The sequence below is a fragment of the Streptomyces sp. NPDC023481 genome (assembly GCF_055560195.1).
In genome coordinates, this window is the sequence record NZ_JBVHJE010000001.1 from 616,263 (window position 1) to 727,862 (window position 111,600).

Below are 111,600 nucleotides of genomic sequence, written 5' to 3' on the forward strand. Positions count from 1 at the left end.
TAGGGATTCCCCGGACGGTGTCGCCGGTCCGGCCCCGGCCGGGCGGTCCCCGGCCCCGCCCGCCGTGTCAGCTGACGGCGGGGGTGCCGTGGGCTGTCTTCAGGGCCCTCTTCAGGCGGGGGCCGAAAGGTTTTTCCACCCAGTGGTGGATCAACCAGGCCAGGGTGAGCATCGCCGCGACGGTCACGGCCAGGGTCGGCCACGGGGGCAGGCCCACGCCCCGGTGCAGCAGGCGGATGACGAACCAGCCCAGGTGCTCGTGGACCAGGTAGAACGGGTACGTCAGCGCGCCGGCCGTGGCCAGCCACCGCCAGGAGGCCCACCGGGTCCAGCCCAGCGCCACGGCGGCGACGGCGCCGTAGGCGAGGGTGACGATCAGGACGACGACGTACGGGTCCCGGTGCGGGTGCGGCCCCCACAGCCCGCGGGTGGCCTCGCTCTGCGCGAGCAGCCAGGACATCACGACGATGCCCCAGGCGAGCAGACCGCTGCCGAAGCGGTGGATCAGGTACAGCGCCAGACCGCCGACGAAGAAGGGCGCGTACTCGGGCATCAGCACCTGTTCCAGGAGCGCGTTGCCGGACGTGCGGCACAGCACCGCCGCCATGGTCCACACCCCGCAGAACAGCACGACGCGGCGGTAGGTGACCCCGCGCACCACCACGAACAGGGCGAACAGGGCGTAGAAGCGGACCTCCACCCACAGCGTCCAGCACACGCCGAGGATCCGCGTGGCGCCCATCGGCTGCTGCAGCATGGTGAGGTTGACCAGGAACTCGTCCAGGCGGACCGGGCGGACGACGACCGGGAGCGCCAGGGCCGCCGCGGTGACGAGGACCAGCGCCACCCAGTACGCGGGGTACAGGCGGGCGACCCGGGAGCGGAAGAAGTCGCCGAGGGTGCGGCCCCAACTGCTCATGCAGATCACGAAACCGCTGATGACGAAGAAGAACTGCACACCGAAGTTGCCGTAGACGGCCACCCGGTACAGGGACGGGAAGAGCCGCTCCGGGTCCGCGTGCCAGGACGCGGAGACCGCTCCGCCGCGGCCGGCGTAGTGGTAGAGGCAGACCAGCAGCGCGGCGACGAGCCGCAGACCGTCGAGGGCGAGCAGGCGGTCCCGGCGACCCGCGCGGGCCGGCGGGGCGGGGACCGCCCCCGGTATGAGGGGACCGCGCTCGGCGGTGAGGCCGGGGCCTGAAGCAGCCATGTCCGGGTGTTCCTTCCTGGTTCTTCTCACAGTCCAGCTGCCGAGGGGCGCCCGGCCGCGCACGCGGCCCGGTCAGGCCCGGTCCGCTACCCGCGTACGCCCCGGCGCAGGCTGCGCGCCTTGCGCGCCACCCGGCGGACCGTCGCGTTGCGCGGGATGAACGCCAGCTGCGCGGGCACCCCGCCGGGCAGCGCCAGCGAGGACAGGCGCCGGCGCTTGAAGTAGCGCAGGGTGTGCGCGTTCAGGTGCCGCGCCAACCAGCTCTCCGCCTCGGGGCGCAGGCCCGGGTAGATCCTCGGCTGCATCGCGAAGCCCACCGCGCGCACCAGCGCCCCCAGCGCCTCGACGCCCATGCCGGAGCGCTGTTCCGCGACGGCCTTCCGGTCGGTCAGCTCAGGCAGCAGCGCGTCCACGATCGTCACCGGCACCCGGTTGCTGTTCTCGTACGGCGTCAGCCGCTCCAGCAGCAGCTCGGTGCCCACCCGGGCGACCGGCAGACCGTACAGGGCGGAGGCCGTGAGCAGGGCGGTGGAGAAGCAGCCGACGACCAGCGCGGGACGCATCCGCTGGTACAGCACCTCCGCGAGCACCGGCGTGTCCAGCACGGTCAGTTCGACGTCCAGCCGCTCGGCCTCCTGCTCCAGGGAGCGGGTGAAGGCGGACGGGGCCGACGGGTGCGGCTTGAAGACGACCCTGGTGTGGCCGAGGGAGGCCGCGCCCCTCACCATCCGCACGTGCAGGGCCTCCTCCTGCTCGGCGGTCAGGATGTCCAGCGCGGACAGGTACTGCCCGAGCAACAGCGCCGGCTCCTCCACCGTGGGCAACTCGTCGCCCATCGGCGCCAGTTCGGCGAGGACCTTGGTGAAGGCGGACGTCGGCACCAGCTCGGCGGGTACCCCGAACTCGGTGAGCAGCATCGGCTTCAGCCCCGGCACCAGGTCCAGGTGCAGGACCCGGTCCACGCGGGTGCCGACCAGCGGGTCGATCTTGTTGCGGGTGGGGCCGTAGCTCATCAGGCCGTCGGCGTAGACGGTGACCGGCGCGCCGGTGAAGATCTGCGCGAGCGCCAGCGACGGGTTCACCTGGATCGACTCGACGGCCAGCTCGACGTCCTCGCCGCCGAGCCGCCACTCGTGGCGCAGGTACCGTTCCCACAGCGGCAGATCGTCCCCGCGCGGCGCCCAGCCGCCCGGGTGGAACGGGAAGATCGCCTCGTTGTACGACACCACGTCGTCGAACCGGTCCCGCAGCCGCTCGAACCCCGGCACCGCGTCCAGCGCCGGCGAGGTCTCGGGCGCGGCCGCGTTGTTGCAGACCAGCAGGATGCGCCGGTCGGCCGGACGGAAGCAGCCGGAGTCCAGGGCGGCGGCGAGCGTGGCCGTGCCGTACAGCGTCGACGCCTGGAAGATCTGGGTGGTCACGCGGCGGCCCCCGTGGCGGCGGGACGGCGGCGCAGCCGGCGCAGCCGGGTGGCGCGCTGGAGGTCCATGGAGTCCAGCGCCTCGTCCAGCACGTCCTGCGGCATGCGCCGCAGCGCCGCGGCGCTCAGGGCTTTCAGTTTCCTCGCCACCGCCGGCTCGAACCTCTCGATGGATCCCAGGTGATGGGAGATGATCGCGCAGTAGGTGCGGACGGCCTTCGGCAGCAGGACGCCGGCCTCCCGGTCCGCCGCGGTCTCGGCGATGACCTGGTCGAACGCCCGGATGAAGTCCAGTTGCCGCACATCGCCGATCTGGGTGAGGGACGAGGCGACCCCGCGCCGGTAGAACACCCCGAGCAGGCTCACCGCGGCGAAGGACTCCGCCTCCCGGTGCAGCTTCCAGATCCACGGCCGGTCCTCGGCCGTGCGCAGCCCGTCGGTGAAGTGCAGCACCCCCCGGTCCACCAGCCGCCGGTGGTAGACGCCGGCCCACGCGTACGCGTAGTCCACCGACGTGGACCGGTCGGCGGGCAGGATCGCCTCCCGCGGGTTCAGTACGGTGTTCCGCCGGCCCACCGGCACCCGGTGCACGCTGCGCGACCGCGCGGTGCACTGCACATGGTCCGTGCGCAGGAAGTCGCAGCCCAGCTCCTCGATGGCGGCGAGCAGCCTCGGGAGGTAGCCGGGGGCGAGCCAGTCGTCGCCGTCCAGGAAGGTCAAGTACGTGCCGCGCGCCCGGTCGATACCGGTGTTGCGCGCGGTCGCCAGTCCTCCGTTCTGCTCGTGCCGGACCAGGACCGCACCCGGCAACTCGCGCTCCGCGCGCGCGAGAATCTCTGGCGTCCCGTCGCGGGAACAGTCGTCGACGAGAATGAATTCGAAGTCCTCACCCACGTTCGCTTTCAGGCTCCTGAGGGTGTCGGGCGCGTATTGCTGCACGTTGTAGAACGGCACGATGACGGAGAGCTTGACCACGTCAAGGACGGTAGGGCGTGGCCCGCCATTCGTCTTGACGACCTGCTTGATACGGGGTGAACGACGCATGGCGAAGCCGTGAACCAGGCTGTTCGGCGAGGCGATCGCGGCCCGGTTGGCCATTCGGCGATGTGCTGTTAACCGTTTGTTGCATTCGGGTTGGGCGGAACCTCGGAATGGCTTCCTAGCGTCTTCGGCGTGCCAGCAAGTGCAAAGAACTCCCTGCGGGTCGCCGTCCTCGCCGACTCGGACACCCGGTGGAAGTGGGGCGCGCTCACCGCGCAACGGCTCACTCCCACGGCTGCCGAGATCCGGCTCGACGGCTACCTCCTGCGGGGGCGCGCCACCCCCACCGCCCGCCAGCTGCGGGAGGTCAGCGTCCGGGCGGACTCCCTGCACGAGGTCACCGGCGTCGAGTTCCTGCGCGCGATGACCGGGGAGTCGTACGACGTCCTCGTCCTCGCCCTGGTCGGCGGCGGTGTCCAGGCGATGCTGCACGGGCTGCGCGCCGCCTGGGGCTCCGGGCCGCGTCCCGTGGTCGTCACCGGCTATGTCGGGGTCGTCTACGAGAAGCTCACCGACGGGCTGCTGCTGCGGCACGGCGCGGACCTCGTCCTCGCCAACTCCCGCCACGACGCGGACCGGTTCCGGGCCGTGTACGAAGGGGTCGGCGCCGACGCCTCCTCGGTCACCGAGGTCGCGCTGCCCTTTCTCGGCGGTGCGCCCTACACCGGCGAACACCGGCCGTACACCGTGGTGTTCGCGGCCCAGCCGTCGGTGCCGGACAACCGCCGGGACCGCGGCTACCTGCTGGGCCGGCTCATCGGGCACGCCCGCAGGCACCCCGAGCGCGAGGTCCTGCTCAAACTGCGCTCCAAGCCCGGCGAACACACCACCCACATCGAGGAGTTGCCGTACCAGAAGCTGGTCCAGGGCCAGGACCTGCCCGCCAACTTCCGCCTGGTGTACGGGCACATGGGCGAGGTGCTGGACCGCACCGACCTGCTGGTCACGGTCAGTTCCACGGCCGCCCTGGAGGCCCTGCACCGCCGGGTCCCCACCGCGGTCCTCACCGACCTCGGGGTGCGCGAGGTGCTGGGCAACCACCACTTCACCGGGTCCGGCTGCCTCGCCTCCTGGGACCAGCTCGACGCCGGGCACCGGCCGGTGCCGGACGAGGAGTGGGTGGCCCGGCAGGGGGTCGCGGCCGCGGACTCCTCCGGGGGAGGGTCGTACGCCACGGCGTTCGACGCCGCCCGCGAGCGCATCGCCAGGCTGCTGGACCGGCCGGGCGGCCTGCCGCCCCTGAACCCCTACTACACCACCGAGACCGCGCCCGGCTATCTGCCCGGCATCCTCGCCCGCCACCACCTCGGCCCCGACGGCGTCCCGCTGCCCGGCGCGCCCGCCGCCGACAAGGCGCCCGGCCCCGTCCGGCAGATCGTGCGCCGGGCCGCGCGCGGCGCCTACCGGCACGGCGTCCAGCGGGTCGCCCCGGTGATCCGGCGGATGGGCGAGCTGTGACCTCACTCCAAGGAGTACACCCCATGTCCCACTCGCAAGCGGGTCCGGGCGCCCCCGTCCGCCGGGTGCTCGCGGTGATCCCCGCCCGCGGCGGCTCCAAGGGCGTGCCCGCGAAGAACCTCGCTCCCGTCGGCGGTGTTCCGCTGGTGGCCCGCGCGGTGCGCGAGTGCCGGGCGACCCGGCTGGTGACCGACGTCGTCGTCTCCACCGACGACCAGGCCATCGCCGCCGCCGCCCGGGAGGCCGGCGCCGAGGTCGTGCTGCGGCCCGCCGCCATCGCCGGGGACACCGCCACCTCCGAGGCGGCGGTGCTGCACGCCATGGACACCCACGAGACCCTGCACGGCGCCCGCGTCGACGCGGTCCTGCTCGTGCAGTGCACCAGCCCCTTCCTCGTCCGCGAGGACATCGACGCGGTGGCCGCGGCGGTCACCGAGAACGGCGCCGACACCGCCGTCACCGTGGCCCCCTTCCACGGCTTCGTCTGGCGGGAGGCCGGGCCCGACGCCGAGGGCGGGGCCGGCGTGGGGGTCAACCACGACAAGTCCTACCGCCCGCGCCGCCAGGACCGTCCCCAGGACTTCCTGGAGACCGGCGCCGCCTACGCGATGGACGCGGCCGGTTTCCGCACGCACGGCCACCGCTTCTTCGGCCGCACCGAGCTGGTCCGCACCGACCCGGCCCGGGTGCTGGAGATCGACGACCCGCACGACCTGGCGCGGGCCCGGGCCCTCGCGCCCCTCTTCGACGCGAACCGCCCCGGTTCGCTGCCGACCGCCGACGACGTGGACGCGGTCGTACTGGACTTCGACGGCACCCAGACCGACGACCGGGTGCTGATCGACTCCGACGGACGGGAGTTCGTCGCCGTGCACCGCGGCGACGGGCTCGGCATCGCGGCCCTGCGCAGAAGCGGCCTGAAGCTGCTGGTCCTGTCCACGGAACAGAACCCTGTGGTCGCCGCCCGCGCCCGGAAGCTGAAGCTTCCCGTGCTGCACGGCATCGACCGCAAGGACCTCGCGCTGAAGCAGTGGTGCGAGGAGCAGGGCATCGCGCCGGAGCGCGTGCTCTACGTCGGCAACGACGTCAACGACCTGCCGTGCTTCGCCCTCGTGGGCTGGCCCGTGGCGGTCGCGAGCGCCCACGACGTCGTACGCGGCGCCGCACGCGCGGTCACCACCGTCCCCGGCGGTGACGGCGCGATCCGAGAGATCGCCAGCTGGATCCTCGGCCCCTCTCTCGATTCCCTCCCCAAGTAAGGACACCCCCTGATGAGCACCAACTCCCGTCTGCGCACGTTCGGTTCCCGCGAGGTCGGCCCCGGCAGGCCCGTCTACATCTGCGGCGAGATCGGCATCAACCACAACGGTGAGCTGGAGAACGCCTTCAAGCTGATCGACGTGGCCGCCGAGGCCGGCTGCGACGCCGTCAAGTTCCAGAAGCGCACCCCCGAGATCTGCACCCCGCGCGACCAGTGGGACATCGAGCGGGACACCCCCTGGGGCCGGATGACGTACATCGACTACCGCCACCGGGTGGAGTTCGGCGAGGACGAGTACCGTCAGATCGACGCGTACTGCAAGGAGAAGGGGATCGACTGGTTCGCCTCCCCGTGGGACACCGAGGCCGTCGCCTTCCTGGAGAAGTTCGACCTCCCCGCGCACAAGGTGGCGAGCGCGTCCCTGACCGACGACGAGCTGCTGCGCGCCCTGCGCGCCACGGGCCGTACGGTCATCCTCTCCACCGGCATGTCCACCCCGCGGCAGATCCGGCACGCGGTCGAGGTCCTGGGCAGCGACAACATCCTGATGTGCCACGCGACCTCGACGTACCCGGCGAAGGCCGAGGAGCTGAACCTCCGCGTGATCAACACGCTGGAGAAGGAGTACCCGAACGTCCCGATCGGCTACTCCGGCCACGAGACGGGCCTGCAGACCACGCTGGCCGCGGTCGCGCTGGGCGCCGCCTTCGTCGAGCGCCACATCACCCTCGACCGCGCCATGTGGGGCTCCGACCAGGCCGCGTCGGTGGAGCCGCAGGGCCTCACCCGCCTGGTCCGCGACATCCGCACCATCGAGGCCTCCCTCGGCGACGGCGTCAAGAAGGTCTACGACTCCGAGCTGGGCCCGATGAAGAAGCTGCGCCGGGTCGCCGGCGCAGTCGCCGAGGCGGAGATCGCCGCGGCGGCGGGCGAGCCGGTCGCGGTGTGAGTCCAGGTCACTGACGACGGGACGGTCGTACGCCGATGAGCCCCCGCGCCGGCCGGTCCGGCCACCCCGCCCACACGCTCGCCTTCGTGGAGAGCCCGGTACAACTGCTGAACGTACTGGAGTGGGCCCACCAACAGGGCCTGCCGCCCGCCGCGCCGCCGCCCCCGCCCGGGCACCCCTCGGAGCGCCCGGGCGCCCCGGGCGGCGGGGGAGGGCCGAGCGGGCCTGGCGGCGCGGGGTCGGCAGGGCCGTACGGGGCCGGCGGCGCGGAGCCCGGAGCGTCGCCCGGGCGGGGCGGCGCGGGACCGGTTGCGGGCTACGTGCCCTCGCCGGTCCTGCCCCCGCAGGCGGGACTGCCGGCGCCCGCCGGACCCCCGGCCGTGGTGGCGGGTGGGGCCGCACCTGCCGTGCCCTCCGGGCTCGCGCCCGCTGAGCCTGCGCCCGCCGGGCCCGCACCGGCCGGACCCGCGGCCGGCGTGCCCGGTGAGCCTGCGTCCGCCAGGCCTTCCGGACCCGCGCCCGCCGTACCCGCGCAGGTCCGTCGGTCGCCGGCCGGCGCGCAAGCCACCGGTGCGGGGGCGGCCACCGGGGACGCGGCCGGTACAGGGGCTGCCCAGGCGACCCGTACGGGGCCGGCCGGCGCGGCGGCCGCCGGGGTGTGGCTCACCCTCATCGTGTTGGCGCCGACCGACCCCATGACCCGGGGGCAGCTGCGGCGGATGGCGGATCTGGCGCGGGACGAGGGGTACCGGGTGCGCTGGGAGGAGGCGCGGGGCGGTACGACCGCGCCGTTCCGCACCATCGGCGGGCTGGCCGGCTCCCTGCGCCGGGCCGACCGGATCGTCATGGGCGACCCGTTCTCCCGCTACGTACAGCTCCTGCTGACCATCACCCGCGCCCGCGACCTGGTGGTCGTGGACGACGGCACGGCGACGATGGAGTTCGTCGCCCAGCTGGCCCGGGGCGAACGCCTGGTCCGCTGGCACCGCAAGGGTGGCCGGCCCGGCGCCCGGGACCTGCTCTTCGCGCCGGTGTCCTCCTCCGCCCGCCGCCGGCTGACGCCCAGCCCGCGCCGCCGGGTCGAGGTGTTCTCCTCCATGCCGGTGACGGAGGTCCCGGAGGGCGTCACGGTCACCGCGAACGACTTCGCCTGGACCCGGTCCCGCTTCGGGCCGCCGCGCATCACCAACGGCGCGGACATGGTCGGCACCTCCCTGGTGGAGACGGGGGTGGTGGACGGCGACCGCTATCTGGAGGCCGTCCACCACCTGGCCGAGGCCCACGGTGTGACCCGCTACTTCGCCCACCGCCGCGAGAGCACCGACAAACTGCACCGGCTGGCGGTCGAGACCGGCCTGGAGATCGTCCGCCCGGACCTGCCCCTGGAGCTGATCGCCCGGCGCGGCCCCATCGGCCGCACGGTCCTCAGCTTCCCCTCCACGGTCGTCCACACCCTCCCGCTGGCCCTGGCCGGCACGGGCGTCCGCGTCGCGGTCTGCGACATCGACCCGAGCTGGCTCACCGACACCGCCTCACCCCGCGCCCAGGGCTTCCTGTCCGGCGTGACCGACACCGCCCGCGACGTCCACCGGCTGACGGCGGTGGTCCCGGCATGACGGACGCCCCCGGCCTCAGCCGGGGGCGGAAGGGTGGTTCGGGCAGCCGCCCGAGCAGACCCAGAGCCGGAACGGCAGGCCGCGGTAGCGCACCTCGCCCAGCACCCGGCCACTCGGCCCCAGCGGAAGGCCGCAGACGGCGCAGTCGATGCCCATCTGCTGGCGGGGCCGCAACCGGGCGACATCGGGCATGAGCGGGGGCGCCGTGAGGAGGGTGTTCACGCGGCGCCACCGACCGTCCGGCCCCGGGCGGACCGCACGGCGGCCGCTCGGACCGGCGTACGGAAAGTGCTCATCGATGGGGAACCTCCAGCTGTGCCAGGCGGCACCGGACCCCGGCCGAGTGGCGCCGCCGCGAACGGTCAGGGACGGTCGCCGGTCCAACCGGGGCGACGCGAGGGGCCGGAGAGCCGGTCATGGACCGCCGGGCCGCCGACGACCGCGTCCCCCGCCGGTCCTGCGAAGTTGCTCCGGGGCAGGTCGCCGCTCGTGTAGAGCGTGCCCTCCTGGGGTGCCGCCGTTTCCTCGCCGGCGGCCTTCTCGGCAGGCTGCGACCGGTGCCGGGGGAAGGTCCGCCGGGGCGGCCTGGTCAGCGTGACCTGCCGTACCACCTGCTGGAAGCAGGCCAGCGAGGCGAGGCTCGGCAGGGCGGCGGCCACGGTGTCCACGATGTGCTTCGGTGCCTGCGCCACACACAGCGCCATGGCGATGGCCGAGAACACCAGCAGGACGGACCAGGAGTGGAAGGCCCGGCGCTGGTGCAGCGCCGCCCGGAGGATGGACAGCGACGCCACCAGCCAGGGGCCGAAGATCAGGAGGGGCCACCAGGACACCACGCTGCTCTGGGTCCGGGCCGCCGCCACGAAGCGCAGCGGGTCGTACGCGATCAGGCCGCCGAAGATGCTCACCCCCGAGGCGATGACGGTCGCCGCGGCGGCGATCAGACAGCTGGCGACGCGGACGCTGCCGGGCCGCTGTCTCCTGCGTTCCTTGCGGTGGCCCCGGGGAGCCGCCCGCACCGGGGGCAGTTCCGCCGTGAGTTCCACCAGGGCCTCGCGGGGCGTCATCGGCTCCGGGGCGACGGGGTGGTCCTCCTCGCGCCCGCCGGGAATCCTCGCCTGCTGCTCCATGGTGTCCCGGAGCATGTAGGCCAGTTCCTCCGCGGGGTCCCAGCCCGAGTCCGGGGGGATCAGGGGGTTCGAGAAATCCGCGGTGGGCGAGCGGTGCCGCCCCCTGCCGTGGTGGTAGTCGTCCACGTAGTCGGCGGGGAGGTCCGGGTACGATCCCATTGTCTCGTGCTGCATGGGCGATGTCATTCCGCCGGTGAAAGACGGAACCAGGTGTCCGCGCCCACCCAGCGTTGGGAGATGTCGGTCTCCAGCGAGTTCATTCTGTCCATGAATTCCTGGAGGATCTCCTCGGTCGCCTCCAGTGTGACAGGCAGTCCACCCCTCATCAGAACTCCTTTGGCGCTGTGCGTTTCGGCGGGCGCCGGCAGATAGGTGTAGGAACCCAGCCGCACGGGCCGCCTGGCAACAGAATCGAGTACCTGACCCCTCAGAGCCTTCGTCATGCTGCAACTAACGGCACCATGCGGCGATGGGTGTGCGGCAAACGAGTGAAGAGAGTAGCCGGACAAACACCTTTTCAAGGTGTCGTTCGGCCCTATGCCCATCTGGTATGAGAAATGGACAAGCAGCTGGTACGCGCCGGTGGCGGAGTCTGAAAAAATGTTTCCTCAAAGCGTAGGGGCTGTTTTCTGTCTCGCCGACAGCCCCTGGGGTGGATTGTTAGGATTTCCTGCCATCGGAGCAACCCGACGCGTCACTCATGGCCCGTACCTCACGCTGCAGCACTTCCACCATGCGCCGCCGTCGCCGCAATTCCAGGGTGTCGGTCTGCCGCATTCGGCACTGATGCGGTCGTACGAAAACGGATCCCGCAGTGCAGAGGGAGGTACAGGCGATCATGGTCCAGGCGAGCATGTTCCACATTTTTTTCTTCTCCTCGTGTGACGTGTGATGTGTTGCCGGGTCCGCAGGTTATCCATATCGAGGCGCGCCGAAATAAATACGCGCGATACCTGTTAGGCCGTCACTCGAAGAGCGGACTAAAAGTAAATTAGGCGCGCGAGCGGGCCGGCGGGTGCCGGGAAAGGTGGTGCGCGTCACCCGGATGGCGACCGGCGGCCCGTCCGGGCCGGACGGCCGGGAGGGGTGAGCGCCCCGGCGGCCGCCGGACGGCGCCGGGGCCGGCCGGCGGGGTCCGGTTCGTGGACATCGCGCGCGTGATCCGGCCGAGCCGTGGTATCCGTGGAAGAGGAAACATGGGTGATACCCACCAGAGTCCGCCGCCATGCGTCCGCCGGTCAGATTTTCTTCCCCTAACGGGCTGAAGTTTTGTTGAACGAGGGGCAGTTGACCAGTCGGGCGTCCTACCCTTCAGAGGGTGAAGCAATTGATGTCCCTAGAGTCCGAGGCCGGCCTTACGGGTGATGTGCTCCCCGGCGTGCTGAGCGAGTCCCTGCACGCCGAACTGGTCGCCTTCCGGCGCGACTTGCACATGCACCCCGAGCTGGGCAACCAGGAGTTCCGTACCACCGCCGCGATCAAGGAGCGGCTGGAGCGGGCCGGGCTCAAGCCCCGCGTCCTGAGTGCCGGAACGGGACTCGTCTGCGACATCGGCCTCGCGGAGGGGGAGCGGGCACCGGAACCGCTGCTCGCGCTGCGCGCCGACATCGACGCCCTGCCCATCCCGGACACCAAGGCCGACTGCCCGTACCGGTCGACCGTGCCCGACCGGGCCCACGCCTGCGGTCACGACGTACACACCACCGTCGTCCTCGGCGCCGGCCTGGTCCTCGCCGACCTGCACGCCAAGAGCCTGCTGCCCCGCCCGGTGCGGCTGCTCTTCCAGCCCGCCGAGGAGGTGCTGCCCGGCGGCGCCCTGGACGCCATCGAGGACGGTGTGCTCGACGGGGTCGGCCGGATCCTCGCCGTGCACTGCGACCCCAGGGTGGAGGCCGGGAAGGTGGGGCTGCGGCACGGGCCGATCACCAGCGCCTGCGACCGGCTGGAGATCGCGCTCGACGGCCCCGGCGGGCACACCGCCCGCCCCCACCTGACCACCGACCTGGTCACCGCCGCCGCCCGGGTCGCCGTGGACGTCCCCGCGCTGATCGGCCGCCGCGTCGACACCCGCGCCGGGCTCGCCCTCACCTGGGGCCGGATCGAGACGGGCCACGCCCCGAACGTGATCCCGCAGCACGCCGAGCTGTCCGGGACCGTGCGCTGCCTGGACCTGGAGGCCTGGCGGCAGGCCCCCGACATCGTGCACGCGGCCATCGACGAGGTCGCCACCCTGCACCGGGCCAAGTCCGAGATCACCTATGTGCGCGGGGTGCCGCCGGTCGTCAACGACCGGGAGTCCACCGAGGTGCTGCGCCGCGCCATGGTCGCCCGGCGCGGCATGAAGTCCGTGGAGAGCACCGAGCAGAGCCTGGGCGGCGAGGACTTCTCCTGGTACCTGGAGCACGTGCCCGGCGCGATGGCCCGCCTCGGGGTGCGCCGCCCCGGCGAGCGCACCGTACGCGATCTCCACCAGGGCGACTTCGACGCGGACGAGCACGCGATCACGGTCGGTGTGGAGATGTTCACCGCAGCAGCCTTCCTGGACCCGGGCGGCCCCCGCGGCTGAGGCGTTCCGGGACTTTGGCGGGGCCGCGGCTGGGGTGTTCCTGGGTTCTGGCGGGGCCGCGGGTGGGGTGTTCCTGGGTTCTGGCGGGGCCCGCGGGTGAGGTCGGCCTGGGCCTGGGCGGTGCCCGCGCTGAGGCGTTCCTGTGCTGTGGCGGGGCTGCGGGTGAGGCCTTCGCTGGACTCCGGTGTGGCTGCGGCTCGGGCGTTTCAAGTGCTGTGGCGGGTTCGCGGCTGAGGTGGGCCTGGGCCTATGGGCGGGGCGCGCGGCAGAGGTCAGCCTGGGCCTGGGCGGGGCGCGCGGCTGGGGCGTTCCTGTGCCGTGGCAGGGCCTGCGGCTCAGGTGGACTGGTCTGGGCGGGATCCATGGCCTGAGGCCGGCCTGGGGCTGAGCGGGAGTCGTGGGCTGGGGCCCCCGCCCGGGCCCGGGCGGGGCCCGCGGCCTGGCGTGCCTGGATGCCGGCAGGGTTCCGTGGCCCGCGGCCTAGGCATTCCTGGTTTCTGGCCGTGTTCCGTGGCCGGGGCGTTCCTGATCTTTGAGGGAGCCCGCGGGCTGAGGCCTTCCCTGGATCAGGACTCTGGCGGGGCCCGCGGTTGAGGCCTGCCTGGGCTCTGGCAGGACCCGCAGCCGACGTGCTCCCCGGGCCCCGGCAGGGGTCCGCGGTGGTGGTCGGCGGCCCCCTCGGGGACCGTTCGCTCGGGCGGCGCAACACGGAAGCAAGCCATTCGTACACGGTGCGCTACACCCGCGTGAGAAGGCCGGGAGACCGAGTTCAAACACTGTTTGCCTCGAATCGATAACGGCTTCCCAGGAGGGTTTTTTGCGACATCTACGCGCGTTACGATGCCGCGAAGCCGACGCCGACAGGGCGTCTCGGCCGGAGCACTGCCATGGTGCTCACATCAAGGCGCCGCCAAGGCGCTCAGGTCAGGTGAAGGAGCCTTCCCGTGCGCCGGGTAGCCAAGCTTTCCGCTGCGTGTATCGCCTCCGCAGCACTCGCCATGACTGCCACCGCGTGTGGCAGCACCTCCTCCGAGAACGACACCGGTTCGTCCCCCTCCGGTGGCGGCAAGGGCGTCAAGGTCGGCCTCGCCTTCGACGTCGGCGGCCGTGGTGACCGTTCGTTCAACGACTCCGCCGCGCGCGGTGCCGACCAGGCCAAGAAGGAGTTCGGCGGCGACATCAAGGAGCTGACCGCGAAGACCTCGGACACCGAGGCCGACCGCGAGCAGCGCCTGTCCGACCTGGCCGACGCGGGCTACAACCCGGTCATCGGTGTCGGCTACGCCTACGCCGCCTCCATGGCCAAGGTCGCCGCGAAGTACCCGAAGACCAGCTTCGGCATCGTCGACTCGGTCGTGAACGGCAAGAACGTCGACAGCATCACCTTCACCGAGGAGCAGGGCTCGTACCTGGCCGGTGTCGCCGCCGCCCTGAAGACCAAGTCGAAGCACGTCGGCTTCATCGGCGGTGTCGACGTCCCCCTGATCAAGAAGTTCGAGGCGGGTTACGTCCAGGGCGTCAAGGACACCAACCCGAAGATCAAGGTCGACACGCAGTACCTGTCGCACGGCTCGGACACCTCCGGCTTCGCCAGCCCCGACAAGGGCAAGGAGGCCGCGCAGGGCATGCTCGACAACGGCGCGGACGTCATCTACACGGCGGCCGGCTCCTCCGGCAACGGCGCCATCGAGGCCGTCGCGGGCAAGAAGGGCGCCTGGGCGATCGGCGTGGACTCGGACCAGTACCAGATCCCGGGTCTGAGCAAGTACAAGAACGCGATCCTGACCTCGATGGTCAAGAACGTCGACGTCGGTGTCTACGACTTCGTGAAGTCGGTCCACGACGGCAAGCCGCTGTCCGGCACCAACACGTACTCGCTGGCCAAGGACGGCGTCAAGCTGGCCACCAGCGGCGGCTTCATCACCGACATCCAGGCCAAGCTGGACGCGGCGAAGAAGAAGATCGTCGACGGCTCGATCAAGGTCAAGACCACCCCGTGACCTGACGGGTCCCGTCGGACCCACGGCTCGGCGCGGGGGCCTGACCCGGCCCCTCGCCGAGCCATAACAATGTGTCAACTCTACGCGTGTAGCACGGAGTTGCCGCGCTAGCGTCGCCGACGCCTGCCCCCTCCCCGCAGCCCCTTTCCCCGAGGAGAGTGCGCCATCAACGCGTCCAGCCCTCCCGCTGCCGTCGAACTGCGCGGCATCACCAAGCGTTTCCCCGGCGTCGTCGCCAACCGCGACATCGACATCACGGTCCGCACGGGCACCGTCCACGCCCTGTGCGGCGAGAACGGCGCCGGCAAGTCCACCCTGATGAAGATCCTCTACGGCATGCAGCAGCCGGACGAGGGCACCATCACCGTGAGCGGCGAACAGGTCGTCCTCCACAACCCCGGCGACGCCATCGCCCGCGGCATCGGCATGGTCCACCAGCACTTCATGCTCGCCGACAACCTCACCGTCCTGGAGAACGTCGTCCTGGGCGCGGAGAAGCTGCACGGCATCGGGGGCAGGGCACGCGCCAGGATCAAGGAGATCTCCGACGCCTACGGCCTGGGCGTACGGCCCGACGCGCTGGTCGAGGAACTCGGTGTCGCCGACCGCCAGCGCGTGGAGATCCTCAAGGTCCTCTACCGCGGCGCCAAGACCCTCATCCTGGACGAGCCCACCGCCGTCCTCGTGCCGCAGGAGGTCGACGCCCTCTTCGACAACCTGCGCGAGCTCAAGGCCGAGGGCCTCACCGTCATCTTCATCTCGCACAAGCTGGGCGAGGTGCTCTCCGTCGCCGACGAGATCACCGTCATCCGGCGCGGCACCACCGTCGGCACGGTCGACCCGCGCGGCACCACGCCCAAGCAGCTCGCCGAGCTGATGGTCGGCAGCGAACTGCCCACCCCGGAGACCCACGAGTCCACCGTCACGGACGTCGCGATGCTGACCGTGGACGGCCTGCACCTGGCGCAGACCGACCTCGACGGCGTCGAGCGGATCATCCTGGACGAGATCTCCTTCACCATCCACAAGGGCGAGGTCCTCGGCATCGCCGGCGTGGAGGGCAACGGCCAGTCCGAGCTGGTCGAGGCCATCATGGGCATGCGGCACCCGGACGCCGGTGTCGTCACCCTCGACGGCGCCGACATCTCCCACGCCCCGACCCGCGCCCGCCGCGAGTCCGGCATCGGCTACATCCCCGAGGACCGCCACCGCCACGGCCTGCTGCTCGAAGCACCGCTGTGGGAGAACCGCATCCTGGGCCACGTCACCGAGAAGCCCAACTCGCGCGGCGCACTGCTCGACCTGAAGGCCGCCCGCGCCGACACCCAGCGCATCGTCGAGGCCTACGACGTCCGCACCCCCGGCATCGACGTCACCGCCGCCTCCCTGTCCGGCGGCAACCAGCAGAAGCTGATCGTCGGCCGCGAGATGAGCCACGACCCGAAGCTGCTCATCGCCGCCCACCCCACCCGCGGTGTGGACGTCGGCGCGCAGGCGGCCATCTGGGACTACATCCGCGAGGCCCGCCGCGAGGGCCTGGCCGTGCTGCTGATCTCCGCCGACCTGGACGAGCTGATCGGCCTCTCCGACACCCTGCGGGTGATGTACCGCGGCCGCCTGGTCGCCGACGCCGACCCCGCCACGATCACCCCCGAAGAGCTGGGCTCCGCCATGACGGGTGCGGCCACCGGCCACCTGGAGCACACAGAGGACGACGCGCGATGAACAAGCTGACCTCACGGATCGACAGGGAGCGGCTGCTCCTCGGTCTCGCCGCCCCCCTGCTGGCGGTCGTCGCCGCGCTCCTCGTCACCACCCTGGTGATCCTCGCGACCGGCAAGAACCCCGGCGACGCCTTCAGCGACATGGTGACCTACGGCTTCGCCAGCGACAGCCAGGTCTACATCCTGAACAAGGCGACCACGTACTACCTCGCGGGCGTCGCGGTGGCCGTCGGCTTCCGCATGAACCTGTTCAACATCGGTGTCGACGGCCAGTACCGGCTCGCCGCGTTCGTCGCCGCCGTCCTCGGCGGGGCGCTCACCGTGCCCGGCTGGCTCGCCATCCCGCTGATCATCATCTGCGCCATGGCGACCGGCGCCCTGTGGGCGGCCATCGCCGGCATCCTCAAGGTGACCCGGGGCGTCAGCGAGGTCATCGCGACCATCATGCTGAACTCGATCGCCACCGCGATCATCGCCTACCTGCTCCAGCCCGGAAAGCTCGGCCAGCTGGACCAGGCCGGCACCCTGGTCTCCACCAAGCCGCTGCCGGCCTCCTCGTACTTCTTCAGCTTCGACACCGGCCCGGCCGGTGAGCTGTGGGGCTTCATCGTCATCGCGGTGATCGTCGGCATCGCCTACTGGTTCGTCCTCGGCCGCACCCGCTTCGGCTTCGACCTGCGCACCGTCGGCCAGTCCGAGAGCGCGGCCGGCGCCAGCGGTGTCTCGGTGAAGAAGATGATCGCCACGAGCATGGTCATCTCGGGTGCGGTGGCCGGCCTGATCGGCATGCCGACCCTGCTGAACGACAGCCACCAGTTCAGCAACGACTTCCCGGCCGGCATCGGCTTCACCGGCATCGCCATCGCGCTGCTCGGCCGCAACCACCCGATCGGCATCGCGCTCGGCGCCCTGCTCTGGGGCTTCCTGGAGCGCACCACCAACCACCTGGAATTCCAGGGCTACGACAAGGAAATCCTCGGCGTCATCCAGGGCGTCATCGTGCTGTGCGTCGTCATCGCCTACGAGGTCGTACGCCGCTACGGCCTCAAGCGCCAGCAGCAGCGCGTCGGCGCCGAACTCGCCGCCCAGGCCGCCGCCCCGACGAAGAAGCAGGAGGTGGCGTGATGACTGCCACGATGACCGACACGCCGCCGCCGGCGGCCCCCAAGGCGGCGGGCGCGCCCCAGCGCTCCGGCCGTTCCCCCGGCCTGATCCTCATGATCGTCGCGGGTGCGCTGCTGCTCGTGGCCGCCGTCCGCGTCATCACCGGCGCGAACCAGCTCGACTCCGCCGGACAGGTCGCCGCCGCCCTCGGCCTGGCCGTGCCGATCGGACTCGCCGGACTCGCCGGCCTGTGGTCCGAGCGGGCCGGCGTGGTCAACATCGGCCTCGAAGGCATGATGATCCTCGGCACCTTCGGCGCCGGCTGGATCGGCTGGCAGACCAGCCCCTGGCTCGGCCTGCTGTGCGGCATCGGCTTCGGCGTCGTCGGCGGCCTGGTGCACGCCGTCGCCACCGTCACCTTCGGCGTCGACCACATCGTCTCCGGTGTCGCCGTCAACCTGCTCGCGCTCGGCGCCACCCAGTACCTGGCCAAGCTGTTCTTCGCCGGCGGCAAGGCCGCGGAGGCGGGCGGCAACCCCAAGCAGTCCCCGCCCGCGGACACGCTGCCCGACGTCACCGTCCCCGGCCTCTCCGACGGCCTCGCCTCGATCGAGAAGCACCACTGGTTCCTGGTCTCCGACCTCGCCGGCATCATCGGCGGTCTGATCACCAACCTGTCCGTGGTGACCATCCTGGCCGTGCTGCTGTTCGCCGGCAGCTGGTGGCTGCTGTGGCGCACCCCCTTCGGGCTGCGGCTGCGCTCCTGCGGCGAGAACCCGGTCGCCGCGGAGTCCCTCGGCGTCAACGTCTACCGGTACAAGTACGCGGCCGTGGCCGTCTCCGGCGGCCTCGCCGGCCTCGGCGGCGCGTTCCTCGCGCTGGTCACCTCGCACACCTACCTGGAGGGCCAGACCGGCGGCCGCGGCTACATCGGCCTCGCCGCGATGATCTTCGGCAACTGGCGCCCCGGCGGACTGGCCATGGGCGCGGGCCTGTTCGGCTACTCCGACGCGCTCCAGCTGCGCAACGGCGGTGTCACGGTCCACGCCCTGCTGCTGCTCCTGGTCGTGCTGCTCGCGCTGCTGGCCGGCTGGAAGCTGTACAAGAAGGCCCTGGTGCAGGGCGTGGTCAGCGCCGTCATGGCCGCGCTGGTCCTGGTCTGGTACCTGCTCACCGACGAGGTCCCGAGCGACTTCGTGGGCGCCACCCCGTACGTCGTCACGCTGCTCGTGCTGTCGCTGTCCGCGCAGCGCCTGCGGATGCCGAAGGCGGACGGCATGCGGTACCGGAAGGGCCAGGGCAAGTGACCGCGGGAACCGACACGTTCGACTGGGAGGCGCTGCGCGCCGAGGCACGGGAGGCCATGTCCCACGCCTACGCCCCCTACTCGGGCTACCCGGTCGGCGTGGCCGCCCTGGTCGACGACGGCCGCACCGTCACCGGCTGCAACGTCGAGAACGCCTCCTACGGCCTCTCGCTGTGCGCCGAGTGCGGTCTGGTCTCCCAGCTCCAGCGCACGGGCGGCGGCCGGCTGACGCACTTCACCTGCGTCGACGGCGCCGGCGCGCTGCTGGTCCCGTGCGGCCGCTGCCGCCAGCTGCTCTACGAGTTCGGCGGCCCGGACCTGCTCCTGGACACCCCCGCGGGCGTCCTGCCGCTCTCCGAGATGCTGCCCCAGGCCTTCGGCCCGGGCCATCTCACCACGTAAGGCCGTACGGCCCCCCTGCCCCGCCGGCAGGGGGGCCGCACACTTCGCACCTCCCGGAAGGAAGCCCCCAGCATGGCCATGGACGCCATCTCCGTCATCCGCACCAAGCGGGACCGCGGCGAGCTGACCGACGAGCAGATCGACTGGGTCATCGACGCGTACACCCGCGGCGAGGTCGCCGACGAGCAGATGTCCGCGCTCGCCATGGCGATCCTGCTGAACGGCATGAACCGCCGCGAGATCGCCCGCTGGACCGCGGCCATGATCGCCTCCGGTGAGCGGATGGACTTCTCCTCGCTGTCCCGCCCGACGGCCGACAAGCACTCCACCGGCGGCGTCGGCGACAAGATCACCCTGCCGCTCGCGCCCCTGGTGGCGGCCTGCGGCGCCGCGGTGCCGCAGCTCTCCGGCCGGGGCCTCGGCCACACCGGCGGCACCCTGGACAAGCTGGAGTCGGTCCCCGGCTGGCGCGCCCTGCTCTCCAACGAGGAGATGCTGCACGTGCTGGACACCACGGGCGCGGTGATCTGCGCGGCGGGCGACGGCCTGGCCCCCGCGGACAAGAAGCTGTACGCCCTGCGGGACGTCACCGGCACGGTCGAGGCGATCCCCCTGATCGCCTCCTCGATCATGTCGAAGAAGATCGCCGAGGGCACCGGCTCCCTGGTGCTGGACGTGAAGGTGGGCACGGGCGCCTTCATGAAGACCATCGAGGACGCCCGGGAGCTGGCGTCCACGATGGTGGGCCTCGGCACCGACCACGGCGTGAAGACGGTCGCGCTGCTCACCGACATGTCCACCCCGCTCGGCCTGACCGCGGGCAACGCCCTGGAGGTCCGCGAGTCGGTCGAGGTCCTGGCCGGCGGCGGCCCCGCGGACGTCGTGGAACTGACCGTCGCCCTGGCCCGCGAGATGCTCGACGCGGCGGGCGTCAAGGATGCCGACCCGGCGAAGGCCCTCGCCGACGGCTCGGCGATGGACGTCTGGCGCCGGATGATCGCCGCGCAGGGCGGCGACCCGGACGCGCCGCTGCCCACCGCGAAGGAGCAGCACGTCGTCAAGGCCCCGGCCTCCGGCGTCCTGACCCGTCTCGACGCCTACGGCATCGGCGTCGGCGCCTGGCGCCTGGGCGCCGGCCGGGCCCGCAAGGAGGACCCGGTGCAGGCGGGCGCGGGCATCGAGCTGCACGCCAAGCCGGGCGACACGGTCACCGAGGGCCAGCCCCTGCTGACCCTGCACACCGACACCCCCGAGCGCTTCGACTACGCCCTCCAGGCGGTGGCGGGCTCCTACGACATCGCGGCCCCCGGCACGGACTTCTCGGCGTCGCCGGTGGTGCTGGAACGTATCGCCTGACCTGCAGTTTCCTCATTCGGGTGAACGGGACCGGTGGATCTCCGCCGGTCCCGTTCGGCATGCTGGGATCGGTGACGCACCGATAGGAGACCGCCATGAGCGCACTCACCGTCAGCCAGGACTCCGACCAGAACTGGGACGACCTCGTCCGGTACTGGGAGGAGATGGAATGGCCGGAGGGCAGCAAGGTGGAGATCATCGAGGGGATCATCACCGTGTCACCTGCTCCCGCGTTCCGCCACAACGCGATCGCGGAACGTATCCAGCGTCGCCTCTACTCCGTGATCCCCGAAGACTGGGAAATCTTCCAGACACTGGCTCTCGCCGTGCCGTCCCGGCTGGGGATGCTCATCCCGGACCTGGTGGTGGCACCGGTGCCGGAACACCCCGAGTCCGACTCCCACATCCCCGCCGCCCTCGCCGAACTCGTCGTCGAGGTCACCTCCAAGTCCAACGCCGGCCACGACCGCGTCAGCAAGCCCGCCGCCTACGCCACCGCCGGTATCCCGCTGTACCTCCTGGTCGACCGCTGGGCTCCCGGCGGACCCACCGCGACGCTCTACGGGGAACCCAAGGGCGATGTCTACCGGGTCCTCAAGGCGGTCAAGTTCGGCGACCCCGTCGAGCTGCCGGAGCCGTTCGGCCTCACCCTGGACACCGACGCGTTCCCCGTCGACTGACCCGGCTTCACCCCAGCACCGTCGCCACCCCCACCAGCACCGGTACGGACACCACCGTCGACAGCAGCACCGACTCGCGGGCCAGGGACTCGGCGACGCGGTAGCGGCTGGCGTACGTGAAGAGGTTCTGGGCGCCGGGGAGGGCCGCGGTCACCACCGTGTCCAGCAGGGCGTGCCCGTGCAGGCCGAACACGCACCGGGCCAGCGCCCAGGCGACCAGCGGCTGACCCAGCGACTTCAGCGCGACGGACAGCAGCACCAGCCGGCTGTCCCGCCCCCGGCCGGGTGCCGGGTTGCCGTGCAGGGACATGCCGAAGGCCAGCAGGGCCGCCGGGACGGACATGCCGGCGAGCGCGGTCAGCGGGTTCAGGAGCGGACCGGGCAGCTGCCAGCCCGCCGCCGACACCAGCACCCCCGACAGCGAGCCCACCGCGACCGGATTCCGCAGCGGGATCAGCAGGCGCCGCCCCACCGCGCCCTTCCCGCCCGTGCCGGACAGGTCCAGCACGGTGAGCGCGACCGGGGTGACCAGGACGACCTGGAAGAGCAGCACCGGCGCCACCAGGGACGCGTCGCCCAGCACGTACGCGGCGATCGGGATGCCGAGGTTGCCCGAGTTGACGTACCCCGAGCACAGCGCGCCGATCGTCGTCCGGCCCACCCCCCACCGCCGTACCGCGCCGGCCGCGACGAAGACCCCCGCGACCACGGCCGTACTGAGCGCCGTCACCAGCAGCCGGCTGGAGAAGAGGACCGACAGGTCGGCCCGCGCGAGCGTGGTGAACAGCAGCGCGGGCCCGGCCGGCGTGAAGGCCAGCCGTGTCAGCACCTCCCCGCCCTGCGCGCCGAGCGTCCCGCACCGCCCGAGCACATAGCCCACCCCGATGACGACCGCGATCACCGCGAACCCGCTCAGCACCCCCGCCATGGCGCCAACCCTGCGAGGAGGCAGGGGCACGGGTCAATGTGATCTCCGGCGCCCGCGATGAGTTCCGCCCGCCCCGCCGGTCTACCGCACGTGAATGCCGAGACCCCCGCCGTGCTGGTGTTGCCCGGGCCCGTCCGCCGGGACGAGGTGCCCGGGCTGTGTGCCCGGGTGCGAGCCCTGCTGGAGGGCGGTGCGGCCGGGGTGGTCGTGTGCGACGTGGGCGGGATCGGACCGCCGGGGCTGGCGGTCGTCGAGCTGCTGGCGCGGCTGGAGCTGACCGCCCGCCGGGCCGGTGGGCGGATCCTCCTGCGGGACACCGACCCCGCGCTAGGCGCCTTCCTCGACCTCGTCGGGCTCCGCTTCCAGATGGAGGGGCAGGTCGAACAGCGGGAACCACCGCTGGGTGTCGAGGAAGCAGTGGAAACCGGTGATCCGGCCGTCTGAGATCTCCAGCACCTGCACCGCCCACGGCGTGAACCCGCCGGTCTCCGGATCCGGCTTGTAGTGCGCGAACCCCGGCAGGCCGTTGGCCTGGACCGGCAGCAGCCGGGAGCCGGCGCAGGAGGCACCGAGGGTGGTCATGAAGCCGGTGATGTCGCCGGTGCCGCGCAGCCACAGGTCGAACGGCGGCATCGTCATGACGGCGTCCTCGTGCAGCAGCGCCGTCAGCGCCGTCATGTCGTACCCCTCGAAGGCCGCGACGTACCGCTCCAGCAGCTTCTGCTGCTCCTCGTCCAGCGGGTCCGACACCGCGCCCGCGGCGTCCGCGTCCCCGCGCTCCGCGAGCGTGGCCCGGGCCCGCTGCAAAGCGCTGTTCACCGAGGCCACCGTGGTGCCCAGCAGCTCGGCCACCTCGCTCGCCTTCCACGCGAGCACCTCGCGCAGGATGAGCACCGCCCGCTGCTTCGGCGGCAGCTGCTGGAGCGCCGCCATGAACGCGAGCCGGACCGACTCCTTGGCCACCGCCGCCTCCGCAGGGTCCTGCACGGCCGGCAGCACGCGCGCGTCCGGCATCGGCTCCAGCCAGGTGTTGTCCGGGCGCGGGGAGAGCGCCGCCCGGGCGAGCGGGGTGGCCTCCGTCAGGTCCATCGGCCGCGCCCGCTTGTTGCCCGCCGTCAGCATGTCCAGGCACACGTTCGTCGCGATCCGGTACAGCCACGAGCGCAGGCTGGAACGGCCCTCGAACTTGTCGTAGCTCCGCCAGGCCCGCACCAGGGTGTCCTGCACCGCGTCCTCGGCCTCGAAGGAGGAACCGAGCATCCGGTAGCAGTACCCGGTCAGCTCGGTCCGGTGCTTCTCCAGTGCGACGTCGAGATCCGCCGTCGCCGTGCTGTCGCCCATCGTCCACCCCCTGTGGCCGTCCCTCCGGCGCGCCTTCGCGCCGACACCCCGGAAGCTACCGCAGCCCACTGACAATGGCCTCCGGAGTTGGAGAAGGCGCAGCTCAGGAGGGTGTCAGTGGGCGCCCACCGGCTCCCTGCGGGCCGCCACCCGGGCCGCCCGGGAACCGAGGACGGTGAGGGTGAAGACACCGGCGATCGCGAGGAGGCCGACACCGACCGTGCCGCCCCAGCCGTCCGCGTGGAAGGCCAGCGCGCCGACCGTGCTGCCGACGCTGGAGCCGATGTAGTACGCGGACTGGTACAGCGCCGACGCCTGGGCGCGCCCGTGTGTGGCCGTCTTGCTGACCGCGGAGGACGCCACCGCGTGCCCGGCGAAGAAGCCCGCCGTGATCAGCACCAGGCCCAGCAGGACCAGCGGCAGCGCGGCCGTCAGGGACAGCAGCAGCCCCGCCGCCGTCGTACCGCCCGCCAGGTACAGCGCGCCCCGGCGGCCGAACCGGCCCACCAGCCGGCCCGCCGTGGACGCGGACACCGTACCCACCAGGTAGACCAGGAAGATCGAGCCCACGATGCCCTGCGGCAGCCCGAACGGCGCGGACGTCAGCCGGTAGCCGATCACCGTGTAGACACCGCCGAACACGGTCATGAACAGCGCGCCGATCGCGTACAGGCGGCGCAGCAGCGGGTCGGCGAGGTGACCGCGGACCGTGCCCAGCAGCACCCGCGGGCGCAGCGAGCCCGCCGTGAAGTGCCTCGGCGCCGGCAGCAGCAGCCGGAACGCCACCGCGCACACGACGGCGAGCGCGCCGATCACCCCGACCGAGACCCGCCAGCCCCACTCCTGCGCGACCCAGCCGGTGATCACCCGGCCGCTCATGCCGCCGACGCTGTTGCCGGCCACGAACAGTCCGATCGCCGTGACCAGCGCCTTCGGCCGGACCTCCTCGGCCAGGTAGGCCTGCGCCGAGGCCGGCAGCCCGGCCAGCGCGGCGCCCTGCACCGCCCGGAGCACCACCAGCGCGCCGAGCGACGGCGCGAAGGGCACCAGCATGCCGACGGTGACGGCGACGGCCAGCGAGCCGGTCATCACCGTACGGCGGCCGAACCGCTCCGACAGGGCGCTCATCGGCAGGACGAACAGCGCCAGCCCGCCGGTCGCGGCGGCCACGGTCCAGCTGGCCTCGCTCGCCGCGACCCCGAACTCCCCGGAGATCAGCGGCAGCAGGGCCTGCGTGGAGTAGAGCAGGGCGAAGGTCGCGACCCCGGCGAGGAAGAGGGCGAGGCTCATCCGGCGGTAGCCGGGGCCGCCCGGGGTCAGCCGGGAGTCGGAGTCGGACGCGGAGTCGGGGGCGGAGACGGGCGGGACGGCGCCCACGCGGGTGGACGCCCCGGTACTGGCGGGAGACATGCCTCGACCGTACGGACGACCCCTCTCATGCGTCCAATGCATGGAACGGCGATAATCGTTCCCATGGCGCATCAGCAGAGCTCACAGGTCCGCCTGTCACCGTCCGGTGACACGGAAGACATGGCGCTGTTGCTCGCCCCGCGGCTCGCGTACTTCGCCGGCGTGGCCCGCACCGAGCACGTCACCCGGGCCGCGCAGGAGCTGAACGTCCCCCAGTCCACCCTGTCGCGTGCGATGGCCCGCCTGGAGCGTGACCTGGGCGTCGACCTGTTCGCCCGGCACGGCCGCACGGTCTCCCTGACCACCGCCGGCCGGACCTTCCTCGCCTCCGTCGAGCGGGCCCTCGGCGAGGTCGAGCGGGCCGCCGAGGAGGTCCGCGCGGACGCCGACCCGGCCACCGGCAAGGTCGCCTTCGGCTTCCTGCACACCATGGGCGCCGAGACCGTGCCCGGTCTGCTGCACGCCTTCCGCGCCGACCACCCCCGGGTCCGCTTCAGCCTGGTCCAGAACTACGGCGAGGCGATGCTGGAGCGGCTGCGCGCCGGCGAACTGGACCTCTGCCTCACCTCGCCCGTCCCCGACGCCCCCGACCTGGTCGCCCGCCGCCTCGACGAGCAGAAACTCCGCCTGGTCGTCCCCGCCGACCACCGCCTGGCCGCCCGCCGCCGCATCCGCCTGGCCGAGGCGGCCGAGGAAACCTTCGTCACCCTCGAACCCGGCTACGGCCTGCGCCGCATCACCGACGACCTGTGCCGCGAGGCCGGCTTCAAGCCCCGCGTCGCCTTCGAGGGCGAGGAGGCGGAGACCCTGCGCGGCCTGGTGGCGGCGGGTCTCGGGGTGGCCCTGCTGCCGCCCCCGACCGTCCCCCGCCCGGGCGTGGCGGAGCTGACGGTCACCGCTCCGAGAGCGGCCCGCGAGATCGGCGTGGCCTGGCTGGCCGACCGCCCGGACACGCCCCCGGTGGCCGCGTTCAAGAGGTTCCTGCTCTCGCGAAGGGGGAGCCTGCTGCCCTGAACGGGCGCGGTGTCCTTCGGCCTCACCGCTTCAACGACCGGCCGAACCCCGCGGCCAGCGGCATCCGGAGCCCGATCGGCGGCGGCGCGGCCAGCGCGTCCTCCACCGGGCGGGACACGCAGTGCCCGAACAGCGCGCCCATGGCGAAGTCCACGGCCAGGGAAACCACTTCGTCCCGGTAGCCGTGCAAACCGTGCCCGTCGGAGTGCACTTCGAACCGGCACACCTCCCGGTTCGCCTTCTTCGCCCGGGCCGCGAAGCGGAAGGACAGCTCGGGATCGGTCCGTTCGTCGTTCGTGCCGTGGGCGATCAGCACGCGGCGGCCCACGAGGTGCCTCACCGGCTCGGGGGGCGCGGCGACGTCGTCCTCCGGCAGCCAGGGGGCGAGGGCCACGACGGAGTTGACGGCCTCGTGGCCGCCGGACCTAAGCGCCGCGCGGCCGCCCATGCCGACTCCGGCCAGGCAGACCGGAACGTCCCCGTAGCGTCGTACGACCTCGTCGGCGGCCCACGCGGCGTCCGCCGCGAGATGGGCCTCGCTGCCGTTCCAGCCGCGGTAGCGGTAGTGGACGGGATGCACGGCCAGCCCCTCGGACCGGCCCGCGCGCGCCAGGGCGCGGCCCAGGGAGCGCAGCAGGCTCATCGCCCGCACGGGGGACGGCCGGCGGGCGGAGACCTCCTCCCCACCGGGGAGCAGCAGCACCGCTCCGCTCACCGACGTCGGCTCCGGGCCGACTGCCTTCCCCAGCCTGGCCGTTCGGACCGGCGTCGCTTGCTGTCCCATGACAGAACAGTCTCAGAAGGCGCGGTGTACGAAACCCGTCCGGCCGGTCACCGTTGGGTATCGGCGGAAAAGCGCCGGGAAACGGCCGCCGCGCGCACCGGCTCCTCTACGCGCGTAGGCGTTAGAGTGCGGAAATGACGAGCCAGACCGCACCGACCGGGACCACCCCCACCGCGGACCAGATCCGCCGGGCGCCCAAGGTACTGCTGCACGATCATCTCGACGGCGGGCTCCGCCCGGGCACCGTCATCGATCTCGCCCGCCTGAGCGGCTACGCCGGGCTTCCCGAGGCCGACCCGGACAAGCTGGGGATCTGGTTCCAGGAGGCCGCCGACTCCGGCTCGCTGGAACGGTATCTGGAGACCTTCCGGCACACCGTCGGCGTCATGCAGACCCGCGAGGCCCTGGTCCGGGTCGCCCGGGAGTGCGCCGAGGACCTCGCCGAGGACGGCGTCGTCTACGCCGAGGTGCGGTACGCGCCCGAGCAGCACCTCGACGGGGGTCTGACCCTGGAAGAGGTGGTCGAGGCCGTCAACGAGGGGTTCCGGCAGGGAGAGCGGCTGGCCCGGGAGAACGGCCGGCGGATCCGGGTCGGCGCCCTGCTGACCGCCATGCGGCACGCGGCCCGCTCCCTGGAGATCGCCGAACTCGCCAACCGCCACCGGGACTCGGGCGTGGTCGGCTTCGACATCGCGGGCGCCGAGGCCGGCTACCCGCCCACCCGGCACCTGGACGCCTTCGAGTACCTCAAGCGCGAGAACAACCATTTCACCATCCACGCCGGCGAGGCCTTCGGGCTGCCGTCCATCTGGCAGGCGCTGCAGTGGTGCGGCGCCGACCGGCTCGGCCACGGCGTGCGGATCATCGACGACATCGAGGTCCGCGAGGACGGCTCGGTCACCCTCGGCCGGCTCGCCTCCTACGTGCGGGACAAGCGGATCCCCCTGGAGCTGTGCCCCACCTCCAACCTCCAGACCGGGGCCGCGCCCTCCTACGCCGAGCACCCCATCGGGCTGCTGCGCCGGCTGCACTTCCGGGCCACCGTGAACACCGACAACCGGCTGATGTCGCACACCACGATGAGCCGGGAATTCGAGCACATCGTCGACGCGTTCGGCTACACGCTCGACGATCTCCAGTGGTTCTCCGTCAATGCGATGAAATCAGCGTTCATTCCTTTCGATGAACGACTGGCGATGATCAATGACGTCATCAAGCCCGGATATGCCGAGCTGAAATCCGAATGGCTGTTCCGGCAGACCGCGTCTACCAGCGGTTCTGGCGGTCCGGAGGCCTAGTCGCCCGACGGGGGCCGGCCCGGAAAGCGGACGCACTTTCACCAAGAGTCCGCATTTCGGTGTTTGCGGCGGGTGGCTCGGGATGTTTACGGTCGTGGACCGCTCAGATCGTTCGTGATCTCCCGTCTCCGCATACAAGGACGCATTCACCATGAAGCAGTCTGCTGCCAAGACCCTCGGTGTCGCCGCCCTCGGCGCCGCTTTCGCCGCCGCCGGTGCGGGCGCGGCCGTCGCGGCTCCGGCCAGCCCGGACGCCGGTCAGACGCTGGACACCGTGACCCGGACGCTGCCGCCCTCGCAGGTCATCGAGGCGCTGCCGGACAGCGGCGCCGTGAAGACGCTGAAGCCCGTGGCCAAGCGCGGTGTCGCCGCGGCGATGCCGGCGGTCGGCAAGGGGGCGTCCGCCGCGCGGCCCGTCGCCGAGAGCGTCGTCGCCGAGGGCCCGACCAAGCCGGTCGCCGGTCTGCTCGGCGGGCTGCCGCTGAAGGGCCTGCCCACGCACGGTGTGCCGGTCAACGGGGTCCCGGTCGGCTGACCCGAGCCTTCCTGCGCGGGGCGCTCCGGCATGTCCGGAGGCGCCCCCGTGGTGTGTGCGCGCCCGCGGTCACCAGGCCGTACGGGCCTTGTCCTCGGACGGCATCAGCAGCCACAGCGCTATGTACAGCACGAACTGCGGGCCCGGCAGCAGGCAGGACACCAGGAAGATCACCCGCATCGTGGTGGCCGAGGTGCCGAAGCGCCGGGCCAGTCCGGCGCAGACTCCGCCGATCATGCGGCCGTGGGTGGGGCGGGCAAGGGCGCTCATGTCGGCTCCTCCGTGGTCGTCGGCTCGTTTCGAGAGCCGGTGGCGGGCCCCCGGTGGGACCCCCCGACTGTCTTCCAGACTACGGAGACGAAGCGGACGAAGCGTCACTCCAAGGGGCGATCCCGACCCTGGGAATCGTCGGGGTCCGCCCCTGAGACGGCTCCTCCTGCACGGTGACGGCCGCCCCGGGCTCCCGCGCCTCCCGCCGCCGCAGCCGCGCCCGGCCCGCCGGTACGACGGCCAGGTGGGCCAGGACGACGCCGGCCGTGTTCAGCAGCAGCGAGTCGACGTCCACGACCCGCCCCGGTACGCCGGTCTGGAGCAGGGCGATGCCGAGGGAGACCAGGGCGCCGGCCGCGGCCGTACGGAGCAGGGACGCCAGCGGGGAGACGGTGAGCCGGCCGTGCGCCATCGGCAGCAGCACGCCCAGCGGCGCGAGCAGCGCGAGTCCCTCGCCGAGGGGTCTGACCGCGTACGGCCAGCCCAGCGCCAGGTCGGCCCGGACACCGGCCAGCGGGCGCAGGTTCGGGGGCATGACCCAGGGGACGTCCAGCGGGCGCAGCATCAGCCAGGCGACGAGGGCGAGGTGTGCGACGAGGAGGACACCCCCTGTCACACGGACGCGGATCTCGGCGCTGCCGCCGATGGAGCCTTGACGCTGCACGACCCCCTAGACGCGGGGGCCGACGTGATTGGTTCCGCCACGGAAGCTTTTCGCCCCGGCGCCCCGGCGCCCCGGCGCCCCGGCGCCCCGGCGCCCCGGCGCCCCGGTCCCCGGCCTCCCGGCCCTCGGCCTCCCGGCCCCCCGACGCCCACGGGCGTCCCGGATGCCCCAGGGGCCGCGGCCGCCCCGACGCCCGACCCTGGTCGCCCCGGTGCTGCCCCCCGACGCCCGAATCTACGTGGTCGCCTCGCTGGACGGTGGCCGCGTGCTGCCCGGGTGGTCGCGGAGGTCGTCCGTGCACTCGTAGCGGCGCAGCGGGCCCGGGGCCGGGCCGCCCAGGATGACCGAGCCGTCGTCCTCGGTCGCCGCCGAGTCCGACAGGGTGCACACCAGCTGGGCCAGTGCGTACGAGGTGAGCCGTGAGGGCGCCGTACTCAGCCGCAGGGTGTCCTCGGGGTCCTTCGGGTGGGGCCCGGCCACCCCGAGGCCGCCCGGCACGTACGTCGTGTAGCCCGCGGAGCGCTCGGCGGGCGCCGGCTGCTTGGCGAGCTGGTCCAGCAGCCCCTGTGCCACGATCACCCGGCGCCGGGCGTCCGCGGTGCCCTCCGGGACCGCCACGGTCCGGTCGACGGCCACCAGGGACGCCCCGCACAGCAGGAAGACCTGCACCGGCACCCCGTGCGCGGACCGCGCGGACTCGTCGGGCCCGGCCAGCGAGCAGGGCACCCGGGAGGGCGCCGCCCCGAAGTCGGTCGGCACCTCCGTGGCCCGGATGCCGCAGCCGGTGAGCAGCACACCCAGGAGGGGCAGCGCCAGCATTCGTCGTACGGTCGTCATGACCCCTCCTCTCCCGTGCCGTCCGTGCCGTCCATGACGTTCCTGCCGTTCCCGCCGTCCTGGGCGTCCCCGCCGTCCTCGGTGAGCCGTGAGGCGTCCCGTGGCAGCCGGAGCGTGAACACCGCTCCGCCCTCCGGGGAGTTGGCCGCGGTGATCCCGCCGCCGTGGATGTGGGCGTTCTCCAGGGCGATGGACAGGCCGAGCCCGCTGCCCTCGGAGCGCGGCCGGGAGGCGCTCGCCTTGTAGAAGCGGTCGAAGACGTGCGGGAGGACGTCCTCCGGGATGCCGGGCCCGTGGTCGCGGACCTGGATCTCGATCGAGTCGTCCGTCTCCCGGACCGAGACCCGCACCGGCGAGCCGCCGTGCTTGAGGGCGTTGCCGATCAGGTTGGCGAGGATGACGTCCAGGCGCCGCGGGTCCAGCTGGGCGTGCAGGCCGCGCTCGGCGTCCAGTTCGACCGCGTCCAGCCAGGCGCGGGCGTCGATGCAGGCGGTGATCTGGTCGGCGAGGTCGACGTCGTCCAGGACCAGGCGGGCGGTGCCCGCGTCGAAGCGGGTGACCTCCATCAGGTTCTCGACCAGGTCGTTCAGCCGCCGGGTCTCGCTGACCACCAGCCGGACCGCCGGCTCGATCATCGGGTCCATGCTCCCGGTCTCCGCCTCCAGCTCCTCCTCCAGCACCTCCGTGACGGCGGTGATGGCGGTGAGCGGCGTCCGCAGCTCGTGCGACATGTCGGCGACGAACCTGCGGGACGCCTCGTCCCGCGCGGCCATCTCCGCGACCCGCTGCTCCAGCGCCTCGGCCGCGTTGTTGAACGTCCGGGACAGGTCGGCGAGTTCGTCGGTGCCGGACACCCGCAGCCGGGTGTCCAGCCTGCCCTCGCCGAGCCGTCGCGCGGCCACCCCCAGCCGGTGCACCGGCTTCAGCACGGTGGTGGCGGCGGCCTGCGCGAGCAGCGCGGCCCCGATCAGCGCGAGCCCGGTGGCGATGCCCAGCGACCAGGCCAGCGAGTTGAGGTCCTTGGCCTCCGGCTCCAGGGACTTCGCCATGTAGCCCGTGGGGCCGCCGCCGATCACGCGCGTGCCGGCCACCAGGTACGGCGTGCCGTGGTCCACGACCCGCTGCCAGTACAGGTGGTACGGCTCCTTGTTGGCGCCGGTCACCTTCTGCCGCTTGGCCACGGCGGCGCGCAGCGACCGCGGTACGTCCTCCAGCGCGAAGCCGTTGATGCCGCCCGAGTTGCCGTACACCGTCTTGCCGTCGGCGTCCTGGGCGACCAGCAGCACGCTGAAACGCTGGCTGCTGGCGGCCATCTGGCCGGCGGCGCGCTGCAACTGGTCCTGGGTCGGGTGCTCCGGCAGCGCGCCCGCGCGGTTCTGCATCTCCTGGCGGAAGTCGCGCAGTACCGCGTCCTGGGCGCGGGTGAGCACCGCCTCCCGGTTGAGCCAGTAGGCGATGCCCGAGGCGGACACCGCGGCGGTGAGCGCGACCAGCGCGAACACCACCACCAGGCGCAGCCGGAGGCTGGTGAACCGCAGCCGCGACAGACTTCTCCCACGCCCCGCGGCCCAGCCGCGCAGCCCCCCTCGCGTACCGGTCACTGAGGCGCGTCCAGGCGGTATCCGACACCACGGACGGTACGGATCAGCGTCGGGGACGACGGCACGTCCTCGACCTTGGCGCGCAGCCGCTGCACACAGGCGTCGACCAGGCGCGAGTCACCGAGGTAGTCGTGCTCCCACACCAGCCGCAGCAGCTGCTGCCGGGACAGCGCCTGACCGGGTCGCCGGCTCAGCTCCAGCAGCAGCCGCAGCTCGGTCGGGGTCAGCTGGAGGTCCTCGCCGTTCTTCGTGACGGTCATCGCCGACCGGTCGATGACGAGGCTGCCGAAGGTCGCCGAGTCGGTGGACTCGCGCTCGCCGCGCCGCAGCACGGCGCGGATCCGGGCGTCGAGCACCCGTCCCTGCACCGGCTTGACGACGTAGTCGTCGGCGCCCGACTCCAGGCCGACGACGACGTCGATGTCGTCGCTGCGCGCGGTCAGCAGGATGATCGGCAGCTGGTCCGTGCGCCGGATGCGCCGGCACACCTCGAACCCGTCGATGCCGGGCAGCATCACGTCCAGCACGATCAGGTCCGGCCGCTGTTCGCGCAGCAGCTTCAGACCGTCCTCGCCGCTGGCAGCGGTGGCCACCCGGTGTCCCTGGCGCGTCAGGGAGAGCTCCAGGGCCGTACGGATGGCGTCGTCGTCCTCGATCAGCAACAGGGAAGGCACGGGCTCATTCTGGCCCATGGAGGGGCCGCCGTACGACCGTCCGGCGCAGGCCCTCCATGCCGCCGTCACCTGTGCACCGTCTGTGATGACCCTGGGCCGGGCCCCTGTGACAGGTCTGTGACAGTCGGCGGACACGGCGATGAAGTCGCCCCGGCAGTCTTTTGGGCACGGGCAGGGCGGCGGTGCCGAACCGGCCCGGGCAGGACCGGACCACCAAGTACACGACGGGGAGCGCGAGATGAACACGCTGCACAGCATCAGCACCAGCGCCGTAGTCACGCGTCTGCACGACGTGCACCGGGGGTCGGAGAAGTCCGGTGCGGACGGGGGTACCTCCCGGGCGAGCGGATTCGAGCGCGCGGGAGGCAGGGGGTGCGCCCGCGGCACCGGGCGTCAGCACCCGGCGTACATGTCGGTGGTTGACGCGCACACGGGGGAAACGCACGGGGGAGCCGCGTACGGGGAGGACCCGGGGGAGCGTCGTTCGCTGACCGAGGCGGAGTTCACCGCCTACGTCCAGGAGCGCCGCGCCTCCCTGTACGCCACCGCCTACCACCTGACCGGCGACCGCTTCGAGGCCGAGGACCTGCTGCAGAGCGCGCTGTTCTCGACGTACCGGGCGTGGGAGCGGATCAGCGACAAGGCGGCGGTCGGGGGATACCTCCGCCGCACCATGACCAACCTGCACATCAGCGCCTGGCGGCGCCGCAAGCTCAACGAGTACCCGACCGAGGAACTGCCGGAGACGCCCGGCGAGACGGACGCGATGCGCGGCACCGAGCTGCGCGCGGTCCTGTGGCAGGCGCTGGCCCGGCTGCCCGAGCTCCAGCGCACCATGCTGGTCCTGCGCTACTACGAGGGCCGCACGGACCCGGAGATCGCGGAGATCCTCGGCATCAGTGTCGGCACGGTGAAGTCGAGCATCTGGCGTTCGCTGCGCCGGCTGCGCGAGGACGAGGTCCTCAGCTTCGGTCGTGACGAGGAGGACGCCTTCGGCGAGCTGGTCGCCTGAAGGCCGGGGGGAACGGGGGAAACACGGGGGACCACTGGGGGGTGGGCCTTCGGGGGAACGGGGGAAAGCGACAACGGGACTGGTGGGGCCGGGGGGCCCGCCGGTCCCGTTGTCGTGTGCCCGTCGCCCGTCGCCCGTCGCCCGTCGTCGTGCGTACGGGCGTTACGCCGCCGTCTCCTGCCGTGCCTGCCGGCCCGCCGCCGCTGCCGCCAGCCGGCCCAGCGCCTCGTCCCGGTCGCACGGATGCGCGCCGAGGGACACCTGGCGGGCGACGATCGTGCGCTCCGAGCGCATCAGCCGCCAGCCGCGGCGCAGCAGGAACGGCACCGACTTGCGGCCCTCCCTCAGATCGCGCAGGAAGCGCCGCCGGAAGGTGGTGAGCGGGCCGCGGGCCAGGCACAGCGCGTCCGCCAGCACACCCAGCTCCCGGCAGCGCTCGACGATCTCCGCGGCGAAGATGCCCTCCGCGATGAACAGCGGGGTACGGCCGATGTGCAGCGTCTCCTCGCCGGTGCGGGCGCTCAGCGCGAGGTCGTACACCGGCACCGGGGTGGAGCCCGTCGCGCACAGGCGGGTGATGGCGTCGACCGCGGTGTCCGCGTCCCACGACAGCGGGTGGTCCCAGTCGATGTCCGAACTCTCCGGCACCAGGGGCAGAGTCGGGTCGTCACCCTCCTTGTAGAAGTCGTCCAGGCGCAGCACGGGGAGCCCGGAGCGGGCGGCGACGAGTGACTTGCCCGAGCCCGAGGGGCCGCACAGCAGCACGACACGGGCGGGGACCGGAGGATGAATGCTCACGGAACACCAGTTTGACGTATCGGGGGCGCCCTGCCGACCCCGCGGGTCGGCTTTTGAGCGTGAGTCGCACCTCAACTACGCTGTGTGCCGACACTCTTACCCTGCGCACCAGAAGGTGGCACCAGCAATGGCCCGACACACCTCTCCCCAGCACCCCACCGCGCAGCGCGCCCTGATCACCCTGGCGGTCGCCGGAGCGGCCCTGGGGGCCGGAGCGGCCGCGGCGTCCGCCGACTCGGTGCCCGGACTGGGCCTCAACTACCGCCCCACGGACGTGGGTCACGTCGACCCGCAGTCGGGCCTGCGCGCCACGACGGGCATCGTCGGCTACGTCACCGGCCCGGTCGCCGGCCTCAAGCCCAACCCGCTCGCGGGCACGGGCGTGGACCCCCTGGACAACGGGGTGGGCACCCAGCTGGCCGACTTCAAGCCGGTCGGCTCCCAGACGCTGACCCGCCCGCTGGCCCAGGCGCCCTCCGTGGGCAGCGTCCCGGTGGCCGGCCCGGTCCTCGGCGGAGCGGGGCACTGAAAAGCGCCCCGGCAGGGGGAACTGCGCGGCACGGCACTCGTGGCCGGCGGGCCGCCGCAGTTCCCCACCCGGGCGGCGTCAGTAGGACGAGCCGCCCGCGCCCAGCGACCCCGTCGGGTGCCAGACCGTCTTGGTCTCCAGGAACGCCGTCATCCGCTCGATGCCCGGCGTCTGGAAGTAATCCACAGCCTGGGGACGGAGCACCCGCTTCAGGTTGTCGGCCGCCGCGATCTCCAGCTCCTTCGCCAGCTCCTCGTCCGCGCCCGCGAGATCGATCGCGTTGACGTCCTGGTGCGCGGCGAGCGGGGCCGCGAGTTCCGCCGTACGGCCGGACAGCACGTTGACCACACCGCCCGGGACGTCGGAGGTGGCCAGCACCTCGCCCAGGGACAGGGCCGGCAGCGGGGCCCCCTCGGAGGCGACGACCACGGCCGTGTTACCGGCGGCGATCACCGGGGCCACCACCGACGCCAGGCCGAGGAAGGACGACTCCCGCGGGGCCAGGACGGCGACGACGCCGGTCGGCTCGGGGGAGGAGAGGTTGAAGTAGGGGCCCGCGACCGGGTTGGCGCCGCCGGTCACCTGGGCGATCTTGTCGGTCCAGCCCGCGTACCAGACCCAGCGGTCGATGGTCGCGTCCACGACCGCGGCCGCCTTCGACTTGGACAGGCCCTCCGCGTCGGCCACCTCGCGCACGAACTGCTCGCGCCGGCCCTCCAGCATCTCCGCGACGCGGTAGAGGACCTGCCCCCGGTTGTACGCCGTGGCGCCGGACCAGCCGCCGAACGCCTTGCGCGCGGCCACGACCGCGTCCCGGGCGTCCTTGCGGGAGGACAGGGGAGCGTTGGCCAGCCAGTTGCCCTTGGAGTCCGTCACCTCGTACACCCGGCCGCTCTCCGAACGCGGGAACTTCCCGCCGACGTACAGCTTGTAGGTCTTGAAGACAGACAGTCGGTCAGACATCGAGGTACGCCTCCAGGCCGTGGCGGCCGCCCTCGCGGCCGAAGCCCGACTCCTTGTAGCCGCCGAACGGCGAGGTCGGGTCGAACTTGTTGAACGTGTTGGACCAGACGACACCGGCGCGCAGCTTGTTCGCGACGGCCAGGATGCGCGAGCCCTTCTCGGTCCAGATGCCGGCCGAGAGGCCGTACTGGGTGTTGTTCGCCTTGGCGACCGCCTCATCCGGGGTGCGGAAGGTGAGGACCGACAGCACCGGGCCGAAGATCTCGTCGCGGGCGATGGTGTGCGCCTGGGTGACGTTCGTGAACAGCGTCGGGGCGAACCAGTAGCCGGAGGCGGGCAGTTCGCAGGCCGGCGACCAGCGCTCGGCGCCCTCCGCCTCGCCCTTCTCGGCCAGCGCGGTGATCCGGGCCAGCTGCTCGGCGGAGTTGATCGCGCCGATGTCGGTGTTCTTGTCCAGCGGGTCGCCGAGGCGCAGCGTGGACAGGCGGCGCTTGAGGGCGTCCAGCAGCTCGTCCTGGATCGACTCCTGGACCAGCAGCCGGGAGCCGGCGCAGCAGACCTGGCCCTGGTTGAAGAAGATGCCGGTGACGATGCCCTCGACGGCCTGGTCGAGGGGAGCGTCGTCGAAGACGATGTTCGCGCCCTTGCCGCCCAGTTCCAGCGTGAGCTTCTTGCGCGTGCCGGCGACCGTGCGGGCGATCTCCTTGCCGACGGCCGTGGAGCCGGTGAACGCCACCTTGTTCACGTCCGGGTGCGCGACCAGCGCGGCGCCCGCGTCGCCGTAGCCGGGGAGGATGTTGACGACACCCTTCGGCAGGCCGGCCTGGCGGCAGATGTCCGCGAAGAACAGGGCGGACAGGGGGGTGGTCTCGGCCGGCTTCAGTACGACCGTGTTGCCGGTCGCGAGGGCCGGGGCGATCTTCCACGCCAGCATCAGGAGCGGGAAGTTCCAGGGGATGACCTGGCCGGCGACGCCGAGGGGCCGCGGGTTCGCGCCGAACCCGGCGTGGTCGAGCTTGTCGGCCCAGCCCGCGTAGTAGAAGAAGTGGGCGGCGACGAGGGGGAGGTCGGCGTCCCTCGTCTCCCTGATCGGCTTGCCGTTGTCCAGCGTCTCCAGGACGGCCAGCTCACGGCTGCGCTCCTGGATGATGCGGGCGATGCGGAACAGGTACTTGGCGCGCTCGGAGCCGGGCAGCGCCGACCACGTCTCGAACGCCCTGCGGGCCGCCTTCACCGCGCGGTCGACGTCCTCGGCGCCCGCCTGGGCGACCTCGGACAGGACCTCCTCGCTGGACGGCGAGACGGTCTTGAAGACCTTGCCGTCGGCGGCCTCGGTGAACTCGCCGTCGATGAACAGGCCGTAGGAGGGCGCGATGTCGACGATCGCGCGGGACTCGGGGGCGGGTGCGTACTCGAAAGCCATGGGGATCAGTCCACCGTCACGTAGTCGGGACCGGAGTAGCGGCCGGTGGCCAGCTTCTGGCGCTGCATCAGCAGGTCGTTGAGGAGCGAGGAGGCGCCGAAGCGGAACCAGTGGTTGTCCAGCCAGTCCTCGCCCGCGGTCTCGTTGACCAGCACCAGGAACTTGATCGCGTCCTTGCTGGTACGGATGCCGCCGGCCGGCTTCACCCCGACCTGGACGCCGGTCTGGGCGCGGAAGTCGCGGACCGCCTCCAGCATCAGCAGGGTGTTCGCGGGGGTCGCGTTGACGGCGACCTTGCCGGTGGAGGTCTTGATGAAGTCGGCACCGGCCAGCATGCCGAGCCAGGAGGCGCGGCGGATGTTGTCGTACGTCGACAGCTCGCCGGTCTCGAAGATGACCTTCAGGCGGGCGCTCGTCCCGCAGGCCTCCTTCACGGCGACGATCTCGTCGTACACCTTCAGGTACCTGCCGGCGAGGAACGCGCCCCGGTCGATGACCATGTCGATCTCGTCGGCGCCGGCGGCGACGGCGTCCCGCACGTCGGCCAGCTTCACGTCGAGCGCGGCACGGCCGGCCGGGAAGGCGGTGGCGACCGAGGCGACCTTCACGCCGGAGCCGGCGACGGCCTCCTTGGCGGCGGCCACCATATCGGGGTAGACGCAGACCGCGGCCGTCGTGGGGGCCGTACGGTCCGTCGGGTCGGGATGGACCGCCTTGGCGCCGAGCGCCCGGACCTTGCTCGGGGTGTCCGCGCCTTCCAGCGTCGTCAGGTCGACCATCGAGATGGCGAGGTCGATGGCGTACGCCTTCGCGGTGGTCTTGATGGAACGGGTGCCGAGGGACGCGGCGCGCGCCTCCAGGCCGACCGCGTCGACGCCGGGCAGCCCGTGGAGGAAGCGGCGCAGCGTGCTGTCGGACGCGGTGACGTCCGAGAGAACGTGAGCTGTGGGTGCGGTAGTGGGCATGGTCACCAGACGAGCATATCTACGCGCGTAGCGGCTGTACACCCCCGCTGCTCGTCCCGGCCGCCGACATCACGGATGAGCGCCGGTTGCCGGGCACCCGGTCACGTGTGCGGCGGCGTCGGGCAGAATCGGGCCATGACCACCCCGGACCACCCGTCACCCGCGTCACAGCCGCCCGCGTCCACCGCCAAGGACCGGGTCTACCGCTCGCCCCTCGGGCTGGCGGGCGGCGCGCTGCTGCTCCTGGTCGTGCTCTGGCTGGGCTTCGACGCCCTGGTCAAGGGCCACGGCCGGACGCCCTGGCTGGCGCTGGCCGGGATGATCCTCGTCGTGCCGCTGGTCGTCGCCTTCACGGTGCGCCCCGCGGTCTTCGCGGGCGAGGACCGGCTGCGCGTGCGCAACCCCTTCCGGGTCGTCACCCTGCCCTGGGGCGAGATCGCCGCCCTGCGCTCCGGCTACACCAACGAGGTCGTCACCCGGTCCGGCGCCAAGTACCAGCTGTGGGCCGTCCCCGTCTCGCTGCGCGCCCGCAAGAAGGCGGCCCGCCGGCAGCAGCTCGCGGCGGCCGACGCGGCCCGTGGCGCGACCCCGCGCGACCGGGGCACGGCGCTCGGCCCCGGTGGCCTCGGCCTCGGCGGCTTCGGCCTGCGCGGGCCGGACACCGGGCCGACCCGCGCGGAGACCGACCAGGTCATGGACGAACTGCGGGAACTGCTGGAACGCCACGGCGAGGCCGAGCCGGCCCAGGGCGAGGTCAGCGTGCGCTGGGCGTACGAGGTGGCGGCACCGGCGGTGGCCGGGGCGGTGCTGTTGGCGATCCTGGTGGGGATGGGCTGAGGGACCGCACCCTCCGGGGTTCGCGGGGTTCGCGGGGCTCCGGCGGTCCCGGGGGTCTTCGCTCGGTTCTCGGTGGCGCGGGGCCGCTGGTCGTCCCCCGCGTCGTGCCGCCGGAAGCCCTGGGGGTTCGCCGCCGGGTGCCCCTGTGCTGGGGCGCCCGGCGGGGGTGGGGGCCTCAGATGCCTGCGGCTGCCGACAGGTCGCGCTTGACGGCCGTCAGCAGGGCGGTCGCGCGGGCGCGGGCGGCCGGGAGGCCGGCGTGGGAGTCGACCGGTACGACGACCTCCAGGTAGCACTTCAGCTTGGGCTCGGTGCCGCTGGGGCGGACGATGACCCGGGCCCCGTCGAGGGTGTAGCGCAGGCCGTCCGTGGGCGGCAGCGTCTCCGTGCCCCGGGTCAGGTCCTCGGCCCGGAGGACGGGCAGGCCGGCCAGCTCGGCCGGCGGCTGCTCGCGCAGCCGGCGCATCGCGTCCCCGATCAGCGAGAGGTCCTGGACGCGGACCGACAGCTGGTCGGTGGCGTGCAGGCCGTGCTCCACGGCGAGGTCGTCGAGCAGGTCGAGGAGGGTACGGCCCTCCTCCTTCAGGACCGACGCCAGCTCGGTGATCAGCAGCGCGGCGGTGATGCCGTCCTTGTCGCGCACGCCCTCCGGGTCCACGCAGTAGCCGAGGGCCTCCTCGTAGCCGTAGCGCAGGCCGTCGACGCGGGCGATCCACTTGAAGCCGGTCAGCGTCTCCTCGTACGGCAGCCCCGCCTTCCCGGCGATCCGGCCGAGCAGGGAGGAGGAGACGATCGACTCGGCGAAGGTGCCCCGGGCGCCGCGCCGGACCAGGTGGGCGGCGAGCAGCGCGCCGACCTCGTCGCCGCGCAGCATCCGCCACTCCCCGCCGTCCTTGACGGCCACGGCACAGCGGTCGGCGTCCGGGTCGTTGGCGATGACGAGGTCCGGGCCGGTGGTACGGGCCCGCGCGAACGACAGGTCCATCGCGCCCGGCTCCTCCGGGTTCGGGAAGGCGACCGTCGGGAAGTCCGGGTCCGGTTCGGCCTGCTCGGCGACCAGCACCGGCTCGGGGAAGCCGGCCCGGGCGAAGGCGGCCAGCAGGACGTCCTTGCCGACGCCGTGCATGGCGGTGTAGACCGTGCGGGCGGTACGGGGGGAGCCGGCGGCGAGTACGGCGTCGGTACGGGCCAGATAGGCGTCCAGGACCGCGTCGTCCAGGGTCTCCCAGCCGGCGTCCGGACGGGGTACGTCGTGCAGGGAGGCGATCGCGTCGATCTCGGCGGCGATCTCCGCGTCGGCGGGCGGCACGATCTGGGAGCCGTCGCCGAGGTAGACCTTGTAGCCGTTGTCCCGGGGCGGGTTGTGGCTGGCGGTGACCTCCACGCCCGCGACCGCGCCGAGGTGCCTTATCGCGAACGCCAGCACGGGGGTGGGCAGCGGGCGGGGGAGCACGGCGGCGCGCAGGCCGGCACCGGTCATGACGGCGGCGGTGTCGCGGGCGAAGTCGGCGGACTTGTGGCGGGCGTCGTAGCCGATGACGACGAGTCCGTCGGTGTGGCCCTGCTTCCTCAGGTACGCGGCGAGGCCGGCGGCGGCGCGGATGACCACACTGCGGTTCATGCGCTGGGGGCCCGCGCCGAGTTCGCCCCGCAGGCCGGCGGTGCCGAACTGGAGGGTGCCGCTGAAGCGGGCCGACAGCTCTGCCGTGTCACCGGCCTCGATCAGCTTGGCCAGTTCGTCGCGCGTCTCCGGGTCCGGGTCCTCGGCGAGCCAGGCCTCGGCCCGGGCGATGAGATCGTCGTGCACCTTGGGATCAACCTCTCCTGTGTTCTGCCTGCTCCGGCCGGGGACTCAGCCCCCGACCCCCATGTGCCCACCCACCCGACTCCCTCGGCTGGAGGACGAACGACCGCGATCCGGCACGCCCGCTCAGCATCCCTGCGGCCCCCGCCCGACCGAGCCCCGCTTGGGTTCGGCGGAGCCGGCAAGACCGCTCCCGGCCCAGCCGGACGCAGTACCGCGCCGCAGTCGGCCGGACCACGACCCGCGGCCGCTCGGCCCAGCCGCGGTACCGCCCCGGGTCCAGCCGGACCGCAGCACCGCGCCGCACTCGGCCGGACCACGACCCGCGGCCGGTCAGGCCAGCCGCGGTACCGCCCCGGGTCCAGCCGGACCGCAGCACCGCCCCCGGCTCGGCTCGACCGCCGCACCGTGCCCCGCTCAGCCAGGGCACGGCACCGCGTCCCGCTCAGTCCGGGCAGCGCGCCGCGTCCCGCTCGGTCAGGGCAGCGAAGCGTGCCTCAGATGCGGCCCAGCACCTGCGCCAGGAGCTCGCCCATGCGGGTGGCGGAGTCGCGGCCGGCCTGGAGGACCTCCTCGTGGTTGAGGGGTTCGCCGGTCATGCCCGCGGCCAGGTTGGTGACCAGGGAGATGCCGAGGACCTCGGCGCCGGCCTCGCGGGCGGCGATGGCCTCCAGGACCGTGGACATGCCGACGAGGTCCGCGCCGATGACGCGGGCCATGCGGATCTCGGCCGGGGTCTCGTAGTGCGGGCCGGGGAACTGGGCGTAGACGCCCTCCTCCAGCGTGGAGTCGATCTCCTTGCACAGGGCGCGCAGGCGCGGCGAGTACAGGTCCGTCAGGTCGACGAAGTTGGCGCCGACGATCGGGGAGGTCGCGGTGAGGTTGATGTGGTCGCTGATCAGGACCGGCTGGCCGGGGCGCATGCCCTCGCGCAGGCCGCCGCAGCCGTTGGTCAGGACGATGGTCTTGCAGCCTGCCGCCACGGCGGTGCGCACACCGTGGGCGACGGCGGCGACGCCGCGGCCCTCGTAGTAGTGGGTGCGGCCCAGGAAGACCAGGGCGCGCTTGTCACCGAAGGAGTACGAGCGGACCTTTCCGCCATGGCCCTCGACGGCCGGCGGCGGGAAGCCGGGCAGCTCGGTGACCTGGAACTCGGCGTCGGGCGCGCCCAGGGCGTCGACGGCCGGAGCCCAGCCGGAGCCCATCACGAGGGCGACGTCGTGGGTCTCGGCGCCGGTGAGTTCGCGCAGGCGCGCGGCGGCGGCGTCGGCGGCGGCGTAGGGGTCGCCCTGGATGTCGTCCGGAAGAAGAGATGCGTTCACGCCGATGAGGGTAACCGCTCTTCGCCTACGCGCGTAGATGACAGAGCCCACGGGTTTCGGTTCGTTGCTTTGTCGGAATCCACAAAGGTGGGGCAAAGAGGGAGGAAAGGCGAGGGGCGGGCTTCAGCAGGGGCGCTTGCGGAGTTCCATCACATAGTCGTGCGGCGCCCCCGCCGACTCCGCCGCGTCGGCGACCTCGCCCAGGTACCGCGCCGACGGCAGCCCGCCCTCGTACGCGTTCAGCACGTACGCCCAGGCCGACTCCTCGCCGTCCAGCGTGTGCACGCGCACGCGTACCCGGCGGTAGATCTCCATCCCCACGCCCTCCCACCGGTCGAGCGACTCCTCGTCCATGGGGGCGATGTCGTACAGGCCGACGAAGACCTGCGCCAGCGGGTCCTCGACGATCGTCGCCAGCGCGCCCTCCCAGCCGAGCTGCTCCCCGCCGAAGGTCAGCCGCCAGCCGTTCAGCCACCCGGTGGCGCGCAGCGGGGAGTGCGGGGCGCGGCGGGACATCAGGCGCGCGTCGAGGTTGCCGGCGTACGCGGCATAGAGCGACATGCACCGAGGGTACGGCAGGCGCACCGCACGTCCCGGCCGCCCCGGGAGTGACCCGGTGGCGCCCCCGGGCAGTAGCACCTTGAGGCGTGCGGGACAATGGAGTACGTGACTCGGATCGTGATCATCGGTGGCGGACCCGGCGGATACGAGGCGGCCCTGGTGGCCGCCCAGCTCGGCGCGGAGGTGACCGTCGCGGACTGCGACGGTCTGGGCGGAGCGTCGGTACTGACCGACTGCGTGCCGTCGAAGACCCTTATCGCTACGGCCGAGGTCATGACGACCTTCGACTCGTCGTACGAGGAACTCGGCATCATCGTCGCCGACGACACCCCGCCGCTGGAGCAGGCGGCCCGGGTGGTCGGCGTCGACCTCGGCAAGGTCAACCGCCGGGTGAAGCGGCTCGCGCTCGCCCAGTCGCACGACATCACCGCCTCCGTCACCCGGGCCGGCGCCCGGGTCGTGCGCGGCCGCGGCCGGCTGGACGGCATGCAGGCCCTGGACGGGTCCCGGAAGGTCATCGTGACCGCCGCCGACGGGACCGAGGAGACCCTCACCGCCGACGCCGTCCTCATCGCCCCCGGCGGCCACCCGCGCGAGCTGCCCGACGCCCAGCCCGACGGCGAGCGCATCCTCAACTGGACCCAGGTCTACGACCTCACCGAGCTGCCGGACGAGCTGATCGTGGTCGGCTCGGGCGTCACCGGCGCCGAGTTCGCCGGCGCCTACCAGGCCCTCGGATCCAAGGTCACCCTGGTCTCCTCCCGCGACCGCGTGCTGCCCGGCGAGGACCCGGACGCCGCCGCCGTCCTGGAGGACGTCTTCCGCCGCCGTGGCATGAACGTCATGGCCCGCTCCCGCGCGCAGTCCGCCAAGCGCGTCGGCGACCGGGTCGAGGTGACGCTGGCCGACGGCCGGGTCATCAGCGGCTCGCACTGCCTGATGGCCGTCGGCGCCATCCCCAACAGCGCGGGCCTGGGCCTGGAGGAGGCCGGCGTCAAGCTGCGCGAGTCCGGGCACATCTGGACCGACAAGGTTTCGCGGACGACCGCGCCCGGTGTCTACGCGGCCGGTGACGTGACCGGTGTCTTCGCCCTCGCGTCCGTCGCCGCCATGCAGGGACGTATCGCCATGTACCACTTCCTGGGCGACGCGGTGGCCCCGCTGAACCTGAAGGCGGTCTCCTCGAACGTCTTCACCGACCCCGAGATCGCGACGGTCGGCTACACGCAGGCGGACGTCGACGCGGGCAAGATCGACGCGAAGGCCGTCAAGCTCCCGCTGCTGCGCAACCCGCGCGCCAAGATGCAGGGCATCCGGGACGGCTTCGTGAAGATCTTCTGCCGGCCCGGTACGGGGATCGTCGTCGGGGGTGTCGTCGTGGCGCCCCGCGCCTCGGAACTGATCCACCCCATCTCGATCGCCGTCGACAACAATCTGACGGTCGAACAGATCGCGAACGCGTTCACGGTGTACCCCTCCCTTTCGGGGTCGATCGCGGAGGTGGCCCGGCAGCTGCACAACCGCAAGGCGAGTGCGGAGGGCTGACGTGACCGGCCGACTTCCCGCTGGTCACGGGGAGTTGCCGCGAGTGCGGGCGGCATAGTCGGGGCGGGTAGGTGCTATACCACCTCCCGCCCTGTCATGCGAACAACTTCTGTTATTCGGCGCAAACTGCTGAAAGCAGACGGTCGCTGGGGTTACTGTCAGTTTCGTGTTCGCTGCTGAACGTCGCCAATTGATCCTCGAAATGGTGCGAGCGAACGGTGCGGTGTCGCTCCGTGAACTCGCCCGCGTCGTCCAGACCTCCGAAGTGACCGTACGGCGGGACGTGCGCGCACTGGAGGCAGAAGGACTCCTCGACCGCCGGCACGGCGGTGCGGTACTGCCGGGCGGTTTCACGCGGGAGTCCGGCTTCCCGCAGAAATCGCATCTCGCGACCGCCGAGAAGACGGCCATCGCCGACCTCGCCGCGGGCCTCGTCGAAGAAGGCGAGGCGATCGTGGTCGGGGCCGGTACGACCACGCAGGAACTGGCCCGCCGCCTCGCGCGTGTGCCGGGGCTCACGGTCGTCACCAACTCCCTCCTGGTCGCCCAGGCGCTGGCCCATGCCAACCGGGTGGAGGTCGTGATGACCGGGGGCACCCTGCGCGGCTCCAACTACGCCCTCGTGGGCTCCGGCGCCGAGCAGTCCCTGCAGGGCCTGCGGGTGTCGAAGGCCTTCCTCTCCGGGAGCGGTCTGACGGCCGAACGCGGGCTGTCCACCTCCAACATGCTCTCGGCATCCGTCGACCGGGCCCTCGTCCAGGCCGCCGCGGAGGTCGTCGTCCTCGCCGACCACACCAAGCTCGGCACGGACACGATGTTCCAGACCGTGCCGACGGACCTCATCACCCGGCTGGTCACCGACGAGCCGCCCGCCCACGACGACCGGGCCGCCACGGAGTTGCAGGCGCTCGCCGACCAGGGGGTGCAGATCGCCGTCGCGGGGGCGAGCGGAAGCCCGGGGGGTGACCAGGTCCCGGCGGGCCGCCGCGCTCCCCTGCCGGGACCGCGCCGGGGGCACGTACCCGGCTCCTCCCCGCTGCGCTCCACCACCGGCCTCGGCGACCCGGCGTCCCCCGACCGCGGCCGCGTCGCCGACCTGCGCCGCCGGTGACCGCCGTGACGCCGGCGACGGTGGCGTGGGCGCGGGGCGGATGAGGCACCGCCCCGCGGGCCGCCGGTGCCGTTTCCGGTGCCGTCGGCCGCCGCCCGTTCGCTGACGCGCCACAGCGGGCGGTACGACGGGGGAGGCGAGGGGTGCGCCGGGGAGGCGAGCGCCGGGGTCGTGTACGGCCGTCCGCCCGGCCGGCGGCCCCGGAGCGCCCCCTGGCTCTCCCGACCTCCAGAACTCCCGGCCACATCACCCACCCGACGGTGAATCCTTCCGCCGATCGGCCGCACCCCGTACGGCCCAACCCCCTACGGCCCCACCCCGTACGGCTCCGCAAACGCCACGCCCGGCGGGCCGTGGAGCGTGGCCGCCGGGCGTGGCTGGGGATGGTGGGGCAGGGTCAGTCCTTGATCTCGCAGATCGCGGCGCCCGAGGTGACGGAGGCGCCGACCTCGGCGCTCAGGCCCTTGATGGTGCCCGCCTTGTGGGCGTTGAGGGGCTGCTCCATCTTCATGGCCTCCAGGACGACGACCAGGTCGCCCTCCTGGACCTCCTGGCCCTCCTCGACGGCGATCTTGACGATCGTGCCCTGCATGGGCGAGGCGAGGGTGTCACCGGAGGCGACCGGACCGGACTTCTTCGCCGCGCGGCGCTTGGGCTTGGCGCCCGCGGCCAGGCCCGTGCGCGCCAGGCTCATGCCCAGCGACGACGGCAGGGAGACCTCCAGGCGCTTGCCGCCGACCTCGACGACCACCGTCTCGCGGCCCAGCTCCTCGTCCGCCTCGGCGTCGGCCGGAGCGGCGAACGGCTTGATCTCGTTGACGAACTCCGTCTCGATCCAGCGGGTGTGGACCGTGAAGGGGTCGGCCGAGCCGGTCAGTTCCGGAGCGAACGCCGGGTCCCGTACCACCACGCGGTGGAAGGGGATCGCCGTCGCCATGCCCTCGACCTGGAACTCGTCCAGCGCGCGGGCGGCCCGCTCCAGGGCCTCCTTGCGGGTACGGCCCGTCACGATCAGCTTGGCCAGCAGCGAGTCCCACGCCGGGCCGATCACGCTGCCGGCCTCCACGCCCGCGTCCAGGCGGACACCGGGACCGGACGGCGCGTCGAAGCGGGTGACCGTACCGGGGGCCGGGAGGAAGTTGCGGCCCGGGTCCTCGCCGTTGATCCGGAACTCGAACGAGTGTCCGCGCAGCACCGGGTCGTCGTACCCCAGCTCCTCGCCGTCGGCGATGCGGAACATCTCGCGGACCAGGTCGATGCCGGCGACCTCCTCGGTCACCGGGTGCTCCACCTGCAGACGGGTGTTGACCTCGAGGAACGAGATCGTGCCGTCCTGGCCGACCAGGAACTCGCAGGTGCCCGCGCCCTCGTAGCGGGCCTCCTTCAGGATGGCCTTCGAGGCGCGGTACAGCTCGGCGACCTGCTCCTCGGACAGGAACGGCGCCGGGGCCTCCTCCACCAGCTTCTGGTGCCGGCGCTGGAGGGAGCAGTCACGGGTGGAGACGACGACCACGTTGCCGTGCTTGTCGGCCAGGCACTGGGTCTCCACGTGCCGCGGACGGTCCAGGTAGCGCTCCACGAAGCACTCGCCGCGGCCGAAGGCGGCGACCGCCTCGCGCACCGCCGAATCGTAGAGCTCCGGCACCTCTTCCAGGGTCCGGGCGACCTTCAGGCCGCGGCCGCCGCCACCGAAGGCGGCCTTGATGGCGATCGGCAGGCCGTGCTCGCGGGCGAAGGCCACGACCTCCTCGGCGCCGCTCACCGGGTCGGGCGTGCCGGCGACCAGCGGCGCGCCGGCACGCTGGGCGATGTGCCGGGCGGCGACCTTGTCACCCAGGTCGCGGATGGCCTGCGGCGGCGGGCCGATCCAGATCAGGCCCGCGTCCAGGACCGCCTGCGCGAACTCGGCGTTCTCCGAGAGGAAGCCGTAGCCCGGATGGACGGCGTCGGCCCCGGACTCGCGCGCCGCGTTCAGGATCTTTTCGATGACCAGATAGCTGGTGGCCGGGGTGTCACCGCCCAGGGCGAACGCCTCATCCGCGGCGCGGACATGCAGAGCGTCCCGGTCCGGGTCCGCGTAGACGGCCACGCTCGCGATCCCGGCGTCCCGGCAGGCCCGGGCCACGCGGACAGCGATTTCGCCACGGTTGGCGATGAGCACCTTGCGCACGATTGAGGCTCCCTCCTTGAAACAAGCCGAGTTTAGGGACTGCCGACACGGCACTTCGACCCGTCCCCAATGGTGAGCTTGCCCACACGGAGCGTGATTCGAGGCTCGCTCGACCCGTGAAATCCCTTGTCGCACCTCGGTACGCAGGACTCCTTCGGGAAACCCTAGCCCTGTCATGTGGCCAAGGTCTCTGTGAGGGCGTGCTGCGGCCCACTCTGTTTCTTTGTGGAGTCCCTACGAATGGCCCAATGATTCTTTGCCGCCGCCCGAACCCTTGTCCCTCGGTTTACCCGTTAGTAGCGTTCGCGCTGTCCGGAACGAACCCGAGGTAACAGGCCGTCGGTGTGAGAGTGGGTGGGGCCCGGTGGTGCGCAGACCGGTGGCATGGATCGTGGCGGTCGTCCTCCTGGCGGAGGCCGTCCTCATCGCCGCGCTGAACTGGTTCCTCGGAGTGGTCGTCGACCGGCAGGACATGTCCCTGGCCGGCCTCGACCCGGACGTCATGGCGATGTCCTCGAAGATCGCGGGAGTGGTCTTCGGGCTCTACTTCGCCCTGTGCGCCCTGGTGGCCCTGCTCGTCGCGGTACGCGACCGCGCCCCGGCCGGCCTCGGCCGCGTCCTGCTGATCAGCGCGGCCGTGGTGCACGGCCTGCTCGGCGCGTTCGCCTGGGGACTGGTCGGCTGGCCGGCGTTCCTGTTCATGGTGGTCGTACTCGGGCTGATCGTGCTGCTGCTGATGACGTACGACCGTACGGGTGGCCCGCAGGGCCCGGCGGCCGTCGACGGGCCGCCCGAGCAGGGCGGGGGACCGGCCGCGCGGCCTGAGCCGGGCGCGGCCCCCGCCGGTGCGGGCGCGCCGGCGAGCCGTACGGACGAGCCGCAGGACGGCGACGAGGAGCCCCAGGACTCCGTCCCCTCCGCCCCCTCCGCCCCTTCCGTCCCCGACCGGGTCACCGCTCCGGCGACCACAACTCCGTGATGCCCACGCCCAGTTCCGCGAGGAGCCGGCGGACCAGGGGCAGGCTGATGCCGATGACGTTGCCGTGGTCGCCGTCGATGCCCTCGATGAACGGCGCCGAACGGCCGTCCAGGGTGAACGCGCCGGCCACGTGCAGCGGCTCCCCGGAGGCCACGTAGGCGGCCACCTCCTCGTCGCTGGGCTCGCCGAACCGGACGACGGTGGAGGCGGTCGCCGACACGTACCGCTTGGCGGCCGTGTCCCACACGCAGTGGCCCGTCTGGAGCACTCCGGCCCGCCCGCGCATGGACTTCCAGCGGGCGGTGGCCTCCTCGGCGTCGGCCGGCTTGCCGAGCGCCCGGCCGTCCAGCTCCAGCACCGAGTCGCAGCCGATCACCAGGGCGCCCTGCACCTCCGGCCGCGCCGCCACGACCGACGCCTTCGCCTCGGCCAGGGCGAGCGCCAGCTCCGCCGGGGTGGGCGCGGTGACGGCGTCCTCGTCGACACCGCTGACGATCACCTCCGGTGAGAGACCGGCCTGCCTCAGGAGGCCCAGGCGGGCGGGGGACTGGGAGGCGAGGATCAGGCGGCGGTGCGGCTTCGCGGTCATGCCGTCAGACTAGCCGCGTCGCCGCGCTACCTCAGACCGATCACGAGCATGGCCAGGATCATGGCGAGGGCCATGACGAAGCCGAGCCGCCGAAGCATGCCCTGCGCGTCGCGCAGGTCCTTCGGCGGCTCGTCCTCGGGGTCCGACCAGAGCATTCATCCAGCGTGCGGCCGGGCGGCGCCGGGCGCCTGAGTAGGCGTACTCAAGTTGGCACCCCGAGCTGTGCCGGGGTCAGCTCGGCCAGTACGTGCGGGTCCAGGACACCGGACCCGGCCGGGGGACCCGGGCCGCCGCGATCCGCGACGGGTCGGACCACGCGTCCCTCGGGCCTTCCGCGCCGGACGGCGTGGCCGCTGCCGCCGCGGCGCGGGCGCGGACCACCGCCAGGGCGGCGGCCAGCTCCTCCGGGGTCGGATTGCCTCGTACGACCTTGATCACGACTGCTCCTTAGAGGGGGATGTTGCCGTGCTTCTTCGGGGGCAGGGATTCCCGCTTGGTGCGCAGCTGACGCAGGCCGCGCACGATGTGGGCGCGGGTGTCGGACGGCATGATCACGGCGTCGACGTAACCGCGCTCGGCCGCGACGTAGGGGTTGAGGAGGGTGTCCTCGTACTCCTGGATGAGGCGGGCGCGGACCGCCTCGGTGTCGTCGCCCGCCGCGGCGATGGTGCGGCGGTGCAGGATGTTCACCGCGCCCTGGGCACCCATGACGGCGATCTGCGCGGTGGGCCACGCCAGGTTGAGGTCGGCGCCCAGGTGCTTGGAGCCCATGACGTCGTAGGCGCCGCCGAAGGCCTTGCGGGTGATGACGGTGATCAGCGGGACGGTGGCCTCGGCGTAGGCGTAGATCAGCTTGGCGCCGCGCCGGATGATGCCGTCGTGCTCCTGGTCGACGCCGGGCAGGAAGCCGGGGACGTCCACGAAGGTCAGCACCGGGATGTTGAAGGCGTCGCAGGTCCGCACGAAGCGGGCGGCCTTCTCGCTCGCCGTGATGTCGAGGCAGCCGGCGAACTGCAACGGCTGGTTGGCGACCACGCCCACCGGGTGGCCCTCGACCCGGCCGAACCCGGTGAGGATGTTCGGCGCGAACAGGGCCTGCGTCTCGAAGAACTCGGCGTCGTCCAGGACGTGCTCGATCACCGTGTGCATGTCGTACGGCTGGTTGGCGCTGTCCGGTACGACGGTGTCCAGCTCCCGGTCCTCGTCGTTGACGGCGAGGTCCGCCTCCTCAGGGAAGACCGGCGGCTCGGAGAGGTTGTTGGACGGCAGGTACGACAGCAGCTGCTTGACGTACTCGATGGCGTCCTTCTCGTCGCCGGCCATGTGGTGGGCCACGCCGGAGGCGGTGTTGTGGGTGCGGGCGCCGCCCAGCTCCTCGAAGCCGACGTCCTCGCCGGTGACGGTCTTGATGACGTCCGGACCGGTGATGAACATGTGCGAGGTCTGGTCGACCATGACCGTGAAGTCGGTGATGGCGGGCGAGTAGACCGCGCCGCCCGCGCACGGGCCCACGACCAGCGAGATCTGCGGGATGACACCGCTGGCATGGGTGTTGCGGCGGAAGATCTCCCCGTACGCGCCCAGCGAGGCCACACCCTCCTGGATGCGGGCGCCACCGGAGTCGTTGATCCCGATGACCGGGCAGCCCGTCTTCAGGGCGAAGTCCATGACCTTGACGATCTTCTGCCCGTAGACCTCGCCCAGCGCCCCGCCGAAGACGGTGAAGTCCTGGGAGAACACGGCGACCGGGCGGCCGTCCACGGTGCCGTAGCCGGTGACGACGCCGTCCCCGTACGGTCGGTTCTGCTCCAGCCCGAAGTGGGTGGAGCGGTGCCGGGCGAACTCGTCCAGCTCGACGAACGAGCCGTCGTCCAGCAGCAGTTCGATCCGCTCACGGGCCGTCAGCTTGCCCTTGGCGTGCTGCTTCTCGACGGCGCGTTCCGAGCCGGCGTGCGTCGCCTCGTGGATGCGGCGCTGGAGATCCGCCAGCTTGCCCGCGGTCGTGTGAATGTCGATCTCTTCCGGCTCGGACATCGGGATGCGGCTCCCTGCCTGCTCAAAAGGGGGGACGGTTACTCATCCGTAGAGTAGTGGCGGCCCTACGGATCAGCAGTGCGTCGTTTACCACACCTAGGGTGGCTTGCATGACGCCGCACAAACCATCAGACGACAGCCGCTGGTCCGACCTGGACCGTCCGCCCCTGAACGCCGCGGCACTGCGGCGCGCCCTGGTCCGGGAGGAGGGCCTGTACCGCGACATCGACGTGGTGCGGCGGACCGGTTCCACCAACTCCGACCTCGCCGGGCTGGCCGCCGCCGGGAAGGCCGGCGAGGGTGCGGTGCTGGTGGCGGAGGAGCAGACGGCCGGGAGGGGCCGGCTGGACCGCCGCTGGACGGCTCCGCCGCGCTCGGGTCTGTTCTTCTCCGTCCTGCTCAAGCCGGCCGAGGTGCCGGTGGCCCGCTGGGGGTGGCTGCCGCTGCTGACGGGCGTCGCGGTGGCGACCGGGCTGTCCCGGTCCGCGGGCGTCGACACGGCGCTCAAGTGGCCGAACGACCTGCTGGTCACCGTCGGCGGGGAGGAACGAAAGGCCGGCGGGATCCTCGCCGAGCGGGCCGGGGCGGACGGCATCGTCGTCGGCGTGGGCATCAACGTCAGCCTGCGGGCCGACGAACTCCCCGTCCCCCAGGCGGGCTCCCTCGCGCTGGCCGGCGCCCTCGGCACGGACCGGGGCCCGCTGCTGCGGGCGGTGCTGCGCTCGCTGGAGGAGTGGTACGGCCGCTGGCGCGCCGCAGGCGGCGACCCCTCGGCGAGCGGCCTCCAGGAGACCTACACGGCCGGCTGCGCCACCCTCGGCCGCGTGGTCCGAGCCGAGCTGCCCGGCGACCGGTCGGTGGTGGGCGAGGCCGTGGCCCTGGACGGCGACGGCCGCCTGATCATCGCCACGGAACGGGGAGTACAGGAGCCGGTGGGCGCGGGAGACATCATCCACCTACGCCCAGCCTGACCGCCCGCCCCCGCAAGGGACAGCTCCGGCGCCACACGACAGGCCCGACTGCAGCTCCCTCAGGGGCGCGGGGAACTGCGCGACGAGCCACGACGGCCCCGCAGCCGACGACGGCGAAGACGCAAGGGGCAGCTCCGGCGCCGCACGGCATGCCCGGCTGCAGCTCCCCAGGGGCGCGGGGAACTGCGCGAGGAGCCACGACGGCCCCGCGGCCGACGACGGCGAAGACGCAAGGAGGAGCTCCGGCGCCGCACGGCATGCCCGACCGCAGCTCCCTGGGGGCGCGGGGAACTGCGCGAGGGGCCACGACGGCCCCGCGGCCGACGACGGCGAAGACGCAAGGAGAAGATCGGGCGCCGCACGGCAGACCCGACCGCAGCTCCCCAGGGGCGCGGGGAACTGCGCGACCGGCCACGACGGCCCCGCGGCCGACAACGGAGAGCCCCCGCAGCAACCCCGCCCCAGACCACCGGCACCGACCACCACCCCCCCGCCGAACCCAACGGAGTGAGCTGGCGCACACCTGCCGTAGAGTTGAGCCCGGTCGATACCTGACCGCGGCAGATCGGAAGGGCAGCAGGCGTGACCGTCGACGACACGGGCTCCGGCGCTGGCGGGGACCCCCACGCCGCCGACACCGGCGAGGACCCGCTGGCCCTGCGGCTCGAACAGCTCATCCTGGGCGCCGAGCGCCGCTACACCCCGTTCCAGGCCGCCCGCAGCGCCGGCGTCTCCATGGAGCTGGCGTCCCGCTTCTGGCGGGCGATGGGCTTCGCGGACATAGGCCAGGCCAAGGCGCTCACCGAGGCCGACGTCCTCGCCCTGCGCCGGCTCGCCGGCCTGGTCGAGGCGGGCCTGCTCAGCGAGGCGATGGCGGTGCAGGTGGCCCGGTCCACCGGGCAGACCACCGCCCGGTTGGCCGAGTGGCAGATCGATTCCTTCCTGGAGGGCCTGACCGAGCCCCCGGAGCCGGGGATGACCCGCACCGAGGTGACGTACCCGATCGTCGAGCTGCTCCTGCCCGAGCTGGAGGAGTTCCTCGTCTACGTCTGGCGCCGCCAGCTCGCCGCCTCCGCCGGCCGGGTCGTGCAGACGGGTGACGACGAGGAGATGGTCGACCGGCGCCTGGCCGTCGGCTTCGCCGACCTGGTCGGCTTCACCCGGCTCACCCGCCGTATGGAGGAGGAGGAGCTGGGCGAGCTGGTCGAGGCGTTCGAGACGACCGCCGCCGACCTGGTGGCCGCGCGCGGCGGCCGTCTCATCAAGACCCTCGGCGACGAGGTGCTGTACGCGGCGGACGACGCGGGTACGGCCGCGGACATCGCGCTGCGGCTGGTGGAGACGCTGTCGAACGACGAGACGATGCCCGAGCTGCGGGTCGGCATGGCGTTCGGCACGGTGACCACCCGAATGGGCGATGTGTTCGGTACGACGGTGAACCTGGCCTCCCGGCTGACCTCGATAGCGCCGCGCGACGCCGTCCTGGTGGACAGCGCCTTCGCCGAGGAGCTGATCCGCACCGGCGAGGCGCCCGCCTCGGAGGCGGAGGCGGCGGAGGCCGCTGCGGCCGCCGAGAAGGAGGGCGAGGAGCCGCCGACGTACCGCTTCGCGCTCCAGCCGATGTGGCAGCGCCCGGTGCGCGGGCTCGGCGTGGTCGAGCCGTGGCTGCTCGCCCGCCGCGACGGACAGGCGTAGGACCGCTCTTTCGGATCCTGCCGGCGTCGCGGGACCTGGCACGCCCGTCACCTGCCGAGGCCGCCGAGTACGTCCACGCACAGGCCGATCACCGGAACGCACACCCCGCCCGGGTCGGGCCGCGCCGGGCCATGGCTCGGGGTGGGGCTCGGGGTCGGCGTGGGGGTCGCCGGGGCGGGGGGCGGGGCGGACGCCGTCGGCGCGGGGGCCGTCGTACCACCGGGTGTGTCCGGGGTGCCGGTCGCCCGGGCGGTCGGCACGGCGGTGGGGCCGGGTGCCGTCGCCGTACCCGGCGCCGCGCCCGGCGTGCCCCGCGCCGGGGACCCGGTGGGGGTCGGCACGAGGCTGCGGCCGCCCATGACGGAGGTCGCCGAGGGCAGGGCGGTCGGGGCGGCGGCGAGGGTGGCCGAGGTGCCGGCCGAGGACTCCGGGGCCTGGCCGCCCGGGCCGAGCCGGGGCTCCGCCTCCGCCGTGCCCGGCGCGCCGACCCCCGACTCCGGGGTCACCCGGACGAGGGAGAGCACCCCGGCGGCCAGGGCGAGACCGCCGGCCGCGAGCAGCACCTTGCGGGGGTGGGGCTTGCGGTGCCGGCCGCGCCGTAGGCCCGGCGCGCGGTCCTGTTCCGCGGCCGGCTGTCCAGGTATCGGTGTCATGGGTTCCCTCCCCGCCGCGCGCCCGAGGCGCGCCGTGGCGCACGCACGCTATGCGCTCGTGTGGGCGAAGTGCGCGGAGACGGCCGGGATGTCACTCGAACGGGCGAACGGCCCTGGTGCCCCGGGCTTCCCGGGAGCGGGCGCGGCTGCGATGATCGGGCGGACGGTCAGTTAACCCGCGTTAACCGGAGGGGTGTCATGAGCGAGGAGCGGTTCGGGGAGTTCGTGCTGGTGCGGCGGCACGGGCATGTCGCGGAGCTGGTGCTGGACCGGCCCAAGGCGATGAACGCCGTCTCCACGGAGATGGCCCGGTCCCTCGCGGGCGCGTGCACCGCGCTCGCCGCCGACCGGGACGCCCGGGTGGTCGTCCTGACCTCGTCGCACGAACGGGCGTTCTGCGTGGGCGCGGACCTGAAGGAGCGGAACTCCTTCACCGACGCCGACCTGGTACGGCAGCGGCCGGTGGCGCGGGCGGCGTACACCGGGGTGCTGGAGCTGCCGATGCCGACCGTCGCGGCGGTGCACGGCTTCGCGCTGGGCGGCGGTTTCGAGCTGGCGCTGTCCTGCGACCTGATCGTGGCCGACGCCACGGCCGTGGTGGGGCTGCCGGAGGTGTCCGTGGGCGTCATCCCGGGCGGCGGCGGCACCCAGCTGCTGCCCCGCCGGGTCGGTGCGGCGCGCGCGGCCGAGCTGGTCTTCTCGGCGCGGCGGGTGGAGGCGGCCGAGGCGGCCGGGCTGGGGCTGGTGGACCGGCTGGTGGAGGCCGGCCGGGACCGCGAGGAGGCGCTGGCGCTCGGGCAGCGCATCGCCGGGAACTCGCCGGTGGGCCTGCGGGCGGCGAAGCGGGCACTGCGCCTGGGTCACGGCCTGGACCTGCGGGCCGGCCTGGAGGTCGAGGACGCGGCCTGGCGCTCGGTCGCCTTCTCCGGCGACCGCGCGGAGGGTGTGGCGGCCTTCAACGAGAAGCGCGCGCCACAGTGGCCGGGCGAGTAAGCCACCTCGTCCGAACATTCCACCTGATCGCCATACCAACGGCCCCAATCCGACCAATCCTCCCTAATCTGGAGTAATGGGTGAGGACGAGCGGCTGGCCGCGGTCGTGGCGCTGGCTCAGGGGATGGCGGCGGCGCACACTCCCCGGGAGTGCTGGCGGGCCGCCGCCGTCGGGGCCTGCCGTGCGCTGGACGGCAGCTTCGCCGCGCTGTCGGTGTGGGAGCGGGAGCTCGGCCGGCTGAGGGTCCTCGTGAACGTCGGGGACCGCGCCCCGGACGAGGAGGAGTTCCCGGAGGCCGAGACCTACCCGGTGCACCAGTTCCCGGAGATCACCGAGTTCCTGCACGAGCGCTGGGCCGGCGGCGGCGGGCCCAACGCCTGGGTGGAGACGGCCGAGGGAACGGCCGCCGGCGAGCCCGGTTACTTCCACCAGCGCGTCGCCGCCCTGCGCCGCCGGGGCCGCGGCTGCTGTGTCGTCGCACCCGTCGTCCTGCACGGCCGCGCCTGGGGCGAGGTGTACGTGGCGCGCGCGGCCGGCCGGCCGCTGCTCGCGCGGGCCGACGCCGACTTCGCCACGGTCCTCGCCGCCGTGGTCGCCGCCGGCATCGCGCAGACCGAGCGGCTGGAGGAGGCCCGCCGGCTCGCGTACACCGACGCCCTGACCGGCCTCGCCAACCGCAGGGCCGTGGACGTACGCCTGGAGGAGGCCGTCGAGCGGCACCGCGCCGAGGGTGTGGTCGTCAGTCTCGTCGTCTGCGACCTCAACGGGCTCAAGCGGGTCAACGACACCCTCGGGCACGCCGTCGGCGACCGCCTCCTCGAACGCTTCGGCTCGGTGCTGTCGCTGTGCGGCGCGATGCTGCCCGGCGCACTGGCCGCGCGGCTCGGCGGGGACGAGTTCTGTCTGCTCGCGGTCGGACCGCCCGCCGACGACGTGGTGAAGGCCGCCGACGAACTGTGCCGCCGTGCCGGGGAGCTGGAGCTGGGCGAGGGCGTCGCGTGCGGGGTCGCCTCGACCGAGGACCCGATCGGGGAGGTACGGGACGCGCGCCGGCTGTTCCGGCTCGCGGACGCCGCCCAGTACCGTGCCAAGGCCACCCGCCTGGACCGGCCGGTGGTGGCCGGCCGGGAGGGGCCGGACGACCCCGTCGTACGGCTGGCCGACGAGCCGCCGCCCGTGCGGGGCGAGCGGCGCCGGTTCCGCGGGCGCCTGCCGTGAGGCGAAGCCCACACCCCGCGGTAAGGGTCGCCCCCGGCCCCCACTAGTGACACCATCGCATTCAATGCGTACGCTCCTGAATATGGATATGCACACTGTGGTGGTGGGGACGTCCGGGGTCACGGCGTCCGACGTTCTCGCCGTGGCGCGCGGCGGTGCCCGCATCGAGCTGTCGGCCGAAGCCGTGGCGGCCCTCGCGGCGGCCCGGGAGATCGTGGACGCCCTCGCGGCCAAGCCGGAACCGGTCTACGGCGTCTCCACCGGCTTCGGCGCCCTGGCGACCCGGCACATCAGCCCGGAACTGCGCGCCCAGCTGCAGCGCAACATCGTCCGCTCGCACGCCGCCGGCATGGGGCCCCGGGTCGAGCGGGAGGTCGTACGGGCCCTGATGTTCCTGCGGCTCAAGACCGTCTGCTCCGGACACACCGGCGTGCGGCCCGAGGTCGCCCAGACCATGGCCGACGTGCTGAACGCCGGCATCACCCCGGTCGTGCACGAGTACGGCTCGCTCGGCTGCTCCGGCGACCTGGCCCCGCTGTCCCACTGTGCCCTCGCGCTCATGGGCGAGGGGGACGCCGAGGGCCCCGACGGCGTCGTACGGCCCGCCGGCGAGCTGCTCGCCGAGCACGGGATCCGGCCTGTCGAACTGCGCGAGAAGGAGGGCCTCGCCCTCCTCAACGGCACCGACGGCATGCTCGGCATGCTGATCATGGCCCTCGCCGACCTCGGCACCCTGTACACGTCCGCCGACATCACCGCCGCCCTCAGCCTGGAGGCGCTGCTCGGCACGGACAAGGTGCTCGCGCCGGAGCTGCACGCCATCCGGCCCCACCCGGGCCAGGGTGCCAGCGCCGCCAACATGCTGGCCGTGCTAAAGGGTTCGGGGCTCACCGGGCACCACCAGGACGACGCCCCGCGCGTCCAGGACGCCTACTCCGTGCGCTGCGCCCCGCAGGTCGCCGGCGCCGGACGCGACACCCTCGCGCACGCCCGCCTGGTCGCCGAGCGCGAGCTGGCCTCCGCCGTCGACAACCCGGTGGTGCTGCCCGACGGCCGCGTGGAGTCGAACGGCAACTTCCACGGCGCGCCCGTGGCCTACGTCCTGGACTTCCTCGCCATCGCCGCCGCCGACCTCGGCTCCATCGCCGAGCGCCGCACCGACCGGCTGCTGGACAAGAACCGCAGCCACGGGCTGCCGCCGTTCCTCGCGGACGACGCCGGTGTCGACTCCGGTCTGATGATCGCCCAGTACACGCAGGCCGCGCTGGTCAGCGAGCTGAAGCGGCTGGCCGTACCGGCCTCCGCGGACTCCATCCCGTCCTCCGCCATGCAGGAGGACCACGTCTCCATGGGCTGGTCGGCCGCGCGCAAGCTGCGCACCGCCGTCGACAACCTCACCCGGGTCGTCGCCATCGAGCTGTACGCGGCCACCCGCGCCGTCGAGCTGCGCGAGGGCCTCACCCCGTCGCCCGCCACCCGGGCCGTCATCGATGCCGTACGGGCCGCCGGGGTGCAGGGACCCGGTCCGGACCGCTTCCTCGCGCCCGACCTGGCCGCCGCCGACGCGTTCGTGCGCGGCGGCGAGCTGGTGGCGGCCGTGGAGAAGGTCACCGGCCCGCTCCAGTGAACGCGCGAGGGGTCCCGGCACCGGCCGGGGCCCCTCGGTGTCACCAGGGAAAACGTCACTTCAGCTTGGCGGCCTGCGCCTTCACCACCGGAGCGGAGACCGTGTACGCCTTCTTGCTCATCATCGCGCCGATGTTGATCGTGGTGTACACCGCGAGGGTGTTCCCGTGCCGCACGACCTCGGCGTGCAGCGGCAGGGCCCCGTCCTTGCCCGCGTCGTTGGTCCCGGTGAAGGCCACCGACGCGTCACCGGTGCCGGAGGACTTCTCCTCGGCGACCTTGGTGTACCTGCCCTTCTCGCCGTCCTGATCGCCGGAGAAGCCGCCCGCGCAGGCCTTGACCGCGTCGGAGACCGCCTTCAGGCCCCGCTCGGCGCCGTCCCCGTCGTACGAGGCCAGAGTGACCACGGTGACGTCCAGGTCCATGGACCTGCCGAGCGCCTCCTCGAACTTGCCGCTCGCCAGGTCGTCCGGGGACGTGGCGCCGTCCGTCGGGTCCTTCTTCTCCTCCGTGGCCATACGGCTGGTGTGCGCCGCCGGGTCACCGGGCGCGATGGCGGTGAACGCCCGCAGCACCGGCTCGCAGCTGGCGTCGTCGGTCGTGACCCTGGTCCGGTCGGGGACACCGCCCTCGACGGCACCCACCTTGTACCCGGGCACGTCCCCCTGCGCGATGATCGCCTTCTTCAACTCGGCGGCGCTCAGCGCCTTCGCGGCGGACGTCGCCCCGTCCTTGCCCGGGACACTCCCGGACGCCTTCGATCCCCCGCCGCCACACCCCGTGACGAAGGCGAGTGACACTGCGCTCACAGCCGCGGTGGCGCACAGCCGCACGCCCGATGATCTCTTCATGGGCGAACTATGTGGCGGCTGTCAAAGCTCCGTCAAGGACAATTAAAAGCCCAGGCGCTCCCTGCGCACCGAGTACACGACGAACCCGGCGCCCACGGCGAGGAAGAGACTGCCGCCGATGACGTACGGGGTGGTGTCGAAGCTTCCCGTGTCGGCCAGTTCGGTCTCCACCGCCCGGTCCGCGGACCCGGCGGCCGCCGCCGTCACCGCCCTGGCCTGCGTGACCTGCGCCACATGCGGCGAGACGGAGGTGGCCGCGGTGTCTCTCGCCGGGGCGTCCTGCGAGGCGTTCGCGGACGGGACGAACCACAGCGCGCAGAGCAGGGTGCCCGCGGCGGTGGCGGTCAGCAGCGGACGGCGAGCGGATGACACGGAATATCGATCCCCTTGTGACGCTGGCGAATTGGCCGTGTGGGGCGATGTTAGTGAAAGTCGCGGGTCACAGGAAAGTCACGGGAGGTTTCGGTCGTACGCTCCCGGCATGAGCGCTGAAGAGACATCACGGTTTGTGCGGCTTCGGGTGGAGCTGGTGCTGGAGGTGCACGACGACGACGCGGTGGCCAAGGCCGCGCTGCGCCGGATCGCCGAGGACCCGGAGCTGCCGGAGGGGGAGCGGGCCCACGCCGAGGGTGCTGTGACGGAAGACACCGCGGAGGCCCTGGCCTATCTCGTGGACCCGTTCGACCTGGTCAGCGAGGTGCCCGGGGTGGAGCTCCAGCAGGCGTCCTGGTCCAGTGAGCGGATCGACTACGACCCGGACTCGCCCGACTGGGACCTGGACGAGGATGATGGGGAGGACGACGAAGAGGACGGCATCGGCTGAGCGTCCCGGGGCACCCAGAACCCCGGACGGCAACCGCCGTCCGGGGTTTTGTCGTCCCTGGGGGCGTACGGACCGGATCCCGCACCACCCGCGACCGCGTTCGCGGCGGACGTGGGATGCCCCACAGAGCCACGGGCTGGGGAACGGGGCGAGCCGGCCGTAGCGTTGAAGGTTCTCGGCGGGGGACTCTCGGGGTAATCGCTACTCGGCAACGATGGAGAAGCTTGTGATGACGGACAGTAAGCGGCGCCGGCTGACGGCCGCGTCCGCTCTGCTCGGCGGTGTGCTGGTACTGACGGCCTGCTCCGGCGGAAACGCCGACGCCTCCGGCAGTGGCAGCGGAGACACCTCGCAGGCCAAGGTCGACGAGGCGGCGGCCAAGAAGTCGTCGCAGGCCCAGATCTCGATCACGCCGAAGGACGGCTCCGACAACGCCTCGATCAACAACTCCGGCATCGTCACGGTCAGCAAGGGCACGCTCACGGGCGTCACGCTGACCACCCAGGACGGCAAGGCCGTCACCGGTCAGCTGTCCGCCGACAAGAAGAGCTGGAAGCCCAGCGCCCAGCTGGACCGCTCCACCACCTACAAGGTCGCCGCCGAGGCCAAGGACTCCGAGGGCCGCATAGCCCACGAGAACGCGTCCTTCACCACGGTCTCCCCGGCCAACAGCTTCATCGGCAGCTTCACCCCGGACAACGGCTCGACGGTCGGCGTCGGCATGCCGGTGTCGATCAACTTCGACAAGGCGATCACCAACAAGGCGGCCGTGCAGAAGGGCATCACGGTCAGCTCCACCAGCGGCCAGGACGTCGCCTGCCACTGGTTCAACGCCAACCGCATGGACTGCCGCCCGGAGGAGTACTGGAAGGAAGGCTCCACCGTCACCCTGAAGCTGGCCCTCGACGGCGTCGAGGGCGCGCCGGGCGTCCACGGCGTCCAGCAGAAGACGGTCACCTTCCACATCGGCCGCAACCAGGTCTCCTACGTCGACGCGCAGACCCACCAGATGAAGGTCACGCAGGACGGCAAGGTCGTCAAGACCATCCCGATCTCCGCCGGCGCCCCCGACAAGAAGACGTACGAGGGCCAGATGGTGATCTCCGAGAAGTTCAAGCAGACCCGCATGAACGGTGCCACGGTCGGCTTCAAGGACTCCGACGGCAAGGGCGAGTACGACATCAAGGACGTGCCGCACGCCATGCGCCTGACCACCTCCGGCACCTTCATCCACGGCAACTACTGGGGTGCGCCCTCGGTGTTCGGCAGCGTCAACACCAGTCACGGCTGCGTCGGCCTCCGGGACGCCAAGGGTGCCGACGACCCGAGCACGCCGGCGGCCTGGTTCTACAACCACACGCTGATCGGTGACGTCGTGGTCGTCCAGCACACCGGCGACAAGACCGTCTCGCCGGACAACGGCCTCAACGGCTGGAACATGGACTGGGCGCAGTGGAAGGCCGGTTCGGCCGTCTGACCGCCCTCCCCGCAGCTCTCCGCCGGTGCCGCCCCCAGGGGCGGCACCGGTGTTTCACGGGTTCTCATGCTCCTTTTATGACGCCCTTATCGAGTCATCACGCGCCGTACCTACCTTGCGGCGCATGTTCTTCACCTACCTGAGGCGCGAGCTGCGCCGCCGTAGAAAGGCGGCCCTCGTCGTCGCCTCCGGCCTCGCCCTGGGCATCGCGCTGGTCATCGTGGTCGACTCCGTGTCCAGCGGCATGGGCAAGGCCCAGGACAAGGTCCTGCAGTCGCTGTACGGCCTGGGGACGGACATGACGGTCACCAAGGCGGCGTCGGCCCCCACCGGGGACGCCCAGCGGCCCCGCTTCCGGTTCGGCGCGCGCAGCAACGACGACGACTCGAAGCAGAGCAGCGACCGCGTCATGGTGCAGGGCTTCCAGACGCTGCCCGCCGCCACGGTGACCAAGGTCGGCGCGCAGTCCGGTGTCTCGGACGCGGTCGGCGGGCTGAGCCTTCAGGTCCTCAAGGTCAGCGGCCAGTTCACGCGCGGCCAGTTCCGGCAGAACGGCACCGGGGGCACCGGCGGATACCAGCGGGGCGGCGGAAGCGGCCGGCCGCAGGGTGAAGTACAGGGCGGCGGCGCCGACTTCGACGTCAACAGCTACACCGTCTACGGCACCGACGTCACCAAGCCCGGTCTCGGCCCGCTGACCTCCTCGAAGATCACCAGCGGCCGCGGGTTCAAGGCGACCGAGACGGACGCCGAGGTCGCCGTGGTCGACTCCGCCTACGCCAAGCAGAAGAAGTACAAGGTCGGCTCCACCGTCACCGTCAAGGGCGTCGGGTACAAGGTGATCGGTGTGGCCACCGCCGACAGCGGTGACCCGGCGGCCAACCTGTACGTGCCGCTGAAGCAGGCGCAGACCCTGAGCGACTCGAAGGACAAGGTCACCACGATCTACGTCAAGGCGACCGACTCCCAGAAGATCGGCGACGTCAAGTCGGCGATCCAGAAGAACGTCCCGGGTACGACGGTCACCACCTCCGCCGACCTCGCGGACACCGTCTCCGGCTCGCTGTCCACCGCGTCCTCCCTCGCCGCCAACGTCGGCAGGTGGCTGTCCCTCGCGGTGCTGGTGGCCGCGTTCCTGGTGGCCGGCCTGCTCACCTCCTCGGCGGTCTCCCGCCGCGTCCGCGAGTTCGGCACGCTGAAGGCGCTGGGCTGGAAGTCCGGCCGGGTGACCCGTCAGGTGGTCGGCGAGGCCGTCGTCAACGGCCTGGTCGGCGGCGTCCTCGGTATCGCCCTCGGCCTGGCCGGCGCGTACGCCGTCACCGCGATCAGCCCCGGCCTCCAGGCCCGGCTCGGCGGCGCGAGCGGCAGCGCAGGCGGCCCGGGAGGCGGCGGCGGATTCGGCGGCGGTGGCTTCGGCGGTGGCGGTCTCGGCGGCCGCGGGACGGCCAGGACGCTGGAGGTCGCGCTCACCGCCCCGGTCAGCGTGACGACGATCGTCCTGGCCGTGGGCCTCGCGGTGGCCGGCGGCCTGATCGCGGGCGCGTTCGGCGGCTGGCGGGCCTCCCGCCTCCGCCCGGCGGACGCCCTCCGGCGGGTGGAGTGACGCTCACCCTGACGGCACGGGCGAGAACGGCAGGGGCGCGAGGAAACGCGCGACCAGCCCCCGCGGACCGGCAGCCGAAGACGACGCGCACCCACCCGGAACGGACCCCGGAGCCACCATGTACGAACTGAAGAACGTCACCAAGCGCTACACCAGGGGCAAGGACACCGTCCTCGCCCTCGACGGAATAGACCTCACCATCGCCGACGGGGACCGACTCGTCATCCAGGGCCCGACGGGCGGCGGGAAATCCACCCTTCTGCAAATGCTCGGCGCACTCGACCGCCCCACCGCCGGAGAAGTCTTCTTCGACGGCACCGATCTGGCCAGGCTGACCGAATCCCGGCTGACCCGGGTCCGCAGCGAGAACATCGGCTTCGTTTTCCAGTCCTTCAACCTCATTCCGACCCTCACCGCCCAGGAGAACGTCGAGACGGCCCTCGTACCGCTCGGCATCAAGGGGAAGGAACGCCGTGAACTGGCCGCCGAGGCACTGGAGTCGGTGGGCCTCGGCGAGCGCCTCGCCCATCTGCCCTCGGAGATGTCCGGGGGCCAGCAGCAGCGCGTCGCCATCGCCCGGGCCCTGGTGAAGAAGCCCAAGGTGCTGCTGGCCGACGAGCCGACCGGCAACCTGGACGAGGGCACGCGGGACGAGATCATGGACGTACTGGAACGGCTGTGGCGGGAGCACGGGCTGACCTTCATCATGGTCACCCACGACTCCGCGCTGGCGAAGCGGGCCCCGCGGGTGGCGACCCTGCGCAGGGGAAAGATCACGGTGAAGGAGAACGCGGCGACCTGACGTCGTATAACACCTCCGGAACACAAGGGACTTCGCGATTCTGTAACGGTGTCCCGGCCGGCGCGTAACAGTTTCTGGATGCGCTTTCTCACCTTCCTCTCGTCTATTGAGCCGTGTGATCACCCCCCGGCATACTTCGTGACCCGGGGGGTTGACGTGCACACGTGCGAGTCCACCCCCGACCGGGTGAACGGGGAATTCGCCCGGCACCTCATCTCCAGGGGGAGAACTTGCGCAGACAAGTGAGAGAAGCGGCTGCGGCCACCGTGGCAACGGCCGCAGCGGTCGCCCTCGCAGCGGGTATGACCAGCCCGGCGTCGGCGAAGACCGCGAGCGCCCCGACGGCCGCCACCGCCGCCGCCCGGGCCACTGCCAAGCACCACGTCACCCTCATCACCGGCGACCGGGTCGCCCTCGACGCCAAGGGCCGGGTCGTCGGCCTGGAGCGGGCCAAGGGACGCGAGCACATACCGTTCCAGGTCCGCAAGGCCGCCGGGCACACGCTGGTCGTCCCGGCCGACGCGGCCCGCCTGGTCGCCTCCGGCACGCTGGACCAGCGCCTGTTCGACGTCACCGAGCTGAACAAGGCCGCCACCCGCAAGGCCCAGAAGAACGGCCTGAAGGTCATCGTCGGCTACCGCGGCACCGCCACCGCCGCCAAGGCCGACGTCCGGGACGCGGGCACCCTGCGCCGCAGCCTGAAGGCGCTCAACGCGGACGCCGTGCAGACCCCGGCCAAGGCCACCGCCGAGCTGTGGCACGCCGTCACCAACGGCGACCGCACCGCCTCCGGCATCGCGCACGTCTGGCTCGACGGGGTCCGCAAGGCCTCCCTCGACAAGTCCGTGCCGCAGATCGGCGCGCCCACCGCCTGGAAGGCCGGCTTCACCGGCAAGGGCGTGAAGGTCGCCGTCCTGGACACCGGCGTGGACACCAGCCACCCGGACCTGAAGAACCAGGTGATCGAGTCCAGGAACTTCACCTCGGCCGCCGACGCCACCGACCACTTCGGCCACGGCACGCACGTCGCCTCCATCGTGGCGGGCACCGGCGCCAAGTCGGGCGGCAAGTACAAGGGTGTGGCCCCGGACGCCAAACTCCTCAACGGCAAGGTGCTGGACGACTCCGGCTCCGGTGACGACTCCGGCATCCTCGCCGGCATGGAGTGGGCGGCCTCCCAGGGCGCCTCCGTCATCAACCTGAGCCTCGGCGGCTACGACACCCCCGAGGTCGACCCGCTCGAAGCCGAGGTCAACAAGCTCTCCGCCGAGAAGGGCATCCTGTTCGCGATCGCCGCGGGCAACGACGGCCCCCAGTCGATCGGTTCGCCGGGCAGCGCGGACGCCGCGCTCACCGTCGGCGCCGTCGACAAGCAGGACAAGCTCGCCGACTTCTCCTCCACCGGCCCGCGCACCGGCGACGGCGCCATCAAGCCGGACGTCACCGCGCCCGGTGTGGACATCACCGCCGCCGCGGCCAAGGGAAGCGTCATCGACAAGGAGGTCGGTGAGAAGCCCGAGGGCTACCTGACCATCTCCGGCACCTCGATGGCCACCCCGCACGTCGCGGGCGCCGCCGCCATCCTGAAGCAGGAGCACCCCGACTGGGGCTACGCCGAGCTCAAGGGCGCCCTCACCGGCTCCGCCAAGGACGACAAGTACACCCCGTTCCAGCAGGGTTCGGGCCGGATCCAGGTCGACAAGGCGATCAAGCAGTCGATCGTCGCCGACCCGGTCTCGGTGAGCTTCGGTGTGCAGCAGTGGCCGCACACCGACGACAAGCCGGTCACCAAGAAGGTGACGTACCGCAACCTGGGCGACAAGGACGTCACGCTGGCCCTGTCCAGCACCGCCACCGGCCCCAAGGGCGCCGCGGCCCCGGCGGGCTTCTTCACGCTCGGCGCGACGACGGTGACCGTACCGGCGCACGGCAAGGCCTCGGTGAACCTCACCGTCGACACCAAGCTGGGCGGCACCCTCGACGGCGCCTACTCGGCGTACGTGACGGCGACCGGCGCCGGCCAGACGGTCCGCACGGCCGCCGCGGTGCAGCGCGAGGTGGAGTCCTACGACCTCACGCTCAAGTTCATCGGCCGTGACGGCAAGCCGACCCCGAACTACAGCGCCGACGTCAACGGCGTCGCGGGCCTGGCCAACGGCCTGACGCTGAGCCCGTACGACACGTCCGGCACGGTGAAGGTGCGCGCGCCCAAGGGCACGTACATCCTGAACACCTCTATCTTCACCGACCCGCAGAACCCCGCCAAGGGCATCGACTGGATCGCGCAGCCGAAGCTGACCGTCACCAAGAAGCAGACGGTCACCATCGACGCGCGCAAGACCAGGCCGGTGGACGTCACCATCCCGGCCTCGGGCGTCACGTCCCGGTTCGCCTCCCCGGAGTTCGACGTCACGATCGGCGACGGCCAGTACGGCTACGGCTGGTTCCTCGACTCGTTCAAGGGCTTCCGCACCGCCCACCTGGGCCCGCAGCTGCCGGCCGGTACGCTGCGCCAGCAGTGGGACGCCCACTGGAGCAAGGGCGCGACCGAGGAGTACGACGTCACCGCCGGCGGTGCCGTCAAGCAGCTCGCCACCGGCTACACCAAGCACTACAAGGCGGGCGACCTGGCCACGGTGAAGGTCCGCATGGGCGCGGCGGCGAGCGGCAAGAAGGGCTCGGTCGACGCGGTGGGCTGGCTGCCCGGCAGCTCCGGCGCCTCCTCCATCAGCCTCCCGCAGAACCTGCCCGGCACCCGCACCCTGCACCTGTCCGCCACCGGTGGCGTGCAGTGGCAGCTGCAGTTCGAGCAGAACGGCGGGGTCGACCAGGACGGTTTCCCGGTCTACGAGGCCGGCTACTCCCTCGGCCAGTTCGGCTTCAAGGCCGGCAGGACCTACACCAAGACGGTCAACACCGCGGTCTTCGGCCCGCACGTCGCCAAGGGCCTCGGCATCTTCCGCGACGGCAACCAGATCACCGGTTCGCTGCCGCTGGTCGCCGACTCCGCCGGCCACAACGGGTACTCGCTGTTCACCTCGGTGAACACCACGCTGTACCGCAACGGCACCAAGGTCGGCTCCAACGACGACCCGCTCTACGGCGAGCCCTTCACCGTGCCGGCCGGTGACGCCGCGTACAAGCTGACCACCTCGGTCAAGCGGTCCGCGAAGCTGGCGCAGGCCTCGACGCGCATCGACGCGGCCTGGACCTTCCGCTCCAAGAAGCCGGCGAACTTCGTCCAGCTGCCCGCCTCGTCGCTGCACTTCGGCGCCACCACCGGCCTGGACAGCCGGGTCGCGGCCGGCAAGACGGTCACCTTCCCGGTCACCGTCGAGGGCTCCGCCGCCGGCGGCAACCTGAAGTCCCTCGCCGTCTACGTCTCCTACGACGGCAAGAACTTCAAGAAGGTCACCGTCAAGAACGGCAGGATCACCGTGAAGAACCCGGCGAAGAACAAGGCGATCTCGTTCCGCGCCAAGATCACCGACAAGAAGGGCAACACGTCGGAGATCACGATCTACAACGCGTACTCCGGCAAGTAGGCCGTAGCGCTCCCTGACGAGGGGCACACCGGAGGTCCGCCTCCGGTGTGCCCCTCACCGCGTCGCCGCGCGGTTCGCGTCCGTGCCCCAGCTGGCCAGCAGGCGGAGGGAGTCCGCGGTGGGGGAGTCCGGCTCGGCGTGGTACGTGAGCAGGGACTGCTCCGAGCCGTCCGTCAGCCGGAAGCTCTCGAACCGCAGGGCCAGGTCGCCCACCAGGGGGTGGTGCAGCTCCTTGACGCCATGGCTCTTCTCCTTGACGTCGTGCGTCGCCCACAGCCGGCGGAACTCTTCGCTCTTCACGGACAGCTCGCCCACCAGCGCCGACAGCCGCGGATCGTCCGGATAGCAGCCCGCGTCCATGCGCAGCGCGCAGACGATGTCGATCGCCTTCTGCTCCCAGTCGACGAACAGCTCCCGGTAGTCCGGGCGCAGGAAGACCAGCCGCGACCAGTTCCGCTCGGCCGCCGGCAGCTCCGCCCAGTCACCGAAGACGGCCGCCGCCATCCGGTTCCAGGCGAGGATCTCCGTGCGCCGGCCCACGATGTACGCCGGCACGCCCTCCATCGAGTCCAGCAGCTGCCACAGCGCCCCCCGCACCTGCTGCTGGCGCGCCGCCGGCTTCTTCTTGTGCGCCTTCGGCTTCGCCAGATGGGTGAGGTGCGCGTGCTCGGCGTCCGTCAGCCGCAGCGCCCGGGCGATCGAGTCCAGCACCTCCGCCGACACGTTCCGTCCGTTGCCCTGCTCCAGCCGCGTGTAGTACGCCACCGACACCCCGGCCAGCTGCGCCAGCTCCTCGCGGCGCAGCCCCGGCACCCGCCGGTGCCGCCCGAACGGGGCCAGACCCACGTCCTCGGGCTTCAGCCGGGCCCGCCGGCTGCGCAGGAACTCGCTCAGCTCCGCCCGCCGGTCCAGGGGCCGGCCGGTGGCCACGGTCGCGTCCGGCTGTTCGTCCCTGCTGTCCATGCGTCCCAGTATTCCCGGTCGTACGCACCCGAGCCTGACCCCGCCAGTGGTAGGCACCGCGGTCGTACGCAAAGGCGTGGCCTGGGTGGACCGCGCTTCGCGGGGCACGCTGGACACCGTGCCCGGCGGGAAGACAGCCGGGCACGCGACCCCCCGTGCTAGGAGATACCCCCGCATGACCACTGTTGCTGCGTACGCCGCGCCCGCCGCGAAGGCCCCGCTGGAGCGGACGACCATCGAGCGGCGCGCGGTCGGCGAGTTTGACGTCCTGATCGACATCAAGTTCGCCGGTATCTGCCACTCCGACATCCACCAGGTCCGCGAGGGCTGGGGCGAGGCGATCTTCCCGATGGTCCCCGGTCACGAGATCGCGGGCGTCGTCTCCGAGGTCGGCTCCGGCGTGACGAGGTTCCGCGTCGGCGACCACGTGGGCGTCGGCTGCATGGTCGACTCCTGCCGCGAGTGCGAGAACTGCCGGCGAGGCGAGGAGCAGTACTGCCTCAACGGCATGGTCGGCACCTACAACGCCGTCGGCAAGGACGGCGAGCCCACCTACGGCGGCTACTCCGAGAAGATCGTCGTCGACGAGAACTACGTCGTCCGCATCCCCGACGGGCTCGCCCTGGACGTGGCCGCGCCGCTGCTGTGCGCGGGCATCACCCTGTACTCCCCGCTCAAGCACTGGGGCGCCGGCCCCGGCAAGAAGGTCGCGATCGTCGGTCTCGGCGGCCTCGGCCACATGGGCGTCAAGATCGCGCACGCCATGGGCGCCGAGGTGACGGTCCTGTCCCAGTCGCTGCGCAAGAAGGACGACGGCCTGAAGCTGGGCGCCGACCACTATCACGCCACCAGCGACCCGAAGACCTTCGAGGAGCTGGCCGGCACCTTCGACCTGATCGTCTCGACCGTGTCGGCGCCGATGGACTTCGGCGCGCTGCTGTCGCTGCTCAAGGTCGACGGCGCCCTGGTGAACGTGGGCGCGCCCGAGGAGCCCGTCTCGCTCAGCCTGTTCTCCGTGATCAACGGCCGCAAGACGCTCGCCGGCTCCATGATCGGCGGCATCCGCGAGACCCAGGAGATGCTGGACTTCTGTGACGAGCACGGGATCGGCGCCGAGATCGAGCTGATCAGCGCCGCCGAGGTCAACGAGGCGTACGAGCGGGTGCAGGCGAGCGACGTCCGCTATCGCTTCGTCATCGACACGGCCACGATCTGACCGACCTGGCGGGGAAGCGCCCCCGCAGGACAGGGAGCGTCCCGGCGGGTGCCCGCGCGGTTTCCCCGGGCCGCTCCCGTCCGGGCCGGCACCGGCGGCGCGGGGGCACCCTGCGGGGGCCGGTCAGGCGCTCGCCGCCGCTGCCTGCGCCACCGTCCGCACGACGGTGTCGCGGACCTGGCAGTAGTACCCGGCCTTGTTCCCGCGGTAGCGCCACGGCAGCGCGTTCACATGGCCGTCGACCAGCTTGAACTGCTCCAGCGCCGCCTCGTTGCGGTCCTGCAGGTGCAGGTAGAACGCGAGCAGGTGACGCAGTTCCGCCAGCCGCGGGTGGGACGGGTCGGCCGCCGCCGCGTCCGCGAGGGCCGCGTCGACCCGGGCCAGCATCCGCGGCGTGTTGTCGGCGGCGGTGTCCTCCGACTCGTCGTGCTCGAAGTGCGCGATGAGCGGCAGCGCCGTCAGCAGGCTGCCCGGCGGCGCGTCGGCCGCCGCCCGCTCGGCGAACTCGGTGGCCAGCCGCTGGGAGCCGCGCCACTTCGCGCACCAGTACTGCAACGCCGAGAAGTGCGCCTCGTAGTGGTGCGGGGCCCGCGCGGTGATCTCCGCCCAGACCTCGTCCAGCTGGGCGTTCGAATAGCCGAGGCCCAGCGCCACCCAGATCTCCGCGATGTACGGCGTCGGGTCGTCCGGGTTCAGCGCCGCCGCCCGGGCGATCTCCTCACGGGCACTGGCCAGCGTGCGGTGGAAGGCGTCGAACTGCTCCCCGGTCGTGTACTCGGCCCTCTTGCCGCCCCGCAGCTGCCAGGCCAGGATCACCGTGCTGCGCGCCCGGACCACGGCCGCGTCCGGATCGTCCCGCCGGGCGGCCTCCCACTCCAGCAGCCAGTCGTCCTCCTCGGCCGCGCGCTCGGCCAGCAGCAGGGCCACCGCCGACCGGCGTTCCCAGTCCCGGCCGACCGACGCGAGCAGGTCGGCGGCCGGCCGCCAGTCGCCGCCGCGCACCGCGGCGAGCGCGGTGGCCCACTCGGCCGGCAGGGGCGCGGCCAGATCGGTGTTCTGCCGCTCGGCCGGCAGCAGGCCGAGCTGCTCCGCGGCCCGCGCGGCCTCGGCGGCCTGCGCCGCCTCCCCGTCGTCGTCGGGGGTCGGGTGGAACAGCTCCTTCAGGAACACCCAGGCCAGCCAGAGCACGAAGATCAGCGTGGGAACGGCCAGGGCGCCCAGGATCCAGAAGAGGACGGTCATCGGGGTGGGTTCGTTTCCTTCTCGGGGGACGGCGGCGGGACGACGGTGGGGACGGCGGCGGGGCGGGCGTGCGGGGTGGGGCCGCGGGATGGGGCCGGTCAGACGGGCTGGGTCGCCGGGGGCAGCAGCGCCCGCAGCCGCGTGGTGTCCGGGTGGTCGGCGAGCGCCTCGCCCACGGCCTCCTCCAGCGCCGCCTCGGGGCCCTCGTCCCGCGTCTGCGAACCCCAGCCGGGCAACCGCACGGACGCCGGGCGCGTCCAGGAGAAGTCCCAGTGCAGCAGCGAACGGGAGCTGAACTCGGCCAGCACCATGGTGCGCAACGAGCGGCGCAGCACAGGCCGTACGAACTCGCGGAACGCCCGCCCCTTCGCGGCCGCCGCCTCCTCCGACAGAGGCAGCCGCTCCGCCAGCCGCCACAGCCGGCCGTCGTCGATGACGTCCAGCAGCGCCGGCAGCGTCGCCGGCTGCCCGGTGTATGCGGCCAGCGCCTGGTGCAGCGGGGTCTGCGCCACCGACAGGCCCGCGGCCATCGAGGCGTCCAGCAGCTCCTGCCAGCCGGCCGCGCGCGGGTAGCCGAGCAGCTCGTCCACCAGGACCGCGTCCTCCAGGCCGCCCAGCGTGCGCGCCGGGTCGGTCAGCAGGGCCAGCGCCGCCCCCTTCGCCTCGTCCGCGCGGCCGTCGGCGGGCAGCGCCTCGATCCGGCGGACCCGCTCGGCGATCGGCGGGTGCGAGTCGTACGGCCCCGCCGGCTCCTCCGGCAACTCGGCGCGGAGGTCAACCAGTTCCAGCTCACGGGCCGTCAGCAGCCGGCCGAAGCCGCCGAAGAACTCGCCGCGCGGCGGCAGCAGCCGGGCCTGCAGGCCCAGGGTGGCGTACGACTCCAGGTAGAAGTCGTGGGAGGCGGACAGCACCGGGATCTCCCGCAGCGCCGACGCGGTCGCGTCCCGTCCGGCGATCCGGGCGGCCAGCAGGTCGGCGGCGAACTCCTGGCCGCGCGCGGTGGCCAGCGTGGCGCGCAGGTAGAACCTGCCGTAGGCGGTGTAGATCCGCGCCATCATCCGGTACGTCGCCCCGGCGCCGGTCGTGTCGATCCGCTTGGCCTTCTTGCCCTTGGCGACCCGCTTGGCGGACGCCCTCTCCTGCCGGGCCCGGTCGGCGGCCACCTTGTCGTCCGCCTTCGCGAGGAACTGGCCGATGACCCGGCCGATCTGCACGCGCCCGCGCACGACGAGCGCGGACAGCCGGGTGTCCCCTCCGGTGAAGTGCCCGAACTCGTGGGCCAGTACGGACCTCAGCTGGGCCTCGGTCAGACCGATCAGCAGCGGGACGCCGAGGTGGAGGTGGCGCGGGCCGGGGAACAGGCCGAGCAGCCGCGGACGCTCGCTGACGGACGCGTTGACCTCGCCGGTGAGCAGGATCCGGTCGGGGGCGCGGGTACCGGCCGCCGCGGCCAGCTCCCGGACCAGCGCCCACAGCCGGGGCTCGTCGGCCTCGGTGACCGGGACGCCGGGGCCGTCGTCGCCCTTGGGGGTGCGCAGCATGAGCATGCCGCGGACGACGGGGATGGCCAGCAGCACCGTGAAGAAGCCGACCTTCACCGTGAGCGGGCCGTGTCCCCAGCTGAAGACGAGGACGTCGATGCCGATCAGCGCGGCGAGCAGGACGAGGCTCAGCAGATAGAAGCCGAGCAGCAGGACGAGGGCGCGCAGCGCGCGCAGAGTAGCGCCCATCGGGCAGATCCCCCCACAGGACCTCGAAAGGAACATGACAGAAAACCGAACCGGCGGGGCCGGTCGGGGCGGGTGGTACGGGTGTACGGGTGGTGCCGGTGGTGCTGTGTGGGGGGATGCGGAGTATGCCCTACCGCAGGTCAGGAGGGCAATTGAATAGGGAGGAGGGGAAGGGGGGGTTGGGGTCGGGAGCCGGTGGGGGAGGGGGGCGGCGGCCGGGGGCGCGGGCGGGGGCCCGTCGGTCAGGACGCCGACCGGGACGTCACCGGGCGGCCGTCAGCCGGGGACACCGGGCGGCCGTCAGCCGGGGAGGCTCGCCGGGCTTCCGCCGTTGGCCTCGTAACCGGCCACCGCCAGCGCACGGTGGAGGGCGAACGCGGCGGCCGGGTCGTCGGTCAGCGTCCACGGCAGCGCCCCGACGTGCCCGTCGATGTGTATCAGCTGCTGCATGGCCTCCGCCCAGCGCTCGGCGCGAACCAGGAAGTACAGCAGGAGATGCCGTACGTGCGGGAGCGTCGGGTCGTCGGGGCGGGCCGACTGCACCGCGTGCAGCGCGCCGTGGATCGCCCTGGTGACGACCTCGCTCTGGTAGAAACTCGCGACCAGGTTCACCTCAGGGAGGTGCTCGAACACCGCGAACAGCGGCAGCGCGGCGAGCAGCGAGCCCGCCGGGGCACGGGTCGCGGCGGCCTCCGCGAAGGAGTACGCCTGCTCGCGCGAGCCGTGCCACTTCTCGCACCAGTAGTGCAGCGCGGCCAGGTGCGCGCCCATGTGGTGCGGGGCGCGGTCGAGGATCTTCAGCCACAGCTGGTCGAACTCGGCCGGCGGATAGGCCAGCCCGCGCGCGATGGCCAGCTCGATGACATACGGCACCGGGTCGCCGGGGGCCAGCAGGGCCGCCTGCCCGCAGGCGTCCCGGGCCTCCTCCATGATGATCCGGAACTCGTCCGTGCCCGGCGTCGCCGTCCGCCAGGCCTGCTGCACCAGGAACTCCGCGTGGACCGCGGCGGCGCCCGCGTCCTTGGGCTGCTCGGCCCGCCAGACCCGCAGCCACTGGCCGCCCGGCGCCTCGTGCACCCCGCCCGGCCGCTGCTGGAGCTCCAGCGCGGCGGCGCCCGCGAAGGCCTGCACCCGCTGCCAGCGCAGCTCGCCCTCGGCCTCGGTGCCGGCCAGCAGCTGGGCCGCGGCCCGGTAGTCCCGGGTGCGCTGCACCAGCTCCAGGACCGCCAGCAGGTCGTCGTCCGGGCCGGGCAGGCGCACGTCCAGCTCCTCCTGGCGCATGAAGCCGTAGTCCGCCGGGTCGGCGGCGTCCGGGTGTCCCGGGGGAACCTGCTCGATCACCCCGCGCCTGCGCCGCATCAGCGGCAGCAGCACGAAGCTCAGCATGAGCAGCGCCATGAGCAGCCAGAGAATCGCCATGCCCCAAGGGTTCCAGACGCCGCCGACAATTGGCGAACCCCTCCGCCCACCTGTGGAAAACTCCCGACCAGGGCATGTCAGGGCCTGCCAGGCCGGACAGGGCATGACAGAGACGCGTGACAGTCCCCCCCGGAGCGGGCGCGGCCGTGACCGGAGCCGCCCCCCGGCCGCCCGGAGCATGACGGCAGCATTGCAAGGCAGGACGAATCCCTCTTGGCGGGCATCGGGAACGGGCCGGGCGGACTACGCTCGGTACACATGAGTGACAGCCACATCAGCCAGCACTTCGAAACCCTCGCGATCCACGCGGGCAACACCGCGGATCCCCTCACCGGCGCGGTCGTCCCGCCGATCTACCAGGTTTCGACCTACAAGCAGGACGGCGTCGGAGGGCTGCGCGGCGGCTACGAGTACAGCCGCAGCGCCAACCCGACCCGCACCGCCCTGGAGGAGAACCTCGCCGCGCTGGAGGGCGGTCGCCGCGGCCTCGCCTTCGCGTCCGGCCTGGCGGCCGAGGACACCCTGCTGCGTACGCTGCTCACCCCCGGCGACCACGTGGTGATCCCCAACGACGCCTACGGCGGCACCTTCCGCCTCTTCGCCAAGGTCGCCACCCGCTGGGGCGTGGAATGGTCGGTCGCCGACACCAGCGACCCGGCCGCCGTCCGCGCCGCGATCACCCCGAAGACCAAGGCCGTCTGGGTGGAGACCCCCTCCAACCCGCTGCTCGGCATCACCGACATCGCCGCCGTCGCCCAGGTCGCCCACGACGCGGGCGCCAAGCTGGTCGTCGACAACACCTTCGCCACCCCCTACCTCCAGCAGCCGCTCTCGCTCGGCGCCGACGTCGTCGTGCACTCCCTGACCAAGTACATGGGCGGCCACTCGGACGTGGTCGGCGGTGCGCTGATCGTCTCCGACCCCGGCCTCGGCGAGGAGCTGGCCTACCACCAGAACGCGATGGGCGCCGTCGCCGGTCCCTTCGACTCGTGGCTGGTGCTCCGCGGCACCAAGACCCTCGCCGTGCGCATGGACCGGCACAGCGAGAACGCCACGAGGATCGCCGACATGCTGACCCGGCACCCGCGGGTGACCGGCGTCTGCTACCCCGGGCTGCCCGAGCACCCCGGCCACGACATCGCCGTCAAGCAGATGAAGGCGTTCGGCGGCATGGTGTCGTTCCGGGTCGAGGGAGGCGAGGCGGCCGCGGTCGAGGTGTGCAACCGCGCCCGGATCTTCACCCTGGGCGAGTCCCTCGGCGGTGTCGAGTCCCTCATCGAGCACCCCGGCCGGATGACCCACGCCTCCGCGGCCGGCTCCCCGCTGGAGGTCCCGGCCGACCTGGTCCGCCTGTCCGTCGGCATCGAGAACGTCGACGACCTGCTGGAGGACCTCAAGCAGGCCCTCGGCTGACGGCCGGGGTCACCAGCCCGTGAGCGGTGGAGTCGTCTGCGAGGGCGGCTCCACCCACGGGTGCGCGTCGGCCGCCCACACCGCGAACGCGACGGCCGCCGCGCACGCCAGCAGCCACAGCACCCGGCGGACCAGCTGCCGCCGCCGCAGCCGGCGGTTCCCGCGGCGCACCGCTTCCCCGTGCAGATCCGGCGGCACCGGTGCGACGCCCCCCTCCATGATCCGCCGCACGGCGGCCTCCCGCTCCCCCCGGTTCACCGCGGCCTCCCCCCACCAAACCGGCGCTCCCGCGGGACCCCGGCGTCCGCAGGCCTCCCGCGCGCGGGGCGGCTCATGACAGTGCCGTCCTCGGACTGGCCGGGCGGGCGGCCGTAGGGCGGGCCGGGTGGAGCACGGTGGCCGTGGCGCGGTCGCAGATGGTGTGGACGCGTTCCGCGGGCAGGCCGAGCAGCGCCGCCGTCTGTTCCTCGCCCACTCCCTCGTACAGCCGCAGGACCAGGACGAGCCGTTCCCGCGGCGTGAGCGCGGCGAGCGGACTGCGCGGATCCGGCCGGGCGCGGCCGAAGGCGCCGTACTGGTGCCAGGTGGCGCGCGCGAAGCGCGTGGCGAGGTACTGGCGGGCACAGTCGTACGGATCCTCGCCGCGCAGCCGGTCCCAGCGGGCGTAGGTGTGCGCGAGGGCGAGCGTCAGCAGGCGCCGCGCGCGCGGGGTGGCGTCCGGCGCCTCCGCCGTGAGCAGCACGGCGGCGTGCAGCAGGCGCCCGGCCGCGCCCGCGACGAACGCCTCGAACTCCCGGGCCCGGCGGGCATCGCGGGCCGCTCGCCGATCACGCACCACGCCTCCCCCCGACGGGGTCCTGTCGGATCCGGTCTCATATGAGGCCAGCGACGGCCCCCGGGTCAAGAGGTGCGGTCAAGGGACGCGGCCCAAGGATGCGGTCAGGGGACGCGGCCCAAGGATGCGGTCGAGGGACGCGGCCGGAGGGCGCGGTCGACGGGCGTGGTCGGAGGGTGCGCCGACGGGCGTGGTCAAGGGATGCGGTCGGGGGCGCGGAGCCCGCCGTGCGGTACGCGGCTTCAGGAGGCCGGCGGCTGTTCCCCCGCGGGCACCGCCTGCACCGACATCCGCGCGGAGAGCGCGACGTTGAAGCGGGTGAGGAGCGTGCAGAACTGCTCGCGCTCCTCGGGCGCCCAGTCGTGTGTCAACTCGGCCATGAGCTGACGCCGGGACGAGCGCACCTCCTCCAGCCGGGCGGCGCCGCGCGGGGAGAGCTGGAGCACCACGGCACGCCCGTCCTCCGGGTGCGAGGTGCGCTTGACGAGCCCGGTGTCGACCAGGGGCGCCACCTGCCGGGTGACCGTGGAGGAGTCGATCCCCATGCTCGCGGCGAGCGCCTTGACACCCATCGGGCCTTCCTTGTCGAGGCGGTTGAGCAGCAGATACGCGGCGCGGTCCATGGAGTTGCGCACCTGGCCGACGCCGCCGAGCCGGGTCTGTTCGGCACGGCGGGCGAACACCGCCACCTCGTGCTGGAGGGTGTCGAGGAGACCGGGATCACCGACGGTCGTCATGTCCATCGACATTTCAGGTGTTGTGGGCATGGCCGGAGGCTCGCTTCATGAAGGGCTGCTGGGTTGGGGGACAGGGTACGCGGCCCGGCGCCAGGCCGTACCGGCGCTGCGCAAACCGGTCTCGCAGCTTGGTCACACCCGTCGTGCGCAAACGTGAACTGCGATGCTGGAGACATGAACTACCGCACGGCCGACTCCTTGCGCTCCGTCACCCTGGACGACGTGCGCGGCGCCCAGAAGATGCTCTCGGGCGTCGCGCGGGTGACCGCGATGGAAGGCAGCAGGCACCTGACCCAGCTGGTCGGCGCGCCGGTGCACCTCAAGTGCGAGAACCTCCAGCGGACCGGCTCCTTCAAGCTGCGCGGCGCCTACGTGCGGATCGCCGGGCTGCTGCCGGAGGAGCGGGCGGCCGGCGTGGTGGCCGCGAGCGCCGGCAACCACGCGCAGGGCGTGGCCCTGGCCTCCTCGCTGCTGGGCGTGCACTCCACGGTGTTCATGCCCAAGGGCGCACCGCTGCCGAAGATCAGCGCCACCCGGGACTACGGCGCCGAGGTGCGCCTGCACGGCCAGGTGGTGGACGAGACGCTGCACGCCGCCCAGGAGTACGCCGCCGAGACGGGCGCGGTGTTCATCCACCCCTTCGACCACCCCGACGTCATCGCGGGGCAGGGCACGGTCGGCCTGGAGATCCTGGAGCAGTGCCCGCAGGTGCGGACCATCGTCGTCGGCATGGGCGGCGGCGGGCTCGCGGCCGGTATCGCGGTCGCGGTGAAGGCGCTCCGGCCGGACGTGCGGATCGTCGGCGTGCAGGCGGAGGGGGCCGCCAGCTATCCGCCGTCGCTGGCCGCCGGGCGCCCGGTGTCGCTGGAGAACCCGGCGACGATGGCCGACGGCATCAAGGTGGGGCGGCCGGGCCTGGTGCCGTTCGGGATCGTCGGCGAACTGGTGGACGAGGTGCGCACGGTCAGCGAGGACCAGCTGTCGGCGGCGCTGCTGCTCTGCCTGGAGCGGGCCAAGCTGGTCGTGGAGCCGGCCGGGGCCAGCCCGGTCGCCGCGCTGCTGGCCGCGCCGGACGCCTTCGAGGGCCCGGTGGTCGCGGTGCTGTCCGGCGGCAACGTCGACCCGGTGCTGATGCAGCGGGTGCTGCGGCACGGCATGGCCGCGCAGGGCCGCTACCTGGCCGTACGGCTGCGGCTGACGGACCGGCCGGGCGCCCTCGCCACGCTCCTCGGGGTCCTGTCGGCGGTCGACGCCAACGTCCTCGACGTGAGCCACGTCCGCACCGACCCCCGGCTCGGGCTCACCGAGGCCGAGGTGGAGCTGCACCTGGAGACGAAGGGCCCGGCGCACTGCACCGAGGTCGGCCAGTCCCTGCGCGACGCCGGCTACACGGTCATCGACTGACCAGCGGACCCGCACCCGATCGGGTGAAGCATCTTGAGAGACGCGATACATCGCGTTATGGTTCTCGTGTGCTCGCCGGTCCGCCGACCGCACCCCCGCAAGGGGTGCCCACAGCTGTGGAAAAAGGGCAGGCGCGACCGAGCGAGCAAACCTAGCCTTTGCGGAGAAATACACCCCCAGTCCCCGACGACGTGGAGACAGACATGCCAGGCGCCATCTATGCCGAAGGCCTGGTGAAGACCTTCGGTGACGTAAGGGCACTGGACGGCGTCGACCTCGATGTGCCCGAGGGCACGGTCCTCGGCCTGCTCGGGCCGAACGGCGCCGGCAAGACGACGACCGTCCGCTGCCTGACGACCCTGCTGCGCCCCGACAGCGGCAAGGCGGTCGTCGCGGGCGTCGACGTCCTGCGCCATCCCGACACGGTCCGCCGCTCCATAGGCCTGTCCGGCCAGTTCGCGGCGGTCGACGAGTACCTGACCGGCCGTGAGAACCTGCAGATGGTCGGACAGCTCTACCAGATGAGGGCCAAGGCGGCCCGGGCCCGCGCGGTGGAGCTGCTGGACCAGTTCCACCTCGCCGACGCCGCCGACCGCCCCGCCAAGACCTACTCCGGAGGCATGCGCCGCCGGCTGGACCTCGCCGCGGCCCTCGTGGTCTCACCGCCGGTGATGTTCATGGACGAACCGACGACGGGCCTCGACCCGCGCAACCGCCAACAGCTGTGGGAGGTCATCAAACAGCTCGTCTCCGGTGGTACGACGCTGCTGCTCACCACGCAGTACCTGGAGGAGGCCGACCACCTGGCCCACGACATCGCGGTGGTCGACCACGGCCGGGTCATCGCCCAGGGCACCTCCGACCAGCTCAAGGCCCGCACGGGCGGCGAGCGCGTCGAGGTCGTGGTGCACGAGCGCGAGCACATCCCGACCGCGGTGGAGGTGCTGCGGGGCTTCGGCAAGGGCGAGACCACGGTCGAGGAGCACACCCGCAGGCTCACCGTGCCCGTCACCGGTGGCGCCAAGCTGCTCGCCGAGGTCATCCGCGAACTGGACACGCGGGGGATCGAGATAGACGACATCGGCCTGCGCCGCCCCACCCTCGACGACGTCTTCCTCTCCCTGACCGGACACGCGGCCGAGACCACCGCCCAGGACGAGCAGAACGGTCGGAAGACCGGCGAGCAGACCGGCCGGCAGAAGGGCCGGCAGACCGGCAAGAACACCGACAAGGAGGCCGTGAAATGAGCGCCGTCACCCAGGCCGTGCCCGCCACGGCGCCCGGCAATGCCGTCGGCCGGTCCGTCCGGGACTCGCTGATCGTTGCCAAACGCAATCTGATCCGGATGTCCCGCATCCCCGAAATGCTGATCTTCGGGCTGATCCAGCCCATCATGTTCGTGGTGCTGTTCACCTACGTGTTCGGCGGCTCCATGAAGATCGGCGGCAGCACCAGCGCCCTCGACTACAAGAACTTCCTGATGGCCGGCATCTTCGCGCAGACCGTCACCTTCGCCACCGCCAGCTCCGGCGCCGGCATAGCCGACGACATGCACAAGGGCCTCATCGACCGCTTCCGCTCCCTGCCCATGGCGCGCGGTGCGGTGCTGACCGGCCGCACCCTGGCCGACCTGGTGCAGACGGCGCTCACCTTGCTGGTCCTCGCCGTGGTCGCGCTGCTCGTCGGCTGGCGGACCGGCTCCGACGGCCCCACCAACGCCGGCAAGGTCCTCGCCGCCTTCGCCCTGCTGCTCCTGCTCGGGTACGCGTTCACCTGGATCGGCGCGCTGATCGGCCTCACCGTCCGCACGCCGGAGGCGGCCACCTCCGGCGGACTGGTCTGGCTGTTCCCGGTGACCTTCATATCCAACGCGTTCGTGGACACCGGCAACATGACGCCGTGGCTGCGGCACGTGGCGGAGTGGAACCCGTTCAGTGCCACCGTGCAGGCGGCCCGCGTGCTGTTCGCCAACCCCGGGCAGTCCGCCTCGGGCGCCTGGCCGATGGAGCACCCGGTCTGGGCCTCGCTGATCTGGTCGGTCCTGATCATCGTGGTCTTCCGCACCCTCGCCGTGCGCAAGTACCGCTCCGCGACCGCCTGACGCCGGCGGGCCCCGGCCCGCCGATGGCCCGGCGCATGACAAAGCCCCCGGCGGCCCAGAGGGCGCCGGGGGCCGGAAGCGAACCAGGGGCCCCGATCAGCTCGTGTACGGCTCGGCCTTCAGGATCCGCACCGAGGCCTTCTTGCCGTTCGGCAGCTCGTACTCCGCGTCATCGCCGACCTTGTGGCCGATGACGCCCGAGCCCAGCGGAGACTGCGGGGAGTACGTCTCGATGTCGGCGCTCGCGTACTCGCGCGAGGCGAGCAGGAACGTCAGCGTGTCGTCCTCGTCACCGTCGAAGGCGATCGTGACGACCATGCCCGGCGCGACGGCACCGTCCGCGGCCGGCGCCTCGCCGACCTTGGCGTTCTCCAGGAGCTGGGTCAGCTGGCGCACACGCAGCTCCTGCTTGCCCTGCTCCTCCTTGGCCGCGTGGTACCCGCCGTTCTCGCGCAGGTCGCCCTCCTCGCGCGCGGCCGCGATCTTGGCGGCGATCTCCGTGCGCGCAGGACCAGTAAGGTACTCAAGCTCGTCCCTGAGCTTGTTGTACGCCTCCTGGGTCAGCCAGGTGACGTTCTCGCTGGTCTGGGTCACAGGGTGCTCCTCGTCGGTACTGGGGATACAAAGCATCGCCCTACCCAGAAGCATGTTCCCTCTTGGAAGGGCGAAACCACGAGCCTAACAATTCCCGGGCGAAAGAGGGAGGACATAAGCCATCAGAATCACGTCAATGCAGGTCACAGATCCGCATTCCGGATGAATCCGGGAGGCGTCCGGGGTGCTCAGCCGGTGTGGCAGCCCAGCAGCTCGGCCGTCGTCCCGCGGGCTGTCGTACGGAGCGTGACGACCTTGTCGATGCGGGTGGCCGATCCGGAGAACCGGAAGTCGGCGCGGCCCACCTCGGCGCCGTCGGCCGCCTGGGAGCGCAGGGTGCAGTAGCCGGAGGCACCGGCGTCCTTGCGGACCTCCAGATGCACGCTGACCGCGTCGTCGGAGGCCTTGAAGGTGATGACCTCGGCGCTGATCTCGTTCTGCGCGACGTAGTGGTAGGCGAAATAGCCGATCAGTGCGAGCAGGACCGCGCCCAGCACCGAGCCGGCGACCCTGAGCTTGCGGTCGGCGTGCTGGTCCGAGGAACGGCCGTAGCGGCCCTCGGGCAGCCGCGTGCTCGCGGTACTCATGATCGTCCTCTCCGCGGAATTATTCGCCCCCCGATTCGGTCACTATAGAAGCCGCCCGCCCGCCACCCGGCCACCGCCCCTGCGGGACGCCCCTTCGGGGCGGCACCTGTTTGACCGCACCCCATGACCCGGGGCGCCGACTGACCAAGGATTGAGTCTTGACTGACCAGCTGCGACTGATGGCCGTTCACGCGCACCCCGACGACGAGTCGAGCAAGGGCGCGGCGACCATGGCGAAGTACGTGTCCGAGGGGGTGGACGTGCTGGTGGTGACCTGCACCGGCGGAGAGCGCGGGTCCATCCTCAATCCCAAGCTGCAGGGCGACACCTATATCGAGGAGAACATCCACGAGGTCCGCCGCAAGGAGATGGACGAGGCCCGGGAGATCCTCGGCGTCAGGCAGGAGTGGCTCGGCTTCGTCGACTCCGGCCTGCCGGAGGGCGACCCGCTGCCGCCGCTGCCCGAGGGCTGCTTCGCCCTGGAGGACGTCGACAAGGCGGCCGGTGAGCTGGTGAAGCAGATCCGCTCCTTCCGCCCGCAGGTGATCACCACCTACGACGAGAACGGCGGCTACCCGCACCCCGACCACATCATGACCCACAAGATCTCCATGGTGGCGTTCGAGGGCGCGGCGGACACCGAGAAGTACCCCGAGGCCGAGTTCGGGCCCGCCTACCAGCCGCTGAAGCTCTACTACAACCAGGGCTTCAACCGCCCCCGCACCGAGGCCCTCCACCAGGCCATGCTCGACCGCGGCCTGGAGTCGCCGTACGGGGAGTGGCTCAAGCGGTGGAACGAGATGGAGCGCACCGAGCGCACCCTGACCACGCACGTCCCGTGCGCGGACTTCTTCGAGATCCGCGACAAGGCGCTGATCGCCCACGCCACGCAGATCGACCCCGACGGTGGCTGGTTCAAGGTGCCGCTGGAGCTCCAGAAGGAGGTCTGGCCGACGGAGGAGTACGAGCTGGCGAAGTCCCTCGTCGATACGTCCATCCCCGAGGGCGACCTCTTCGCGGGCATCCGGGACAATGCCTGACATGAGCGCAAGCGTGAGCCTGGCAGTGACGCACCTCGTCCCCCTCGCCAAGGAGGTGGACGAGAACAAGGTCACCCCCGGTGTCCTCGGCTTCGTCGTCTTCGCGGTGATGGCCCTGGCCGTGTGGGGACTGATGAAGTCGATGAGCAAGCACATGCAGAAGGTCGACTTCAAGGAGTCCCCGGACGCCGACGCGGAGCAGGCCCCGCGGAAGGCCGACTCCAAGGCCCAGCAGGGCTGACCGCACAGGTCAGCGCCCCTCCGGTACCGCCACCCCCATCACCTCCCGGGCGTGGCGGTCAGGAGTCATGCGCAGACGCCAGGCCTGCCAGCCGTCCTCCAGCCGGACGCCCCGCTCCAGCAGCAGGGCGTACGCCGAGACGTAGTCGTCCAGCTTCTCGTCCCGCAGCGGATGCGGGGCGCGGGCCAGCTGCGCCAGCTCCTCCTGGGCGACCGCCGTGCCCACTTCCACCCCGCCCGGCGCCGCGTACGGCAGCAGGGTGCAGCGCAGGAAACGGGCCCAGTCCTCGCCGCGCCGGTCGCCGTACGACGAGAACAGGGTGAGCGCCTCGTCGCACAGCGCCAGCGCCTGCTGGGTGCGCGCGTTGCCCGCGTCCACCACCGCCAGCTCCAGACAGGTCCAGGCCTCACCGTGGGCGACGCCGATCCGCTGGAAGTCGGCACGCGCGTCCACCAGCAGTTGCCGGGCGAAACCGGAGTTGCGCAGCGAGCCGGTCTGCGCGGCCCGCTGGTCCCGGGTAGCCCGCGCCGAGTGGTGCCGGGCGCAGGCCAGGCCGTAGACGTCCCGCATCCGGGAGAACATCGTCCGGGACCGCTCCAGTTCGCGCACCGCCTGGTCCAGCTCGCCGGTCTCCTCCAGGGCCTGTCCCAGGTAGTACAGCGTCCAGGCCTCGCCGCGCGCGTCCTCGTTGTCCCGGTGCCGGGCCACCGCCCGGCGCAGGCTCTCCACGGCGGCCGGGGCGTCGCCGTCCACCAGCCGGGCCCGGGCCAGCTGGGTCAGCGCCCACGCCTCGCCGCGGGCGTCGTGTGTCCGGCCGTACCGCTCCAGGGCCGCCCGCAGTTCCTCCTCCGCGCGCGGTACGTCCCCCAGCCGCAGCGCCAGCTGGCCCAGCTGGAAGTGCGCCCAGGCCTCGCCGTGCACCGAGCCGCCCTCGCGGTGCAGGACCAGGGAGCGGGTGAGCAGGTCCAGCGCCTCCGCCAGCCGGGCCCGGTCCCGCTGGACGGCCGCCAGCGCGTGCATCGTCCAGGCCCGGTCCGTCGCCAGCTCCGGCGCGGCCTGCAGGTCGAGGGACTCCTGGAGCCGGGCGGCGGCCTCGGTGAGGTTGCCCTGGTGGTGCAGCGTGATCCCCAGCGAGGTCAGGGCGCGGGCCGCACCCGCGTCGTGGTGCGCCTCCCGGTACAGGTCGACCACCGAGGTCAGCGTGGTGCGCGCCTTGTCCAGCTCGCCCAGCTGCCGGGCCGCGATGCCGGTGCGCCACTGCACCGAGCGCACCAGCAGGCCCTGGTCCACGGACTGCGCCAGCTCGCTGATCTCGCCGAGCCGGTACAGGTCGCCGCGCAGCAGGCAGTAGTCGCACAGCGCGCCGAGCAGGTTCAGCACGGCCCGCTGGTCCACGCCCTCCGCCTGCCGCAGGGCCGCCGTGATGAAGCTGGACTCGTCGTCCAGCCAGCGCAGCGCCTCGTCGAGGGAGGGGAAGCCGTGCGAGCCGAACTGGTTCGACCGCGTCGACATGTTCCCGTCGACCAGGCGCAGCACCGAGTCGGCCAGCTCCGCGTAGTTCACGATCAGCCGTTCCTGGGCCGCCGCCCGCTCGGCCGGGTCCTCCTCGTCCAGCAGTCGGGCGTGCGCGAAGGCCCGCACCAGGTCGTGCAGCCGGTAGCGGCTGCCGCGCACATGGTCGATCAGACCGGCCCGGGCGAGCGCCACCAGATGCCGGGTGGCCTCCGCCTCGTCGGTGGCGAGCAGGGCGGCGGCCGCTGCCGCGCCCAGGGACGCCCGGCCCGCCAGCGCCAGCCTCCGCAGCAGCCGCCGGCCGGGCTCCGGCTGGTCGGTGTAGCGCAGCCACAGCACCCGCTCCACCGGGTCCACCGGGCCGTACGCGCCCAGGTCCGCGGCCAGCTGCCGCGGTGTGCGCGGGCCCAGCGCGGAGCCCGCGATCCGCAGCGCCAGCGGGAGTCCCCCGCACAGTTCGCGGATCCGGTCGGCGGACTCGGCGTCGTACGGCCCCGAGGCGTCCTCCGCGGCCGCGCCCAGCAGCTCCTCGGCGCCCGCCGCGTCCAGTGCCGGGACCGGCAGCTCGTGCACCCAGGCCGGCAGGTCGGCGGGCAGGTCCAGGGGGGTGCGCGCGGTGACCAGGACCAGGCTGTCGGAGCGCTCCGGCACCAGGGCGCGTACCTGCTCCGGATCCGAGGCGTCGTCCAGCACGATCGTCACCGGCAGTCCGGCCAGATGCCGGTGGTACAGCTCGGCGAGCCGCTTGACCTGCTGGTCGGGTGAGGACCGCTCCCGAAACAGCAGCTGCTCACGGGGTGCGCCGAGCCGGTTGAGCAGGTGCAGCAGGGCGTCCCGGGTGGACAGCGGCGCCTCCTCCCGGCTGCCGCCGCGCAGGTCCACCACCACCGCGCCCCGGAAGTGGTCCCGCAGCTCGTGTGCCGCGCGCACCGCGAGCGTGGTCCGGCCGGAGCCGGGCTCACCGTGCACGACGACCACGGTCGGCCGGGTCTCGGTGGCCGCGCGGGCCGCCTGCGCCCACTGCCTGATCCGCCCCAGCTCCGCCCGCCGGCCCGCGAAGACGCCGTCGGCTTCCGGGAGTTGACCGAAGGACTGCTCCAGCACCGAGCGCCTGCGGGCCGCCGCGCTCTTGTCGGTGCCGCGCAACGCGGGGCCGCCGCCGGTCTTCTTCGCGCCCGTGGAGGCGCTCAGCACCCGCTGCTGGTCGAGGAACGGGCGGATGCCCCGCACCTCCAGCGCGGTCAGCCACTGCAACCGCAGCTGCTCCGGGCCGCCGGGCTGGCCGGCCGCGCCCGCGCGGTGGTGGGCGGCCGGCAGATGCGCGCCGGCCACCTTCACCACGGTGGCCGCGGCGCCCACCACGGCCGCGGTGGCGCCGGCGCCGAGGGCCGTGCCGGCGCCCGTGCCGAGGGTCAGGTCGGCGACGGCGGCGGCCACGGCGGCAACGGCCGCCACCATCAGGGCCGTTCCGGCGCCCGCGCGGGCGTAGCGCTGCCCGAAGGTCAGCTGTCCGGCGCCCGCCTCGTCCAGGGCGCGCGTGTAGGCCTCGTACTCCTGGCCGGCCGCCCCCGCCATCGCGTCCAGCGCGCCGCGCGCCCGCGCCAGCAGCGCCTGCCCGTCGACCCGCCCGCCCGACCGCCGTACCTCCTCCTCCACGGCCCGCACCAGCAACCGCTCGGCTTCCGCCCGATGACCGTCCCGCATGTCCCGTCCCCCTCCGGCGGCAACTCCTGTGGGTACGAGTGTCCTTCGGGCGGGGCGGGATGGCGAGGGGGATGCCGATCAGAGCCGGGCGGCGCCCGCGGTCCGGGGGCCGCGTCCGACACCGCCCGGCGCCACCGCGCGGAACCGGCGGGCTGCGGCAGGATGGGGGTATGGCGAACCGACTGGCCCATGAGACGTCCCCCTACCTGCTCCAGCACGCCGACAACCCCGTCGACTGGTGGCCGTGGTCCGCCGAGGCCTTCGAGGAGTCCCGCAGGACCGGCAAACCCGTGCTGCTGAGCGTGGGGTACAGCAGCTGCCACTGGTGTCAGTGAACTCGCGAACCCAGGAGTCGGCAGTGCTCATGTCTCTCTGATGGTCACGCACTGCTCGCAGAGTTTCGACCAGGCGCCTCGGTCGGAGGTCAGGACGATCGCGGGGGGACCCTTCGATGCGAGCCGCCACTCCGAGGTCGTTGCGCAGGCCCAAGGAGAGCGCATCGGAGGCACGCGTCAGTGAGCGGGCCGGCCGCTCCTTCACGCGGGGCCCCGCCTGACCGATCAGGGGTACCTCGCGCCGCAGGTGGGGCTGGCGGACCCGGCGATGCTGTTGCGGGACCGGAATCTGGGCCGTGTGGACCGGGTGTTGAGTAATCCGCCGTTCAGTCAGCGGATCGACGGGTGGGAATGGCGACAGTTCGTCGCGCCACCGGAGTCGAGTGCCAACTTCGCCTGGTTGCAGCTCGCTTGGTCCCAACTGAAGGAAGGCGGGATCGCGGCGGTCGTGATGCCTGCGCGGGCGGCTTGGGCGGGAGGGGCAGAGGCGCTGATCCGCCGGGAGATGGTGGCCCGGGGCGCGGTCCTCGCGGTGATCGCCTTGCCGGCGTACCTATTTGCGGGAACCAACATCGCCGTGCACATCTGGGTACTCGGCCGAGGGCGCCGGGCCTGTCCAGCGCACCGAAGCGATTCCGTCATCCTCGTCGATGCGCGCGGCGCGGGAGGGCGGTCGTCGGAGCGGCCCCGCGTGCTGGCGAGCGAGGACGTCGGCCGCATCGCCGAATGCTTCCGACTCTGGTTCGAAACCCCGGAGGAGGTGGACGAGCCGGGTTTCTCCCGCTCGGTCACCTACGCCGAACTCATTGAGAACGCCGGCAACCTTGATCCGCGGACCTACCTCAGGACGGAGAGCGAGCCGGGTGGGGTCACGGACCTGAGCGCCGTGCTGGCCGATTTTGAGCGGCGTAACCGCGAGACGTCGGAGTTCGGGGCGGAGCTGGCCCAGATCGCCGGCGCACAGGATCAGTCGGCGCAGAACGGCATCCGATGCCAGAATCTCTCACTGAAGGACGTGGTGGGCGGAGGGGAGACGGCCGATGGCCGTCCCGTGCGGCTGCTCGCGGGGCCTTCGGGAAGCCTGATCCGAGCCCAGGACTATGTGGAGGCCCCTGGGGTCCCTGTGGTCATGCCGAAGGACATCTCGGACATCGGCTTCCTCGTGGACGACATCAAGCGAATTTCCGAGCAGCATGCCGAACGGCTCGACCGTTTTCGGTTGAATCCGGGCGATGTCGTGATCGCCCGCCGGGGTGATCTCGGACGGTGTGCCGTAGTCGGGGAAGATCAGCAGGGCTGGGTCTGCGGCACCGGCTGTTTCGTGATCAGCCCTCCCGGCACCGTCGACTCCCGCTACTTGGCGGCATTTCTGCGTAGCTCCGAGGCTCGGGAGTGGCTCGATGCGCATTCGACCGGAAGCCTGGCACTGCGGACCATCTCGCTCGATGTGCTCGGGATGCTGCCCGTCGCCCTTCCCGATCTCGACACCCAGCGGTCCATCGGCGCGGCCATGGCGAGCTTCGATGTCCACGAGCGGCGATTGCTGGATCAGTTGGCGGCGATGCGGGACGTGCGCAGCAAGGCGATGAGCAGCTTCCTGGCGAGATGAGGCGGCCGGACCCCGTCCGCAGGCGAAGCGGTCGGCATCCGGCGCCCGCCCCCCAGTTCTCCTTCGTCGCTGGATCAAAGAGTTGAATCAAGCTGCTCGTGCTGCTTAAAATCGAAGGCAAGTCAAGGTATCCCGTCGGGGGAGAGGCCGTCTACGTCAGGAGCGCGCATGGCCACGCTGAGCATCCATTTCGACCCCGCTGTCATCGCCCGACTCGTGAGCGCGAGCGGTGACGACACCATCCACGTCACCCTGTCCCTCGGCGAAGGGGCCGCCTCGGCGCAGGCCGCGCCGGTGATCCCCCAGGGACCTCTGGCCGGGCTGATGCGCGCCGGCCTGCTGGAGCCGGGGGCGGTGCTCACGTTCCGTCAGCGGCGCGCCAACAGGTCGGGCCGTGCCGTCGTCACTGCCGACGGCCGGCTCGTCGTCGATGGACACCCCTCCCCCTTTCCCTCGCCGTCGAAGGCAGCGGAGGCAGTGACCGGCAACATCATCAACGGCTGGACCCTGTGGCGGACACCCGACGGTTCCACGCTGGATCAGCTGCGGCAGAAGCTGGATGCCGAGTAGCCGTCCAGGCGCCCGCCGGCCGGGGGTGCCGAACCCGTCCTTGAACCAGGCCGTTCACCTGCACCCGCCGCCGAGGCATCTCTCTCCGGCAGCGGGCTTCGAATACGGGGGGCTCCGTGTACGTAACCTTTGACCTGATCACCGCCCTGGTCGTTTCCGGGGCCTTCGCGGCCGGAGTGCTCGTCTACCGCCGGACCGCGCCACCGGAGGGTGTGACCGGTCAGTCGAGAGGAGAGCGGCTGGCGGTCGCACTCGGTGCGGCGGCGACCGTCATCGTGATCGGCAGCTACCTCGGGGGCGGGTTCCGAGGCATCGAGCACGCTGCGAACACACGGCCGGTGGAACCCGCGAAGTCGGAGGTCAGCCGGTAGGCGGTGCCGTGGCCGAAGGTGCCCCGGGCGGAAGGGCCGCTTGGGGCGCCGCCGGCGTTCGCGAACCAGTGGTCGGCGGTGCTCACACGTCCCTGATGGTCACGCGCTTCCCATAGAGCTTCCACCAGTCATGGCAGCCGGAAGTCAGGGCGGACGGGGGCTTGGAGGCCTCGACGCGAGCCACCACTCTGCGGTCGTTGCGCAGGAGCAGGGCGAGCGCTCGGGAGCCGAGCACCTACGAGCGGGCCGGCTGCTCCTCCTGTCCCCAACGATGCCGGCCTTTCCGCACCGCACGGTTCAGTGGGCGGTTGGCCGCTCTTCGCCGAAACCCCCGTCCTCGCCTGTCTTGGTGCGTCAACTTGACGTCTCCCCAGTCGGCTTGTGTTGGGCGCGCTGCCTTAGCCTTGACCGAACAGATCAACAGGTGTATTCGGTGGTGCTGGATTCCCCAAGGCTCGGAATGCGTGGGAAAGCCCGCTGACAGCCAAACGTCGACAGCGGGGCGACGCCTCGGTTCCTTACAGGGCCCCGAGATCGACCGTGACGGAGAAAGGTGCGGTGGCCTTCACCGTGCCGGTGAACATCTCGCCGTCCCTGTAAGCCTTGGTGGCGGGGTCGAGGACGTAGGTGTAGACGATCGGGACGCCGGTGGCGGCCTGCTCCACCCGCCAGTAGAAGGGGATGCCGGCCTTGGCGTACTGGTCCACTTTCACGATCCGGTCGGTGGTCTCCGAGCCGGGGGACACCACCTCGACGACCAGGAGTACGTGCTCGGGGCGGGTAGGCGTGAGGTCGATGGTTTCCGCCCGGTAGACGATGACGTCAGGACGGCGGTTGGTGAGCGGAACATCCTGCAGGCGGACGTCGAAGTCCGTGTCCGCGTTCCAGTCCGGGCCCGCGGCAGCGTCCAGGGCGTTGGCCAGGATGCGGGCCAGCCGGTTGTGGCGCTTGGAGGCGCTCGGGCTCACTACGACCATCCCGTCCACGATCTCGATGCCGGCGCACTGCTCCTCGGACCAGGAGTCGTACTGCTCCGCGCTGATCTGCGTATGCATCCACGCGGGCGCCACCATCTCGGCGCTCATGGTGTACCTCCTTCGAGAGGCTTCGGCAGGTCCGGCGCTGCTGCGCCCAGCCTACTGTTTCGAGGTGCCGGGTCGCCCGTCTCGGAAAGGGCAGGAGCCACCCACCACGTGATGGCGCACAAGCGCAATTCGGCCAAGTGGGGCGGGCTCGTCAGTGATTCGCCGGTCGCGGCAGACGCTGTGAGAGGCTGGGGCGTATGAACCGGTTGGCTGGTGTGACCTCGCCTTATCTGCTTCAGCATGCCGACAATCCGGTCGACTGGTGGCCGTGGGGACCTGAGGCGTTCGAGGAAGCGAAACGGCGTGATGTACCCGTGCTGCTGTCGGTCGGCTACTCCGCGTGCCACTGGTGCCACGTCATGGCCCACGAGTCCTTCGAGGACCAGGCCACCGCCGACTACCTCAACGAGCACTTCGTCAGCGTCAAGGTCGACCGGGAGGAGCGGCCGGATGTGGACGCCGTCTACATGGAGGCCGTGCAGGCCGCCACCGGGCAGGGCGGCTGGCCGATGACCGTGTTCCTCACGCCCGACGCCGAGCCCTTCTACTTCGGCACCTACTTCCCGCCCGCCCCCCGGCACGGCATGCCCTCGTTCCGGCAGGTGCTGGAGGGCGTCCAGCAGGCCTGGACCACCCGGCACGACGAGGTCGGCGAGGTCGCCGGGAAGATCGTCCGGGACCTCGCCCAGCGGGAGATCGTCCGGCAGGCCGCCGAGGCGCCCGGCGAACAGACACTCGCCCAGGCCCTCCTCGGGCTCACCCGCGAGTACGACCCGCAGCGCGGCGGATTCGGCGGCGCGCCCAAGTTCCCGCCGTCCATGGTGCTGGAGTTCCTGCTGCGGCACCACGCCCGCACCGGCGCCGAGGGCGCGCTGCAGATGGCGCAGGACACGTGCGAGCGGATGGCCCGGGGCGGCATCTACGACCAGCTCGGCGGAGGGTTCGCCCGGTACTCCGTCGACCGTGACTGGACCGTGCCGCACTTCGAGAAGATGCTGTACGACAATGCCCTGCTGTGCCGGGTGTACGCGCACCTGTGGCGGGCCACCGGGTCGGATCTCGCCCGGCGGGTCGCACTGGAGACCGCCGACTTCCTCGTCCGCGAACTGCGCACCGAGCAGGGCGGGTTCGCCTCCGCCCTGGACGCCGACAGCGACGACGGCACCGGGCGGCACGTGGAGGGCGCGTACTACGTGTGGACGCCCGGGCAGCTCCGCGAGGTCCTCGGCGACGACGCCGGGCTCGCCGCCCAGTACTTCGGCGTGACCGACGAGGGCACCTTCGAACACGGGCAGTCCGTGCTGCAACTCCCGCAGAGCGAGGGCGTGTTCGACGCCGAGAAGGTCGAGTCCGTCCGGCGCAGGCTGCTCGACGCACGCGCGCGGCGGCCCGCGCCCGGCCGGGACGACAAGATCGTCGCCGCCTGGAACGGGCTCGCCGTCGCCGCGCTCGCCGAGACCGGCGCCTATTTCGACCGGCCCGACCTGACCGAGGCCGCCGTCGGCGCCGCCGACCTGCTCGTCCGCGTCCACCTGGACGAACACGCCCGGCTCGCCCGCACCAGCAAGGACGGCCGGGTCGGCCCCAACGCCGGCGTGCTGGAGGACTACGCCGACGTCGCCGAGGGCTTCCTCGCGCTCGCCTCCGTGACCGGCGAGGGCGTCTGGCTCGACTTCGCCGGGCTGCTCCTCGACCATGTCGTCACCCGCTTCGCCGACCCGGAGACCGGCGCCCTGTACGACACCGCCTCCGACGCCGAGCAGCTCATCCGCCGGCCCCAGGACCCCACCGACAACGCGGCGCCCTCCGGCTGGACCGCCGCGGCCGGCGCGCTGCTGGGCTACGCCGCCCACACCGGCTCCGAGACGCACCGCACCGCCGCCGAGCGGGCGCTCGGGATCGTGCAGACGCTCGGGCCGCGGGTGCCCCGGTTCATCGGCTGGGGGCTGGCCGTCGCCGAGGCGCTGCTGGACGGGCCGCGCGAGGTGGCCGTCGTCGGGCCGGACCCGCGCGAGGAGCGGACGGCCGCCCTGCACCGTACGGCGCTGCTGGGCGCCGCCCCGGGTGCCGTCGTCGCCTGCGGCACCCCCGGCAGCGACGAGTTCCCGCTGCTCGCCGACCGCACCCTGATCGACGGCGCACCGACCGCGTACGTCTGCCGGGGCTTCGTCTGCGACCTGCCGGTGACGACCCCGTCGGCCCTGCGGGAGAAGCTGACGGCCCGCTGAACCCGCGGGGCTGCTCCTTTCAGGCGGCCCCGCCCCGGTGGAGGGCCTGCGCCACGATGGCCTCCAGCTGATCGTGGTGCGCGCCCTTCCAGTACGCCCGGCCGCAGTCCGCGCACCGGGCGAAGACGTCGTACGACCGCCGGGTGCCGCCCTTGAGCTGGTCGGCGACCTCCTCCTTGGTGGCCTCCCGCAGCAGGCCGTTGCAGGCGGTGCAGCGGGTCCAGGGGCGCAGCTCGGGGGCGAAGCGGTCGAGGACGTCCTGGAGCTGGTCGTCGGGGCGGGTGCTGTAGACGTACGCCCCGGCCCACAGTTCGCGGCGGCGCAGCAGGCCCGATCGCGGCTGAGCATCACCCGTTTCTCGGCCGCGGAGCGGGCGGCGAGCGCCGGGTCGCCGATGTCCGTCGACTCGTACGCCGTGTCCACGCCGAGCAGCCGCAGCCGGCGGGCCAGCGTGCCGAGGTGGACGTCGAGGAGGAAGCGCAAGGGGGCGCCGGGGACGTGCTGGGGGCGGTCGACGGGGCGTACGCACACCGTCTCGCCGGGCCGCGGGACGTGGGACGCCGGTACGGCGTGGCCGTCCACGACCAGTGCGCCGACCTCGGTCAGCGGGACGCCCAGGGACTCGATGACATGGCCGAGCGTCGAGACGCCGTCCGTGGCCAGCGGTGTGGCCCCGGCCCGCCGGGAGGCCGGCACGAACGGGTGGAGCGCGGGGGCGACTTCGACGAGGATCTCGGGTCCGTTCACCTCGTCAGCATCGCACGGGGGACGGGCCGCGCCTCAGCGGTTTCCGCCGGGCAGGCCGTGCTCCAGGACGTCGAGGGCGCGGTCGACGAGGCGGTCGAGGTCGTCCCGGTGGTCGTGTTCGGCCCAGTACATGGACGTCTCCATCCAGCCGCCGATGAGGGACATGGCGTAGACCCGGACCTCCAGGCCGTCCGGGTCGCGGCCGGTGCGCTCGCCGATGGCCTGGCAGAGCAAGCGGCCGGTGGCCGACATGCTCTCCCTCATGCGCGAGCGCACCGCGGGGACCTGCACCATGAGCCGGGTCCGCAGCCGGGACACGTCCACGTCCTCGGACCTGGTGAGCCGGACCGCGCGGTGCAGGGCGTACCGGACGGTGTCCGGCCAGGGCTCCTCGGCGGGCCGCCGCCTGATCTCCTCCAGGATGACCGCGTCGTACTCGTCCGTGAGGACGATGTCCTCCTTGGTCGGGAAGTAGCGGAACACGGTCGACGGCGACACCTCGGCCCGCTCGGCGATCTGCTCGATCGTCGTGGCGTCGTACCCCTGCTCCCCGACCAGCGCGTAGGCCGCGGCGCGGATCGCCTCACGGGTCTTGATCTTCTTCCGCTCCCGCAGCCCGAGGCGGGGGCGGTCGGCGGGGGAGTAGGGGGAGGGCGCGGCCGTCATGGGGGTCATTGTCCGGCATCGGTCCCGGAGACGACCATCCACGGAACCCGGGGCGGGCCAGGAAGCGGAAACGGCCACGACTCGCGGGAGCCGTGGCCGGAAGAAGGGCGGTGGGGTGGGGTTACGTGTGCTGGTACGCCACCAGGGAGATGCCGACGTAGTGGACGACGAACGCGGCGAGGGTCAGGGCGTGGAAGACCTCGTGGAAGCCGAACCAGCGCGGTGAGGGGTTCGGGCGCTTGATGCCGTAGATCACGCCGCCGGCGCTGTAGAGCAGGCCGCCGACGACCACCAGGACCAGGACGGCGATGCCGCCCGTGCGCAGGAAGTCGGGCAGGAAGAAGACGGCCGCCCAGCCCATCGCGATGTAGCAGGGCGTGTACAGCCAGCGCGGGGCGCCGACCCAGAAGACGCGGAAGACTATGCCCGCGGCCGCGGCGCCCCAGATCCCCCACAGCAGCCACTGGCCCTTGGCGCCGGGCAGCAGCAGCATCGTGAGCGGGGTGTAGGTGCCGGCGATGATCAGGAAGATGTTGGCGTGGTCGAGGCGGCGCAGCACGCCGTCCATCCGCGGGCTCCAGTTGCCGCGGTGGTACAGCGCGCTCACGCCGAACAGCAGACAAGCCGTCAGAACGTAGATGCTGCAGGCGATCCGGCCTCTGGTCGAGTCGGCGAGGGCGGTGAGTACGAGGCCCGCGACGAGTACGGCCGGGAACATGCCGAGGTGCAGCCAGCCGCGCAGACGCGGCTTGACCGGGTGCGGCAGGGAGAGCGCGACGGGACCGCGGCCGGCGGCCGGCGTGTCCGTGGGCGCGTCGGGGACGGACGCAGTCATGAGGGGCATGGTACCGACGGCGTCGTAAGTCGTCCGTCAGTGCGCCCGCGGGACGGTGTGAACGCAAAAAGTCCTCCAGGCGAACCCAACGCAGACGCAAAAAACCCGCGTAATCGTGGCACTTCTCACGTTGCTCACCTGTGATGCCCCCTGGACAGATGCGCACTAGAATCGGATGATCAAATGAGTGCGGTCGGCACCGGATGAGCGGTAACCACGCATCCGGGTCGCAGCCCCCACGGGGCCGGACAGGACAAAAAACCCTCAATTAGGAGCAACCGTGGCGCGCGACATCGCGGCTCCCACCGTCGTCCCCACCAACCACCAGGAGCTGGTCTCCTGGGTCAACGAGATCGCCGAACTGACGCAGCCGGACCGCGTGGTCTGGTGTGACGGCTCCCAGGCCGAGTACGAGCGACTGTGCGAGGAACTGGTCGACAAGGGAACGTTCCGGAAACTCGACCCGGTCAAGCGCCCGCACTCCTACTACGCCGCCTCCGACCCGACCGACGTCGCGCGCGTCGAGGACCGGACCTTCATCTGCTCCGCCAAGGAGGAGGACGCCGGCCCGACCAACCACTGGAAGGCCCCCGCCGAGATGCGGGAGATCTTCGCCGGCGAGAAGGGCCTGTTCCGCGGCTCCATGCGGGGCCGCACGATGTACGTCGTCCCGTTCTGCATGGGCCCGCTCGGCTCCCCGCTGTCCGCGCTGGGCGTGGAGATCACCGACTCCGCGTACGTCGCCGTCTCGATGCGCACGATGACGCGCATGGGCCAGGCCGTCCTGGACGAGCTGGGCGACGACGGCTTCTTCGTCAAGGCCGTCCACACCCTCGGCGCCCCGCTCGCGGAGGGCCAGGAGGACGTGCCGTGGCCGTGCAACTCCACCAAGTACATCTCGCACTTCCCCGAGGACCGCGAGATCTGGTCCTACGGCTCGGGCTACGGCGGCAACGCCCTGCTCGGCAAGAAGTGCTACGCCCTGCGCATCGCCTCCGTCATGGCCCGTGACGAGGGCTGGCTGGCCGAGCACATGCTCATCCTGAAGCTGACCCCGCCGCACGGCGAGTCCAAGTACGTCGCCGCCGCCTTCCCCTCCGCCTGCGGCAAGACCAACCTCGCCATGCTGGAGCCCACGATCTCCGGCTGGACCGTGGAGACCATCGGCGACGACATCGCCTGGATGCGCTTCGGCGAGGACGGCCGCCTCTACGCGATCAACCCCGAGGCCGGCTTCTTCGGCGTGGCGCCCGGCACCGGTGAGCACACCAACGCCAACGCGATGAAGACCCTGTGGGGCAATGCGGTCTTCACCAACGTCGCGCTCACCGACGACGGCGACGTGTGGTGGGAGGGCATGACCGAGGAGCCCCCGGCCCACCTGACCGACTGGAAGGGCAACGACTGGACGCCGGAGTCCGGGACCCCGGCGGCCCACCCCAACGCCCGCTTCACCGTGCCGGCCTCGCAGTGCCCGATCATCGCGCCCGAGTGGGAGGACCCCAAGGGCGTGCCGATCTCGGCGATCCTCTTCGGCGGCCGCCGCGCCAGCGCCGTACCGCTGGTCACCGAGTCCTTCGACTGGAACCACGGCGTCTTCCTCGGCGCCAACGTGGCCTCCGAGAAGACCGCCGCGGCCGAGGGCAAGGTCGGCGAGCTGCGCCGTGACCCCTTCGCGATGCTGCCGTTCTGCGGCTACAACATGGGCGACTACATGGCCCACTGGGTCGACGTGGCCAAGGACAAGGACCAGTCCAAGCTGCCGAAGATCTACTACGTCAACTGGTTCCGCAAGGACGACGAGGGCAGGTTCGTCTGGCCGGGCTTCGGTGAGAACTCCCGCGTCCTGAAGTGGATCGTGGAGCGGCTGGAGGGCAAGGCCGAGGGCGTCGAGACGCCGATCGGCGTCCTGCCGGCCGAGGACGCCCTCGACACCAAGGGCCTCGACCTGTCCGAGTCCGACCTGAAGTTCCTGCTCACGGTCGACAAGGAGGTGTGGCGCGAGGAGGCCGCCCTCATCCCCGGGCACCTCGAGACCTTCGGTGACCACACCCCGAAGGAGCTGTGGGACCAGTACCGGGCGCTGGTGGAGCGCCTGGGCTGACCGGTCCGACCGAAGCTTCCACGGCCGGCCAGGATGTGCCCTGACCAGCGATCGTCACGACCGGCCGTGGAACCAACCCCCGAGGGGCCCCGCACAACGGCGTGCGGGGCCCCTCGGGGTTGTGCCGCGAGGGCTCGGCGGGGCGCCGGCCGTGTGCCCACCCGCCCCGCCGGGTACTCGGCGGGCGCCCGAGTAAGGAGGGCCGAGCCATGGCGGACGGTGGTGACTTCTACTCCGGCGACCGGCCGGAGAACCCGGAGCTGGAGGAGGACAGGCCCCGTGGCGGCGGACCCGAGGACCGCCCGGTCACCGGCCACCGGCATGTGTGGGTGTGGTGGCTGCTGGTGGCGATCGTGATCCTGATCCTCTTCTTCCTGTTCCTCTGAGGACCGCCCGGGATCGCCGGTTCCTCTGAGGACCGCGCGGGATCGCGGGATGTGTGGCGCCCGGTCCGCGCGTCGCTGCGGGTGCACGCGGACCGGGGCCGATCGGGGGACCCGGAAGGGGTCAGCGGGTGGCCGCGAGCGGCGGGGCGCCGGTATGGGCGTCCATGCGTTCGGCCGCGAGGATCGCCGCGGAGGTGTCCGCGCGGGACGCGGCGACCACGAGCGCGCGGCCGGCGAGGGCGTGCGCACGGCGGTGCAGGGCGGCGGGGTCGCCTGCCGCGACCCGTGCCGGCGCCGGTGCCGCGCGCAGCGGCGTACGGCCGCCGCGCAGCCGGGCCACCTGTGCCGCGAGGCGTTCCGCCGCCGCGTCCAGGTCGGCGGACGGAGCCAGGGCGCGCAGCTCGTCGGTGACCGCGAGCAGCGCGGCGAGATGCCCGGCGAGCTGGATGTCCAGCTCCTCCTCGCGCGACCGGTGCGGGAAGTCGGAGGGGGAGCCGGCCATCGTGCTGTGGACCGACTTGGTGCGGATCGGTTCGTACATGGTGGATGGCCTCCTGTGCGGACAGGAAACCATCTTAGCTTGGATTTCGTCTAAAGTTGAGTCTGTTCACGGAACGGGGTCCGACGGCTACCCCTGGCTGTATCCGTCCAGGAAGTTCCCGATGCGCGTCACCGCGTCCCTGAGGTCCCCGACCGTCGGCAGTGTCACGACCCGGAAGTGGTCCGGCTCCGGCCAGTTGAAGCCCGTGCCCTGGACGACCATGATCTTCTCCTGCCGCAGCAGGTCCAGGACCAGCCGGCGGTCGTCCTTGACCTTGTAGACCTCGGGGTCCAGGCGCGGGAACAGGTACAGCGCGCCCTTCGGCCGTACGCAGCTCACCCCGGGGATCTGGGTCAGCAGCTCGTACGCCGTGTCCAGCTGCTCCTTCAGCCGGCCGCCCGGCAGCACCAGGTCGTTGATCGTCTGGCGGCCGCTGAGCGCGGCGACGACTCCGTGCTGGCCCGGCATGTTGGCGCACAGCCGCATGTTCGCCAGGATCGTCAGACCCTCGATGTAGGAGTCGGCGTGGGCGCGCGGGCCGGAGACCGACATCCAGCCGACGCGGTAGCCGGCCACGCGGTAGGCCTTCGACATGCCGTTGAAGGTGAGCGTCAGCAGGTCCGGGGCGATCGAGGCCGTCGGGGTGTGCGTGGCGCCGTCGTAGAGGATCTTGTCGTAGATCTCGTCCGAGCAGACGAGCAGGTTGTGCCGGCGGGCGATGTCGGTCAGCCCCTTCAGCATCGCCTCGTCGTAGACCGCGCCCGTGGGGTTGTTCGGGTTGATGATGACGATCGCCTTGGTGCGGTCGGTCACCTTGCGCTCGATGTCTGCGAGGTCGGGCATCCAGTCGGCCTGCTCGTCGCACCGGTAGTGCACGGCCGTACCGCCGGACAGGGAGACGGCCGCCGTCCACAGGGGGTAGTCCGGCGCCGGCACGAGCACCTCGTCCCCGTCGTCCAGCAGGGCCTGCATCGCCATCACGATCAGCTCGGAGACGCCGTTGCCGATGAAGACGTGCTCGACGTCCGTCTCGATGCCGATGGTCTGGTTGTGCATCACGACCGCGCGGCGGGCGGCGAGCAGACCCTTGGCGTCGCCGTAGCCGTGCGCGGTGGAGACGTTGCGGAGGATGTCCTCCAGGATCTCCGGGGGGCACTCGAACCCGAACGCGGCGGGGTTTCCCGTGTTGAGCTTGAGGATGCGGTGCCCCGCCGCCTCCAGCCGCATGGCCTCCTCGAGAACCGGCCCCCGGATCTCGTAACAGACGTTGGCGAGCTTGGTCGACTGGATCACCTGCATGTCCGCGAGCTTACGGCTCGGTAACGCGGTATGGGTCGTGTTTTCCACCACGTGAGACACGGAGATTTGTGCGGATATGGCACGGGAGAGCGGAGGAGAGCGCCGCCCGGTGGCGCGACCGGCCGGCTCCGGCCCGCGTACGACACCGCGCACGGCCGGCAGAAGGCGTACGGCACCCCGCGCGTCGGCGTCCCGGGCGGCACCCGGACACCCGGATCCGGCGGTCGCCGCCTCGGCCGGTCCGCGTCCCCGGCCATGTCCCGCCGGCAGGCAGGGCACCCGGGCCACCGACGACCCCGGCACCGGTGGCAGTGCACCGGAGGCCGGTACGCCGAGCCGCCGCCGTCCGCTCGGCCGGGGGCCTCGCCGACCCGCGAGGCCGCCCCGCCGTCTGCCGCTGCGCCCGCGCACGCGAGCCTGCCGGCGGCCCGGCGGCCATGTCGTCGGCCCCGGCATCGATGGCGGCGACACGGAGACCGGTGCGGCCGTGACCGGCCCCACCGGCCCCGCCGCCGTCCGCTCGGCCGCGGTCTCGCCGGCCCGCGTGGCCGCGATGTCGGGCCCGTCCGGCCCAGGGCCCTGCCCACGCCCCCGACCGGCGCGGTGAAGAGGCAGCTCCCGCCAACCGCCGCAGGCCTCACCGCGGTTGAGGCAGCCCTACCTGCGATAGTGGATCCCATGACCGAACACGCGCCGAACCCTGCCGACATGCTCGCCGCCGAGGAGGACCGGGAGCGGGTCGTCGAACGTGTGCGGGCCGCCGTGGCCGACGGCCGGCTGCCGCTGGACGAGCTGGACGACCGGCTCACAAAGGTGTACGGCGCCCGGACGCTGGGCGAGTTGCGCAGTGCCGCGCACGGTCTGCCCGAACTCACGCCCAGGGCACAGCTCGTGGTGGACCGCGCGCCCACTTCCCGTGCCGCGCTCGCCCTGTTCGGCTGGTTCCGGCGGGACGGCGCGTGGGTGGTGCCGTCCCGGTTCCTCGCCTGGTCGATGTGGGGCGGCGGCCGGCTCGACCTGACCGAGGCCCGGTTCGCCGCCCGGGAGACGGTGGTCTGGGCCGTGGCGCTGTGGGGCGGCACCGGGATCGTCGTGCCGGACGACATCGACGTCCAGGTCAGGGGGTTCGGCCTGTTCGGTGTGTTCGGCAGGCGCGAGGCCGGCCGGCCCGCGCGGCCGGGGGCGCCGCGTGTGGTCGTGAAGGGGCTCGCGCTGTTCGGTGCCGTCGTCGTCAAGCCGGGGCAGGGAAAGCGGTGACCCCGCCCGGCACAGGGAAACCCCTATGACCTGACGCGGATCCTTGTCCCCACCCCTCTGCGCTGCCGACAATGCGCATGACAACCGAACGGGCGGCCGGAACACTCCGGTCGCCCAAGTCGTAAGAGGGGACCCCCACATGAAGAAGCCTCTCGTCGCCGCGCTCTCCTCCCTGGCCCTGGCCGGGCTGGGCGCGACCCCGGCGATGGCCGCCCCGCACACCACCGCCCCGCACACCGCGACCAAGGCGGCCAAGGCGACCGTCGACTTCGCCGGCACCGTCTCGCTCAGCAACTGCTCCGGCTCCGTCATCCGCTTCCCCAACTCGGCCGACACCGACCCCGCGCTCGTGCTGACCAACGGCCACTGCCTGGAGACCGGCATGCCGGACGCCGGCGAGGTCATCACCGGCCAGTCCTCCAGCCGCACCTTCGGCCTGCTGAACTCCGCCGGCAGCAAGGTCGCGACCCTCCGCGCCAACCAGGTCGTCTACTCGACCATGACGGACACGGACGTCACGATCTACCGCACCACCACCACGTACGCGGCGATCAGGAACTCGTACGGCATCAGCCCGCTCACCGTGCAGGACACGCACCCGGTCGCCGGCACCGCCATCAAGGTGGTCTCCGGCTACTGGAAGCGCATCTACAGCTGCAACGTCGACGGCTTCGTGTACCGGCTGAAGGAGGGCGACTGGACCTTCAAGGACTCCGTCCGCTACACCTCCGCCTGCAACACCATCGGCGGCACCTCCGGTTCCCCGGTCATCGACACCGCCACGGGCAAGGTCGTCGCCGTCAACAACACCGGCAACGAGGACGGCGAGCGCTGCACGGTGAACAACCCGTGCGAGGTCGACGCGAACGGCAACGTCACCGTCCGCCAGGGCATCAACTACGCCCAGGAGATCTACAACATCCCGGCCTGCTTCACCACCGGCAACAAGCTCAACCTGAGCGCCGCCGGCTGCACCCTGCCCAAGCCGTAAGCGCGGTTCACAGCGGCGTACGGCGGACGGACCGCCCCGGGAGGGCGTCCGTCCGCCGGCCGTCCTCGATGACGAACCGGCCGTCGACCAGCACGTACGGGATGCCGGTCGGCAGCCGGCGCGGCTCGTCGAAGCCGGCGCCGGAGGCGACCGTCCGCGGGTCGAACAGGACCAGGTCGGCCCGGTAGCCCTCGCGCACCAGCCCGCGGTCCGGCAGCCGCAGCCGCGCCGCGGGCCGCGAGGTGAGATGGGCGACGCACTCCTCCAGCGTCAGCACCCCCAACTCCCGTACGTAGTGCCCCAGGTAGCGCGGGAAGGTGCCGTACGCCCGCGGGTGCGGCTTGCTGCCCTGGAGGATGCCGTCCGAGCCGCCGGTGTGCGCACGGTGCCGCATGATCGCGCGGACGTTGTCCTCGTGGCCGACGTGCTGGAGGACCGTCGTACCGAGCCGGTCCGCGAGCAGCAGCCGGCGGGCCGTGGCCCAGGGCGTCTCGCCGTACGCGCCGGCCGCCTCCCGGACGGTACGGCCCACCAGGGCGGCCAGGGCCGGGTCGGTGACGCCGGAGATCTCGACCGTGTCCCACTCCACCGGCACGCCGTGGCAGCCGTCCGAGCCGGTGACCTCCAGGTCGTGCCGGATCCGCTCGGCCGTCGCCGGGTCGGCGAGCCGGGCCAGGAGCTGCTCCGGGCCGCCCTCGCTCGCCCAGCTCGGCAGCAGCGCGGCGAGAGTGGTGCAGCCGGGGGTGTAGGGATAGCTGTCCAGCGTGATGTCCGCGCCCGCGTCCAGCGCCCGGTCGAGCAGCGCGAGCAGGTCCGGCGCCCGCCCCTCGTTCACGCCGAAGTTCATCGTCGCGTGCGCCAGGTGCAGCGCGCAGCCCGCCTCCCGGGTCAGGGCGACCATCTCGGCGTAGGCCTCCAGGGCACCGGCGCCGTAGGAGCGGTGGTGCGGGCAGTAGTAGCCGCCGTAGGACGCCACCACCCGGCACAGTGCGGTCAGTTCGGCGTCCCGGGCGTACATCCCGGGCGTGTACGTCAGCCCGGACGACAGTCCGACCGCGCCCTGCTCCAGTCCCTCGGCCACCAACTGCCGCATTCGGTCCAGCTCTTCGGGCGTGGCCGCGCGGTCCTCCCAGCCGACGACGAGCGCCCGGACCGTGCCCTGGGGGACCAGGTAGGCCGCGTTCACCGCGATCCCGTGGTCGAGCCGTTCGAGGTACTCGCCGACGCTCCGCCAGTCGAAGTCGAGGTCGTCGCCGTACCCGTTCCAGCCGGTGATCGCCCGGCGCACCTCCTCCAGCGTGCGGTCGTCCACCGGCGCGTACGACAGCCCGTCCTGCCCGAGGACCTCCAGCGTGACCCCCTGCGCGGCCTTCGCGCTGTGGTCGGGGTCGCGCAGCAGGGCCAGGTCGGAGTGGGCGTGCATGTCGATGAAGCCGGGCGAGAGGACCAGGCCCTCGGCGTCGATCTCCCGCACGGCGCGCGGCCGTTGGCAGCCGGCCGCGGCGGCCTCCTTGACGATGGACACGATCCGCCCGCCGTCGACCACCACATCGGCGCGGTACGAGGGTTCGCCGCTGCCGTCGACGACGTCGGCGTCCCGGATGACCAGGTCCTCCACGCGGGCCTCCTAGAAGAACGTACGGATGTAGTCGACCACCGTGCCGTCCGCCTCGGCCACCGGGATCAGCTGCCACTTGTCGAAGGACGTGCACGGGTGGGACAGGCCGAAGCCGATCCAGTCGCCGACCTCCACGTCCGCGCCCGGCCCGGTGCGCAGCCACAGGTGCTGGTCGGACAGGGCGGACACCTCGATCCCGGTCGCCGGACGCTCGCTGCCGTCCCGGCGTACCACCTGCGCCACCGGAAGGTCCAGGTCGTAGGCGGCGTCCCGCTTGCCCGCGTTGACGAACGCCTCCGCCGGGGACGGCCGGGACACCACCTGCGCCCACAACCGGAACGCGGGCTCCAGCGCCCCCTCCTCGGGCACCCGGTTGAACGGGGTCAGCCTGCTGTAGTGCACGTCGTCGTGCGAGACGTAGGCACCGGAGCGCAGCAACTTCAGCACGGGCAGGGAGAGTTCGGGCAAGCCGGCGAAGACGTCGGCGACGGCGTCGAACCACTCGCTGCCGCCCGCGCTCACCACGATCTCGCCCGCCCCCGCGAAGCGCCCGGCCCGGTCCCACTCCACGGCGAGCGCCACCAGCCGCTCCAACCACTGACGCACCCGCTCCGGGGAGGCGTCCGGCACCTGCGCCTCGTACCCGGCCACGCCGACCAGCCGCAGCGTCCCGGCGGCGGCCACCGCGTCCGCGACGGCCAGCGCCTGCGCCTGCGTCCGCACCCCGGTCCGGGCGCCGTCGCCCGCGCCCAGCTCGATCACGACGTCCACCGGGCGGGCGGTGCCGGTGAGCGCCGCGTCCATCAGCTCCACCCCGCGCACGGAGTCGACGTAGCAGACGAACCGGAACTCCGGGTCGGCGGCCAGCTCGCCGGCGATCCAGCGCAGGGCGGGGGCGTCCACCAGCTCGTTGGCGAGGAAGACCCGCCGGACGCCGAACGCCCGGGCGACCCGCACCTGGTGGGGCACCGCCAGCGTGATCCCCCAGGCGCCGTGCGCCAGCTGGCGGTGGAAGAGCTGGGGGGCCATGGAGGTCTTGCCGTGCGGGGCGAAGGCCAGGCCGTGCCGCGAGGTGTACGTCTCCATCAGCGCGAGGTTGTGCTCCAGGCGCTCGGCGGACAGCGCGAGAACGGGGGTGGTGAAGCCGTCGCCGTCCCGGAAGAGGTTGCGCCGCTGGGCGGCCAGCTCGGCGACGGTGAGGCCGTCTGCGTCCGGCGGGAGGCCCTTGAAGCGGTGGTCGACGCGTTCCTCGGCGAGGCGGGCGAGGCGTTCCGCGGCGAGGCCCTCCCCGGCAGGGCGTTCCCCGGCAGGGCGTTCCGCGGCCGGTTGGGCGAGCGGTTCGGTGCTCATGGAGCCCCTCTCTCGACCGTTGCGCGCTGTGCAACGGTCGTTGCATGCATTGCTGACTGGTGTCTAGCATCTCGCCGAACACCGGGTCAACGAAGGCCAACGAGGGCCGACGAAGGCCGACCAAGCCGTCGCCCGGCTATCGACAGGAGCCATCATCAACGACGCTGCTTACGCCTCGGCCGTTGCGCGCCCGTGGGACGTCGTGGACGTGGTGACGGTCGGCGAGTCCATGGTCACCTTCCTCCCCAGCCGCCCCGGCCGCCTCGCCGACGTCCCCTCCTTCCACCGGGCCATCGGCGGCGCCGAGTCCAACGTGGCCTGCGCACTGGCCGCCTTCGGACACACCGCCCGCTGGATCAGCCGGGTCGGCGCGGACGGCTTCGGCGACCACCTGGTGGAGCGGATCGCCGGGTACGGCGTCGACGTCACCGCCGTACACCGGGACCCCGCCCGGCCGACGGGCGTGTACTTCCGCACCGCCGGGGACCGGGGGACGGGCGCGCACGAGGTGGCGTACTACCGGGCGGGCTCGGCGGCGTCGGCGATGTCCGCGACCGCCCTGGACCTCACGGCGGCCCGCGCGGCCCGCGTCCTGCACCTCACCGGCATCACGGCCGCCCTGTCGGACGACTGCCGGACCCTGCTGCACACCCTCACGGTCCCCGCCCCGGGGCGTCCACCGGTGTCCTTCGACGTCAACCACCGGCCGGCCCTGTGGGGCGACGGCGAGGGCCCCCGCAGGCTGCTGGACCTGGCCCGCCGCGCGGACATCGTGTTCGTGGGCGCCGACGAGGCGGAGCAGGCCTGGGGCGTCACGGGCGGCCCGGCGGCCGTCCGCCGACTCCTGCCCGAGCCGGCCGTCCTGGTGGTGAAACAGGGAGCGAGGGGAGCGACGGCGTTCGAACGGCCGGCGCCCGCCCCCTCCGCCTTCGTGCCGGCGCTGCGCACGGACGTCGTGGCGACCACCGGCGCCGGAGACGCCTTCGCCGCGGGATTCCTGTCGGCGACCCTCCGCGGGCTCCCCCTGAGGACCCGCCTGCGACACGGCCACCTCTTCGCCGCCGCCGCCCTCACCACCCCCGGCGACCTCGCCCCACCTCCCGCCCGCGCGCACGCCGACCGTCTCGCCGCCCTCCACGACGAGGCATGGGGGAGACTTCGACTCGGCCCCGGCTGGACACAGGCCGAGCAGGCCCCCGAGGAGGCGAACACCCCATGAGTCAGACCGTCGACCGCGCCCTGAGCATCCTGCCGCTGCTCGCCGAGGGCCCCGCCGATCTCGGCCGGGTCGCCGACCGCCTCGGCGTCCACAAGTCCACGGCCCTGCGCCTGCTGCGCACCCTGAACGAACACGGCCTGGTCTACCGCCAGTCCGACCAGCGCTACCGCCTCGGCGCCCGCCTCTTCGCGCTCGCCCAGGAGGCGATGGAGAACCTGGACATCCGCGAGATCGCCCACCCCCACCTCGTACGGCTCAACGAACACTGCGGACACACCGTCCACCTCGCCGTGTACGAGGACGACGAGGTCCTCTACATCGACAAGGTCGACAGCCGCTACCCGGTCCGCATGTACTCCCGCATCGGCAGACCCGTCGCCATCACCGTCGCCGCCGTCGCCAAACTGCTCCTGGCCGACCTGCCCGAAGCCGAGCGCCGCGCCCTCGCCGAGCGGCTCGACTACCCCCTCTACACGTCCCGTTCGACCCCGCACGCCGACGCCTTCCTGAAGGAACTGGCCGCGGTGTGCGAACAGGGCTGGGCCACCGACCTCGGCGGCCACGAGGAGTCCATCAACTGCGTCGCCGCCCCCGTCCGCGGCGCCGACGGCCGCGTGGTGGCCGCCATGTCGGTGTCCGCGCCCAACGTGGTCGTCACCGCCGAGGAACTCCTCACCCTGCTCCCGCTGGTGCGCCGCACGGCGGACGCGATCAGCGGCGAGTACTCCGGAAGAACCCCAGTGAAGGACCCCACCGTATGACCGACAAGACCGCCCTCACCCCGAAGACCCACACCACCCCGCCCGCGAAGTTCTCGCACGGCGTGAAGAAGGGCAACATCCTCCAGGTCGCCGGCCAGGTCGGCTTCCTGCCCGCCGAGGAGGGCAGGCCCCCGACGCCCGCAGGCCCCACCCTGCGCGCGCAGACCCTCCAGACCCTCGCCAACGTCAAGGCGATCCTGGAGGAGGGCGGCGCCGGCTGGGACGACGTGATGATGATCCGCGTCTACCTCACCGACGTGGACCACTTCGCCGAGATGAACGACATCTACAACGCCTACTTCGAGGAGCAGGGCCTCACCCAGCCGCCCGCCGCCCGCACGACGGTCTACGTCGGTCTGCCGGCCGGCCTCCTCGTCGAGATCGACGCGCTCGCCGTACTGGGCTGACGCCCCCTCACCCCTCGTACCCCCCGCACCTCCTGTACGCCCCGCCCGGCGCGGCACCCTCCGGGGTCACCGTGCCGCGCTCCCCCCTGCCCGAAAGCAGTATGCGTTCACGTAGAGGACCCCCGTATGTCCCTCCCCGCGCCGCCCCTCCCGCTCGCCGCGACCGCTCCCGCGCCTTCGCCGCACACCGGAGGCCTGCTCCTCCTCCTCGACGGCACCCCCGGCCTGCTCACGGTCGCCGCCCTCGGCATAGCCCTGCTCCTCTTCCTGATCATCAAGGCGAGACTCCAGCCGTTCGTCGCCCTGCTCGCCGTCTCCGTGGCCGTGGGCCTGCTGGCCGGCCTCTCCGTGACCGAACTCTTCGGCACCGTGCAGCGCTCCGACGCCGTCTCCACCATCGAGTCCGGCATGGGCGGCATCCTCGGCCATGTCGCGATCATCATCGGCCTCGGCACCATGCTCGGCGCCATCCTGGAGGTCAGCGGCGGCGCCGAGGTGCTGGCCTCGCGCCTGCTCGCCCTGTTCGGCGAGCGCCGGGCACCCCTCGCGATGGGCCTGACGGGTCTCGTCTTCGGCGTCCCCGTCTTCTTCGACGTCGGCATCTTCGTCCTGGCCCCGATCGTCTACGCGGCGGCGAAGCGCTCCGGCCGCTCGATCCTCCTGTACTGCCTCCCGCTCCTCGCCGGCCTCTCCATGACCCACGCCTTCCTGCCCCCGCACCCCGGCCCGGTCGCCGCCGCCGGACTGCTGCACGTCCAGCTCGGCTGGGTCATCCTCATGGGAGTCGTCTGCGGCCTGCCCGCCGTACTCGCCGCCTGGGCCTACGCCGCCTGGGTCGGCCGGCGGATCTTCGTCGCCGTACCGCAGGACATGGCCGACGCGGCCCAGGAGGCGCGGCGCGCGGTGCTGGAGGAACAGCGCGCCCAGGGCGTGGCACCGCAGGAGAAGCCGGTACCGCTCGGCACGGTCCTCGCCATCATCGGTACGCCCCTGCTGCTGATCCTCGCCTCGACCTTCTCCTCGATCGCCCTCGACCCGTCACCCGGCCGCTCGGTCCTGGAGTTCTTCGGCAGCCCCTTCGTCGCGCTGACCCTGGCCCTGCTGCTCGCCTACTACCTCCTCGGCATCCGGCGCGGCTGGTCGCGCACCTCCTTGGAGAGGGTGTCGACCTCCTCGCTCAAGCCGGTCGGCAACATCCTGCTGGTGGTCGGCGCGGGCGGTGTCTTCGGTGCCGTACTCAAGGCGAGCGGGGTCGCCCAGGCGCTGTCGGACACCTTCCACGACGTGGGCCTGCCGGTGATCGTCCTGTCGTACCTGATCTCGCTCGTGCTGCGGGTCGCCCAGGGCTCGGCGACGGTGGCGATCGTGACGACGGCGGGCATCGTGGCGCCGCTGCTGACGGAGGGCCACCACTCCCAGGCCTTCGTCGCCCTCGTCATCATGGCCATCTCGGCGGGTTCCATCTTCGCCTCGCACGTCAACGACGGCGGCTTCTGGATGGTGGCCAAGTACTTCGGCATCAGCGAGCGGGACACGCTGCGGACCTGGACCGTCCTGGAATCGGTGCTGTCACTCGCGGGGTTCGCGGTGGCGGTGGTGGCCGGCGTGTTCGTGAGCTGACTGGTTCCGGCACAGGGAAGTCGTCCATACTGCCGCCGTGGAGCAGCGCATAGGATCAGGCAGCAAGCCGGCGGGCAGCGAGCCGTTGAAGGCCGAGCCCGTGACGGGCGCCGGTTTCGACCCGGCCTTCATCCCCGGCCTCACGGGCCCGACGCCTCCGGGACCGACGCCGAAGGGCCCGACGCCTTCGGAGCCGATGCCTTCGGAGCCGACGCCCTCGGGGCCGACGCCTTCGGGTCCGGTGACGAAGGAGCCGACGGACAAGGCGCCGGAGCCGTTGGCCAAGGGGCTGACGACCGAGAGGGCGACGGCCGACGAGCCGACCGCCGACGAACCGACGGCCGACGAACCGACGGCCGAGGCGGACGACGAGCAGCCCTCCGGGGACGGCGGCCCGGTCTTCGAGGCGTCCGACCGCCGGGCGCGGATAGTGGCCGACCGCAAGGGCGTCCGTCTCAGCCTGGACGAGGAGGTCTGCGACTTCCGCTGGGACGAGATCGCCGCCGTGGAGACGGAGTCGCCCCGCTTCGGCAAGCGCTACACGATCACCGTGCACACGCCCGACCGCCGCTGGTACCCGATCGAGATCGAGGCGGCGGCCAGGGCGCGCTTCAAGGAGTGGGACGAGCAACTCGACGCGGTGCTCGACGCCTACTTCGAGGAGGCCTGACCGCTAACCGCAGTACTGGGCGGCCTTCCCGATCGACCGGTACATGCAGTCGGCGTTCTCCAGCAGCTGCAACACGGCGTCCCTGTTCCGGGAGGTCTCCCGCTCGATGACCTCGTCGGGCGGGTAGAACCCGCCGTCCCAACTGGACGTCGGATACATCTCGAACGTGTAGTCGAAGATCTTGTGCACGCCCCAGAGGTAGTCGTCGATGGACCCGTCGGTGATGTACAGGTCGCTGGACTGCTCGGCCGTGTACCCGTTGCTGGCGGCCATCTTCTGCCCCACGGCCTTGAAGGCGGCGGCGTCGTCGGCGGTCATCCCGGTGGCGGTGTCGTTGTACGTCCACCCGAACGGCCACAGCACCAGCTCGCTGTACGTGTGGAAGTCGATGCCCGCCTTGATCTGCTGTTTGCCCCCGACGACCCGGCTGCGCACGAAGTCGGCGACGACCTTCACCTCGGGCGCGGACTCGGCGGCGGCCCCGCGGTAGGTCTCGGAGGACGTCGACCCCGACGACCCGCCGCAGCAGCCCCACTTGTAGTTCCAGTTCCGGTTGAGGTCCGTACCTACGTTCGAGGAGCCGGAGTTGGGCTGCCGGTTCTTGCGCCAGGACCGGTACGACCCGGTGGCGATGTCGTACTCGCCCCCGTCCGGGTTCAGATCGGGCACGATCCAGATCTCGCGGCTGTTGACGATGTTGGTGATCCGCGGGTCGGACCCGTACCCCGCGCCCAGTTCACGCAGCAGATAGAGCGCCATCTCCACGGTCAGGTGCTCGCGTGCGTGCTGGTGGGCGGTGAACAGCACCTCGGGCTCGTCCTCGTCGGTGCCGACGTTGTCGCTGACCTTGATGGCGACGATGTCCCGGCCCTGGTACGACTTCCCGATCACCCGCTTGCTCATGATGCCCGGGTAGGCGGCCAGCCGCTGGTCGATCTCCGCGTTCATCTCGGCGTAGTTGTGGTACTTCGCGTCGGCGGTGGGGAAGTCGTAGAGCCGCGCGGCACCGCGCCGTGGCACGCTCCCGAGGGGCTGCACGTCGTACCCCATGCGGCGCAGCCTGCGGATCTGCTCGGCCCGCCCGGACACGACGACGCTCTCCTCGTCGGCCTCGTCCACGGTGACGCCGGCCGCCTGGATGGCCGTACGGGTTACGGGGTTCGTGCTCTGCTGGATCTCGTACTGCCGGACGTCGTCGTCGGTGGACACGACCTTCCGGACGCCGTCGGCACCGGCGGCCTGGCCGACGGTGGCCGAGACGGGGGCGGCGAGGGCGAGGGCCAGCAGCGCGCCGAGAGCGGCGGTACGTCTGCTGCCGAGCGCGCCGGAGCCGCGGATGCGAAGTCGCATGAACTCTCCTTGTGGGTGGAGGTGGGGTGTTCGCGTGCGACGTGCGGGTGCGGTGGGGTTTCCTGTGGATCCGCTGTGCGGGTCGGCGCTCATGGTCCGTGTTTGACGTGATCAGGTCAACCCTGGGTGTGGGGAAACGACCGGAAACGGCGCGACGAGCCGCCGGCTGACTCAGCCGGCGGAGGCCCGCGCCTTCAGACCCTCGACGAAGGAGGCGAAGGCACGGGCCGGGAAGGTGAGGGTGGCTCGGGTGGGGGCTTTGGAGTCGCGGATGGATATGTGGGTGCGGCGGTCGGCCACCTCTACGCAGGCATCCCCCTGGCCACCTCCTGAGAAGGACGACTTCCGCCAGATGTCGGGGGTCGGCATGCTTACAGCTCCTTCGTCAGCCTGTGGATGAAGTCACGCGACCGGTCGGGGTCGAGCGAGACCGCCTCTACCCTACGGAAGAGCGTTCGATAGCGGCTGAGCTGAGCTTCGGCATCGATGAAAACAGGGCCGCTGGGGCCGTCGCGGACAACTGTGTCCAACCGGGGCACGGCGCCGCCGGCGTACACCATGGCGCTCCCGGCTCCGCCGAAGCCGTCCAGATCGAAGGGGATGACGCGTACGGTCACGTGGTCGAGCTCGGAGAGCTCCAGTACACGGACGAGTTGATCCCGCGCCGCGGTCCGGTCGCCCACCCTGATACGCAGCGCCGCCTCGTGGACCAGTGCCTCGTACGGAACCGGAGCCGGGCGCTCGATGATGACCCTGCGCTTCATCCGGTGTTCCACCCAGCGCTCGACGTCGCTCTCCGGGAACTCCGGGTTCACGTAGGCGAAGAGGGCGCGGGCGTACTCCCGTGTCTGGAGAAGGCCCGGGATATGCAGGAACTCCACGTCCCAGCGGTAGTTCGCATGGTGCTCCAGCTCGGGTAGGTCCATGAACGGTGTCGGCAGCCGGCCCCGGTACTCCTCCCACCAGCCACGTGTCCTGTCGGTGGCCATCGCGACCAACGCGTCGACCAATTCGGCATCCGTGCAGGAGTACTGAGCCGCGAGCCGCCGTACACGCTCCTCGCTCACACCGGCGGTACCGGCCTCGATCTGGCTCATCTGAGCCGCGTCCGTCCCGAGCAGCGTGGCCGCCTCACGCGCCTTCAAGCCAGCGGCTTCCCGCAGTTTCCGCAGTTCAGCGCCTAGGCGCTCCTGTCGTGCGGTGGGCTGCTGCCTGCGTGGCATGGCTTGCTCCCTTGCCTCAACTGCCGAGGAACAGTGCCTCGTTCGAGGGGTAGATTACGGCAACGAGTTGCGGCGTCCCAAAATGTGGCCCTACCGTCGGTGATGCATCGCGCACGCAGCGGAAGCGCACCGCATCGTCCT

At 72.2% G+C, this 111,600-nt stretch carries 103 protein-coding genes and 3 pseudogenes (1 of these 106 cut by a window edge); 54 read left to right on the forward strand and 52 right to left on the reverse strand.

What is annotated here, in order from left to right:
- Positions 1-3 carry the final stretch of a leucine efflux protein LeuE gene (gene leuE, locus ACZ3ZD_RS02945; protein ID WP_467392780.1) on the forward strand. 648 nt of this gene lie to the left of the window's left edge, so 3 of the gene's 651 nt are visible here — the last part of the coding sequence; its start codon lies off the left edge, out of view; the stop codon is at positions 1-3.
- 64 nt (positions 4-67) lie between these two features.
- Here leuE and ACZ3ZD_RS02950 read toward each other — a convergent pair whose 3' ends face one another.
- The 3 genes from ACZ3ZD_RS02950 to ACZ3ZD_RS02960 form a co-directional block, all read right to left on the reverse strand.
- On the reverse strand, positions 68-1,210 hold the full coding sequence (locus tag ACZ3ZD_RS02950; RefSeq protein WP_467392782.1) for an acyltransferase family protein: 1,143 nt from the start codon (positions 1,208-1,210) through the stop codon (positions 68-70).
- An 86-nt stretch (positions 1,211-1,296) separates the two neighbouring features.
- On the reverse strand, positions 1,297-2,631 hold the full coding sequence (locus ACZ3ZD_RS02955; protein WP_467392784.1) for a polysialyltransferase family glycosyltransferase: 1,335 nt from the start codon (positions 2,629-2,631) through the stop codon (positions 1,297-1,299).
- Positions 2,628-3,605 (reverse strand): glycosyltransferase family 2 protein, encoded by a 978-nt coding sequence (locus ACZ3ZD_RS02960; RefSeq protein WP_467392786.1) that lies wholly within the window; start codon positions 3,603-3,605, stop codon positions 2,628-2,630. The genes ACZ3ZD_RS02955 and ACZ3ZD_RS02960 overlap by 4 nt, the downstream gene beginning before the upstream one ends.
- A 198-nt stretch (positions 3,606-3,803) precedes the next feature.
- On the opposite strand from ACZ3ZD_RS02960, the gene ACZ3ZD_RS02965 reads away from it, so the two are divergent.
- The 4 genes from ACZ3ZD_RS02965 to ACZ3ZD_RS02980 all read left to right on the forward strand — a co-directional run bounded on the left by ACZ3ZD_RS02965 (position 3,804) and on the right by ACZ3ZD_RS02980 (position 8,955).
- Entirely contained in the window at positions 3,804-5,129 is a 1,326-nt protein-coding gene (locus tag ACZ3ZD_RS02965) for a DUF6716 putative glycosyltransferase (RefSeq protein ID WP_467392788.1), read from the forward strand.
- 23 nt (positions 5,130-5,152) lie between these two features.
- Entirely contained in the window at positions 5,153-6,388 is a 1,236-nt protein-coding gene (locus ACZ3ZD_RS02970; protein WP_467392790.1) for a cytidylyltransferase domain-containing protein, read from the forward strand.
- A 12-nt stretch (positions 6,389-6,400) separates the two neighbouring features.
- Positions 6,401-7,339: an N-acetylneuraminate synthase family protein gene (locus ACZ3ZD_RS02975; protein ID WP_467392792.1), complete on the forward strand. Its 939-nt coding sequence runs from the start codon at positions 6,401-6,403 to the stop codon at positions 7,337-7,339.
- A 476-nt stretch (positions 7,340-7,815) separates the two neighbouring features.
- A complete protein-coding gene (locus ACZ3ZD_RS02980; protein ID WP_467392794.1) occupies positions 7,816-8,955 on the forward strand; it encodes a hypothetical protein in 1,140 nt (379 codons plus the stop codon).
- Positions 8,956-8,970: 15 nt separating this feature from the next.
- On the opposite strand, the gene ACZ3ZD_RS02985 is transcribed toward ACZ3ZD_RS02980, so the two are convergent.
- The 3 genes from ACZ3ZD_RS02985 to ACZ3ZD_RS02995 form a co-directional block, all read right to left on the reverse strand.
- Positions 8,971-9,177, reverse strand: a complete 207-nt coding sequence (locus ACZ3ZD_RS02985) for a hypothetical protein (RefSeq protein WP_467392796.1) — start codon at positions 9,175-9,177, stop codon at positions 8,971-8,973.
- Positions 9,178-9,317: 140 nt separating this feature from the next.
- On the reverse strand, positions 9,318-10,259 hold the full coding sequence (locus tag ACZ3ZD_RS02990; RefSeq protein ID WP_467392798.1) for a DUF2637 domain-containing protein: 942 nt from the start codon (positions 10,257-10,259) through the stop codon (positions 9,318-9,320).
- 8 nt (positions 10,260-10,267) lie between these two features.
- Entirely contained in the window at positions 10,268-10,411 is a 144-nt protein-coding gene (locus ACZ3ZD_RS02995) for a hypothetical protein (protein WP_467392800.1), read from the reverse strand.
- Between the two features lie 1,004 nt (positions 10,412-11,415).
- On the opposite strand from ACZ3ZD_RS02995, the gene ACZ3ZD_RS03000 reads away from it, so the two are divergent.
- The 8 genes from ACZ3ZD_RS03000 to ACZ3ZD_RS03035 all read left to right on the forward strand — a co-directional run bounded on the left by ACZ3ZD_RS03000 (position 11,416) and on the right by ACZ3ZD_RS03035 (position 21,223).
- The gene (locus tag ACZ3ZD_RS03000; protein ID WP_467392802.1) at positions 11,416-12,651 is read left to right on the forward strand and encodes a M20 family metallopeptidase; all 1,236 of its coding nucleotides are present in this window, start codon (positions 11,416-11,418) and stop codon (positions 12,649-12,651) included.
- Positions 12,652-13,595: 944 nt separating this feature from the next.
- The gene (locus tag ACZ3ZD_RS03005; protein WP_467392804.1) at positions 13,596-14,651 is read left to right on the forward strand and encodes a BMP family lipoprotein; all 1,056 of its coding nucleotides are present in this window, start codon (positions 13,596-13,598) and stop codon (positions 14,649-14,651) included.
- 198 nt (positions 14,652-14,849) lie between these two features.
- Positions 14,850-16,376, forward strand: a complete 1,527-nt coding sequence (locus tag ACZ3ZD_RS03010) for an ABC transporter ATP-binding protein (protein ID WP_467393289.1) — start codon at positions 14,850-14,852, stop codon at positions 16,374-16,376.
- Positions 16,373-17,500: an ABC transporter permease gene (locus tag ACZ3ZD_RS03015; RefSeq protein WP_467392806.1), complete on the forward strand. Its 1,128-nt coding sequence runs from the start codon at positions 16,373-16,375 to the stop codon at positions 17,498-17,500. Before ACZ3ZD_RS03010 ends, ACZ3ZD_RS03015 begins: the two co-directional genes overlap by 4 nt.
- Positions 17,500-18,786, forward strand: coding sequence for an ABC transporter permease (locus ACZ3ZD_RS03020; RefSeq protein WP_467392808.1), 1,287 nt, complete (start codon positions 17,500-17,502; stop codon positions 18,784-18,786). The genes ACZ3ZD_RS03015 and ACZ3ZD_RS03020 overlap by 1 nt, the downstream gene beginning before the upstream one ends.
- Positions 18,783-19,187 carry a cytidine deaminase gene (locus ACZ3ZD_RS03025; protein ID WP_467392810.1) on the forward strand — a complete coding sequence of 135 codons (405 nt, stop codon included), beginning with the start codon at positions 18,783-18,785 and terminating at the stop codon, positions 19,185-19,187. Before ACZ3ZD_RS03020 ends, ACZ3ZD_RS03025 begins: the two co-directional genes overlap by 4 nt.
- Positions 19,188-19,259: 72 nt before the next feature.
- Positions 19,260-20,543 carry a thymidine phosphorylase gene (locus ACZ3ZD_RS03030; protein ID WP_467392812.1) on the forward strand — a complete coding sequence of 428 codons (1,284 nt, stop codon included), beginning with the start codon at positions 19,260-19,262 and terminating at the stop codon, positions 20,541-20,543.
- 95 nt (positions 20,544-20,638) lie between these two features.
- Complete coding sequence (locus tag ACZ3ZD_RS03035) at positions 20,639-21,223, forward strand: Uma2 family endonuclease (RefSeq protein ID WP_467392814.1); 585 nt, start codon at positions 20,639-20,641, stop codon at positions 21,221-21,223.
- Positions 21,224-21,230: 7 nt separating this feature from the next.
- Here the strand turns inward: ACZ3ZD_RS03035 and ACZ3ZD_RS03040 are convergent, their stop codons facing one another.
- Positions 21,231-22,151 carry an AEC family transporter gene (locus ACZ3ZD_RS03040; RefSeq protein ID WP_467392816.1) on the reverse strand — a complete coding sequence of 307 codons (921 nt, stop codon included), beginning with the start codon at positions 22,149-22,151 and terminating at the stop codon, positions 21,231-21,233.
- Positions 22,152-22,208: 57 nt separating this feature from the next.
- On the opposite strand from ACZ3ZD_RS03040, the gene ACZ3ZD_RS03045 reads away from it, so the two are divergent.
- Complete coding sequence (locus tag ACZ3ZD_RS03045) at positions 22,209-22,595, forward strand: STAS domain-containing protein (protein WP_467392818.1); 387 nt, start codon at positions 22,209-22,211, stop codon at positions 22,593-22,595.
- Here ACZ3ZD_RS03045 and ACZ3ZD_RS03050 read toward each other — a convergent pair.
- Positions 22,479-23,492 carry a sigma-70 family RNA polymerase sigma factor gene (locus ACZ3ZD_RS03050; RefSeq protein ID WP_467392820.1) on the reverse strand — a complete coding sequence of 338 codons (1,014 nt, stop codon included), beginning with the start codon at positions 23,490-23,492 and terminating at the stop codon, positions 22,479-22,481. The genes ACZ3ZD_RS03045 and ACZ3ZD_RS03050 overlap by 117 nt on opposite strands.
- Positions 23,493-23,606: 114 nt before the next feature.
- Positions 23,607-24,902 carry an MFS transporter gene (locus tag ACZ3ZD_RS03055; RefSeq protein WP_467392822.1) on the reverse strand — a complete coding sequence of 432 codons (1,296 nt, stop codon included), beginning with the start codon at positions 24,900-24,902 and terminating at the stop codon, positions 23,607-23,609.
- 63 nt (positions 24,903-24,965) lie between these two features.
- Here ACZ3ZD_RS03055 and ACZ3ZD_RS03060 point away from each other — a divergent pair, with 63 nt between their 5' ends.
- Entirely contained in the window at positions 24,966-25,916 is a 951-nt protein-coding gene (locus ACZ3ZD_RS03060; RefSeq protein WP_467392824.1) for a LysR family transcriptional regulator, read from the forward strand.
- Between the two features lie 22 nt (positions 25,917-25,938).
- On the opposite strand, the gene ACZ3ZD_RS03065 is transcribed toward ACZ3ZD_RS03060, so the two are convergent.
- Complete coding sequence (locus ACZ3ZD_RS03065; RefSeq protein WP_467392826.1) at positions 25,939-26,700, reverse strand: alpha/beta hydrolase; 762 nt, start codon at positions 26,698-26,700, stop codon at positions 25,939-25,941.
- A 134-nt stretch (positions 26,701-26,834) separates the two neighbouring features.
- On the opposite strand from ACZ3ZD_RS03065, the gene ACZ3ZD_RS03070 reads away from it, so the two are divergent.
- On the forward strand, positions 26,835-27,998 hold the full coding sequence (locus tag ACZ3ZD_RS03070) for an adenosine deaminase (protein ID WP_467392828.1): 1,164 nt from the start codon (positions 26,835-26,837) through the stop codon (positions 27,996-27,998).
- Positions 27,999-28,149: 151 nt separating this feature from the next.
- Positions 28,150-28,533: an ATP-binding protein gene (locus ACZ3ZD_RS03075; RefSeq protein WP_467392830.1), complete on the forward strand. Its 384-nt coding sequence runs from the start codon at positions 28,150-28,152 to the stop codon at positions 28,531-28,533.
- A 69-nt stretch (positions 28,534-28,602) separates the two neighbouring features.
- On the opposite strand, the gene ACZ3ZD_RS03080 is transcribed toward ACZ3ZD_RS03075, so the two are convergent.
- The 5 genes from ACZ3ZD_RS03080 to afsQ1 form a co-directional block, all read right to left on the reverse strand.
- On the reverse strand, positions 28,603-28,803 hold the full coding sequence (locus ACZ3ZD_RS03080) for a PspC domain-containing protein (RefSeq protein ID WP_467392832.1): 201 nt from the start codon (positions 28,801-28,803) through the stop codon (positions 28,603-28,605).
- Between the two features lie 79 nt (positions 28,804-28,882).
- Positions 28,883-29,467, reverse strand: a complete 585-nt coding sequence (locus ACZ3ZD_RS03085) for a VanZ family protein (protein ID WP_467392834.1) — start codon at positions 29,465-29,467, stop codon at positions 28,883-28,885.
- 234 nt (positions 29,468-29,701) lie between these two features.
- Positions 29,702-30,304 (reverse strand): hypothetical protein, encoded by a 603-nt coding sequence (locus tag ACZ3ZD_RS03090; protein WP_467392836.1) that lies wholly within the window; start codon positions 30,302-30,304, stop codon positions 29,702-29,704.
- Positions 30,301-31,905 carry an ATP-binding protein gene (locus ACZ3ZD_RS03095; protein ID WP_467392838.1) on the reverse strand — a complete coding sequence of 535 codons (1,605 nt, stop codon included), beginning with the start codon at positions 31,903-31,905 and terminating at the stop codon, positions 30,301-30,303. The genes ACZ3ZD_RS03090 and ACZ3ZD_RS03095 overlap by 4 nt, the downstream gene beginning before the upstream one ends.
- Positions 31,902-32,579, reverse strand: coding sequence for a two-component system response regulator AfsQ1 (gene afsQ1 / locus ACZ3ZD_RS03100; RefSeq protein WP_361217837.1), 678 nt, complete (start codon positions 32,577-32,579; stop codon positions 31,902-31,904). The genes ACZ3ZD_RS03095 and afsQ1 overlap by 4 nt, the downstream gene beginning before the upstream one ends.
- A gap of 238 nt (positions 32,580-32,817) precedes the next feature.
- On the opposite strand from afsQ1, the gene ACZ3ZD_RS03105 reads away from it, so the two are divergent.
- Entirely contained in the window at positions 32,818-33,591 is a 774-nt protein-coding gene (locus ACZ3ZD_RS03105; protein ID WP_467392840.1) for a SigE family RNA polymerase sigma factor, read from the forward strand.
- A gap of 162 nt (positions 33,592-33,753) precedes the next feature.
- Here ACZ3ZD_RS03105 and ACZ3ZD_RS03110 read toward each other — a convergent pair whose 3' ends face one another.
- Complete coding sequence (locus ACZ3ZD_RS03110; RefSeq protein WP_467393291.1) at positions 33,754-34,356, reverse strand: uridine kinase family protein; 603 nt, start codon at positions 34,354-34,356, stop codon at positions 33,754-33,756.
- 160 nt (positions 34,357-34,516) lie between these two features.
- Between ACZ3ZD_RS03110 and ACZ3ZD_RS03115 the strand changes: the two genes are divergently transcribed.
- Positions 34,517-34,918: a hypothetical protein gene (locus ACZ3ZD_RS03115; RefSeq protein ID WP_467392842.1), complete on the forward strand. Its 402-nt coding sequence runs from the start codon at positions 34,517-34,519 to the stop codon at positions 34,916-34,918.
- A 78-nt stretch (positions 34,919-34,996) separates the two neighbouring features.
- Here the strand turns inward: ACZ3ZD_RS03115 and ACZ3ZD_RS03120 are convergent, their stop codons facing one another.
- The 3 genes from ACZ3ZD_RS03120 to deoC are packed head-to-tail and all read right to left on the reverse strand — an operon-like array spanning position 34,997 to position 38,269.
- Positions 34,997-35,881: an aldehyde dehydrogenase family protein gene (locus ACZ3ZD_RS03120; RefSeq protein WP_467392844.1), complete on the reverse strand. Its 885-nt coding sequence runs from the start codon at positions 35,879-35,881 to the stop codon at positions 34,997-34,999.
- The gene (locus ACZ3ZD_RS03125) at positions 35,874-37,310 is read right to left on the reverse strand and encodes an aldehyde dehydrogenase family protein (protein ID WP_467393293.1); all 1,437 of its coding nucleotides are present in this window, start codon (positions 37,308-37,310) and stop codon (positions 35,874-35,876) included. Before ACZ3ZD_RS03125 ends, ACZ3ZD_RS03120 begins: the two co-directional genes overlap by 8 nt.
- Positions 37,310-38,269, reverse strand: coding sequence for a deoxyribose-phosphate aldolase (gene deoC, locus ACZ3ZD_RS03130; RefSeq protein ID WP_467393295.1), 960 nt, complete (start codon positions 38,267-38,269; stop codon positions 37,310-37,312). The genes ACZ3ZD_RS03125 and deoC overlap by 1 nt, the downstream gene beginning before the upstream one ends.
- 135 nt (positions 38,270-38,404) lie before the next feature.
- Here deoC and ACZ3ZD_RS03135 point away from each other — a divergent pair, with 135 nt between their 5' ends.
- Positions 38,405-39,106, forward strand: a complete 702-nt coding sequence (locus ACZ3ZD_RS03135; protein ID WP_467392846.1) for a PH domain-containing protein — start codon at positions 38,405-38,407, stop codon at positions 39,104-39,106.
- A 175-nt stretch (positions 39,107-39,281) separates the two neighbouring features.
- Here the strand turns inward: ACZ3ZD_RS03135 and ACZ3ZD_RS03140 are convergent, their stop codons facing one another.
- The 3 genes from ACZ3ZD_RS03140 to ACZ3ZD_RS03150 all read right to left on the reverse strand — a co-directional run bounded on the left by ACZ3ZD_RS03140 (position 39,282) and on the right by ACZ3ZD_RS03150 (position 42,793).
- Positions 39,282-40,913, reverse strand: a complete 1,632-nt coding sequence (locus tag ACZ3ZD_RS03140) for a phospho-sugar mutase (protein WP_467392848.1) — start codon at positions 40,911-40,913, stop codon at positions 39,282-39,284.
- 494 nt (positions 40,914-41,407) lie between these two features.
- Positions 41,408-42,232: a purine-nucleoside phosphorylase gene (locus ACZ3ZD_RS03145; protein WP_467392850.1), complete on the reverse strand. Its 825-nt coding sequence runs from the start codon at positions 42,230-42,232 to the stop codon at positions 41,408-41,410.
- A gap of 123 nt (positions 42,233-42,355) precedes the next feature.
- Positions 42,356-42,793 carry a gamma-glutamylcyclotransferase family protein gene (locus tag ACZ3ZD_RS03150; protein WP_467392852.1) on the reverse strand — a complete coding sequence of 146 codons (438 nt, stop codon included), beginning with the start codon at positions 42,791-42,793 and terminating at the stop codon, positions 42,356-42,358.
- A gap of 96 nt (positions 42,794-42,889) precedes the next feature.
- On the opposite strand from ACZ3ZD_RS03150, the gene ACZ3ZD_RS03155 reads away from it, so the two are divergent.
- Together ACZ3ZD_RS03155 and ACZ3ZD_RS03160 are read left to right on the forward strand one after the other, a co-directional pair.
- Positions 42,890-44,338 (forward strand): NAD(P)H-quinone dehydrogenase, encoded by a 1,449-nt coding sequence (locus tag ACZ3ZD_RS03155; RefSeq protein WP_467392854.1) that lies wholly within the window; start codon positions 42,890-42,892, stop codon positions 44,336-44,338.
- A gap of 166 nt (positions 44,339-44,504) precedes the next feature.
- Entirely contained in the window at positions 44,505-45,449 is a 945-nt protein-coding gene (locus tag ACZ3ZD_RS03160; protein WP_208033942.1) for a DeoR/GlpR family DNA-binding transcription regulator, read from the forward strand.
- A 397-nt stretch (positions 45,450-45,846) separates the two neighbouring features.
- Here the strand turns inward: ACZ3ZD_RS03160 and ACZ3ZD_RS03165 are convergent, their stop codons facing one another.
- Entirely contained in the window at positions 45,847-47,619 is a 1,773-nt protein-coding gene (locus tag ACZ3ZD_RS03165; protein ID WP_467392857.1) for an acetyl/propionyl/methylcrotonyl-CoA carboxylase subunit alpha, read from the reverse strand.
- Between the two features lie 364 nt (positions 47,620-47,983).
- On the opposite strand from ACZ3ZD_RS03165, the gene ACZ3ZD_RS03170 reads away from it, so the two are divergent.
- Entirely contained in the window at positions 47,984-48,598 is a 615-nt protein-coding gene (locus ACZ3ZD_RS03170; RefSeq protein ID WP_467392859.1) for a hypothetical protein, read from the forward strand.
- Here the strand turns inward: ACZ3ZD_RS03170 and ACZ3ZD_RS03175 are convergent.
- The 4 genes from ACZ3ZD_RS03175 to ACZ3ZD_RS03190 form a co-directional block, all read right to left on the reverse strand.
- Positions 48,570-49,187 carry a Maf family protein gene (locus ACZ3ZD_RS03175; protein ID WP_467392861.1) on the reverse strand — a complete coding sequence of 206 codons (618 nt, stop codon included), beginning with the start codon at positions 49,185-49,187 and terminating at the stop codon, positions 48,570-48,572. The two genes, ACZ3ZD_RS03170 and ACZ3ZD_RS03175, sit on opposite strands and share 29 nt — an antisense overlap.
- Positions 49,188-49,213: 26 nt before the next feature.
- A complete protein-coding gene (gene mmpB / locus ACZ3ZD_RS03180) occupies positions 49,214-49,342 on the reverse strand; it encodes a morphogenic membrane protein MmpB (RefSeq protein WP_467392863.1) in 129 nt (42 codons plus the stop codon).
- 76 nt (positions 49,343-49,418) lie between these two features.
- Positions 49,419-49,625, reverse strand: a complete 207-nt coding sequence (locus ACZ3ZD_RS03185) for an acyl-CoA carboxylase epsilon subunit (protein WP_467392865.1) — start codon at positions 49,623-49,625, stop codon at positions 49,419-49,421.
- A 9-nt stretch (positions 49,626-49,634) separates the two neighbouring features.
- Positions 49,635-51,221 (reverse strand): acyl-CoA carboxylase subunit beta, encoded by a 1,587-nt coding sequence (locus ACZ3ZD_RS03190; protein ID WP_467392867.1) that lies wholly within the window; start codon positions 51,219-51,221, stop codon positions 49,635-49,637.
- A 110-nt stretch (positions 51,222-51,331) separates the two neighbouring features.
- On the opposite strand from ACZ3ZD_RS03190, the gene ACZ3ZD_RS03195 reads away from it, so the two are divergent.
- Positions 51,332-52,192, forward strand: coding sequence for a biotin--[acetyl-CoA-carboxylase] ligase (locus tag ACZ3ZD_RS03195; protein WP_467392869.1), 861 nt, complete (start codon positions 51,332-51,334; stop codon positions 52,190-52,192).
- A gap of 582 nt (positions 52,193-52,774) precedes the next feature.
- Entirely contained in the window at positions 52,775-53,887 is a 1,113-nt protein-coding gene (locus tag ACZ3ZD_RS03200; protein WP_467392871.1) for an adenylate/guanylate cyclase domain-containing protein, read from the forward strand.
- A 47-nt stretch (positions 53,888-53,934) separates the two neighbouring features.
- Here ACZ3ZD_RS03200 and ACZ3ZD_RS03205 read toward each other — a convergent pair whose 3' ends face one another.
- Positions 53,935-54,540, reverse strand: coding sequence for a hypothetical protein (locus tag ACZ3ZD_RS03205; protein WP_467392873.1), 606 nt, complete (start codon positions 54,538-54,540; stop codon positions 53,935-53,937).
- 198 nt (positions 54,541-54,738) lie between these two features.
- On the opposite strand from ACZ3ZD_RS03205, the gene ACZ3ZD_RS03210 reads away from it, so the two are divergent.
- The 3 genes from ACZ3ZD_RS03210 (at position 54,739) to hutH (ending at position 58,379) form a co-directional block, all read left to right on the forward strand.
- Positions 54,739-55,533 (forward strand): enoyl-CoA hydratase/isomerase family protein, encoded by a 795-nt coding sequence (locus ACZ3ZD_RS03210; RefSeq protein WP_467392875.1) that lies wholly within the window; start codon positions 54,739-54,741, stop codon positions 55,531-55,533.
- 76 nt (positions 55,534-55,609) lie between these two features.
- On the forward strand, positions 55,610-56,752 hold the full coding sequence (locus ACZ3ZD_RS03215) for a GGDEF domain-containing protein (RefSeq protein WP_467392877.1): 1,143 nt from the start codon (positions 55,610-55,612) through the stop codon (positions 56,750-56,752).
- A gap of 88 nt (positions 56,753-56,840) precedes the next feature.
- Positions 56,841-58,379, forward strand: coding sequence for a histidine ammonia-lyase (hutH, locus tag ACZ3ZD_RS03220; protein ID WP_467393297.1), 1,539 nt, complete (start codon positions 56,841-56,843; stop codon positions 58,377-58,379).
- A gap of 55 nt (positions 58,380-58,434) precedes the next feature.
- On the opposite strand, the gene ACZ3ZD_RS03225 is transcribed toward hutH, so the two are convergent.
- Complete coding sequence (locus ACZ3ZD_RS03225) at positions 58,435-59,229, reverse strand: hypothetical protein (RefSeq protein ID WP_467392879.1); 795 nt, start codon at positions 59,227-59,229, stop codon at positions 58,435-58,437.
- A 42-nt stretch (positions 59,230-59,271) separates the two neighbouring features.
- On the reverse strand, positions 59,272-59,601 hold the full coding sequence (locus ACZ3ZD_RS03230; RefSeq protein ID WP_467392881.1) for a hypothetical protein: 330 nt from the start codon (positions 59,599-59,601) through the stop codon (positions 59,272-59,274).
- Positions 59,602-59,710: 109 nt separating this feature from the next.
- Between ACZ3ZD_RS03230 and ACZ3ZD_RS03235 the strand changes: the two genes are divergently transcribed.
- From ACZ3ZD_RS03235 to ACZ3ZD_RS03255, 5 genes are all read left to right on the forward strand, one after another.
- On the forward strand, positions 59,711-60,052 hold the full coding sequence (locus tag ACZ3ZD_RS03235; RefSeq protein ID WP_467392883.1) for a hypothetical protein: 342 nt from the start codon (positions 59,711-59,713) through the stop codon (positions 60,050-60,052).
- Between the two features lie 229 nt (positions 60,053-60,281).
- A complete protein-coding gene (locus ACZ3ZD_RS03240; protein WP_467392885.1) occupies positions 60,282-61,529 on the forward strand; it encodes a L,D-transpeptidase in 1,248 nt (415 codons plus the stop codon).
- A gap of 124 nt (positions 61,530-61,653) precedes the next feature.
- The gene (locus tag ACZ3ZD_RS03245; protein ID WP_467392887.1) at positions 61,654-63,132 is read left to right on the forward strand and encodes an ABC transporter permease; all 1,479 of its coding nucleotides are present in this window, start codon (positions 61,654-61,656) and stop codon (positions 63,130-63,132) included.
- Positions 63,133-63,250: 118 nt separating this feature from the next.
- Positions 63,251-63,934: an ABC transporter ATP-binding protein gene (locus ACZ3ZD_RS03250; RefSeq protein WP_467392889.1), complete on the forward strand. Its 684-nt coding sequence runs from the start codon at positions 63,251-63,253 to the stop codon at positions 63,932-63,934.
- A gap of 242 nt (positions 63,935-64,176) precedes the next feature.
- Positions 64,177-67,479: a S8 family peptidase gene (locus ACZ3ZD_RS03255; RefSeq protein ID WP_467392891.1), complete on the forward strand. Its 3,303-nt coding sequence runs from the start codon at positions 64,177-64,179 to the stop codon at positions 67,477-67,479.
- Positions 67,480-67,533: 54 nt separating this feature from the next.
- On the opposite strand, the gene ACZ3ZD_RS03260 is transcribed toward ACZ3ZD_RS03255, so the two are convergent.
- Positions 67,534-68,442 (reverse strand): helix-turn-helix domain-containing protein, encoded by a 909-nt coding sequence (locus tag ACZ3ZD_RS03260; RefSeq protein ID WP_467392893.1) that lies wholly within the window; start codon positions 68,440-68,442, stop codon positions 67,534-67,536.
- Between the two features lie 175 nt (positions 68,443-68,617).
- Here ACZ3ZD_RS03260 and ACZ3ZD_RS03265 point away from each other — a divergent pair, with 175 nt between their 5' ends.
- Entirely contained in the window at positions 68,618-69,658 is a 1,041-nt protein-coding gene (locus ACZ3ZD_RS03265; protein WP_467392895.1) for an NAD(P)-dependent alcohol dehydrogenase, read from the forward strand.
- A 123-nt stretch (positions 69,659-69,781) separates the two neighbouring features.
- Here ACZ3ZD_RS03265 and ACZ3ZD_RS03270 read toward each other — a convergent pair whose 3' ends face one another.
- The 3 genes from ACZ3ZD_RS03270 to ACZ3ZD_RS03280 form a co-directional block, all read right to left on the reverse strand.
- Complete coding sequence (locus tag ACZ3ZD_RS03270; protein WP_467392897.1) at positions 69,782-70,900, reverse strand: hypothetical protein; 1,119 nt, start codon at positions 70,898-70,900, stop codon at positions 69,782-69,784.
- Between the two features lie 98 nt (positions 70,901-70,998).
- Positions 70,999-72,630: a M48 family metalloprotease gene (locus tag ACZ3ZD_RS03275; protein WP_467392899.1), complete on the reverse strand. Its 1,632-nt coding sequence runs from the start codon at positions 72,628-72,630 to the stop codon at positions 70,999-71,001.
- A 300-nt stretch (positions 72,631-72,930) separates the two neighbouring features.
- The gene (locus ACZ3ZD_RS03280; RefSeq protein ID WP_467392901.1) at positions 72,931-74,049 is read right to left on the reverse strand and encodes a hypothetical protein; all 1,119 of its coding nucleotides are present in this window, start codon (positions 74,047-74,049) and stop codon (positions 72,931-72,933) included.
- Between the two features lie 258 nt (positions 74,050-74,307).
- Between ACZ3ZD_RS03280 and ACZ3ZD_RS03285 the strand changes: the two genes are divergently transcribed.
- Entirely contained in the window at positions 74,308-75,462 is a 1,155-nt protein-coding gene (locus tag ACZ3ZD_RS03285) for a cystathionine gamma-synthase (RefSeq protein WP_467392903.1), read from the forward strand.
- 9 nt (positions 75,463-75,471) lie between these two features.
- On the opposite strand, the gene ACZ3ZD_RS03290 is transcribed toward ACZ3ZD_RS03285, so the two are convergent.
- The 3 genes from ACZ3ZD_RS03290 to ACZ3ZD_RS03300 form a co-directional block, all read right to left on the reverse strand.
- Positions 75,472-75,720, reverse strand: a complete 249-nt coding sequence (locus ACZ3ZD_RS03290; RefSeq protein WP_467392905.1) for a hypothetical protein — start codon at positions 75,718-75,720, stop codon at positions 75,472-75,474.
- Positions 75,721-75,793: 73 nt separating this feature from the next.
- Positions 75,794-76,297, reverse strand: coding sequence for a sigma factor-like helix-turn-helix DNA-binding protein (locus tag ACZ3ZD_RS03295; RefSeq protein ID WP_467392907.1), 504 nt, complete (start codon positions 76,295-76,297; stop codon positions 75,794-75,796).
- Between the two features lie 242 nt (positions 76,298-76,539).
- Positions 76,540-77,046: a MarR family winged helix-turn-helix transcriptional regulator gene (locus tag ACZ3ZD_RS03300; protein ID WP_467393299.1), complete on the reverse strand. Its 507-nt coding sequence runs from the start codon at positions 77,044-77,046 to the stop codon at positions 76,540-76,542.
- Positions 77,047-77,208: 162 nt separating this feature from the next.
- Between ACZ3ZD_RS03300 and ilvA the strand changes: the two genes are divergently transcribed.
- The 3 genes from ilvA to ACZ3ZD_RS03315 all read left to right on the forward strand — a co-directional run bounded on the left by ilvA (position 77,209) and on the right by ACZ3ZD_RS03315 (position 80,539).
- Complete coding sequence (ilvA, locus tag ACZ3ZD_RS03305; RefSeq protein ID WP_467392909.1) at positions 77,209-78,438, forward strand: threonine ammonia-lyase; 1,230 nt, start codon at positions 77,209-77,211, stop codon at positions 78,436-78,438.
- Between the two features lie 203 nt (positions 78,439-78,641).
- On the forward strand, positions 78,642-79,685 hold the full coding sequence (locus ACZ3ZD_RS03310) for an ATP-binding cassette domain-containing protein (RefSeq protein WP_467392911.1): 1,044 nt from the start codon (positions 78,642-78,644) through the stop codon (positions 79,683-79,685).
- Complete coding sequence (locus ACZ3ZD_RS03315) at positions 79,682-80,539, forward strand: ABC transporter permease (protein ID WP_467392913.1); 858 nt, start codon at positions 79,682-79,684, stop codon at positions 80,537-80,539. Before ACZ3ZD_RS03310 ends, ACZ3ZD_RS03315 begins: the two co-directional genes overlap by 4 nt.
- Before the next feature lie 96 nt (positions 80,540-80,635).
- Here ACZ3ZD_RS03315 and greA read toward each other — a convergent pair whose 3' ends face one another.
- Positions 80,636-81,133, reverse strand: coding sequence for a transcription elongation factor GreA (gene greA / locus ACZ3ZD_RS03320; RefSeq protein WP_467392915.1), 498 nt, complete (start codon positions 81,131-81,133; stop codon positions 80,636-80,638).
- Between the two features lie 188 nt (positions 81,134-81,321).
- Positions 81,322-81,720 (reverse strand): DUF4307 domain-containing protein, encoded by a 399-nt coding sequence (locus ACZ3ZD_RS03325; protein ID WP_467392917.1) that lies wholly within the window; start codon positions 81,718-81,720, stop codon positions 81,322-81,324.
- 179 nt (positions 81,721-81,899) lie between these two features.
- Between ACZ3ZD_RS03325 and mca the strand changes: the two genes are divergently transcribed.
- Positions 81,900-82,760 (forward strand): mycothiol conjugate amidase Mca, encoded by an 861-nt coding sequence (gene mca, locus ACZ3ZD_RS03330; protein ID WP_467393301.1) that lies wholly within the window; start codon positions 81,900-81,902, stop codon positions 82,758-82,760.
- Entirely contained in the window at positions 82,753-83,001 is a 249-nt protein-coding gene (locus tag ACZ3ZD_RS03335; protein ID WP_467392919.1) for a hypothetical protein, read from the forward strand. Before mca ends, ACZ3ZD_RS03335 begins: the two co-directional genes overlap by 8 nt.
- Positions 83,002-83,010: 9 nt before the next feature.
- On the opposite strand, the gene ACZ3ZD_RS03340 is transcribed toward ACZ3ZD_RS03335, so the two are convergent.
- Positions 83,011-86,217, reverse strand: a complete 3,207-nt coding sequence (locus ACZ3ZD_RS03340) for a tetratricopeptide repeat protein (protein WP_467392921.1) — start codon at positions 86,215-86,217, stop codon at positions 83,011-83,013.
- Between the two features lie 170 nt (positions 86,218-86,387).
- Between ACZ3ZD_RS03340 and ACZ3ZD_RS03345 the strand changes: the two are divergent.
- The 4 genes and pseudogenes from ACZ3ZD_RS03345 to ACZ3ZD_RS03360 form a co-directional block, all read left to right on the forward strand.
- Positions 86,388-86,546 (forward strand): annotated as a pseudogene (locus ACZ3ZD_RS03345) (DUF255 domain-containing protein); the annotation flags it as partial.
- A gap of 274 nt (positions 86,547-86,820) precedes the next feature.
- A complete protein-coding gene (locus tag ACZ3ZD_RS03350; RefSeq protein ID WP_467392923.1) occupies positions 86,821-88,161 on the forward strand; it encodes an N-6 DNA methylase in 1,341 nt (446 codons plus the stop codon).
- 168 nt (positions 88,162-88,329) lie between these two features.
- On the forward strand, positions 88,330-88,731 hold the full coding sequence (locus ACZ3ZD_RS03355) for a restriction system modified-DNA reader domain-containing protein (RefSeq protein ID WP_467392924.1): 402 nt from the start codon (positions 88,330-88,332) through the stop codon (positions 88,729-88,731).
- 116 nt (positions 88,732-88,847) lie between these two features.
- Positions 88,848-89,102: a hypothetical protein gene (locus ACZ3ZD_RS03360; RefSeq protein WP_467392926.1), complete on the forward strand. Its 255-nt coding sequence runs from the start codon at positions 88,848-88,850 to the stop codon at positions 89,100-89,102.
- A 518-nt stretch (positions 89,103-89,620) separates the two neighbouring features.
- Here ACZ3ZD_RS03360 and ACZ3ZD_RS03365 read toward each other — a convergent pair.
- Positions 89,621-90,187 (reverse strand): Uma2 family endonuclease, encoded by a 567-nt coding sequence (locus tag ACZ3ZD_RS03365; protein WP_467392928.1) that lies wholly within the window; start codon positions 90,185-90,187, stop codon positions 89,621-89,623.
- Between the two features lie 197 nt (positions 90,188-90,384).
- Here ACZ3ZD_RS03365 and ACZ3ZD_RS03370 point away from each other — a divergent pair, with 197 nt between their 5' ends.
- Positions 90,385-92,415 carry a thioredoxin domain-containing protein gene (locus ACZ3ZD_RS03370; protein WP_467392930.1) on the forward strand — a complete coding sequence of 677 codons (2,031 nt, stop codon included), beginning with the start codon at positions 90,385-90,387 and terminating at the stop codon, positions 92,413-92,415.
- A 19-nt stretch (positions 92,416-92,434) separates the two neighbouring features.
- Here the strand turns inward: ACZ3ZD_RS03370 and ACZ3ZD_RS03375 are convergent.
- The 4 genes and pseudogenes from ACZ3ZD_RS03375 to trhA form a co-directional block, all read right to left on the reverse strand.
- A pseudogene (locus tag ACZ3ZD_RS03375) lies at positions 92,435-92,997 on the reverse strand (Mut7-C RNAse domain-containing protein).
- Positions 92,977-93,162, reverse strand: a pseudogene (locus tag ACZ3ZD_RS03380) (ubiquitin family protein); the annotation flags it as partial. The pseudogenes ACZ3ZD_RS03380 and ACZ3ZD_RS03375, both read right to left, overlap by 21 nt.
- A 33-nt stretch (positions 93,163-93,195) precedes the next feature.
- Positions 93,196-93,828, reverse strand: coding sequence for a TetR/AcrR family transcriptional regulator (locus ACZ3ZD_RS03385; RefSeq protein ID WP_467392932.1), 633 nt, complete (start codon positions 93,826-93,828; stop codon positions 93,196-93,198).
- Positions 93,829-93,949: 121 nt separating this feature from the next.
- Positions 93,950-94,663 (reverse strand): PAQR family membrane homeostasis protein TrhA, encoded by a 714-nt coding sequence (gene trhA, locus ACZ3ZD_RS03390; RefSeq protein WP_467392934.1) that lies wholly within the window; start codon positions 94,661-94,663, stop codon positions 93,950-93,952.
- A 280-nt stretch (positions 94,664-94,943) separates the two neighbouring features.
- Between trhA and ACZ3ZD_RS03395 the strand changes: the two genes are divergently transcribed.
- Both ACZ3ZD_RS03395 and ACZ3ZD_RS03400 read left to right on the forward strand, forming a co-directional pair.
- Positions 94,944-96,767, forward strand: coding sequence for a phosphoenolpyruvate carboxykinase (GTP) (locus tag ACZ3ZD_RS03395; protein WP_467392936.1), 1,824 nt, complete (start codon positions 94,944-94,946; stop codon positions 96,765-96,767).
- Between the two features lie 209 nt (positions 96,768-96,976).
- Positions 96,977-97,153, forward strand: a complete 177-nt coding sequence (locus ACZ3ZD_RS03400) for a hypothetical protein (protein WP_467392938.1) — start codon at positions 96,977-96,979, stop codon at positions 97,151-97,153.
- A gap of 121 nt (positions 97,154-97,274) precedes the next feature.
- On the opposite strand, the gene ACZ3ZD_RS03405 is transcribed toward ACZ3ZD_RS03400, so the two are convergent.
- Both ACZ3ZD_RS03405 and ACZ3ZD_RS03410 read right to left on the reverse strand, forming a co-directional pair.
- Positions 97,275-97,694, reverse strand: a complete 420-nt coding sequence (locus tag ACZ3ZD_RS03405) for an SCO4983 family protein (protein WP_467392940.1) — start codon at positions 97,692-97,694, stop codon at positions 97,275-97,277.
- 87 nt (positions 97,695-97,781) lie between these two features.
- Positions 97,782-98,993 carry a pyridoxal phosphate-dependent aminotransferase gene (locus tag ACZ3ZD_RS03410; RefSeq protein WP_467392942.1) on the reverse strand — a complete coding sequence of 404 codons (1,212 nt, stop codon included), beginning with the start codon at positions 98,991-98,993 and terminating at the stop codon, positions 97,782-97,784.
- Positions 98,994-99,671: 678 nt separating this feature from the next.
- Here ACZ3ZD_RS03410 and ACZ3ZD_RS03415 point away from each other — a divergent pair.
- Together ACZ3ZD_RS03415 and ACZ3ZD_RS03420 are read left to right on the forward strand one after the other, a co-directional pair.
- Positions 99,672-100,250, forward strand: a complete 579-nt coding sequence (locus ACZ3ZD_RS03415; RefSeq protein WP_467392944.1) for a DUF1707 SHOCT-like domain-containing protein — start codon at positions 99,672-99,674, stop codon at positions 100,248-100,250.
- A gap of 139 nt (positions 100,251-100,389) precedes the next feature.
- Entirely contained in the window at positions 100,390-101,241 is an 852-nt protein-coding gene (locus ACZ3ZD_RS03420) for a S1 family peptidase (RefSeq protein WP_467392946.1), read from the forward strand.
- Between the two features lie 7 nt (positions 101,242-101,248).
- Here ACZ3ZD_RS03420 and ACZ3ZD_RS03425 read toward each other — a convergent pair whose 3' ends face one another.
- Positions 101,249-102,859: an N-acyl-D-amino-acid deacylase family protein gene (locus ACZ3ZD_RS03425; RefSeq protein WP_467392948.1), complete on the reverse strand. Its 1,611-nt coding sequence runs from the start codon at positions 102,857-102,859 to the stop codon at positions 101,249-101,251.
- 9 nt (positions 102,860-102,868) lie between these two features.
- The gene (locus ACZ3ZD_RS03430) at positions 102,869-104,209 is read right to left on the reverse strand and encodes an amino acid deaminase (protein WP_467392950.1); all 1,341 of its coding nucleotides are present in this window, start codon (positions 104,207-104,209) and stop codon (positions 102,869-102,871) included.
- Between the two features lie 202 nt (positions 104,210-104,411).
- Here ACZ3ZD_RS03430 and ACZ3ZD_RS03435 point away from each other — a divergent pair, with 202 nt between their 5' ends.
- From ACZ3ZD_RS03435 to ACZ3ZD_RS03455, 5 genes are all read left to right on the forward strand, one after another.
- The gene (locus ACZ3ZD_RS03435; RefSeq protein ID WP_467392952.1) at positions 104,412-105,428 is read left to right on the forward strand and encodes a sugar kinase; all 1,017 of its coding nucleotides are present in this window, start codon (positions 104,412-104,414) and stop codon (positions 105,426-105,428) included.
- Positions 105,425-106,189: an IclR family transcriptional regulator gene (locus ACZ3ZD_RS03440; protein ID WP_467392954.1), complete on the forward strand. Its 765-nt coding sequence runs from the start codon at positions 105,425-105,427 to the stop codon at positions 106,187-106,189. The genes ACZ3ZD_RS03435 and ACZ3ZD_RS03440 overlap by 4 nt, the downstream gene beginning before the upstream one ends.
- Complete coding sequence (locus tag ACZ3ZD_RS03445; protein WP_467392956.1) at positions 106,186-106,596, forward strand: RidA family protein; 411 nt, start codon at positions 106,186-106,188, stop codon at positions 106,594-106,596. The genes ACZ3ZD_RS03440 and ACZ3ZD_RS03445 overlap by 4 nt, the downstream gene beginning before the upstream one ends.
- 126 nt (positions 106,597-106,722) lie before the next feature.
- A complete protein-coding gene (locus ACZ3ZD_RS03450; protein WP_467392958.1) occupies positions 106,723-108,216 on the forward strand; it encodes a GntP family permease in 1,494 nt (497 codons plus the stop codon).
- 37 nt (positions 108,217-108,253) lie between these two features.
- Complete coding sequence (locus ACZ3ZD_RS03455) at positions 108,254-108,886, forward strand: hypothetical protein (RefSeq protein WP_467392960.1); 633 nt, start codon at positions 108,254-108,256, stop codon at positions 108,884-108,886.
- A 3-nt stretch (positions 108,887-108,889) separates the two neighbouring features.
- Here ACZ3ZD_RS03455 and ACZ3ZD_RS03460 read toward each other — a convergent pair whose 3' ends face one another.
- The 3 genes from ACZ3ZD_RS03460 to ACZ3ZD_RS03470 form a co-directional block, all read right to left on the reverse strand.
- On the reverse strand, positions 108,890-110,236 hold the full coding sequence (locus tag ACZ3ZD_RS03460) for a M14 family metallopeptidase (protein WP_467392962.1): 1,347 nt from the start codon (positions 110,234-110,236) through the stop codon (positions 108,890-108,892).
- A 171-nt stretch (positions 110,237-110,407) separates the two neighbouring features.
- Positions 110,408-110,605, reverse strand: a complete 198-nt coding sequence (locus ACZ3ZD_RS03465) for a DUF397 domain-containing protein (RefSeq protein WP_467392964.1) — start codon at positions 110,603-110,605, stop codon at positions 110,408-110,410.
- A gap of 2 nt (positions 110,606-110,607) precedes the next feature.
- Positions 110,608-111,459 (reverse strand): helix-turn-helix domain-containing protein, encoded by an 852-nt coding sequence (locus ACZ3ZD_RS03470; RefSeq protein WP_467392966.1) that lies wholly within the window; start codon positions 111,457-111,459, stop codon positions 110,608-110,610.
- Between the last annotated feature and the right edge of the window lie 141 nt (positions 111,460-111,600).

Bases quoted from the DNA above. Each gene is read 5' to 3' on its own strand.
- ACZ3ZD_RS02950 (WP_467392782.1), bottom strand. From the start codon at position 1,210: ATGGCTGCTTCAGGCCCCGGCCTCACCGCCGAGCGCGGTCCCCTCATA.
- ACZ3ZD_RS02970 (WP_467392790.1), top strand. From the start codon at position 5,153: ATGTCCCACTCGCAAGCGGGTCCGGGCGCCCCCGTCCGCCGGGTGCTC.
- ACZ3ZD_RS02975 (WP_467392792.1), top strand. From the start codon at position 6,401: ATGAGCACCAACTCCCGTCTGCGCACGTTCGGTTCCCGCGAGGTCGGC.
- ACZ3ZD_RS02990 (WP_467392798.1), bottom strand. From the start codon at position 10,259: ATGCAGCACGAGACAATGGGATCGTACCCGGACCTCCCCGCCGACTAC.
- ACZ3ZD_RS02995 (WP_467392800.1), bottom strand. From the start codon at position 10,411: ATGAGGGGTGGACTGCCTGTCACACTGGAGGCGACCGAGGAGATCCTC.
- ACZ3ZD_RS03000 (WP_467392802.1), top strand. From the start codon at position 11,416: ATGTCCCTAGAGTCCGAGGCCGGCCTTACGGGTGATGTGCTCCCCGGC.
- ACZ3ZD_RS03015 (WP_467392806.1), top strand. From the start codon at position 16,373: ATGAACAAGCTGACCTCACGGATCGACAGGGAGCGGCTGCTCCTCGGT.
- ACZ3ZD_RS03020 (WP_467392808.1), top strand. From the start codon at position 17,500: ATGACTGCCACGATGACCGACACGCCGCCGCCGGCGGCCCCCAAGGCG.
- ACZ3ZD_RS03030 (WP_467392812.1), top strand. From the start codon at position 19,260: ATGGCCATGGACGCCATCTCCGTCATCCGCACCAAGCGGGACCGCGGC.
- ACZ3ZD_RS03035 (WP_467392814.1), top strand. From the start codon at position 20,639: ATGAGCGCACTCACCGTCAGCCAGGACTCCGACCAGAACTGGGACGAC.
- ACZ3ZD_RS03040 (WP_467392816.1), bottom strand. From the start codon at position 22,151: ATGGCGGGGGTGCTGAGCGGGTTCGCGGTGATCGCGGTCGTCATCGGG.
- ACZ3ZD_RS03045 (WP_467392818.1), top strand. From the start codon at position 22,209: ATGAGTTCCGCCCGCCCCGCCGGTCTACCGCACGTGAATGCCGAGACC.
- ACZ3ZD_RS03050 (WP_467392820.1), bottom strand. From the start codon at position 23,492: ATGGGCGACAGCACGGCGACGGCGGATCTCGACGTCGCACTGGAGAAG.
- ACZ3ZD_RS03055 (WP_467392822.1), bottom strand. From the start codon at position 24,902: ATGTCTCCCGCCAGTACCGGGGCGTCCACCCGCGTGGGCGCCGTCCCG.
- ACZ3ZD_RS03060 (WP_467392824.1), top strand. From the start codon at position 24,966: ATGGCGCATCAGCAGAGCTCACAGGTCCGCCTGTCACCGTCCGGTGAC.
- ACZ3ZD_RS03065 (WP_467392826.1), bottom strand. From the start codon at position 26,700: ATGGGACAGCAAGCGACGCCGGTCCGAACGGCCAGGCTGGGGAAGGCA.
- ACZ3ZD_RS03070 (WP_467392828.1), top strand. From the start codon at position 26,835: ATGACGAGCCAGACCGCACCGACCGGGACCACCCCCACCGCGGACCAG.
- ACZ3ZD_RS03075 (WP_467392830.1), top strand. From the start codon at position 28,150: ATGAAGCAGTCTGCTGCCAAGACCCTCGGTGTCGCCGCCCTCGGCGCC.
- ACZ3ZD_RS03080 (WP_467392832.1), bottom strand. From the start codon at position 28,803: ATGAGCGCCCTTGCCCGCCCCACCCACGGCCGCATGATCGGCGGAGTC.
- ACZ3ZD_RS03090 (WP_467392836.1), bottom strand. From the start codon at position 30,304: ATGACGACCGTACGACGAATGCTGGCGCTGCCCCTCCTGGGTGTGCTG.
- ACZ3ZD_RS03105 (WP_467392840.1), top strand. From the start codon at position 32,818: ATGAACACGCTGCACAGCATCAGCACCAGCGCCGTAGTCACGCGTCTG.
- ACZ3ZD_RS03115 (WP_467392842.1), top strand. From the start codon at position 34,517: ATGGCCCGACACACCTCTCCCCAGCACCCCACCGCGCAGCGCGCCCTG.
- ACZ3ZD_RS03120 (WP_467392844.1), bottom strand. From the start codon at position 35,881: ATGTCTGACCGACTGTCTGTCTTCAAGACCTACAAGCTGTACGTCGGC.
- deoC (WP_467393295.1), bottom strand. From the start codon at position 38,269: ATGCCCACTACCGCACCCACAGCTCACGTTCTCTCGGACGTCACCGCG.
- ACZ3ZD_RS03135 (WP_467392846.1), top strand. From the start codon at position 38,405: ATGACCACCCCGGACCACCCGTCACCCGCGTCACAGCCGCCCGCGTCC.
- ACZ3ZD_RS03150 (WP_467392852.1), bottom strand. From the start codon at position 42,793: ATGTCGCTCTATGCCGCGTACGCCGGCAACCTCGACGCGCGCCTGATG.
- ACZ3ZD_RS03155 (WP_467392854.1), top strand. From the start codon at position 42,890: ATGGAGTACGTGACTCGGATCGTGATCATCGGTGGCGGACCCGGCGGA.
- ACZ3ZD_RS03175 (WP_467392861.1), bottom strand. From the start codon at position 49,187: ATGACCGCGAAGCCGCACCGCCGCCTGATCCTCGCCTCCCAGTCCCCC.
- mmpB (WP_467392863.1), bottom strand. From the start codon at position 49,342: ATGCTCTGGTCGGACCCCGAGGACGAGCCGCCGAAGGACCTGCGCGAC.
- ACZ3ZD_RS03190 (WP_467392867.1), bottom strand. From the start codon at position 51,221: ATGTCCGAGCCGGAAGAGATCGACATTCACACGACCGCGGGCAAGCTG.
- ACZ3ZD_RS03195 (WP_467392869.1), top strand. From the start codon at position 51,332: ATGACGCCGCACAAACCATCAGACGACAGCCGCTGGTCCGACCTGGAC.
- ACZ3ZD_RS03205 (WP_467392873.1), bottom strand. From the start codon at position 54,540: ATGACACCGATACCTGGACAGCCGGCCGCGGAACAGGACCGCGCGCCG.
- ACZ3ZD_RS03210 (WP_467392875.1), top strand. From the start codon at position 54,739: ATGAGCGAGGAGCGGTTCGGGGAGTTCGTGCTGGTGCGGCGGCACGGG.
- ACZ3ZD_RS03215 (WP_467392877.1), top strand. From the start codon at position 55,610: ATGGGTGAGGACGAGCGGCTGGCCGCGGTCGTGGCGCTGGCTCAGGGG.
- hutH (WP_467393297.1), top strand. From the start codon at position 56,841: ATGCACACTGTGGTGGTGGGGACGTCCGGGGTCACGGCGTCCGACGTT.
- ACZ3ZD_RS03225 (WP_467392879.1), bottom strand. From the start codon at position 59,229: ATGAAGAGATCATCGGGCGTGCGGCTGTGCGCCACCGCGGCTGTGAGC.
- ACZ3ZD_RS03235 (WP_467392883.1), top strand. From the start codon at position 59,711: ATGAGCGCTGAAGAGACATCACGGTTTGTGCGGCTTCGGGTGGAGCTG.
- ACZ3ZD_RS03240 (WP_467392885.1), top strand. From the start codon at position 60,282: ATGACGGACAGTAAGCGGCGCCGGCTGACGGCCGCGTCCGCTCTGCTC.
- ACZ3ZD_RS03245 (WP_467392887.1), top strand. From the start codon at position 61,654: ATGTTCTTCACCTACCTGAGGCGCGAGCTGCGCCGCCGTAGAAAGGCG.
- ACZ3ZD_RS03250 (WP_467392889.1), top strand. From the start codon at position 63,251: ATGTACGAACTGAAGAACGTCACCAAGCGCTACACCAGGGGCAAGGAC.
- ACZ3ZD_RS03260 (WP_467392893.1), bottom strand. From the start codon at position 68,442: ATGGACAGCAGGGACGAACAGCCGGACGCGACCGTGGCCACCGGCCGG.
- ACZ3ZD_RS03265 (WP_467392895.1), top strand. From the start codon at position 68,618: ATGACCACTGTTGCTGCGTACGCCGCGCCCGCCGCGAAGGCCCCGCTG.
- ACZ3ZD_RS03270 (WP_467392897.1), bottom strand. From the start codon at position 70,900: ATGACCGTCCTCTTCTGGATCCTGGGCGCCCTGGCCGTTCCCACGCTG.
- ACZ3ZD_RS03275 (WP_467392899.1), bottom strand. From the start codon at position 72,630: ATGGGCGCTACTCTGCGCGCGCTGCGCGCCCTCGTCCTGCTGCTCGGC.
- ACZ3ZD_RS03280 (WP_467392901.1), bottom strand. From the start codon at position 74,049: ATGGCGATTCTCTGGCTGCTCATGGCGCTGCTCATGCTGAGCTTCGTG.
- ACZ3ZD_RS03285 (WP_467392903.1), top strand. From the start codon at position 74,308: ATGAGTGACAGCCACATCAGCCAGCACTTCGAAACCCTCGCGATCCAC.
- ACZ3ZD_RS03300 (WP_467393299.1), bottom strand. From the start codon at position 77,046: ATGTCGATGGACATGACGACCGTCGGTGATCCCGGTCTCCTCGACACC.
- ilvA (WP_467392909.1), top strand. From the start codon at position 77,209: ATGAACTACCGCACGGCCGACTCCTTGCGCTCCGTCACCCTGGACGAC.
- ACZ3ZD_RS03310 (WP_467392911.1), top strand. From the start codon at position 78,642: ATGCCAGGCGCCATCTATGCCGAAGGCCTGGTGAAGACCTTCGGTGAC.
- ACZ3ZD_RS03315 (WP_467392913.1), top strand. From the start codon at position 79,682: ATGAGCGCCGTCACCCAGGCCGTGCCCGCCACGGCGCCCGGCAATGCC.
- ACZ3ZD_RS03325 (WP_467392917.1), bottom strand. From the start codon at position 81,720: ATGAGTACCGCGAGCACGCGGCTGCCCGAGGGCCGCTACGGCCGTTCC.
- mca (WP_467393301.1), top strand. From the start codon at position 81,900: ATGGCCGTTCACGCGCACCCCGACGACGAGTCGAGCAAGGGCGCGGCG.
- ACZ3ZD_RS03335 (WP_467392919.1), top strand. From the start codon at position 82,753: ATGCCTGACATGAGCGCAAGCGTGAGCCTGGCAGTGACGCACCTCGTC.
- ACZ3ZD_RS03340 (WP_467392921.1), bottom strand. From the start codon at position 86,217: ATGCGGGACGGTCATCGGGCGGAAGCCGAGCGGTTGCTGGTGCGGGCC.
- ACZ3ZD_RS03350 (WP_467392923.1), top strand. From the start codon at position 86,821: ATGCTGTTGCGGGACCGGAATCTGGGCCGTGTGGACCGGGTGTTGAGT.
- ACZ3ZD_RS03355 (WP_467392924.1), top strand. From the start codon at position 88,330: ATGGCCACGCTGAGCATCCATTTCGACCCCGCTGTCATCGCCCGACTC.
- ACZ3ZD_RS03365 (WP_467392928.1), bottom strand. From the start codon at position 90,187: ATGAGCGCCGAGATGGTGGCGCCCGCGTGGATGCATACGCAGATCAGC.
- ACZ3ZD_RS03370 (WP_467392930.1), top strand. From the start codon at position 90,385: ATGAACCGGTTGGCTGGTGTGACCTCGCCTTATCTGCTTCAGCATGCC.
- ACZ3ZD_RS03385 (WP_467392932.1), bottom strand. From the start codon at position 93,828: ATGACGGCCGCGCCCTCCCCCTACTCCCCCGCCGACCGCCCCCGCCTC.
- trhA (WP_467392934.1), bottom strand. From the start codon at position 94,663: ATGACTGCGTCCGTCCCCGACGCGCCCACGGACACGCCGGCCGCCGGC.
- ACZ3ZD_RS03400 (WP_467392938.1), top strand. From the start codon at position 96,977: ATGGCGGACGGTGGTGACTTCTACTCCGGCGACCGGCCGGAGAACCCG.
- ACZ3ZD_RS03405 (WP_467392940.1), bottom strand. From the start codon at position 97,694: ATGTACGAACCGATCCGCACCAAGTCGGTCCACAGCACGATGGCCGGC.
- ACZ3ZD_RS03410 (WP_467392942.1), bottom strand. From the start codon at position 98,993: ATGCAGGTGATCCAGTCGACCAAGCTCGCCAACGTCTGTTACGAGATC.
- ACZ3ZD_RS03415 (WP_467392944.1), top strand. From the start codon at position 99,672: ATGACCGAACACGCGCCGAACCCTGCCGACATGCTCGCCGCCGAGGAG.
- ACZ3ZD_RS03420 (WP_467392946.1), top strand. From the start codon at position 100,390: ATGAAGAAGCCTCTCGTCGCCGCGCTCTCCTCCCTGGCCCTGGCCGGG.
- ACZ3ZD_RS03430 (WP_467392950.1), bottom strand. From the start codon at position 104,209: ATGAGCACCGAACCGCTCGCCCAACCGGCCGCGGAACGCCCTGCCGGG.
- ACZ3ZD_RS03440 (WP_467392954.1), top strand. From the start codon at position 105,425: ATGAGTCAGACCGTCGACCGCGCCCTGAGCATCCTGCCGCTGCTCGCC.
- ACZ3ZD_RS03445 (WP_467392956.1), top strand. From the start codon at position 106,186: ATGACCGACAAGACCGCCCTCACCCCGAAGACCCACACCACCCCGCCC.
- ACZ3ZD_RS03450 (WP_467392958.1), top strand. From the start codon at position 106,723: ATGTCCCTCCCCGCGCCGCCCCTCCCGCTCGCCGCGACCGCTCCCGCG.
- ACZ3ZD_RS03460 (WP_467392962.1), bottom strand. From the start codon at position 110,236: ATGCGACTTCGCATCCGCGGCTCCGGCGCGCTCGGCAGCAGACGTACC.
- ACZ3ZD_RS03465 (WP_467392964.1), bottom strand. From the start codon at position 110,605: ATGCCGACCCCCGACATCTGGCGGAAGTCGTCCTTCTCAGGAGGTGGC.
- ACZ3ZD_RS03470 (WP_467392966.1), bottom strand. From the start codon at position 111,459: ATGCCACGCAGGCAGCAGCCCACCGCACGACAGGAGCGCCTAGGCGCT.